Origin of the sequence: Paenibacillus amylolyticus, from assembly GCF_001570725.1 — a bacterium.
Classification (GTDB): domain Bacteria; phylum Bacillota; class Bacilli; order Paenibacillales; family Paenibacillaceae; genus Paenibacillus; species Paenibacillus amylolyticus_A.
This window is the reverse complement of sequence record NZ_BCNV01000001.1, coordinates 1,555,566-1,670,908: the sequence shown is the minus strand read 5'-3', so window position 1 is coordinate 1,670,908 and position 115,343 is coordinate 1,555,566. Positions and strand designations below refer to the sequence as shown.

83 protein-coding genes and 1 riboswitch (1 of these 84 only partly in view) are annotated in these 115,343 nt (G+C 46.0%); of the genes, 18 read left to right on the top strand and 65 right to left on the bottom strand.

The window, feature by feature from the left end; all coding sequences use genetic code 11:
* Together PAHA3_RS07575 and PAHA3_RS07570 are read right to left on the bottom strand one after the other, a co-directional pair.
* Positions 1-375: the start of a glycosyltransferase family 2 protein gene (locus tag PAHA3_RS07575; protein ID WP_062834177.1), read on the bottom strand. The gene continues 612 nt to the left of window position 1, outside the view; the window shows 375 of its 987 coding nt (coding positions 1-375); its start codon is at positions 373-375; its stop codon lies off the left edge, out of view.
* A gap of 50 nt (positions 376-425) precedes the next feature.
* On the bottom strand, positions 426-2,591 hold the full coding sequence (locus tag PAHA3_RS07570; protein WP_235599476.1) for an ArnT family glycosyltransferase: 2,166 nt from the start codon (positions 2,589-2,591) through the stop codon (positions 426-428).
* Between the two features lie 225 nt (positions 2,592-2,816).
* Between PAHA3_RS07570 and PAHA3_RS07565 the strand changes: the two genes are divergently transcribed.
* Positions 2,817-3,500: a response regulator transcription factor gene (locus PAHA3_RS07565; RefSeq protein WP_062834175.1), complete on the top strand. Its 684-nt coding sequence runs from the start codon at positions 2,817-2,819 to the stop codon at positions 3,498-3,500.
* The gene (locus PAHA3_RS07560; RefSeq protein ID WP_062834174.1) at positions 3,500-5,017 is read left to right on the top strand and encodes a sensor histidine kinase; all 1,518 of its coding nucleotides are present in this window, start codon (positions 3,500-3,502) and stop codon (positions 5,015-5,017) included. Before PAHA3_RS07565 ends, PAHA3_RS07560 begins: the two co-directional genes overlap by 1 nt.
* Before the next feature lie 161 nt (positions 5,018-5,178).
* Here the strand turns inward: PAHA3_RS07560 and PAHA3_RS07555 are convergent, their stop codons facing one another.
* On the bottom strand, positions 5,179-5,685 hold the full coding sequence (locus PAHA3_RS07555; protein WP_062834173.1) for a GNAT family N-acetyltransferase: 507 nt from the start codon (positions 5,683-5,685) through the stop codon (positions 5,179-5,181).
* A gap of 261 nt (positions 5,686-5,946) precedes the next feature.
* Positions 5,947-6,657: an SDR family NAD(P)-dependent oxidoreductase gene (locus PAHA3_RS07550; protein WP_062834172.1), complete on the bottom strand. Its 711-nt coding sequence runs from the start codon at positions 6,655-6,657 to the stop codon at positions 5,947-5,949.
* A 100-nt stretch (positions 6,658-6,757) separates the two neighbouring features.
* Between PAHA3_RS07550 and PAHA3_RS07545 the strand changes: the two genes are divergently transcribed.
* Positions 6,758-7,117 carry a MerR family transcriptional regulator gene (locus tag PAHA3_RS07545; protein WP_062834171.1) on the top strand — a complete coding sequence of 120 codons (360 nt, stop codon included), beginning with the start codon at positions 6,758-6,760 and terminating at the stop codon, positions 7,115-7,117.
* Positions 7,118-7,274: 157 nt separating this feature from the next.
* On the opposite strand, the gene PAHA3_RS07540 is transcribed toward PAHA3_RS07545, so the two are convergent.
* The 5 genes from PAHA3_RS07540 to PAHA3_RS07520 form a co-directional block, all read right to left on the bottom strand.
* A complete protein-coding gene (locus PAHA3_RS07540; RefSeq protein ID WP_062834170.1) occupies positions 7,275-7,856 on the bottom strand; it encodes a GNAT family N-acetyltransferase in 582 nt (193 codons plus the stop codon).
* 45 nt (positions 7,857-7,901) lie between these two features.
* Positions 7,902-8,477 (bottom strand): GNAT family N-acetyltransferase, encoded by a 576-nt coding sequence (locus tag PAHA3_RS07535; RefSeq protein WP_062834169.1) that lies wholly within the window; start codon positions 8,475-8,477, stop codon positions 7,902-7,904.
* 164 nt (positions 8,478-8,641) lie between these two features.
* Positions 8,642-8,941, bottom strand: a complete 300-nt coding sequence (locus PAHA3_RS07530) for a hypothetical protein (RefSeq protein ID WP_062834168.1) — start codon at positions 8,939-8,941, stop codon at positions 8,642-8,644.
* A gap of 142 nt (positions 8,942-9,083) precedes the next feature.
* Positions 9,084-10,823 (bottom strand): ATP-binding cassette domain-containing protein, encoded by a 1,740-nt coding sequence (locus PAHA3_RS07525; RefSeq protein WP_062834167.1) that lies wholly within the window; start codon positions 10,821-10,823, stop codon positions 9,084-9,086.
* Positions 10,808-11,650, bottom strand: coding sequence for an ATP-binding cassette domain-containing protein (locus tag PAHA3_RS07520; RefSeq protein WP_167350855.1), 843 nt, complete (start codon positions 11,648-11,650; stop codon positions 10,808-10,810). Before PAHA3_RS07520 ends, PAHA3_RS07525 begins: the two co-directional genes overlap by 16 nt.
* A gap of 124 nt (positions 11,651-11,774) precedes the next feature.
* Here PAHA3_RS07520 and PAHA3_RS07515 point away from each other — a divergent pair, with 124 nt between their 5' ends.
* Entirely contained in the window at positions 11,775-12,365 is a 591-nt protein-coding gene (locus tag PAHA3_RS07515) for a biotin transporter BioY (protein ID WP_062834165.1), read from the top strand.
* A gap of 142 nt (positions 12,366-12,507) precedes the next feature.
* Here PAHA3_RS07515 and PAHA3_RS07510 read toward each other — a convergent pair whose 3' ends face one another.
* From PAHA3_RS07510 to PAHA3_RS07490, 5 genes are all read right to left on the bottom strand, one after another.
* A complete protein-coding gene (locus PAHA3_RS07510) occupies positions 12,508-13,977 on the bottom strand; it encodes an Msr family ABC-F type ribosomal protection protein (protein WP_062834164.1) in 1,470 nt (489 codons plus the stop codon).
* Positions 13,978-14,456: 479 nt separating this feature from the next.
* On the bottom strand, positions 14,457-16,340 hold the full coding sequence (locus PAHA3_RS07505; RefSeq protein ID WP_062834163.1) for a beta-glucoside-specific PTS transporter subunit IIABC: 1,884 nt from the start codon (positions 16,338-16,340) through the stop codon (positions 14,457-14,459).
* Positions 16,341-16,551: 211 nt separating this feature from the next.
* Complete coding sequence (gene licT / locus PAHA3_RS07500; RefSeq protein ID WP_062834162.1) at positions 16,552-17,382, bottom strand: BglG family transcription antiterminator LicT; 831 nt, start codon at positions 17,380-17,382, stop codon at positions 16,552-16,554.
* A 521-nt stretch (positions 17,383-17,903) separates the two neighbouring features.
* Positions 17,904-19,346 (bottom strand): 6-phospho-beta-glucosidase, encoded by a 1,443-nt coding sequence (locus PAHA3_RS07495; protein ID WP_062834161.1) that lies wholly within the window; start codon positions 19,344-19,346, stop codon positions 17,904-17,906.
* Between the two features lie 428 nt (positions 19,347-19,774).
* Entirely contained in the window at positions 19,775-20,605 is an 831-nt protein-coding gene (locus PAHA3_RS07490; protein WP_062834160.1) for an amidohydrolase family protein, read from the bottom strand.
* Between the two features lie 306 nt (positions 20,606-20,911).
* Between PAHA3_RS07490 and PAHA3_RS07485 the strand changes: the two genes are divergently transcribed.
* Entirely contained in the window at positions 20,912-22,639 is a 1,728-nt protein-coding gene (locus PAHA3_RS07485; protein WP_062834159.1) for a cellulase family glycosylhydrolase, read from the top strand.
* A 92-nt stretch (positions 22,640-22,731) separates the two neighbouring features.
* Here PAHA3_RS07485 and PAHA3_RS07480 read toward each other — a convergent pair whose 3' ends face one another.
* Positions 22,732-23,127: a hypothetical protein gene (locus PAHA3_RS07480; protein WP_062834158.1), complete on the bottom strand. Its 396-nt coding sequence runs from the start codon at positions 23,125-23,127 to the stop codon at positions 22,732-22,734.
* Between the two features lie 411 nt (positions 23,128-23,538).
* Here PAHA3_RS07480 and PAHA3_RS07475 point away from each other — a divergent pair, with 411 nt between their 5' ends.
* On the top strand, positions 23,539-23,985 hold the full coding sequence (locus PAHA3_RS07475) for a hypothetical protein (protein ID WP_062834157.1): 447 nt from the start codon (positions 23,539-23,541) through the stop codon (positions 23,983-23,985).
* Positions 23,986-24,118: 133 nt separating this feature from the next.
* On the opposite strand, the gene PAHA3_RS07470 is transcribed toward PAHA3_RS07475, so the two are convergent.
* The 19 genes from PAHA3_RS07470 to PAHA3_RS07380 form a co-directional block, all read right to left on the bottom strand.
* Positions 24,119-26,101, bottom strand: coding sequence for a sucrose-specific PTS transporter subunit IIBC (locus tag PAHA3_RS07470; RefSeq protein ID WP_062834156.1), 1,983 nt, complete (start codon positions 26,099-26,101; stop codon positions 24,119-24,121).
* A 26-nt stretch (positions 26,102-26,127) separates the two neighbouring features.
* Positions 26,128-27,603 carry a glycoside hydrolase family 32 protein gene (locus PAHA3_RS07465; protein WP_062834155.1) on the bottom strand — a complete coding sequence of 492 codons (1,476 nt, stop codon included), beginning with the start codon at positions 27,601-27,603 and terminating at the stop codon, positions 26,128-26,130.
* 346 nt (positions 27,604-27,949) lie between these two features.
* Positions 27,950-28,933 carry a LacI family DNA-binding transcriptional regulator gene (locus PAHA3_RS07460; RefSeq protein ID WP_062834154.1) on the bottom strand — a complete coding sequence of 328 codons (984 nt, stop codon included), beginning with the start codon at positions 28,931-28,933 and terminating at the stop codon, positions 27,950-27,952.
* A gap of 435 nt (positions 28,934-29,368) precedes the next feature.
* Positions 29,369-31,042, bottom strand: a complete 1,674-nt coding sequence (locus PAHA3_RS07455) for a ribonuclease J (RefSeq protein ID WP_062834153.1) — start codon at positions 31,040-31,042, stop codon at positions 29,369-29,371.
* 156 nt (positions 31,043-31,198) lie between these two features.
* Entirely contained in the window at positions 31,199-32,470 is a 1,272-nt protein-coding gene (rhaA, locus tag PAHA3_RS07450) for an L-rhamnose isomerase (RefSeq protein ID WP_062834152.1), read from the bottom strand.
* A gap of 18 nt (positions 32,471-32,488) precedes the next feature.
* Entirely contained in the window at positions 32,489-34,558 is a 2,070-nt protein-coding gene (locus PAHA3_RS07445) for a bifunctional aldolase/short-chain dehydrogenase (RefSeq protein WP_062834151.1), read from the bottom strand.
* Positions 34,559-34,737: 179 nt separating this feature from the next.
* Positions 34,738-35,670 (bottom strand): glycoside hydrolase family 5 protein, encoded by a 933-nt coding sequence (locus PAHA3_RS07440; RefSeq protein ID WP_371327929.1) that lies wholly within the window; start codon positions 35,668-35,670, stop codon positions 34,738-34,740.
* 414 nt (positions 35,671-36,084) lie between these two features.
* Positions 36,085-38,424 (bottom strand): beta-galactosidase, encoded by a 2,340-nt coding sequence (locus PAHA3_RS07435; RefSeq protein WP_062834149.1) that lies wholly within the window; start codon positions 38,422-38,424, stop codon positions 36,085-36,087.
* Between the two features lie 58 nt (positions 38,425-38,482).
* Positions 38,483-41,821: a tetratricopeptide repeat protein gene (locus PAHA3_RS07430; protein ID WP_062834148.1), complete on the bottom strand. Its 3,339-nt coding sequence runs from the start codon at positions 41,819-41,821 to the stop codon at positions 38,483-38,485.
* A 175-nt stretch (positions 41,822-41,996) separates the two neighbouring features.
* Entirely contained in the window at positions 41,997-42,707 is a 711-nt protein-coding gene (gene treR, locus PAHA3_RS07425; protein ID WP_062834147.1) for a trehalose operon repressor, read from the bottom strand.
* Between the two features lie 127 nt (positions 42,708-42,834).
* Positions 42,835-50,337, bottom strand: coding sequence for a fibronectin type III domain-containing protein (locus PAHA3_RS07420; RefSeq protein ID WP_062834146.1), 7,503 nt, complete (start codon positions 50,335-50,337; stop codon positions 42,835-42,837).
* A gap of 157 nt (positions 50,338-50,494) precedes the next feature.
* Positions 50,495-51,517, bottom strand: coding sequence for an SDR family oxidoreductase (locus PAHA3_RS07415; protein WP_062834145.1), 1,023 nt, complete (start codon positions 51,515-51,517; stop codon positions 50,495-50,497).
* 96 nt (positions 51,518-51,613) lie between these two features.
* Complete coding sequence (locus PAHA3_RS07410; RefSeq protein ID WP_062834144.1) at positions 51,614-52,039, bottom strand: cupredoxin domain-containing protein; 426 nt, start codon at positions 52,037-52,039, stop codon at positions 51,614-51,616.
* A 433-nt stretch (positions 52,040-52,472) separates the two neighbouring features.
* Positions 52,473-53,426, bottom strand: a complete 954-nt coding sequence (locus tag PAHA3_RS07405; protein WP_062834143.1) for an EamA family transporter — start codon at positions 53,424-53,426, stop codon at positions 52,473-52,475.
* 108 nt (positions 53,427-53,534) lie between these two features.
* Positions 53,535-53,645: riboswitch (purine riboswitch) on the bottom strand.
* A 91-nt stretch (positions 53,646-53,736) separates the two neighbouring features.
* Positions 53,737-55,956, bottom strand: coding sequence for a DEAD/DEAH box helicase (locus PAHA3_RS07400; protein WP_062834142.1), 2,220 nt, complete (start codon positions 55,954-55,956; stop codon positions 53,737-53,739).
* Positions 55,953-57,296: an ATP-binding protein gene (locus tag PAHA3_RS07395; protein WP_062834141.1), complete on the bottom strand. Its 1,344-nt coding sequence runs from the start codon at positions 57,294-57,296 to the stop codon at positions 55,953-55,955. The genes PAHA3_RS07400 and PAHA3_RS07395 overlap by 4 nt, the downstream gene beginning before the upstream one ends.
* Before the next feature lie 6 nt (positions 57,297-57,302).
* Positions 57,303-58,880: a TerB N-terminal domain-containing protein gene (locus PAHA3_RS07390; protein WP_062834140.1), complete on the bottom strand. Its 1,578-nt coding sequence runs from the start codon at positions 58,878-58,880 to the stop codon at positions 57,303-57,305.
* Between the two features lie 209 nt (positions 58,881-59,089).
* Positions 59,090-61,630: a diguanylate cyclase domain-containing protein gene (locus tag PAHA3_RS07385; protein WP_062834139.1), complete on the bottom strand. Its 2,541-nt coding sequence runs from the start codon at positions 61,628-61,630 to the stop codon at positions 59,090-59,092.
* 121 nt (positions 61,631-61,751) lie between these two features.
* A complete protein-coding gene (locus tag PAHA3_RS07380) occupies positions 61,752-62,348 on the bottom strand; it encodes a biliverdin-producing heme oxygenase (protein WP_062834138.1) in 597 nt (198 codons plus the stop codon).
* A gap of 347 nt (positions 62,349-62,695) precedes the next feature.
* On the opposite strand from PAHA3_RS07380, the gene PAHA3_RS07375 reads away from it, so the two are divergent.
* From PAHA3_RS07375 to PAHA3_RS07360, 4 genes are all read left to right on the top strand, one after another.
* Positions 62,696-63,493, top strand: a complete 798-nt coding sequence (locus tag PAHA3_RS07375; protein WP_062834137.1) for a Nif3-like dinuclear metal center hexameric protein — start codon at positions 62,696-62,698, stop codon at positions 63,491-63,493.
* A 527-nt stretch (positions 63,494-64,020) separates the two neighbouring features.
* Positions 64,021-64,446 (top strand): DMT family transporter, encoded by a 426-nt coding sequence (locus PAHA3_RS07370; RefSeq protein WP_062834136.1) that lies wholly within the window; start codon positions 64,021-64,023, stop codon positions 64,444-64,446.
* A gap of 35 nt (positions 64,447-64,481) precedes the next feature.
* Complete coding sequence (locus PAHA3_RS07365) at positions 64,482-65,180, top strand: Crp/Fnr family transcriptional regulator (RefSeq protein ID WP_062834135.1); 699 nt, start codon at positions 64,482-64,484, stop codon at positions 65,178-65,180.
* Positions 65,181-65,194: 14 nt separating this feature from the next.
* Positions 65,195-65,683: a DMT family transporter gene (locus PAHA3_RS07360; protein ID WP_062834134.1), complete on the top strand. Its 489-nt coding sequence runs from the start codon at positions 65,195-65,197 to the stop codon at positions 65,681-65,683.
* Positions 65,684-65,768: 85 nt separating this feature from the next.
* On the opposite strand, the gene PAHA3_RS07355 is transcribed toward PAHA3_RS07360, so the two are convergent.
* From PAHA3_RS07355 to PAHA3_RS07335, 5 genes are all read right to left on the bottom strand, one after another.
* Positions 65,769-66,485, bottom strand: a complete 717-nt coding sequence (locus PAHA3_RS07355; RefSeq protein WP_062836010.1) for a YebC/PmpR family DNA-binding transcriptional regulator — start codon at positions 66,483-66,485, stop codon at positions 65,769-65,771.
* A 278-nt stretch (positions 66,486-66,763) separates the two neighbouring features.
* The gene (gene cysI, locus PAHA3_RS07350; protein WP_062834133.1) at positions 66,764-68,485 is read right to left on the bottom strand and encodes an assimilatory sulfite reductase (NADPH) hemoprotein subunit; all 1,722 of its coding nucleotides are present in this window, start codon (positions 68,483-68,485) and stop codon (positions 66,764-66,766) included.
* Between the two features lie 53 nt (positions 68,486-68,538).
* On the bottom strand, positions 68,539-70,374 hold the full coding sequence (locus PAHA3_RS07345; RefSeq protein WP_062834132.1) for an assimilatory sulfite reductase (NADPH) flavoprotein subunit: 1,836 nt from the start codon (positions 70,372-70,374) through the stop codon (positions 68,539-68,541).
* 259 nt (positions 70,375-70,633) lie between these two features.
* A complete protein-coding gene (locus PAHA3_RS07340) occupies positions 70,634-75,856 on the bottom strand; it encodes an S-layer homology domain-containing protein (RefSeq protein ID WP_062834131.1) in 5,223 nt (1,740 codons plus the stop codon).
* Positions 75,857-76,276: 420 nt separating this feature from the next.
* Positions 76,277-77,833, bottom strand: coding sequence for an ABC-F family ATP-binding cassette domain-containing protein (locus PAHA3_RS07335; protein WP_062834130.1), 1,557 nt, complete (start codon positions 77,831-77,833; stop codon positions 76,277-76,279).
* A gap of 197 nt (positions 77,834-78,030) precedes the next feature.
* On the opposite strand from PAHA3_RS07335, the gene PAHA3_RS07330 reads away from it, so the two are divergent.
* Positions 78,031-78,504 (top strand): SET domain-containing protein, encoded by a 474-nt coding sequence (locus tag PAHA3_RS07330; protein WP_062834129.1) that lies wholly within the window; start codon positions 78,031-78,033, stop codon positions 78,502-78,504.
* Between the two features lie 285 nt (positions 78,505-78,789).
* On the opposite strand, the gene PAHA3_RS07325 is transcribed toward PAHA3_RS07330, so the two are convergent.
* Genes PAHA3_RS07325 through PAHA3_RS07310 form a run of 4 tightly spaced genes read right to left on the bottom strand, consistent with a single transcriptional unit; the run spans position 78,790 to position 83,325 of the window.
* Positions 78,790-79,398 (bottom strand): DUF1349 domain-containing protein, encoded by a 609-nt coding sequence (locus tag PAHA3_RS07325; RefSeq protein WP_062834128.1) that lies wholly within the window; start codon positions 79,396-79,398, stop codon positions 78,790-78,792.
* 48 nt (positions 79,399-79,446) lie between these two features.
* Positions 79,447-80,793 carry a dihydrolipoyl dehydrogenase family protein gene (locus tag PAHA3_RS07320; RefSeq protein WP_062834127.1) on the bottom strand — a complete coding sequence of 449 codons (1,347 nt, stop codon included), beginning with the start codon at positions 80,791-80,793 and terminating at the stop codon, positions 79,447-79,449.
* A 50-nt stretch (positions 80,794-80,843) separates the two neighbouring features.
* Complete coding sequence (opuFB, locus tag PAHA3_RS07315; RefSeq protein ID WP_062836009.1) at positions 80,844-82,358, bottom strand: osmoprotectant update ABC transporter permease/substrate-binding subunit OpuFB; 1,515 nt, start codon at positions 82,356-82,358, stop codon at positions 80,844-80,846.
* Positions 82,351-83,325: an ABC transporter ATP-binding protein gene (locus PAHA3_RS07310; protein WP_062834126.1), complete on the bottom strand. Its 975-nt coding sequence runs from the start codon at positions 83,323-83,325 to the stop codon at positions 82,351-82,353. Before PAHA3_RS07310 ends, opuFB begins: the two co-directional genes overlap by 8 nt.
* Before the next feature lie 254 nt (positions 83,326-83,579).
* On the opposite strand from PAHA3_RS07310, the gene PAHA3_RS07305 reads away from it, so the two are divergent.
* Positions 83,580-83,942, top strand: a complete 363-nt coding sequence (locus PAHA3_RS07305) for an iron-sulfur cluster biosynthesis family protein (RefSeq protein ID WP_062834125.1) — start codon at positions 83,580-83,582, stop codon at positions 83,940-83,942.
* Positions 83,943-84,172: 230 nt separating this feature from the next.
* A complete protein-coding gene (locus tag PAHA3_RS07300) occupies positions 84,173-84,946 on the top strand; it encodes a M15 family metallopeptidase (protein ID WP_062834124.1) in 774 nt (257 codons plus the stop codon).
* Positions 84,947-85,074: 128 nt separating this feature from the next.
* On the opposite strand, the gene PAHA3_RS07295 is transcribed toward PAHA3_RS07300, so the two are convergent.
* Entirely contained in the window at positions 85,075-85,314 is a 240-nt protein-coding gene (locus PAHA3_RS07295) for a hypothetical protein (RefSeq protein WP_062834123.1), read from the bottom strand.
* 130 nt (positions 85,315-85,444) lie between these two features.
* Between PAHA3_RS07295 and PAHA3_RS07290 the strand changes: the two genes are divergently transcribed.
* Positions 85,445-86,077 carry a nitroreductase family protein gene (locus PAHA3_RS07290; protein WP_062834122.1) on the top strand — a complete coding sequence of 211 codons (633 nt, stop codon included), beginning with the start codon at positions 85,445-85,447 and terminating at the stop codon, positions 86,075-86,077.
* 42 nt (positions 86,078-86,119) lie between these two features.
* Here PAHA3_RS07290 and PAHA3_RS07285 read toward each other — a convergent pair whose 3' ends face one another.
* Positions 86,120-87,280 carry a leucine-rich repeat domain-containing protein gene (locus PAHA3_RS07285; RefSeq protein ID WP_062834121.1) on the bottom strand — a complete coding sequence of 387 codons (1,161 nt, stop codon included), beginning with the start codon at positions 87,278-87,280 and terminating at the stop codon, positions 86,120-86,122.
* A 168-nt stretch (positions 87,281-87,448) separates the two neighbouring features.
* Here PAHA3_RS07285 and PAHA3_RS07280 point away from each other — a divergent pair, with 168 nt between their 5' ends.
* A complete protein-coding gene (locus PAHA3_RS07280) occupies positions 87,449-87,907 on the top strand; it encodes an AraC family transcriptional regulator (protein WP_062834120.1) in 459 nt (152 codons plus the stop codon).
* A 355-nt stretch (positions 87,908-88,262) separates the two neighbouring features.
* Here the strand turns inward: PAHA3_RS07280 and PAHA3_RS07275 are convergent, their stop codons facing one another.
* The 3 genes from PAHA3_RS07275 to PAHA3_RS07265 all read right to left on the bottom strand — a co-directional run bounded on the left by PAHA3_RS07275 (position 88,263) and on the right by PAHA3_RS07265 (position 92,617).
* Positions 88,263-89,507 carry an aminopeptidase gene (locus tag PAHA3_RS07275; protein ID WP_062834119.1) on the bottom strand — a complete coding sequence of 415 codons (1,245 nt, stop codon included), beginning with the start codon at positions 89,505-89,507 and terminating at the stop codon, positions 88,263-88,265.
* Between the two features lie 244 nt (positions 89,508-89,751).
* Positions 89,752-91,344, bottom strand: a complete 1,593-nt coding sequence (mbcS, locus tag PAHA3_RS07270; RefSeq protein ID WP_371327903.1) for an acyl-CoA synthetase MbcS — start codon at positions 91,342-91,344, stop codon at positions 89,752-89,754.
* Between the two features lie 268 nt (positions 91,345-91,612).
* On the bottom strand, positions 91,613-92,617 hold the full coding sequence (locus PAHA3_RS07265) for an aldo/keto reductase (protein ID WP_062834118.1): 1,005 nt from the start codon (positions 92,615-92,617) through the stop codon (positions 91,613-91,615).
* A 201-nt stretch (positions 92,618-92,818) separates the two neighbouring features.
* Here PAHA3_RS07265 and PAHA3_RS07260 point away from each other — a divergent pair, with 201 nt between their 5' ends.
* Complete coding sequence (locus tag PAHA3_RS07260; RefSeq protein ID WP_062834117.1) at positions 92,819-93,664, top strand: AraC family transcriptional regulator; 846 nt, start codon at positions 92,819-92,821, stop codon at positions 93,662-93,664.
* Between the two features lie 28 nt (positions 93,665-93,692).
* Here the strand turns inward: PAHA3_RS07260 and PAHA3_RS07255 are convergent, their stop codons facing one another.
* From PAHA3_RS07255 to PAHA3_RS07195, 13 genes are all read right to left on the bottom strand, one after another.
* Positions 93,693-94,091 carry an Asp23/Gls24 family envelope stress response protein gene (locus tag PAHA3_RS07255; RefSeq protein ID WP_082762737.1) on the bottom strand — a complete coding sequence of 133 codons (399 nt, stop codon included), beginning with the start codon at positions 94,089-94,091 and terminating at the stop codon, positions 93,693-93,695.
* A gap of 29 nt (positions 94,092-94,120) precedes the next feature.
* Complete coding sequence (locus PAHA3_RS07250) at positions 94,121-95,200, bottom strand: AI-2E family transporter (RefSeq protein WP_062834116.1); 1,080 nt, start codon at positions 95,198-95,200, stop codon at positions 94,121-94,123.
* 35 nt (positions 95,201-95,235) lie between these two features.
* Complete coding sequence (locus PAHA3_RS07245; RefSeq protein WP_062834115.1) at positions 95,236-96,693, bottom strand: sensor histidine kinase; 1,458 nt, start codon at positions 96,691-96,693, stop codon at positions 95,236-95,238.
* Positions 96,671-97,378: a response regulator transcription factor gene (locus tag PAHA3_RS07240; RefSeq protein ID WP_062834114.1), complete on the bottom strand. Its 708-nt coding sequence runs from the start codon at positions 97,376-97,378 to the stop codon at positions 96,671-96,673. The genes PAHA3_RS07245 and PAHA3_RS07240 overlap by 23 nt, the downstream gene beginning before the upstream one ends.
* Before the next feature lie 233 nt (positions 97,379-97,611).
* A complete protein-coding gene (locus PAHA3_RS07235) occupies positions 97,612-99,057 on the bottom strand; it encodes a 4-hydroxyphenylacetate 3-hydroxylase family protein (protein ID WP_082762736.1) in 1,446 nt (481 codons plus the stop codon).
* A gap of 173 nt (positions 99,058-99,230) precedes the next feature.
* Positions 99,231-101,189, bottom strand: coding sequence for an FtsX-like permease family protein (locus PAHA3_RS07230; protein ID WP_062834113.1), 1,959 nt, complete (start codon positions 101,187-101,189; stop codon positions 99,231-99,233).
* The gene (locus PAHA3_RS07225) at positions 101,164-101,934 is read right to left on the bottom strand and encodes an ABC transporter ATP-binding protein (RefSeq protein ID WP_062834112.1); all 771 of its coding nucleotides are present in this window, start codon (positions 101,932-101,934) and stop codon (positions 101,164-101,166) included. The genes PAHA3_RS07230 and PAHA3_RS07225 overlap by 26 nt, the downstream gene beginning before the upstream one ends.
* 313 nt (positions 101,935-102,247) lie before the next feature.
* The gene (locus PAHA3_RS07220; RefSeq protein WP_062834111.1) at positions 102,248-103,231 is read right to left on the bottom strand and encodes a sensor histidine kinase; all 984 of its coding nucleotides are present in this window, start codon (positions 103,229-103,231) and stop codon (positions 102,248-102,250) included.
* Positions 103,228-103,932 carry a response regulator transcription factor gene (locus tag PAHA3_RS07215; protein ID WP_062834110.1) on the bottom strand — a complete coding sequence of 235 codons (705 nt, stop codon included), beginning with the start codon at positions 103,930-103,932 and terminating at the stop codon, positions 103,228-103,230. Before PAHA3_RS07215 ends, PAHA3_RS07220 begins: the two co-directional genes overlap by 4 nt.
* Positions 103,933-103,973: 41 nt before the next feature.
* A complete protein-coding gene (gene nagZ / locus PAHA3_RS07210) occupies positions 103,974-105,314 on the bottom strand; it encodes a beta-N-acetylhexosaminidase (protein WP_235599384.1) in 1,341 nt (446 codons plus the stop codon).
* 399 nt (positions 105,315-105,713) lie between these two features.
* Positions 105,714-106,817, bottom strand: coding sequence for an NADH:flavin oxidoreductase (locus PAHA3_RS07205; RefSeq protein WP_062834109.1), 1,104 nt, complete (start codon positions 106,815-106,817; stop codon positions 105,714-105,716).
* 332 nt (positions 106,818-107,149) lie between these two features.
* Positions 107,150-108,463, bottom strand: coding sequence for a hypothetical protein (locus PAHA3_RS07200; RefSeq protein WP_062834108.1), 1,314 nt, complete (start codon positions 108,461-108,463; stop codon positions 107,150-107,152).
* A gap of 243 nt (positions 108,464-108,706) precedes the next feature.
* Positions 108,707-109,756: a 2,3-butanediol dehydrogenase gene (locus tag PAHA3_RS07195; protein WP_062834107.1), complete on the bottom strand. Its 1,050-nt coding sequence runs from the start codon at positions 109,754-109,756 to the stop codon at positions 108,707-108,709.
* A 397-nt stretch (positions 109,757-110,153) separates the two neighbouring features.
* Between PAHA3_RS07195 and PAHA3_RS07190 the strand changes: the two genes are divergently transcribed.
* The gene (locus PAHA3_RS07190; RefSeq protein ID WP_062834106.1) at positions 110,154-111,191 is read left to right on the top strand and encodes a LacI family DNA-binding transcriptional regulator; all 1,038 of its coding nucleotides are present in this window, start codon (positions 110,154-110,156) and stop codon (positions 111,189-111,191) included.
* Between the two features lie 181 nt (positions 111,192-111,372).
* Here PAHA3_RS07190 and PAHA3_RS07185 read toward each other — a convergent pair whose 3' ends face one another.
* Positions 111,373-112,341, bottom strand: coding sequence for a D-2-hydroxyacid dehydrogenase family protein (locus PAHA3_RS07185; protein WP_062834105.1), 969 nt, complete (start codon positions 112,339-112,341; stop codon positions 111,373-111,375).
* Positions 112,342-112,422: 81 nt separating this feature from the next.
* Entirely contained in the window at positions 112,423-113,004 is a 582-nt protein-coding gene (locus PAHA3_RS07180; protein WP_062834104.1) for a TetR/AcrR family transcriptional regulator, read from the bottom strand.
* Positions 113,005-113,289: 285 nt separating this feature from the next.
* On the opposite strand from PAHA3_RS07180, the gene PAHA3_RS07175 reads away from it, so the two are divergent.
* Complete coding sequence (locus tag PAHA3_RS07175) at positions 113,290-114,510, top strand: MFS transporter (protein WP_062834103.1); 1,221 nt, start codon at positions 113,290-113,292, stop codon at positions 114,508-114,510.
* Between the two features lie 25 nt (positions 114,511-114,535).
* On the opposite strand, the gene PAHA3_RS30375 is transcribed toward PAHA3_RS07175, so the two are convergent.
* Both PAHA3_RS30375 and PAHA3_RS07170 read right to left on the bottom strand, forming a co-directional pair.
* Positions 114,536-114,697: a hypothetical protein gene (locus PAHA3_RS30375; protein WP_167350827.1), complete on the bottom strand. Its 162-nt coding sequence runs from the start codon at positions 114,695-114,697 to the stop codon at positions 114,536-114,538.
* A gap of 14 nt (positions 114,698-114,711) precedes the next feature.
* Positions 114,712-115,185, bottom strand: a complete 474-nt coding sequence (locus tag PAHA3_RS07170; RefSeq protein ID WP_062834102.1) for an SRPBCC family protein — start codon at positions 115,183-115,185, stop codon at positions 114,712-114,714.
* Between the last annotated feature and the right edge of the window lie 158 nt (positions 115,186-115,343).

Sequence of the window (115,343 nt, the reverse complement as noted above, 5' to 3'; positions counted from 1 at the left end):
GGTGCGACGGGCATACACCACTTCATAGCCCTCTTTCCACTTGGCGATCATATCCAGAATCAGTTCGGGAGGGTCCTGAAGATCCGCATCGATAATGACGACGGCATCCCCCGCTGCATAATCCATACCCGCTGTTATCGCAATCTGATGACCGAAGTTACGAGCAAAATCAATCAGCTTCACACTCTCGTCCCAACGGGCGTAGTCACGGATCATTTGAGCACTTCGATCCATGCTGCCATCATTGACGAACAGCAGTTCATAGCTCTCTCCTGTAATGCCCATGACCTTCTTCAGACGCCGATAGGTCTCCTCGATCACCGCCTCTTCGTTATACATGGGAATAATAATGCTGTATCGGTACGTTTGAGCCATGTTTGTCCCCTCCCTTTTCCAATGGACTTCGTTCGAGATTTTCATTTCGGCTACAATTTCACTTCATACAAAGTCGTCTGTCCGCCGAATCCGAATCCAGCTCTGTTTCCTGCGGCACCGCTATCCGTAGATCCGCTGTCGGTACCTGTCTGCCATTCTGAGGTTGGAATCTCGGTACCGTGCTCTTTGATCCAATCACTAATGTCCGAGTTTCCGCCTCGGCCACCCATGCCACCAACTATGAAGTACTTCACTTGCCCACTCTTGACGAGTTGCTCCAGTTCCTCCGTTGTGTACACCGGGTCTGACCCGGAGAAACCTCCCAGCGTAATTACCGATGCTTTCTCGTCGATAATATAAGGTGCTGCCTGATTATAGTCTGTTGTGGCGAAGAAATACGTTTCGCCTGTATTGTGCTCTTTCAGATAATTCAGTGTAGCTGTATCGACTTCTTCGTTACGGTTGCCCATTCCGCCGCGGCCACCCGTTGAAGGCATTTCTGTGACTCCTACTCCATTCCCCATCGGCATACCCATGCCGGCTCCACCAAACATGCCATTGGAACCTGTAGGCCCTGCTGCCGGAATCATACTGTTACCACCATAAGTAATTGGGGTGAATGCCCAATAGATTGGACCGATCAGCATGACCACAAATCCTGCGATAATGAAGCCCTGTTTCCAGCGATGTGTACGATGTAGCATAACGACCAAGATGACCGTGACCAGAATACCTGCGATCAATTCACTAATGGACCAGCCTGCACCAATCGTATCGTTATACACCTGCATGATATACCAGCCGAACAAGGTCGTCAGCAGCACGGAAACCGGAAGCAACCACGCCTGCCAGCCAATTCGTTCACGATATAACTTCCACATGGCTACATATCCTGCGCCAGTTAGCGCCGCAATTGGAGGTGCAAGCATAATCAGATAATATTGATGGAAGAAACCTGCCACACTGAAAAAGGCAGCAACGGGAATCAACCAGGCCAGCCAGAACAAAGCCTCCTTGTGCTTGTTCGTAATATCTCTCCGTCTTAATCCTGCAAATATGGCAATGCATCCAAGCAACACAACTGGCAGAAGCCAGCTGGCTTGACCTGACAGTTCAGTCTGGAACAGACGCAGAGGACCTTTCTCCCCCGTACCAAACATGCCTCCCATGCCTCCGCCACCATTACCGCCGAAATTTCTTCCGTTTGGCATTTCCATATCATTCGGCATCTGCCCGTTCGGGAAATTGGCATTCGGCCCATTCATACCGCCCATGGCATTCATGCCGTTCGAACCATTCATATTATCGTTATCCGGTGCATTGACATCTTGCCCCGTTCCAGGGGCACCACTCCTCATCTGATTAGGAGCAGAAGTCGAATCTCCTCGATTGCCACGATTATTGCCCTGTCCAGCAGCGTTCGGCATCCCCGCGTTACCTGCTGTGTTCTGCTGACCCGTTAGACGGGACAGGCCATTGTATCCAAATGCCAGTTCCATGACCGAGTTTGTTTCACTGCTGCCGATATAAGGCCGCTCGTCTTCGGGTATAGAATCCACAGTAACCGCCCAGGATAAGGAAACCACTGCCAGAACCGCTGTGCTGCCAATCAGCAGGATGATCTTCCTTCTCCACTTCGCCTGAAATGCAAGCAGATAAAACAAGTAAAACGCCGGGAGAATCATGTAGGCTTGAAGCATCTTCATATTAAAGGCTAAGCCTATTAACCCAAAGGCAACCAGAATGCGCCAAGCACTACCTTGTTTGCTGCCTTTGAACAAAAACCATGAACCCAGCAGCAGTGTAAACACCAGCATGCTGTCAATATTGTTGGTCCGACTGACTGCCGCCACGACAGGCACAGTCGCCATCGCAAATGCCGAGATTCGTGCTGCTGCAAGACCATATGTAGGTTTCACCATGAAATAGATCAGGAGCACCGAACCGATTCCCGCTAATACTTGAGGCAAAATAACGCTCCATCCGTGCAATCCGAATACATAGGCAAAGGCCGTCTGGATCCAGAAGACAACAGGTGGTTTGTCAACAGTTACCGAGCCTGCCGAGTCTAGTGATGCATAGAAAAAGTTATGGAAGTTGCTTAGCATACTCCCAACGGCAGTCGTATAATAGGAATTGGCATATTGATCGTTCCAGATGCCGTACCCATTCAGAAATGCCGCCAGTAATACAATCGGCAGAAGGACAAGATCCATCCTTCTTTTGGTGTTATTCAATGGTAATCACTCCTTCAAAGTTCTTCATGTCTAGTATTGTGACATGCCAAAATAAAGCTGGGATGAGTGCCCGCTGAATGTTGTCTGAGGATAATTCACAATCCTTTCAGCTAAATTTCAGTTTGGCAAGCGATAATACTACATACAGTCCCTCCAAAGTGAGGGAGAAATCTAGATGGATCAAGCAAGGAGAGAACGTACATTATGAAGCTTAGCAGCGGAATTAAAATACTATTGGCTGATGATGAACCACATATTTTGCAATTTCTGGAGCTTGGATTAAGCAATGAAGGCTTCGATGTGCGCACAGCACCCGATGGAGCAGCTGCACTTGAGTTGGCGCTTGAATTCAGGCCACATATGGCTATTTTGGATGTCATGATGCCAGAGATGGATGGTTTTGAAGTGGTCGAGCGTCTGCGTAAGACCGGAGCCCAGGTTGGCGTGATTATGCTGACAGCGAAGGACGAAGTCGAGAATCGGGTTAAGGGCTTGTGGCTAGGTGCTGACGATTACATGATCAAGCCCTTTGCCTTCGACGAGCTGCTCGCCCGGATTCAGGCCAGACTGCGTAATCAATTTCCTTTATTAATCGGAGCCGTCACTCATGGTCCCTTCCGAATTGATGATCAGCGCAAAGAAATCACCTATCAGGATCAGGTCCTGGAGTTATCTCCTACCGAATACGAACTGTTAAAATTTATTGTGCTTAATCATGGGATTGTACTCAGCAAAGCGACCATTCTGAGCCGGGTGTGGGGGTACGATTTTGGCGGGGAAGAGAATATTGTAGAGGTGTACGTTCGATCCTTGCGCGACAAACTCGGGGATAAAGAGCACAGACTCATTCGCACGCTTCGAGGTGTCGGGTATAGGGTGGATCTCTGATGAAATTGCTGCCTAAAAAAAATAAACTTCGTCTAGGACGTCTACACCAATGGATCTGGCCGCATTCCCTGCGTTCACAATTGCTCTCACGTTCTCTCTTCGTGCTTGCCGGACTACTATTGTTAATCGGTATTCTGCAATTCTGGATCATGGAAAGCTTTCTCTACCGCAATCAGGCGAAAACCATGGAAGAACAGCTCATGTCCATGCCCCCGGTTTGGCTCGGAATCCAGTCACGTAGTGGCTCTTCCAACAATCCTTTCGGTGGACAGGCAGGTAACGGGTCTGGCAATCGGGTGTTGTTTATTCCTGACCGTTCACTGGCTCTATTTGATAACCAAGGTACGTTCGAGGATGTTTTTGGGGAAGACGGTCTGAACGCCCCTCATCTCTCAACCGCTGAATATCAGGACATTACAGATGAGTTAAAAGAACAAAAACATATTCCCTACCGGATCGTAACGGATAGCCAAGGTAAGGAGCAATTGATTGTCTTCGCCTCACCCGGTCCACGCAATCGCGGCTTACCGATGGTCCAGATGGGTACGGCTACGAAACCACTGAGAGATCTGATTATTAAACAACTTCTGATCTTCATCATGTTATCGTTGTTGGCCATGGTGGCCGGCCTTATTCTGTACACCAAGGTATTACGCCGGACACTCGTTCCGCTGTCCAACATGGTGAATAAGGTACAGCAGATCGATGCAGGTAGTCTCGCAGAACGCCTTCCCGTCGTTCAGGGACAAGAGGAAGTGGATCAGCTCGCACTTTCATTCAATGGCATGCTTGAAAGGCTGGAGAACTCGTTTGAAGCAGAGCGGGAATCGAAAGAACAGATGCAGCGTTTCTTGTCCGATGCTTCCCATGAGCTGCGCACCCCCCTCACCTCCATTCATGGCTTTATTGAAGTTTTACAGCGGGGTGCTGCCACCAATCAAGATCAACTATATAAAGCACTGGACAGCATGCACGGCGAATCCGTGCGAATTAACAAGCTGGTTGAAGATTTGTTGTTACTTACCAAGCTGGATCAGGCTCCAAAGCAGGAGCAGGAGGTCATTCAGCTGGACAGTCTGCTGCTCGAAATGCAACCACAACTGACCATGATGGCTCAGCGGAGGTCCATTCATCTCGACCTGACGGCTGCGGTCCATGTTCTGGCTGATCCTTATAAGCTGAAACAGGTTGTGCTGAATCTGTTCCATAATGCGGTGCAGCACACCGATTCAGAGCATGGGACCATCTCCATAACGTTATATGCCACGCACCATAAGGCTGAATTGTCCGTAAAGGATAACGGCACGGGCATTGAACCTGAACATCTGCCCCATATCTTTGAGCGATTTTACCGCACAAGCAGTTCTCGTTCGCGCAAACAAGGGGGCGCTGGTCTCGGTCTAGCCATTACCCACTCCATTGTGGAGTCGTATAGTGGGAAGATTACGGTACGAAGTCAGGTAGGCCTGGGAACGGAATTCACGATTTTGATGCCGCTGTATAAGGCTGATGTCTAGGCTGAGCTTCGGCTGCAAGTAGGCTATCCAAACGCTATTTCTTTCATCTTGCTCCCGATTTTGATTGCATGACAAATCCCCCACTCATTTTGATTTAGAAATGAATGGGGGATTCTTTTGTTGTATCCGATTATTATGATGGCAGCCCAATGGGTTTCAGGCTAACGAATCTGAGGCGTCATATTTAAGGATTTGAAGCTTATATGCTTTTCATAAAATACCATTGTCATTTTGTCGTTAATTGCTTTTGTTCCACCCGTTTTTTTGTAGCCTATCTTTTCATACAAATAACAGTTTCCTTGCTCTTGTAAGATGGTACCCAATTTCCATGACTTTGCATCATCATATATCTGCTCAACCATTGTAAAAACTTTTTGTGCGATTCCTTTTCCTTGATGTTCTGGCAGTATAAAAATTGGGCTAATACTGTAGATCCGATTATCTTTTTTTTCGACTCTAATTCCACCAACAGCAACCTCAAGATGATGAATTATAAAATAATCTGTAAAAGATTGATTGATTTGAGTAATAATTCTTTCTACGGTTTCATTGGCAGGGCTTGTTTCAAAGTCCTGATATTTTTCCAACAAAGGCATAAATGCTTTGACTTTCATTTCATGAATAGTCGATGCATCTTCTAAATCTGCTTTGTACAATGAAACCTCCATTAAATATATACCTCCGATTGATATGCTTGTTAGAAATACGATTTATAGTCCATGCTCTGTTAACTTAATACAAGAAAGATGTTCGTTTACGTTTGGTGTTTGTTTCATTTGCAGCATACAAACAAGATAAAACTATCATTTTTTTATTCGACGTTGTATTCTCATATTCCTTGCTTCTATCTAAGTAACAGAACCGCGCCAATATTTTCATCTAACTTTCCGCTATTATCCCTATCTATCGTTACTTTTGGCAACGGTCGATTACCAAGAGTACACACCGTTCTCATCTAGAAACTCCCCGTTATGACGTTTGCCATCCGTCGCATAGCGCACAATAATCGCAGCGCCGGCTTCTTTGGATTTACCACCTTCGGCATTGCCGTTAAGATCTGTTGATGTGAATCCGGGCGTTACCGCAAAGACTTGAGCCCGGCTGTTTTTGACTTCATAAGCCATCGAAAGTGTCATGGCGCTGTTGGCCGTTTTGGATGAGTTATAGTCGAAGGCATTTAACGTAAATTCCGCATTTTGCATATGGTCCAGAGAAGCCATGTCGGTCGATACATTAATGATTGTGCCTTCATTATCTTTGATTAACGGGAACAATCGCTGATTCAAACGGAAGGTGCCGAAAAAGTTGACTTCAAAGGCATTCCGCAAATCTTCCTCTTGGGTATCCGTAAAAGAATGAGAGAACGCACCCGGCATACCCGCGTTATTGATCAGAAGGTTTATGTCGGGATAAGTCTTATGAATTGTTTCGGCTGCCTGCTCGATGCTCTTCAAGTCGTTCATGTCGATCTGTACCAATTCTACGTCTAATCCCCTGGAAGTTAACTCCGAAACAGCTGCTTCACCCCGTTCGACACTGCGTGCGCCAAGGATAACTTTCCAACCCGCTTCACCCAACTGCTTGACGATTTCATATCCAATTCCTTTATTAGCTCCGGTTACAAAGACAGTCTTTTTCATGCGAATCCTTCTTTCCCTAATTTGATTTATATTGAACAATGTATAAGTTACTATGCTACACTTAGTGTAGGTCAAATTTTTTTTATAAAAGGGGTTTAACATGTTAACCATTGGAGAAGTAGCGAAAAAAGTTGAAGTCTCGATCGGAGCGATCCGCTTTTACGAAAGGAAGGGACTGTTGAAACCTGCTGCGCGAAGTGAGCAGAATAACCGTCTTTATTCGGAGGATGATCTGAACTGGCTGGTTTTTATCAAATGTCTCCGCGAAACCGGGATGAGTGTGGAAGACATCAAAAAGTATTATGATCAGGTAAATGAAGGTACTTCAACCCTGAAGGAAAGAACCCAACTAATTGAAGATCAAAAACAAAAGTTGTTGAATGATATCGAGGAGAAAAAGGCGCAGCTTGTTCATTTGGATAACAAATTGGAGCGTTATTATCGTGGAGAAAATTATTAATTTAAGCTTGTCCTATAGACTAAACGACGAAAAAAATCAGGCAGCCAGTAATAACTGTCTAACCTGATTTGAAATGCTAATGTTATAGCTATTTTCAGGGGACTATGTTCTTGCCCTGACATCACCACGACAATACAACCATCTTGAGACAGATGCATTAAACATGACCTTGTTGCTTCCGCAGTTGGTAATGGTTATATTTTTCATTCTCGATCTCGATCGAGCTGACCGGTTCAAAATTACATTTCAGTATTACCTTATTGGATGCTTGGTTGGTAGTCAATGCGATGGCATTCAACACCTCAACGTTTGTATGCTCAAACAAATACTGTACCATTCCTTTTACTGCCTGGGTTGTATAGCCACGGTTCCTGAAATCTTTCGAAATACCGTACATAATCTCCCGATTGGGTGCTGGCAGTTCATCCTTGATGCCCGAGCAGCACCATCCTATGAACTCATCATTTTCTTTGAGTACGATAGCCATACGCAAGTATAACTCTCCGATATCCTCTCCGGCCATCACAGCTTGTTTAAAACGCTGATTCTGAGGAATTTCATATTCGACGAGCCAAAGGGCCCTCTCTTCAAACGTAGCATTCCATCCTGGTAGGAACTCATACACCTCGGGTTGCCAGGTAATTTCCTGCAATTTTTCCAAATCTTCAAGTCGATACTCGCGCAAATAAATATCCTTGCAATCGATGATTAATCCATCGGTTTGTATGGGTTGATTCATAATGCCTCCTAAAATACATTTAATTTCAGCTTGTTAGCTTTTACTTCAAACGAGCTCTTCTTTTTCCAGAAACTCGTCTTTGGTTAATCCAAAGAGGATCAGATCCTGATATTTTCCGTCGGTATAGATCACCTGGCGACGCACACCTTCCTGGACACATCCAAGCTTTCTCATCATGGCTGCGGAAGGTTCATTGCCTTCAAGTACATAATCGTTGAATTTGTTAAGCCTCCGCTCGAAGAAGGCATATTTCAGCAAGATTCGAACGGCTCTGGTTCCATACCCTTTCCCGCGATGATCCCGGTCAATTTGAATGCCAATACTAAAGGTACCGTTCCTTTCATCAATGCTGTTCAGATTCACACCTCCGACATTCTCACCATCCATATTCTCAATCGTGAACACGATCCGTCCTCTGTCCAGAGAAAAATCGGAAAAAGCTTCCGTAAATTTTTTCGCCTCCGCATTCGTAGGTGGCAGTTCTACTGCACACTCCAATAAACGACGGGCAGGTGTGTCAAAGCGATTATAATAATGATCTTCCCAATCTTCCTCACGCAAAGCACGCAATCTGACCATATCATCCTGCCAGAAATAATGGCTATAATCGATCTCTCTCATTATGAATCCTCCGCATATTACACCAATTTTTACTCCAAGCTACAAACATAATAACCCATAATGTGGAATTAGAGGAGATTTTATTTTAAACCACTCTAACGAAAATAGCCCCCGAACAGGACAAACCTGTTGGAGGCTACGCTCTACTTTATATCAAAATCTCATTACGATTCTTCCGGGTATTGAGGCTTGGATACGTTATCAGGAACCGTTTGGTCGAAGACATCCTGACCCGGGTAATCCCGTACCTCTCCTTCATGAAGCTCATGATTTTCATAATCAAAACGGTGTGCAGACCGCTGATCCACCCGCCACGGAGAACTTTTCCCAAGAGACTCGGATAACAAAGAAGAACCGTAAGGACCCTCCGGGAATTCTTCGAGTGTGATATCGTTTCGCTGCGACTCCACCGTAGACACATCAGTATATTCTTGCCGTTCTTCACGCAAAAACTTATCTTTCATCGTTCGTCCCTCCTGATCCACTTCAGATGATCAACGTACACTTATTGTGAGCGAGGTCAAACGCATTTATGCATGATTATTGGAAAACACTGCGTTTTAAAGTTCTGATCTATTACCGGATCCATCACGATCATCATCGCCATCACCACTGGCGAATCCATACTAACAGTACAAAACCAATGAGGCCAGCCATGCTAATCCAGGTATCGCGCTTGGACCATACCAATAACGAAGAACGTGCTCCAAGCAAAGAGTTTTCTCGAACTTTACGCATTTCCATCGCAATGGTCATATCCTCTGCACGTTGGAACAGTGCCATTAACAAAGGAATGACCATCGGACCGAGGTCACGAATTCGCACGGTATTCGGTCTTAAAGCGGCCTTCCCACGTGCCCGTACGATCAGTGAGAATCGCTGCCACTCACTCCAGATCATCGGGATAAACCGAAAGATTAACGATACAGCAAGAGCAAACGAAGCTACGGGTAGCTTCATTTTTTTACCGATACCGAGTACCCAGTTCAGCCCTTCTACCATCCGGCCATAAGGCGTCGTCAGTGAAAACCACAGACTTGCCAAAGTAACGATAAACAAACGATATACATTAAGCAAAGTGCCCTCCGCCTGTGCCAGGGAAAAACCAAAGTGCAGACCGCCTGCCTCAGTTGAAAGGGTGGTTCCAGATAACGACGTTGATATGAGGAAAAATAATAACAGTGGCTTCATTAGTTTCATGCATCCAGCCAACGTCTGACGCGGAAGAACGGCAAGTGCGGCCACTACCGGCACCAGTGTTAACGTTAATCCCAGCCAGCGCTGTTGAAGCATCGCGGCAGTGACCAGCAAAATATACAAAATCCACTTCAGACGAGGATCCATCACGCCATATAATCCGGCTGAATGAGTCACTGTGTTCGGAAGAAGTTTCGGATCTTCCCCGTCTATAGTCTCTAATGCATCCCTCTGGGCAATCATATTCCCTATCCCGGACGGATCTATCGATTCGTTCTGAGCTCCCACCCCAACGGACGTGGACTGAACAATGCTTTCAGCCATCTCCTCTGGCGTCATCGCGGTAAAGGGCAGATCAAGACCCGCTGCCTTAAACTGCTCTGCTAGTCGCATCGAAGGTGGCAGACCGATCCCTGTCTGCTCCAGCAGTTCAGGCCTTTCGTGAAGTTCTCTCGGCGTGAGATCGGCGATTAGACGACCTCCCTGCAACAACAATACCCGATCCGCACAAGGCAAGAATGTATCCAGATCATGGGTTGCTACCACAACTCCACCACCTGCCAGACGATGTTGCTCCATTGCATCCAGCAAGAGCACGACACTTTGCGCTTCCAACCCGGCACTCGGCTCATCCAGCAGAAGCCAGTGTGGATTGGTCACAGTTCCGAGAGCAAGTCCAAGCCTGCGCTTCTCCCCACCACTTAGTGCAAATGGCGACCTATCCAGATGAAATCGCCGTTCCAGCTCAGGAGACACTGACGGGTCCCATTGGTTGAGTGCTTTTGTGATCTGCTCTTGTTGTTCGTTCTCGGAAAGTCGATAGGGACGCAGTGAATAGTTGAATTCACGCTGAATACTTCGGGCAAACAGTTGTTGCTCTGGAAATTGAAATACTAGTCCCATTTGCAATAAAATCGAGTACGGCACTTTCCCTTCTTTCCAGAAAAGCGTACCATCCAATGTAATACTGCCTGCATTAAGAGGTTTCAGGCCAGCCAGTGTCTGTAGTAAGGTCGTTTTTCCCGAACCCGTACAGCCCAGCAGCAAGGTGACTTCGCCACTTTTCAACTGTATAGTCACATCTTCAAGCAGTGCACGTTTGCTCGAATCCGATGCTTCTATACGTATATTGGTTAATTCGATCTCCAACGTGCGACCTCCTTAGCCAGTTGCTCGGGCCGCAGTGGCATGGCTTCTGGCCTCATGCCTTTTTGCTTAAGCAATAATGCAGTCTTTACAGTGAACGGAGGGTCTAACCCTAACCGATCACAAGCGGATAGCTGCTCATTTTCTCCGGTAATTTTCTCATTCGTCTCTGTCTTATAGAAAAAGGACTCCGGCTCTCCGTTGTACACACAACACCCGCGTTCGATAGCAATGATTCGATCACACAAGGTCGCCTCTTCCAGATGATGCGTTATCCAGATTACCGTTGTCCCCCGCTCGGTAATCTTCTGAACGATGGCCTCGATGCGGTCTCTTGCTCCCGGATCAAGCATGGCTGTCGGCTCGTCCAGAATTAATACATCCGGTTTGGCCGCGAGCGCTACAGCAATGTTTAGCAGCTGTTTCTGCCCACCGGATAAGTGTGAGATGGCCATCTCCGGCGGATAATGAAGTCCTACAGTATGTAATGCGTCTTGCCTGCGCTCCGATTGTTCTTCTACAGTATTCATTAATGGTGACAACGCAAAATGAAACTCCTCTTCAATCGTATCGCCCAGTACCTGTGCATCCGGTTGCTGCAATACACCTCGAACGGTAAGTTCATCCGAGATATTCCGCACCCCTCCCGAGAGCGGAGTGAATCCAATTAGTAGTCCAGCAAGCGTGCTTTTTCCACTGCCATTCGCTCCTACAATACTAATCCATTCCCCTTGTTGCAGCGTGAATGATACCCCATCCAGCGCTTTCCTCACCTGATCACCTTCGGAAGCATAATGCACTCGAACGTCCTCTAATATAATTATTGGCATGTTGCCTTGCATTGTAAATTAGTCCTTTCCCTTTCTATTGTTATGTGGTACGATCCTAATCGTTAACCACATTTATTCAATTGGTTAACAATCATATTACCAAAATGGAGAGGATTGTTCAAACATGAAATTATCTTTGCGAGGCATTGTATTTAGCGCACTTATGGCCGCAATTTTAGTACTTTTTGGTTACATAAGCATTCCCATTGGCTTCTCCCCTGTACCGATAACATTACAGACCTTGGCTGTCATGCTGGCTGGAGGATTACTTGGTCCACTTTATGGTTTCCTAAGCGTTACCATGGTTGTTCTGCTCACTGCTCTAGGTTTCCCATTACTGCACGGGACCGGAGGACTTGCGGTGCTTCTTGGACCTACCGGAGGATATGTGATGATGTGGCCGATCTCCGCATTATTAATTGGATTACTGCTTGCACGAATCAACATCAAAGGTGTCACAGGATTCATTCTCGCTTTTATCATATTTGAACTGTTTGGTTCACTGCTCGTATATGTATCCGGGGTTCCTTGGCTTGCCTATGCATACAAAATGGACCTACCTGAGGCTATGATTCAAGGGTTTTATCCTTACATTATAGGGGATCTGATCAAAGCTGTATTTGCTGCCATCATCATTGCACCTGTACGTATGGTATTTCCACCTCAACGTCTCACAGGTAACATGCATTCAACGGTTATAAAAGCGGATTCTTAACAGAAGCTACATAAGGTATCCGATCTGCCTATCTTTGAAAAAGACGAAACCGCCAAAATCACTTTGGCGGTTTTCGTTACTTCTCTTCCTCTAAGGTTGTTCTGTCATCGGAGTGATCCGTGTAAATCTTCTTTAGTTCAACTTATATATTCACCTGAAGCAATTGACGATCTGTAATCTGAAATTGTTGATCCGCTGTATTTTCAATAAACCTCTGATCATGAGATACATACAGAATGGTCCCCTCATACGCCTTGATAAAACGCTCCAACGCTTCCAATGCATGCATATCAAGAAAATTCGTCGGCTCATCCAACAATAGAATGTTATATTGTCCAAGAAACAAGTGACATAATTGAAGACGAATCGCTTCCCCTCCACTTAATGTACTAACATTCTTCCGCAAGTCATTTCCTGTAAACTGCATCGCGTGCAACGCACTTCTCAGCTCTGATTCCTCATATCTCGAACGATTTTTCAGAAATTGTAATACGGTCTCTTTTGTCTTAAAACGATAGCTCATTTGCTGAAAATAACCAAGCTTCGCTATTGGAGACATCGTGATGTGATCTCCAGCATGGAAAACATGGTTAAGCAATGTGCTTTTCCCGCTGCCATTGGCTCCAGTTATCGCTATTTTTTGTTTTAATGGAATTTGAAAACTTACACTCTCCAACAATACGTTACCTTCCACCTCAAGCGTAAGGCGATCTGCCATAATCGGAAAGCGGTTATGCAGCTCCAATGTCTTCGGTTGACGGAAGATAACGGGCCGATCCTCTTGTACCGCTTTTACCTCATGAAGTTGTTGCATACGCTGTTCAATCGCTTTAGCTGCACGGTGTACCGCTTTTTGACTGGTGCCTTTGGATTTCGTTTCAACCATTCGGTTTGGTTTTGCCTTGGATTCTTTTTTGGACATGCTTCCAGCCTGTGTTATTTTCTCGGCTTTCTTCATCTTTTCCCGGGCGGCCAGCTCCAATCGTCTTTTCTCCTTGGAGAATTGTTCATGGGCCTGGTTTTGTTGTTCACGCTCCAGCCTCTTCTGTGCCTGATAATCACTATAGTTACCGGAATATACGTGAACCTCACCTTGATGGATTTCCCAGATCGTGGTCACCAATTCATCCAGAACCGCACGATCATGACTGATCAGCACAAGCGCCCCATAGTAATAACGCAATTCATCCAGCAAAAATGTAATACCCTCTTGATCCAGATGGGTAGTTGGTTCATCCAGCAACAATACTTCGTGGTAATAAGTGAACATTTGAGCCAGTTTCATACGGGTCTGTTCTCCGCCACTCCATAGTTGGTCATGTTGAGGTATGGCTAATTTACTGAGTAAAGCCCCGTCAACTTCCAGATTTCCATTAGCCTGGGGTGGTTCCACTTGTTCCAAATAGCCAAATTCCGCGTACCTTTTCACCTTTCCGGCAGTCGGCTGGATCTGTCCTGCAATGAGTTTCAACAACGTACTTTTACCCTGACCATTACCACCCACTATACCGATACGATCCAGTTGATGCACGGCCAGTCTCTCAATGTTCAGTACTGCTTTATCCATATAGGTCATCTCAACCTGTTCTAATTCAAAACATATCTTTTCCATATTCGCTACCTCCGAAATAAGATTTATTTCGTATCGATAGCGAAGCACGCTTCTATCGATACGAGCTTATCGTGCCAGCTCGTATCAATAGAACAGTAACGTCATCATAGCGGTACCTCCTGTAGTCTGTATTGAACCCCTTTACCTAATTAAAAAAAGTTTTAAGAAAAACAAAAAATCACAGGCAAAGGCCTGTGATTCAATGTAAACGAGAAAACGAGTATAACACTTATTTTAAGGTCAGATGTTTGAATATGACAGACTGATCCCGTTTACTCTGAAGCAATAGTCAGAGCCTTTGAACGTATTCAATTACCGATTCAAAGGAAGGAAACGCAGTCTCATCGCATGTGTCATATTCAATAATCCACCTTTCATTATCATGTATAGATGTACAATTCTAATTATAATTTTCCAATTCCACCATGTCAACGGAACCATGAAAACTCTAAAGTATCGAGTTTGTATCTATTCTTATTTTATTCCTGTCCTTTTCCGCTGTACAACTTCAATAACAGCTCCTGGCTATGAACGTTGCCTTTAGCCTGCGGAATGACTTCCTCGTAGTTGGCGGAGTTCGTTACGATAATAGGCGTTACCGTGTGATAACCTGCGGCCTTAATCTGTGCAATATCGAACTCAAGCAACAGATCTCCCGCTTGAACCCGATCGCCTTCTTTGATATGGGAGACAAAATGTTGTCCGTCCAATTTAACGGTATCGACTCCAACGTGAACTAATATTTCAGCACCCGTGTCTGATACAACAGCCAAGGCATGTTTTTTCTTGAATGCAACGGTAACTGTACCATCAAAAGGCGCTACGACTCTGCCTACAGCTGGCTCAATCGCTACTCCTTTACCCATTGCTCCGGATGCAAACGCCGGATCTGGAACTTCTGACAATTCCACAATTGTTCCTTCAATTGGGCTAAATACAACTTCGTCTGAAGCATCCGCTGCACGAACAGATTGCTCGGTAGATACAGCAGGTTCGGTTTTTGTTTCTTCTTCAACTGGATCTTTGAAGCCCATGATGTATGTCAGTACAGCCGAGACGACAAAGGATACTACGATACCCAGAATCAATCCTGGGAAGCCTTGTCCGCCTGGTCCGTAGAAGATTGGCAAGGTCAGCAAGCCCGGTGCGCCGGATGCAAATGCCAATGTGCCCGCTTGACCAATGATAGCTCCACCAACTGCTCCACCGATAACTCCTGCAATGAATGGACGTTTAAGTGGTAATGTGACCCCATAGATGGCCGGTTCCGTAATACCGAACAGTGCCGTCAACGTGGATGATCCAGCCAGCGTTTTCAGTTTTTTGTTCTTGGTTTTCAGCATAACCCCAAAAGCAGCACCCGTTTGAGCAAAGATTGAAGCTGTCGCAGCCGGTTTAACCCCATCCTGTCCATACACGGCAACGTTGTTGATAAATACGGGAATCAGACCCCAGTGTATTCCGAAGATAACGAGCAGCTGCCAGCTTGCACCCATAACGGCTCCAGCGAGCAATGGACTAAATCCAAATGCGGCAACGAGTCCCGCTGCAATTGCATTACCAACGTAGACACCAAATGGTCCGAATACCAACAGTGTCAGTGGTACCATAATCACTAGCAAAAATAATGGTGTAACAAAGTTTTTCACACTATCGTGAAGTGTTTTATTAAAGAACTTCTCCAACTTGCTCATGACGATGACAGCTAAAATAATAGGAATAACTGTAGATGAATAGTTCATCAAAATGACAGGGATGCCGAAGAAATCCGTTGGTGTTCCCTCTGATTTCAACGTGACGATGGACGGATAGATCAGTGCTCCTGCAATCGTCATCGCAACAAACATATTACCCTGGAATTTACGCGCTGTTGTAACCGCTAACAACAGAGGCAGGAAATAGAAGAGACTGTCTGCTGCTGCGTATAGGATCGTATATGTGGTTTCTGTCGTTTCCAGCCAACCGAGATTGCTTGCAATCAGCAATAACCCTTTTAGAATACCAGCGCCCGCCATAACACCCAGAAGTGGTGCAAAGATGCTGGATATGATATCGATAATACCCCCGAGCCCTTTGGCTGCTTTGCGAGGTTTTTCTTTATCTGACGAATCTTCCAGAATGTTACTGATCTGTCCAATGGCACTATAGACTTCAGGCACCTTGTTACCAACAACCACCTGGAACTGTCCTCCGTTTTCTTTGACTGCGATGATGCCTTCTGTTTTCTCCAGTTTGGCTTTGTCTGCCTTGGCATCGTCCTTCAATACAAACCGCAATCGTGTTGCACAATGCACCAGTGATTCCACATTTTTCTCACCGCCGACCAGTTCTACAATCTCTTTGGCCAGTTTCTCTTGACTCATGATCTGCACCCCCACTTTTTCTCAAACAGGCCTCTTACCGATTTTTTTGCACGCAAAAAACCTAAGCCTTGAGTGAGGGGACACAATGGTCCTGACCTTCTCATGACTTAGGTTTTGCCTGCATAACCAGTAACAATCCCAGTTAAATCGTATTCAATTCCTGTTAATCACATATTATTATAATTAAACCATTTTTGTCAACATTTAAATATTATCGATTAACCACTCGTTCGATATGAACCGTCAGATACAATTTTTCTTCATTGGTCAGTTCATGGTTGTATTCCTTTTTGACAAACAACTCAATTTTCTCCGTACATGCTGCCGCATCTGGATGCTTCTCCTTAATCATGTCGTAGAAATGATCATAGTTGTTGTCGTAATGCATACCACTGAGCACACGCTGAGAGAAGAACTTCAGATGTGTGATGAAGCGAAAATAACTGAGAGAATCCTCGTCAAATTCCATTTTGAAATGATATTTCGCTATATTAATAATTTGCTGGATAAACTTCGTAATGTTCATCGTCGTAATGACTTCTTCATTCATCTCTGCATTGACAATATGAAGAGCAATATAAGCCGCTTCATCGGTTGGAAGCTCTATATTCATTCGAGTGTTGATCTGTTCCAGCGTCCTCAGGCCAAGTCCGAACTCGGGCTTGTACAATTGCTTGATCTCCCACATTAATGCGTTCTTGATCTCCACACCTTCCCGATAACGTTCAATCGCAAAGTTAATATGATCCGTAAGGGATACATAAATGTTCTCATTCAACTTTCGTCCCAGATTCTCACGCGCATACGTGATGATCTCCTCCACAATTTCAATCAGTTCCATCGGAACTTCGCGCAGCAGCATTTTGAAATTATCGGATGTTTGTTTGTTTTTCAATGCAAATACTTTCTGGATGCGGGTCTCGTCTACTTTATCCCCCGGCTTTTTCTTAAAGGCAATCCCACGCCCCATCACCACAAGCTCTGCTCCATCTGCTTGATAGATGCTAATGACGTTATTGTTGATAACCTTTGCTATTTTCACTTCAATCCCCCCGTCACGTTCCACTCTCTTGGCAGTTATACATCGTCTTTTGGGCATACAAAAAAAACCTGAAGCATCACAAAATAAACAAGACATGGTGGTCTGCTTTTTTTGGTGCTTAGGTTTTGCCTACTTCGTGTAGTAACAATCCCAGAAACGATATATTTGCGTCAAGTATAGCGCGAACCTGACTATATGTCAACGCTTTCAATGAGGGGACAAACGGAAGTCCCATAGTTATATAAATTGAACTAGATATTATTTACACTAGCTACTCCGATGACAGAACAACCTTGCGATTGCTGTTATCACCAGATTTTTGATTCCCTTTTTAAAGGGAAAATCCGGTGATAAAGGCGAGTTTATGCTTACGAAGTGCTTTGCATAGAAAGCATTTAGCTTCACTTCTCCAGCTTTTTTCTGTCCTCTCCGTTTTGTGAAATGCTTAGTTCAATTTATATAGATGAAACTTCCGATGTTTTATTGCCGTACAAGACCATTTTAATTCAGAATAATATGAACTACTCCTCACCCAGGTTTGTTCCGTTGGATTCGATCACATTTTTGTACCACTCAAAACTCTTCTTCTTCAGCCGTGTCAGCTCACCTTGACCTTCATTATTACGATCCACGTAAATGTAGCCATAACGTTTTCTCATCTCACCTGAGGATGCACTTACAATATCTATAGGTCCCCAGCTGGTGTAACCAATGATGTTCACCCCATCCTGAATGGCCTCACCCATTTCAGCTACATGTCGTTTCAAGTAGTCAATCCGGTATGCATCATCCACTTCGCCTTCTGGTGTAACCACGTCATTAGCGCCAAATCCATTCTCAACGACAAATAGTGGCTTCTGATAACGGTCATGCAGTTGATTGGCGGTAATGCGGAACCCTTTGGGATCAATCGTCCAACCCCACTCGGACTTCGCCAGATATGGATTGGCTACCGAACCAAATACATTACCGCTGGTCATATTTTTGATGACTTCCGGATCGGTACTGGTTGTACGACTAGAATAGTAGCTGAACCCGATATAATCTACGGTATGATTTTTCAAGATTTCCGCATCACCCGGCTGCATAACAATGTTTAATTCGTGGTCCTTGAAGAAACGTTTGGCGTAACCCGGATATTCCCCACGGGACTGCACATCGATGAAGAAATAGGATTCTCTATCTTTCTCCATACCCTGGAACACATCTTCCGGATTACAGGTATACGGATAGAAGCTTCCTGCCGCAAGCATACAACCAATCATGGCACCAGGAATAATCTCATGACATGCCTTGACTGCCAGTGCACTTGCAACCAGTTGATGGTGAGCAGCCTGATATTGAATTTCCTTGATGTTATCCCCTTCATTGAACGCCAGCCCCGCCCCAAGAAACGGAAGATGTAGCAGCATGTTGATCTCATTGAAAGTCATCCAGTATTTCACCTTGTCTTTGTATCGAGTGAATACCGTAGTAGCGTAAGTCTCGAATAAAGTTACCAGTTCACGACTTCTCCAGCTGCCGTACTTCTCGATCAGATGCACAGGCACATCAAAGTGAGCCAATGTAACCACAGGTTCAATGCCGTTCTTCAATAATTCATCAAATAGGCTATCGTAAAATTGCAATCCTGCTTCATTCGGCTGCGCATCTTCTCCTGTTGGGAAAATCCGTGCCCAGGCAATGGAGACACGCAGTGCTTTGAATCCCATTTCTGCAAATAAAGCAATATCTTCAGGATAACGGTGATAGAAATCGATCGCTTCATGCGAAGGATAGAACTCGGTAGCAAGCGGCGTAAAAGCTGGAACATTTCCTTTCATAATACTTCTGCGGTTCTCTCCGGTCGGCAGCAAGTCAACGATACTCAGCCCTTTGCCATCTTCCAGATACGCGCCCTCCGCCTGATTGGCAGCAATGGCTCCACCCCACAGAAAGTCTTTAGGAAATTTAAAATTCGTCATCATCATTCTCCTTCCAAATATGTAATTCAGCTACCCGCTCAAATCACAAGAAATATTAAAAAGACAAACTATTTAAGTTGAACTACACGATTACACATAAACGGAGAGGACAGAAAAAATCTGAAGAAGCGGAGCGTTCGCGTTTATCACCGGATTTCCCCTTTAAAAAGGGGATCAAAAAATCTGGGGATAACAGCGAGTGAAAGATTGTTCTGGCCGCGCAGTCGTCCCGTGTAAAATCGTTTGTTCAACTTAAATACAAAAAACCCGAACCAGCCTGGGTACACGATTACGTGTAAACAAGCCAGCTCAGGTTATGCCCATATCGGTAACATTCCCAGATCACAATTATGCGGATTGGATAAAACTTTAGCAAGAATCAGAACAGTTGTCAACTTCTTGAAACTGATTTAACTATGGAGCGCCCACTACGATATTTGATAAAACGTGGCACATGTACCACCAAGAATCATCTGTTGATCTGCTATAGGTAGGGCATTAATGTGAGTCGTAATGAGACCGCATACATCATTATACGAAGCCGCAAGAATGCTTACTGGCCAATCGGACCCAAACATTAACCGGTCTGCTCCAAATGCTTCTATGGCGATATTCAGATAGGCTGTAAAGTCGCTCGGAGTCCAATTTGCCCAATCTGCTTCCGTCACCATCCCTGAAAGCTTACAGTACGCATTAGGTTGTGCGGCCAATGATTCAAGTGATTCTTTCCATGGTGAGAGCATACCTGATTTGATGTCGGGTTTGGCTAGATGATCAAGTACAAATCGCTGTTCAGGAAACGACTTAACCAGTTCAACAGCATAAGGCAGTTGCTCCTTGGATACCAACAGATCATAGGCCAAATCATACTCTTTGAGCGATGAAATACCACGCTGAAAGTCTTTTCTCAATACATACTGAAGATCAGGTTCATCCTGTACGACATGACGTACTCCCTTCAAATACGGATTGGACGCGAGCAGTTCAAGCTGATTTTGAACATCATCCGAACAAAGATCCACCCATCCGACAACACCTTTGATACACTCGTCCCGGTCTGCCAATTGCAGAAGCCACTCCGTTTCTGTCAGTGATTGTCTGGCTTGTACCGCAATACATCCATCCAGTCCTGATTGGACCAATAAAGGTTCAAGATCTTGTGGGAGAAAAGATTGACGAATGGCTTTCATCTCTTCGCCAATCCACCCATACTCGGCGATATTGTATTCCCAGAAATGTTGATGTGCATCCAGCTTCATATTACTTCCCTCCAGGGTGATTATTTGTTAAGAGCAATTATATCATCTCATTTCCAATGAAATCATTATCTTTGCACAATCTATTAGTTGAACTAAATCACTGATTATCACATGACTTTTATTCCAATTATGCTGGTACTGTCCAAAATTTAATCATGATATAGTAAATTACGAAAACGCTTTCAGTACATAAATCGGTGGTGATTCCAGTATTAACAAGTCGTTTTTTGTTTGCGTTGAGCATTATTTTCAATCCTGCTTAACAGCTATTCAAGTTCAACCATTCTATCTTATAAGGAGATTATATTGATGAAAAAAAACCGTAAACCGGTCCTCTCTCTTACACTTGTAACTGCCATGATTCTGTCTCTGTTCTCTTCGGCCATGGCTTCCGCTGCAACTGACAATAGTGAACAAGCCAGTACCTCAGCTGCGCCAAGCAAAATGCAGGCCTACGTGAACGCCATGGAGCCTGGCTGGAATCTGGGTAACTCTCTGGATGCCGTGGGTGAGGATGAGACAGCCTGGGGCAATCCGCGCATTACAAAGGAACTGATTCAATCGATCGCAAGTGAGGGCTACAACAGTATCCGTATCCCTGTGACCTGGGAAGCCCACATCGGTGACGCACCCGACTATACAATTGATGCCGCTTACATGAATCGGGTTCAAGAAGTAGTAAACTGGGCCCTCGATGCCGATCTCTATGTCATGATCAATCTTCACCATGATTCCTGGCGTTGGATCAGTTACATGGAGAAAGACCATGACAACGTGCTTGCACGTTACAACGCTGCTTGGACTCAGATTGCGGACAAATTCAAAAATGCATCCGATAAACTCATGTTTGAAAGTGTTAACGAACCACGTTTCTCTGAAGGTGGCACAACCGATGCAGCAATTGGATATCGCATGCTGGACGAGTTGAATACTTCTTTTCACAAAATCGTAAGAACTTCGGGTGGGAACAACGAGACACGTCCGCTTGTTCTTCCAACGATGCATACCTCTTCTGCTCAACCTGATCTGGATGAACTGAATAAGACCATTCAAAAATTGAATGACACCAATATTATTGCAACCGTTCACTACTACGGGTTCTGGCCATTCAGTGTGAACATCGCAGGTAACACCACGTATAACGAAGAAGTACAAAAAGACATTACCGATACATTCGATCGGGTATACAACGCTTTTACAGCTAAAGGCATCCCGGTGATCGTTGGTGAGTATGGCTTGCTTGGGTTTGATCAGCACACAGGTGTCATTGAGCAAGGTGAAAAGCTGAAATTCTTCGAATTTGTTGGACATTACCTGCGTCAAAAACAGATGGCAACGATGTTATGGGACAATGGGCAGCATTTCGGACGTACAAGCTTTACTTGGTCTGACCAAGAATTATTCAATACGATGCAAGCCAGCTGGACTGGTCGATCATCCACAGCTGAAACGGACCTCGTATATCTTAAACAAAATGAAGCCATCCAAGATAAAAAAGTAAAACTTAATCTAAATGGCAACAAATTCAATTCCTTGAAGAACGGCACTACGCCTCTTGTCAGAGGTAAAGACTATACGATCAGAAAAGATGTACTTACGTTAAAATCCAACCTGTTAACCAAATTGACAGCCTCTGGTGATTTAGGTGTAAATGCCACACTCACAGCAGGATTCAACCAAGGTGCCGACTGGAACTTTAATATCATTAAATATGACACACCTACGTTGAGCGATGCGACTGGAACGACCAGTGCATTTGCTATTCCGACTACGTTTAACGGCAATCAACTCGCTACCATGGAAGCGACATATGCAAACGGAGAAAACGCCGGTCCACAGAACTGGACTTCGTTCAAAGAGTTCTCCTATACATTTAGCCCAGATTACGATCGTAATGTGATTGAGCTGAAACCAAACTTCTTCAATGAAACCAATGATGGCGAAGTAACCCTTAAGTTCCACTTCTGGAACGGAGATGTGATTACGTACAAAATCACGAAAAATGGAACCAGCGTTATTGGCGTAGCTTCATAACAGGTATAAAGATTCCCAACTTATTCTATACCCGTGGGAATCACAAAACGTTCTGTCCAGTGCAATCGGCTCGGACAGAACGTTTTTCCCGTTTACAATAAAAACGAAACATCCCCACTCTGGCTATGAATCACATACGTTGCACCAAGTCCCTTATATACAAGACCTACTGGAGATTTGTTACTGGAAACGACATAGAGCTGTTGCGGACACCAGCTGTGACACAACTGGATATCCTGGCAACACTGAGGCAGATTATTCTCGAACACAAATGCGTTTGTGACCATATATTCGGGACGAACCTGTTGCATGCCTTCCATTTCTTGAATATGACGCACAGGCACTGCTCCAAGTGTTTGAACTTGTTCCCGTTCCTCTTCACTGTGTACAAGCACGACGAAGGCTAACCCCTTTTTCAACAATACATCTACGAAGTTTATCCCCGCTACACTGTGTCCTGTTGATACAACAATCATTGCTTCATCCATTGCTGTCTACCTCGCCTTCACATCAGATCCTGCATATTTCGTTTCAAGTACGTTATGTGCGAATCATAGTCCTCTATCTGCCTTTCTGCAATTGAGCCGTATCCGATTCTGCACCTTTCTGATTGATTCCAGACCGTATTTCTCTTTATATCCTGTCTAATCTGCCCTTTACGGTCTGGTTCTCCTTATATCTCCGTTATTCATAGGCGACTAGAGTAACCTGATTAACCGAGCCATAATCGTAGATATATCTACTTTTAATCGCTTACATGAACAGATTCAAAGTAAAAAAGACTTAAAACACGCATAATTATACTCTTGGATTATTTTACTTCATGCTCTTTTGATCGTAATATCATCGGCAGAACAACGATAACAATAAGCTTATTTTAGCTATGGAGGTTGAACGGTTTGATTGCAAGTTGTGATGTGGGCATACAGCAAGAGATGAGTGCTGATCCTCGAATCAGTTCGATGGAGATTATTCGATACGACATGCAGAGATTGCCATGCATTGAGACTGAACATGTAACCTGCTACTGTGGATTATTCAAGATCTCCTGCGGGGAGACACATGGATTCGCTGAATTCAAACTATCTGAAGGAGCTCACCCTACAGATCTTGTACACTGGGCTTCGGTGTTCAGAAGACTAAGAGGCATGCAGCCCACTCAGGCCATACGTCATATCGAGCAGCATCGAGAAATCTGGGGAAATGAACGTGTCCTGTTCGTGGAGGAAGCTGTCCGTAATCTGCTGTTCAACTTGGAAACACGAAATGATGGCTCCTCAAAATTGAGCCGGGAAGAAATTCGAACTTTTCTGATGCATTATGCGCTGACGTATTATTCCTTTTGAATTAATTTGGTTGGATGAAAAGCAATAGAACAAGGCAAAGGAAACCTGATGATACACTCAAGTTCCCTTTGCCTTTTATGATTTGCATTCTACTTCATCCATGTTCCAATACATTTCTATTTGAAACGATCACTTATTGAGGTTCATTGAATTTCACAACAAGTATTGCTTCCTCATTGGCTTGCACAGGACCGGTTGAGGTTGCTGTAACCGTTGTTATCGCTTCGTTCCCGCTTGGAATCAGCACAGGTGTAATCAACGGCAGACCCGCAGCCTGAATGATATCCATGTCGAATTCAATCAACAATTGTCCTGCAGTTACACGATCTCCGCTATTCACATGTGCGGTAAAACCGTTTCCTTTCAGTCCAACCGTATTAATTCCGATATGAACCAGCATCTGTACACCTGTCTCATGCTCCAGAATCACCGCATGTTTACTCTTGTTCATAACATGTGCGATGACACCTTCAAACGGTGCATACACTTTACCTTCTGATGGCTCAATGGCAATGCCCTCACCCATGTGTTTTTCCGAGAACGCCGGGTCAGGAACCTGCTCCAGAGCAACGAGGGTACCGTTCATTGGCGAAGCGATTTCGAATGAATCTACCTTAGGACGATTGCTTGTAATCACATTTTTAGTTGAATCGACTTGTGAATTAGAATCCACACTATTAACTTCAGTTACTGACGTTCCACTGTTGTCATGGCTCACCGATGCCTCTGCAACCGGTTGATCCTTATATCCGAAGAACCAAGTAAGTGCAAAAGCAATGGCCATGGCAACCACGTTGGACAAGATGTACAACGGCAGTTGGCTGTTCAGATAGAGCAATGTACCGGGAATAACCGTTACAGCCATACCTGTACCCTGCAGATGAAACAGGGAAGCGATGAAACCACCTACACTACCACCAACCAGTCCCATAATAAATGGTTTCATATAACGTAAGTTAACACCAAAGATCGCTGGCTCGGTAATGCCCAGAAATGCGGACAAAGACGAAGGTAACGCGAGTGCTTTGAGTTTCATATTTTTGGTCTTCAGACCAACGGCAAGACAAGCGGCTCCTTGTGCAGCCATAGCACAGGTGATAATTGCGTTGAATGGGTTGAATCCCGTCTTCTCCAGCAATTGAATCTCCAGGAAATTAAAGATGTGATGCACACCGGTAACGACAATAATCTGATGGAAGAATCCAATGATAATACCTGCGATTCCGAACGGAAGATCCAATACAGCAGTTGTTCCATGCAGCACCCACTCTTCAAGAGAATGGAACACTGGGCCAATTGCGAAGAGTCCGAGCGTAATCATGACGGTTAACGTAATAAAAGGAGTCAGAATTAAGTCCAGTGCCTCAGGCACCCGTCTTCTTAGAAGCTTCTCGAACTTGGCTCCAATCAAACCAACGAAGAATGCAGGTAGAACGGAACCCTGATACCCCACAACAGGTATGAAGCCGAACATATGCAGCGGCTGTGCTGATCCATCTGCCACCGCGTAAGCATTCGGTAATGCCGGATTGACCAACATTAGCCCTAGTACGATACCGAGTACAGGACTTCCACCGAATACACGGAACGCAGACCATGCTACAAGCGCAGGTAAGAATGCAAAGGCCGTATCTGTCAGAATCTGAGTGAATAACAGGAAATTAGGCGAGATATCATCAGGTGTTGCACCGAACAACGCCAGAATCTCATTCTGAGTAAGTAATCCGCGCAAGCCCATGAACAAACCTGTGGCAACCAGTACAGGAATAATAGGTACAAATACGTCACCAAACGTACGGACAGCCCGTTGAAAAGCGTTTCCTTCCTTTTTCCCCTGACTCTTCACATCATCCTTGGACGATCCTTCGATTCCCAGCTTCTCGACCTCTTCAAAGATTCGATTCACTGTTCCCGTACCAAAGATAATCTGATATTGACCTGAGTTGAAAAAGGCCCCTTTCACCTTCTCGATATTCTCGACCGTTTTCTGATCAATCTTCTCTTTATCCTTCACCATGATCCGAAGACGTGTTGCACAATGGGCAAAAGATGCGATATTCTCTTTGCCCCCGATGGCATGAATGACTTCCTGGGCAATGCGTTGATTCTCCGACATGTTATCTCATTCCTCTCACGTAATACTTAATAATCCCATTGGGTTGCTTCAAAATCAGCCTTGCCGCCGTGCGCAAAGAAACGAATGTCCACGCTGTCCCGGCTTGGGAAAATTCGGCTGGTAAAGACCTCTTCCCCATCGTTCACAAAAATCTCGACCGAAGAAGAATCTACGAACAGATGGAACTTAATCACGTCCGCAGTAAACGTGCACCGTCGTACAACGCCGTTCTTCTCTGCCAATTTAGTACCAGACATCGTCCGATCCAGGACAACTTTCTGCTGAATTCGGTCATACAGAAGAACCGTTTTTTCAGTTCCATTTGCCCGGAATTCGATGCCTACAACCTCTGCATCTACATGGCTTATCTCACATTTCAGCTCATAGGCAATCCCCTCAAAACCAGGGAAGGATCGGCTCTCATTGTCAATCGTTGCGTGAATATGAGTCCCTTCCTCTTGCAGGCGCAATTGCACCATCTCTGCAACAGGTTGTTGGATTAACTTGCCGTCTCGGAATGACAACTGCCGAGGAATGGTCAGACAATGAGCCCAACCACTATCATCTGTCGGATATTCCAGATCGGGAAGTCCCATCCATCCAACCAGAATACGTCTTCCGTCCGGGCCTTGCATCGTCTGCGGAGCATAGAAGTCAAATCCACGATCCAGTTCCTGAAATTCACCATGATTGAACTCTCTCGTCTCTAGATTCAGTGGGTCACCGATCAGATAACCGGATTGATAAATATTCTGATAATGATCTCCCGTGGCATCTAAGCCTTGTGGGGAAAAGACAAGCATACCTTTCCCGTCCATCTCCATATAATCGGGGCACTCCCACATATAACCAAAGGAAGTTAACTGCGTACGAATTTCGCCAAGAAACTCCCAGTTTTTCAAATCTGTTGAGCGATACAGCACCGTACATCCCGTCTCATCTGTTCGCTGCGCTCCGATTACACAATAATACGTGTCTCCTTCTTGCCACACTTTGGGATCTCTGAAGTGTTCCGTGTATCCCTGTGGAACCGAAGAGATCACCGGATGGTTTAGTTTTCTTACTGAACCGCTTTCATCCATGACTGCCAAGCATTGATACGGATGTCTGACCCAAGCCTCATCCCTCGTATTGCCTGTATACAGCAAGTGCAGCTTGCCGTCTTTTTCAATCGCGCTTCCGGAATATGCTCCGTGCGAGTCATATGGATCACCCGGTTCGATTCCAATGCCGACATTTTCCCAGTTCACCAGATTCTTCGAGCGGGTATGATACCAGTATTTCATGCCGTGTTCTGTTCCAAGTGGAAACCACTGATAGAACAGATGATAATAGCCTTGATAATATGCAAAGCCGTTAGGATCATTAAGCAGACCTGTTATCGGCTGAATATGATAACTCTGTCTCCATGGACATTCGGATATCCGTGCTTCAAGCTTCGCAATCTCTCCAGGCTCCGCTTGCTCAATTCGTCTGTAGCGTTGCTCTCTAGTCATTTTCATAGCTGTTCTCCATTCTTGCTTATATAAGTTAGACCAAGAAATTTCACACTGGGACTACGATGGCAGAACAATCCTCCGATCGCTGTTATCCCCAGATTTCCTGATCCCTTTTCTAAAGGGTGAAATCCGGTGATAAAGGCGAACACTACGTTTCTTCGAATTTTTTCTTCCCTCTCCGTAAATGTTTTTTCTTATATAACTTATACGAAAATTAAAATGTAGGAACCGGTTCCGTTAGACACAAAAAAAATAATTCCATATGGCATTACTGCCTGCCCGTGTTCGCATATCCACATTGGATATTTACAGTGGAACCGGTTCGATGGAATTATCATAAAGGATGTTTTTATAATTTGTCAACGCTTTCTCGAGGAATTAGTTCAACATCAAGTGTTGTTCGTTCTTCCACCGACTCGCCTTTGACCAGACGAATAATATGATTTGCGGCTACTTTGCCTGCCTGCAAATAATGATATTTCACCGTCGTCAGCGTGGGATGAATCATCTCCGTAATATCATATCCGCCAAACCCGGTAACAGATAATTCTTGCGGTATGCGAATTTTATTGGAAAATGCAATCTTCATCACACCCAGTGCGATATTATCCGTAGCCCCTACAATGATCGTTGGTGTGATCTCTTTCAGTATAGCCTCAGCGGTAACGATGGCTTCTGACATCTTGAAGCTCGTCTCATAATACTTCACTTCGCATTCACCACACTCGGCGATTGCTCGTTGAAAACCCTGTTTGCGATGGATACCTACTGCCTGATCCTTCTCGCTAACCCCCATATACACAATCTTGCGGTGACCCTGTCCTACAACATATTTGCCCATCTCATATCCGGCCTGATCATCATTGTGAACCAGACTATGTAGTTGCTCATGCTGCTGCCCCACCAGTAACACCGGAATACCTATATCCTCAACTGCTTTCAGATGTGCTTCAGTTACTTCAGCAGCTAGTAGAATAATACCCGACACCTTTTGTCTTGCAAAATCATAGATGGCGTCTATCTCGCGCTGCATGTCCTGACTCGTATTCGCGATCAGCATCTGATACTGATTACTCCGCAGTTCTTCATCAATTCCAATCAATGTCTGTGATGTTGCAAAAGAATCAAGACGTGGCACAACCGTACCGATAATACTGGTCTTCTTAGCCTTCAGACTCTGTGCAAATGTATTGGGAACATAATTGTATTGTTTGATAATACGCTCAATTTTCTGGCGTGTATCTTCACTTACAGATCCGCCATTCAGGAAGCGAGAGACCGTGCTCTTCGCCACACCTGCCATCTGAGCGATATCAGAAATCGTTTTATTCATAAAGACTCCTCTTATTTCTATTAGCTATATAAATTGAACTCAAGAATATTCACACTTACCACTCCGATGACAGAACAACCTTCCGATCGCTGTTATCCCCAGATGTTTTGATTTACTTTTTCAAAGGTGAACATCCGGAGATAAAGGCGAACGCTCCGCTTCTTCAGGTTCTTTCTGTCCTCTACGTTCTCGTGTGAATGTTTAGTTCAATTCATATAGTTTACCTTTTATTATACTTCGAATCGCAAACCCATGGGGAATTTGATTCAACTCAATTTATAGCACACCGTGTACATTCGTGATGAAAAAGCAAAAGCCCGATGACAATGTGACGTTCATACCGAAGTATGATCCGACATTCCTCAGGCTGTTAAGCTTCCATATACACGTTTGCACAGGTCACTAACACAAGAACGCTCCCTATTCCGTACGGCCTCAGACTTCAATAATAATAGGCAAGATCATAGGTCTTCTTTTGGTTTGAGCGTAAATGTAGTGACCGATCTCGTCTTTCAGCTTTCTTTTGATCACATTCCACTGATTCACACCAGCCCCGGTCAACTCACCCATCCGGTTCAGAACCAGCTCATGAATCTCATGCATGAATTCTTCCGAGTCTTTGACGAACACAAAACCTCTGGAGATAATTTCGGGTGACGTGACCATCTGTTTCTCCGTTTTGCTCAGTGTAGTCACAATGACCAGCATGCCATCGGATGACAGTTGCCTGCGATCACGCAGTACAATATTGCCGACATCGCCCATGATCAGACCGTCTACGAGGCTGTTGCCCGACGCAATTTTGGGACCCAGAGAAGCAGTTCCGTCTTTGTACTGGACCATATCCCCATTGTTCACGATAAACACATGATCACGCTCTATACCTACGGATTCAGCAAGCAGTCTGTGTTGATACAACATGCGAAACTCACCGTGGATCGGAATCAGATAATCCGGTTTCATCAGAGTAAGCATCAATTTGAGTTCTTCCTGACTGCCGTGTCCTGAGACATGCATTCCTGCTGCACCACTTGAACCATATATCACACGTGCTCCGAGAACATAGAGGTTATCAATTACATGTGCAAGATTTCGTTCATTGCCCGGAATGGCTCCGGCAGCAATAATGACCGTGTCCCCGGCGTTAATTCTTACGTGAGGATGTTTACCGGATGCCAAACGTGACAATGCTGCCATGGCTTCTCCCTGACTACCGGTACATAATACAACGACTTGTTCCGGTGGAAACTGATCCGAATCGATAGCTTCAATCAACAATCCGTCAGGAACTTGCAAATACCCCAATTCACTGGCCACCGATACCACATTCACCATACTTCTGCCCAACAGTGCCAGTTTGCGCCCCGTCTCGAATGCTGCATTCACAATCTGCTGTACCCTGCTGACATTCGACGCAAAGGTGGAGATGAATACTTTTTGTTTCGCACGGATAAAGGCATCCAGAATGTGGTCTCCCACAATACGCTCGGAAGGTGTAAATCCGGGTCTTTCTGCATTGGTACTCTCCGAGAGCAAGATATGAACGCCTTGTTTGCCAATTTCGGCCATGCGGTGCAGATCTGGGAAAGGTCCATGCACAGGTGACATGTCGAATTTGAAATCTCCCGTGTGCACGACATTGCCGACTGGGGTCTGAAAGAAGATTCCAAGACAATCCGGAATACTATGACTGGTCGCGAAAAAGGAAACTTCGATCCCTCCCAGTGTAATGCTGGAATGAGCATCGATCGTATGCAGGTCCGCCTTGCGCAGCAGCCCATGCTCTTTCAGTTTAAGTTCTATCAGCCCACGAGTGAGCCTGGATGCATACACTGGGATGTTCATTTGTTTTAACAAATAGGGAATGCCACCGATGTGATCTTCATGTCCATGGGTAACCACAAGACCCCTTACTTTATCCAGATTCTCCAGCAGATACGCTACATCCGGAATGATCAGGTCAATCCCCGGCAAGGTCTCATCCGGAAACTTCGAACCACAGTCAATCACGATGATGTCCTGATGGTACTGGATGAAATACATATTCTTCCCTATTTCATTCACGCCGCCAAGTGCAGCGATATACAGTTTGTTGTGGGCAAGATTCAACTCTATTAACCTCCTCTGCGTGACATACGTATGCGATTCGGATCTATATTCCTAGTATGGAAACAATCGCCTCACTTATGCATTTCAGCGTGATTATGCCAAAAAAACCACCACGGAAATTTCATTCCGTAGTGGTTTATACAAAAATAAATGCGGTTACACCAATGATTTATCACGCTGTAGCAATACGTCTTGTTCATAGGTTTTGATATCGGTGATCCACTTTTCCCGAACTGGAACGCCTTGCTGAGCACAATAGTAGTCCCAGATTGCGCCGAACGGATAGGATTTGAACTCTTCCGTCAATGCGAGACGCAGGGTGTAATCTCCGTCCAACTCAGCTTGTTTCAAGGCCTCTACCGGTTCCAGCATCGCACGCAGAAGGGCTTTGACCGTATTACGTGTACCCACAACCCAAGCAGCAACACGGTTGATACTTGCATCAAAGAAATCCAATCCAATATGTGTGGTCGCAAGCAGATCATGTCGAACCAGTTCACGAGCAATTTCCAGCAACTCATCGTCCATAATTACCACATGGTCACTATCCCAGCGCATCGGGCGGCTTACGTGAAGCAGAATGCCGCTAGTAAACAAAGATAGGGACGACAGTTTATTGGAGATAACCTCTGTAGGATGAAAATGACCCGCATCCAGGCAGATTAACGTATCATTTTGCAAGCCGTAACCCATATAGAATTCATGAGAACCCACCACATACGCTTCCGAACCCAGACCAAACAGCTTACTCTCTACCGCGTCCAGGTTGTGCTCCGGGTTAAGTGGTTCGCAGAATACTTCATCCAGTGATTCCTTAAGACGTTTGCGTGGTGTCAGCCGATCCACCGGATTATCCTTGAATCCGTCCGGCACCCATACATTGGTTACACAGGTCTGACCAAGCTGTTCCCCGAAGTATGCACCAATCCGGCGAGACGCCTTGCAGTGATCAATCCAGAACTTGCGAATCTCAGGGTCTGGATGACTGAGCGTGAACCCGTCACTCGATTTTTCATGGGAAAAACATGTTGGGTTGAAGTCCAGACCGAGTCCTTGTTCTTTGGCCCATTTCACCCAGTTCTCATAATGCTTCGGCTCAATCTGATCCAGTTCAACCTGCTCGTCTGTATCCGTGTAGATTGCGTGCAGATTGACTTTATGTTTGCCGGGAATCAGAGCAAAAGCTTGCTCCAGATCGTTACGAAGCTCTGCAGGCGTGGTCGCAGCCCCTGGATACTGACCTGTCACGGAAATACCACCTGTTAACTCTCCATCTTTGTTCAGAAAGCCTTTAACATCGTCGCCTTGCCAACAGTGTACGGATACTTTGATATCCGCGAGTTTGTTCAGCACCTCGTCCGTATCAATTCCGTGCTGGGCATACAATGACTTGGCTGCTTCATACGCTTGCTTGACTTGGTTATCCATCCGCAAGAACCCTCCTAATTAACGTGTAAATGCTGCCGGTACACCGCCATCAATGGTCATCATGCAACCGGTTGTTTTTTCGGATTTCGAAGAAGCAAAGAATGCGATCCCTTCCGCAATATCTCTTGGATAGATATTCACGAGCAATGTCGTCCGTTTGCGGTAATACTCTTCCAGTTGATCCGGCTCGATACCGTATGCCGCTGCTCGTTCGTTTCTCCAAGAACCGTTCCAGATCGCTGACCCTTGTAGAATTGCGTCTGGAAGAATCGTATTGACACGAATGCCATACTCCCCACCTTCTGCTGCAATACAACGTGCCAGGTGCGCTTCCAGTGCTTTCGCTGAGCTGTAGGCAGAGGCACTTTTACCCGCATACACCGAGTTTTTGGACCCGATAAATACCATGCTACCCCCAATACCCTGCTGTTTCATCAGCTTGAAGGCTTCCCGAGCCACAAGGAAATAACCTGTACCCAGTACATTCATGTTCAGGTTCCATTCTTTCAGGGACGTTTCATCAAATGGGCTGGATGTCGCCAGTCCGGCATTGTTCACGATGATATCCACTCCGCCATACTGCACCGCAACATCTGCATACGCAGATTGAACGGCTTCTTCATCGGTCACGTCCATTTTCAGCGCATAAGCACGATTCGCGCCGTATTGATCATTGATCTCTTGCGCTACCTTCTGTGCGCCCTCCAGGTTGAGATCAGCAAGCACGACATGAGCGCCTTCAGATACCAATCTACGTGCGGTTTCACTTCCGATACCGCCAGCTCCACCTGTGATAAATGCCACTTTGCGGGAGAATTCGGTTTCTGCGGGAGCCAGAGATAATTTGTACAATTCCAGCGGCCAGTACTCCACATTGTAAGATTCGTTTGCACTGAGCGATACGAATTGACCCAGGCTAGTGGCTCCACGCATAACGGCAATGGCTCTGTGATACAATGCACCGCTTACTTGCGAAAGTGCCCAACTCTTGCCTGTGTTGATCATGCCCACACCAGGAATCAGGATAACGCGAGGAGCCGCTTCGAACATGACGTCACCTTCGTTTTTGTTGCTTTCAAAATACTGCTGATACTGCTCTTTGTAGGCTGCCACGCCTTCCACCAGTTTCGCTTTTAAGCCCTCAATGTCATCCGCATCTGGCGTCCAATCAATAAACAGAGGTACCACTTTGGTATGTACCAGATGATCCGGGCAAGCCGCACCCACCTGAGACAATTGCGGAGAATCCGATCCGCCCACAAAAGCAAGCACATCCTCCTGATCATCAAAGGACAAAATCATTTTTTTGCTATCTGATACTGCTCCACGAATCGTTGGCATCACGCGTGATACGATCTGACGACGAACATCTGCTGCTAGTGCCGGGTGCTTCACACCACCGAACAAGCTTCCTTCGTCCACCCGTGCTTCGATGAATGCTTCCGCCTCATTGATAATCTTGATCGTTTGAGCGTAACATTCTTCGGATGTTTCTCCCCAAGTCACGAGCCCGTGTTTTTCCATCAGTACAAGTTCCGCATTGGGATTCGAGAATACGCTTTCAGCAATTATTTTAGATAACGTAAACCCAGGACGTACATATGGTACCCATACAAAACGATCACCGTAAATCTCTCTCGCCAATTCCTTACCGTTATGCGCACAACACAGACTGATAATCGCATCCGGGTGCGTATGATCCACATGCTTATATGGAAGGAACGCATGCAGAAGAGTCTCGATGGAGGCACGCGGGTGCTTGGCATCAATCATGCAATGTCCCAGATATTCAACCATCTCTTCATCCGACATGGATTCACGTTCAATTAATGGTCGAATGTCCTCCAGCCCAAGTCCGGTAAAATGCTTCGCTTCCATGGAACCCAGATCAGAGCCGCTGCCTTTCACATACATTACTTCTACATCACGACCACGAAAATCCTTCACTGTCGTTTTGGTAGACGTATTTCCACCGAAAATGTTACATACACTGCGATCGGTTCCAATCAGGTTGGATCGGTAAACCAATTGCTCCAGTCCTGTTGTTTTCTCAGATGCCTGCGATGCATTCCATAAACTCTGTACCATTCGTTTCCCTCCGATAATGTTTGTTTTATTCCTAATCCGAGTTTATCATCTTTGTTTTGTTTTGAAAACAAAAGATTTTAAATATAAACGGAAAAATTCAAAAACTAATATGGATTAAGCACTTTTATTAAAAAAACACCCTGACGTGAACGTCAGAGTGTTCCTGTTTCATCAGCGGATTAGAAAATCCCCGCTTTTTGGGAAGTGTTTTTAATACCATAGGTATCATTCACTACGGTGTTTCCGAAGCTCGTCAAACTTCCGTTCGGACCTGTAGCCATGTCCAGATAGTTCAGACCGGAACTGTTTCCGTACCAGGACCAGGCAAGCCAGCCTACCCCTTTTTCCTGACCATATCTCATAATGGCATACTCATCCACATCACCATTCGTGTGGTATCCCCCGAACTCACCAATGATCAGCGCCAAGCCTTTGTTCAGCACATTCTCCATATTGGCTTTGACGGTTGCAGCATCTTTGCCCGCATACTCATACATATGAATGGAGAACACGGTATTTTTCTGTGAGTCCGCTGCAAATACACTTTGTCCATAATCCACGATGGATTGTGGGAACTGTCCCCATCCGGCTGCATCCACAATCAGCGTATTTTTGATTCCGGCATTTCTTAGTTTGGGAATGGCTTTTTTGTAACCATCAGCCCACGCACTTCCATTCCACGTTCCATACCATTCATTGGCGATGTTGACGATTACCCGATCTTCTTTGCCAATCAAAGCTTCCTTAATGCTAATCCAGTAGTTCACTGCCGCATCCAACGAATTATAGTCATCTTTTCCTGTAGCGTCATGGACTTCGAGTACGGCTATCATTTTATTTTGGTTAACCACATTAATAATATTTTTAACAGCGTTCAGATCATCTTTGGTGTACAGGCTACCATTTGAAAGAACAATGCGTACCGTATTGGCACCTGTTTTGGCGATGGCAGGGATAGCGGTATTCAAATCATTTTTGAACCAGGAATGTCCGTGATTAACACCTCTCATGACAAAAGGCTTTCCTGTGGAATCATACAATTTGTTACCGCTTACATAAAATCCTGTGGCAGCAGATGCTTTGGGGGCTGCACTCCCTAGTACCATGAACATGAGAGCAGCAATAACCGTGAAGATTGTACACTTTTTCAGATTAACCATTCGTTTGGAACCTCCTGTAATTTTTTATTTATTTCAATTAACCCTGCTCTAGGCAATAAGTTAACTAAAATCGTTGGTAATAGAGGTTTTTATAGTAGTTAAAAAAACCAATAATAACCTTATTTGTTTATGTTATAAAACTTAAATATACTTTATCGATAAGGTTATGAAGTTATAATAAATTGAAAACGCTTACCAGTCAAGATGTTTTTACCATGATTAGGAATCATTTGTTTTTACATCACACAGCAAAATAAAAAGGCTCTCTCCCCTCACAATCGCTCGGAGAAAGAACCCTCTGTATTATCAACGTCAGTTAACTCTTGTTTAAGTCTTGTTTATCTGTTGTTTAATCCCTGATCTAGACTAAGCGTCCTCCCTAACTCCCGCCAGCACCAACCCCACCCGGTACTGAGGTATCACTCGAATCTGATTGAACTTCCCGATCTCCACACCCTCAAAGCGCTCAACATAAGCTTGATTCACATAACTCTCAGTCGTACCTCTTCGAATTGGCGTTATGGACAGACGTAACGCGTGATCAGCCAGCAAATGACGGGATTGCTTCAAACCAAGCATCCAGCTATGCCCATAATGAATATGGTCCGTTAACATCCGATGATGAATATGTGCTGCTGCAACGTCACCTTCATAATCAATCACAACCCACACGTCATCGACATGTTCCGGCCATATTGTGTCCAATTTCAGTGTTGCTGCATGCTCTTTCGGATAATCAACCTCTACAGCAGGTTTGTAAGGCGAAACTTGGATTGTGTACGTATCGAATACTCCTTGCTTAGACTGGGATGACACAACATATTCAGAAGCGGTAATCTGTTCTGGTGCCGGATAAAAGGATACCTCCATCTCCGGTTGCTCCACAGATGTGCATATGAGCATTTCATTCTGTACATACAAATGACTACTGCTAATCACAAGCCTTTCTTCTCCGCCCACATGGAAGCGGTAGGCATGCAATGCCTCATCACGGGTCAATGTAATGATTCGTATGACCATACCGTCGGATGTTGTGACTCTCAGATGATGGTCCTTGCCGGCAATCGGGTGGATCACAACTTCATTTCCCTGCTCAGATACTGTGCCTTTGGGCATATCCACATTTGTAACGGATGATGCATCCATAACATACTCAGGCGTCATACCTTCATGAGCATAAAAGACAGCCGTAAGCTCCTGATTTACCATAAATCGGGTCAGTGGCTGAACAGTAGCACTAATGATCTTCATTCCACTCAGATTCATATGGAAAGGAAGAATGGCTGCCATGCCGGATTTCAGCTGCATCGTTCCTTCTCTTGGATAAAAAGCAATCCCTTTGCTGGTATGCAGCTCCAATTGAATATCACGATCAGGCAATGCCACATGATCCTGATAATTATTCATGAACAGAAATCCCGAACCAGCTTGTTGACGAACAGACCAGCGCAGATCCATCATGTTCTCAGGGATTATCGAATGCTGTTCATCCGGTACAACACTTCCCATTGGCGCAAGCAGCTCACCGTATGCTTCCAGGAACATGGACAAGGTACGAATACGGTCATACGATTCACCAATACGTCCGAATTCCCCAAGTGGGGCTTGATAGTCATACGTCATTTTCGGCAATGCCTGTTCATTCATATAAGATTTTTGCCCTATCGGATTGGTACCGCCATGATACATATAATATCCGACGAGATTACTGCCGTTTGCCAGCTTCACAATGGTCATTGCCTCAACACTGTCCGCATCGACAACTGGCCGCGCGTGATAACTGACCTGCATACCGCCAGCAAGCTCACAATACGCCGCAGGATACTCCAGACTGTCATAATCCACTTCTTCAACAGGATTTATGTGCAGATCACGGAATAAATATTCGCGGCTTGGAGGCTGATTCGGAATCCATGGTGTGTACGCATACCCCGCAAGCATCGGCAACGTGCCTTCTTCAGGCACCGCAGCATTCCCCCAAGCCGTGGCTGTATAGAACATGGGTTTCATGCCGACTTCTTCGGCAATATGGCGAAGCACCTTTAGATGTTCTCGCCCGTCCCGGCCGGAGGAAATATACTTTTCACGTGTATATCCCCAGGCATCCATGGGTGCGCCAGCGTGCATGTACTCATTTTCCAACTGTACGGCTATAACGGGCCCACCCTCTTGGTGAAAACAGCCATTGAGCTGACGGGCAATCTCGCGATATAGTCGCTTGGCGTAATACAGGTATCCTTCATCATTCGATCTGACTTCAAATGGGTAACTGAATAACCAATCCGGCATCCCTCCATTGCGAACTTCTCCATGACAGAATGGACCAATCCGCACGATCAGAGGCAGCTGATGTTTGCCACACAGATCCACAAAGTGCCGCAAATTCAGATTTCCCGACCAATTAAACTCACCTTCCTGCTCCTCGTGAAAATTCCAGAAGACATAAGAAGCGATGATGTTCACCCCGCCTGCCTTCATCTTCAGTAATTCTTCCTCCCACTGCAGGTAAGCGAATCTGGAGAAATGAAATTCACCTACCACAGGAATATAGGGTTTAGCATTACGAGTCATATAATAATTGGTAAAGTCATACGACTCCCCTCGTGGGCTTTTGCCGCCACTGCCAGTCATGCGACCCGCACGAATGTCCTTATCTTCCGCATCCAATACAAAGTGAATATGGCTGCCTGCTACACTATCGTTCATGGATTATATAACTCCTTCGATATAAATGGGATATGGTTGATGATGAATAGATTATCAATTATCGATGGACGATTGCCCCTTGATGATTCGGGTTCTTCTCCAGTACTCGCTCCAACTCATCCTTTGCTTCGTTCGTCCGCCCCAGTTCCAGGAGACCCAATGCCCGCATATATCGGCAATGTTCTTCATTGCGCTGATCGAGATCATCGTCGAATACCAGAAAATCGGGCAGAGAGACCGCAAAGTAATCCATTCGGATGTGATCTTGTATATGTCTTTCGGCATAATCAATCAGTTTGTTAAAGCGTCTGTTTGCTTCCTTCGTATTGCCAAGTTTCTGCCAGGCCAGTCCCTGATAATAGATCGATTCAGGCGGTTGATCATTATAGAACATCGCGCTTGCCGGTTCGTTCAGACCGATGGATGCTCTGTGGAAATTCTCCTCTGCAGCTTGATTATTCTTCAGTTGCTGGTAGGTACAGCCCAGATAAAAGTATAATGGATTGTCTGCAGTTCCCTCCAGTTTACCTTCACCTAAGTTCTCCGGGTAAACCAAAGCCTTCTGCAACAGCTCCAATGCTAGTTCAGGTTGTTGTTTCTCAAGATTTTGCTTCGCCAGTTCCGTCAGTGCCGTAACATATTGTCCTGTAACTTTGCCTTCTCCACCCTCCCAGGGGTGAAACCGCCGGGCCTGAAGAGCTTCCCATGCTTCCTGATGACTACCATGCATATTTAATAGAGTCACCCACTCGATATACAGATCATCACGGTGATGAACCAACTCCATGTGATCTTCCAGGTGAATGATTCGATGCTCGCAGGAATACCCTATCTTCTTGTGCAATTGATCCAACTCGTAGAAGATTCGGGCATCCTGTGTATCCAACCGGAAAGCTTCCTCTAATGATGCCAGTGCAAGATCGGAGCGATTCAGCTTGTTATAATAAGCCAGTCCCAGATTCCGATGTACAGTCGGATATGAAGCATCCGCCTCGCGCGAGGTTTCCCAATGAGTGATCGCTTCCTCGTAGCGTTTACGATCATATAGCCAATTTCCCAGGTAATAGTGAGCACGCGCATCATTCGAATCCACTGCCAATACATCCTGAAGTACCAGAAATTCAAATAGCGTGTTAGGAAAACAATAATCGGTTGGAGCAGCTTTCCCCTGCTTTTGATATTCTCGGGCCTGTTCCGTATCCCCCAACTTACGATACAAGTAAGCCAGCGCATAACCAACCATCGGATACGGCTGTGCAACTTCGGATTCAACACCGGAGAGTACCTTCAGTGCTTCTTCCCACAATCCACAATCCGCGTAATCTGCGGCTACATTCAGATAATTATGAACGTCTCCTCGCATCAGACGATGGAAATGTTCACGTGCTTGCTCCGCTTTTTGCCTATCTGACGGTGTAGTAGCCCCGCTGTAAATCAGGACTAATTCATGTGCAGCTCCAAATTCAACCGGGTCCAGTTCCAATGTCTCACGCGCATATTGGATCGCCTGTTTATCTTGACCCAATCTACGCAGCAGTGCCACCTTCAGATGACGAGCCTTGTAGTTTCTGGTGTTACGAATCAGCGAACGTTCGATGTGATCCAACGCTTCGATGTACCGATGTTGACCCGTATCGATCTGAGCAAGCATGTAATACCCCGTATCCTGATACTGTGCGGACCATACAGCTTTATAGAGAGCAGCATAGGATTCTCCCTGTTTCCCCTGTAGTTTCAAACTCAGACCGAGCTGGTAAAATGCTTCACTATCATACGGATTCGTATTTTTCCACGTCAACGATTGAACGGCCTGTCTGAAATGCTTCTCCGCATCTTGAAACAGTCCTCTACGTAGCAGCAATGTGCCGTAGGCAATGTTCAGACGGATATCCGTTGCATCACGCTTCAACCCTTCCAGATAATAAGGTTCCGGTTCATACGTGGCATGCCGATATTGCTCCAGATGAAGACCCGCCAGATATAGTTGTTCATTGGTCCGCATCTCGGATGGTAGTGGGAGTGGTTTGGCCGGGTCGGGCACTTCCTGAATCTCAGAACGTTCAGGCTGATAGGTCACAAGTACTCTTCCTTCCGCAGTTCGAACACTTAACTTCAACTGATGCCATTCATCTTGTCCGCTCCACGGGAATGAAGATTTATATAGCTCCGTAGGTGAGATATTACATCTCTCATGGAGATATACCAAGGTTGGTCCTATCACTTCAACGGTCACTTGTTCAAAAACTGACGTCGCATATACCATCACGGTTACCATTCCGGTCGTTTCGTCCATTTCGAGGTTAACCGCTGCATCAATTGATGCATTTTTAACCATTCCAATTCCTTTATACGGCATAAAATACTGCGAAAACGATTTGGCTTCATAAGGCTGTAACCATGTAAAATCAGGCTGATTATCGGTATAGATCCCGGTCATTAATTCAATATATGGTCCATCCTCGTCCGTTAACTGCCGATCCCAGGCTTGCCCGAATTCCCCGTTCCCCCAGGTCCATTGTTTTTTCCCGGGTGAGATATGGTGATTGGCCACATGCAACAAACCTGCCTGAACCCCGTGGTCATAGCCGCCTACGAAATTATAATCAGATTTATAAGCCATGTAGGATGTTGGAACCGGTATGTTTTTGTATCGCGAGATATCCACGCCTTCGGAATAGTCCATCTTGTAATAGGTCCCGGTTGCGATCGGAAACCGGGATACATCCCGTTTACCATGATCCAATACAGCCGTTACATCAGGTGGAAACACGGATTGCGTATGATCATTGACGGCTACAGCTGGATTGGCCCACCATAGAAAAGTTTGAGGTGTGTTGGTGCGATTATATACCTCGGCATGGATTTCAAGATAGGCTTTGCCAGGATGTAATGTGAAGCCAGCGGTCATTTTGGTACCATACATGCGGTCAATCTCGCCCACCCAGACGGTAGCGCTTCCATCTTCATTACTGCCAAATGTATAGTCGACTGGGCCATACGTGTTGGGCCGATGATGCTGTGGCCAGTTGAATTCAATTCCTCCGGAAATCCATGGCCCTGCCAGTCCCACAAGTGCAGGTTTAATCACCCGGTTATAATATACAAAATCGTAGTCGTTGGTCCGATCCAGCGCACGATAGATACGTCCGCCCAGTTCGGGCATCAACTCGATACGTACATATTCATTTTCGAGAATAATTAGTCGATACGACTTCATTTTGGCCTCATCTTCAATGCTGTCGATCACGGGATGCGGGTACACCTTACCGGAGCTGCCCTGGTAGATTCGCTTTTCAAGAAACATCGGATTTTTGTCCGGTTTACCTGTACCATAGGTTGGAATATCTCTGGTTTCTTCCCATATGCGGACATTTGATTTCGCTGTCACGTGATTCAATTCCCTCACTCCTCGGTCTCGTATATATTGTGATCATACGCTCCAGCATGAAGGAAGAACATTGACATTAAGCGGTTCTTGATGGACGATCTTCGGATTTCCCGCATAACCAAAGAGAGTACCGATCCACCCAAATAATGCAGTGAAAGGTACTCTCTGATCAATCTTGATTAACTTATCTTCGGCGTGCAAAATCCACAAATCTGAACTTGTCCGGTCGATGCCTCGACTCCGTATACTGAAATTGACTGGCATCCTCCAGGTAAACTTGGCTCCTTACCACAACCACATTGTGGAAACCTTCAAGGTCAAGTAATTCCCTGTCCTCAGCGGTGGGTTCTTCCACCAGAATCTCTTTCTTGGCAAACGAAATGGAAAGCCCCAGCTCTTGCTCAATGTACTGATAGATGGAATCATTACAGATCTCTTTGCTGAGCCCAGGAACAAGCCGCTGGCTGATGTAATCTTTGTCCAGAATGACGTGCTCTCCATCCACTTTGCGCACACGTCTGATCTCCCAGACCTGTTCATTCAGACCAAAGTTAATTTTCTTGTACAACGCCTGATCGACCTCTTGCTCCTCGAAAACCTTCACATACGTTTGAGCCCGATGCCCCATTTTTTTGGCTAATTCCTTGAAACTAACCAGACCCGAGATGGGAAAATCGATCTTGCGAATGTCCAGTACAATCGAGCCCTTGCCTTGAATTTTCTGAATATAACCTTCTTCGTACAACATTTTTAGCGCTTTGCGAATGGTCTCTCGAGACGTTTGATAACTTTCCGATAGATCCAGTTCCGATTGAAGCAGCGTCCCTGCCTCAATCTCTCCGGTCCGAATACGATTTGCAATATCTTCATATATCCGGATAAATTTATTATTCATTATTCATCACCATTGTTCATTACCCTTTTTTTATCATATTGGCAACCATTATAGCATTAAAAACCAATCAAGCGGTAATGTCGTTACTAGCGATGCTTGCAGTATCACATGTATGATTCAATTCAATCTAGATATGACGATCGAACGCTGACGCTTTCTCAACTTGATCTGTACGGTTCTCATCCATGACTTGAATCAGCTTATTTAAGCGGAAGATCAGCGCTGCAGCTTCGGATCTGCTTAAGTGCTGCATGGGACGGAAACTACCGTCTTCATACCCGGTAATCATGTACAAGCCTGCAAGCTCTTCTACTTCTTCTTTGGCCCAATCGGATACATCAGTCTGGTCGGTAAACGCTCTTGGTGAAGTCAGCCTTTCCGGTCTGATTTTACGGACAACATTCGCTATAATCTTGGATGCCTGTTCACGTGTCACTAGCGCATGCGGAGCGAATTTTCCATTCCCCATACCTTGTACCATCTCATGATGAACTGCTGCCTTGATCTCAGGAGCGAACCAATCCTCGTCATTTACATCCTGAAAGCCATGCTGCACGTTGGCCGTCGTGTCTACACTCATCAATCGTACGATTAGTGCGGTAAACTCTGCACGCGTGATCGGACGACGTGGCTCGAAGTGGGTTTCGCTTACACCTTGAATGATATTCTGTTCTGCCAGCCAGGTGATCTGGTCTTTATTGAATGTTTGGCTGATATCGATAAATTTAATATTTTTTTTCAAAGGTACATCTGTTTGCTCCGAGGGTTCAGGTTCTGAACTCACCTCTCGGCTTTTACCGAAAGGATCTGCCGGATTTGAAGCTGTACCACCACCGCTCCAGGCGGATGGTGGATACGGAAAAGTCATGGCTGCTGCCCGTTTGCTTTCACTTCTTTCACCCGCTGAATTCTCCGTCCATACGTCCACCTCATATTGCTGCTCAGCATTCAATCCTGTCCAGACATAACTTCGCTGCGTGCCACGGTAAATTTCACGATCTTTATGGGTGATCACAATCACCTCATTCATGGATTCCAGTTCCCAAGTTAGCTTAATCGTGTTCGTACCTTGCGCTACGGCTGCTACTGTCAGTTCCTCGGAAGGTAGTGTCTCGAATTCAGGTACTTGAAGTGCCTCACCCTCCCCTGCCTCATTGAATGGAATGATTGCAAATTCAGTATAACGCTCTGCACTGTTCAAATCAGACACATGTATGGATGTCTCCGTTGTCGTTCCCACAATCTCTTCATTCCGATAAACTCGATAACCCCCAGCACCAGGAATCAGTTCCCATACAATATCTGCACCATACATTGAACGTCCTTCTACTACAGGAGGAGAAGTAACGCTACCAGGAAGGGTCATAGCAGAAAGATAGTAACCACCGTCACTACTGCCCGAGGCATTCATGGCCTTGACCGTATAAATATAGTTCACGCCTGGTTCGAGTCGCTCATCATCATAGAACACTTCGTCTACTGGAACACGAGCAATCTCCACACCGTCACGCTCAATGACAAACTGATCGGCACCTACAACCCGACTCTGTTCCAATAGAAGACGAATGCGGTCCTTCGCTGAAAGATACTCTACTTTGACAGGGGCTGCTGGCTTGGTCAGGACAGAATGCGCCAGCTTCTCCGATGCATCTCCCTGATCATTTTCTGTGTAGATCTCTATCTCGTACTGCTTGCCTGCATCGAGTTGATCAACAATAAACTCTTTTTGTTTGCCCCGGTATACTTCAATGCCATCCAGCAATACAACGAATGTTTCGTTTACGTAAGGAAAGTCCCATTCCAGTTTGGCATGATCTGTCTCCGGATATGTCATCATTTCCAGTGATTCAACATGAGGTAAGGTGTAAAAAGCGGTCACAGTCATTGGGCTGCCTGAACCAGCCGTATTATAAGGAATAACCTGCACCTGATCATATCGGGTTGCACTCGTCAGATGAGCTAACCTCATCTCTGTGATATCCCCTTCTTCAATTGTGGTGATGATCTGATCTCCGATACGTATGGTATATCCCTCCGCGCCTTGTACCTTTGGCCAAAAGATCAATCCCTCCTTTTCCCCAATCATGCTTGCATGTAAAGGTTCAATAATAGTCGCAGGCAATGTCCGCAATTGAACTTCAAAACCGGAATCATTCACCCCCGCAGCATTGGATGTTAGGATGGTGTACGTGTAATACTCTCCTGGTGTCAGTCCATCATCTTCAAATGAAGCTTGATCTGCTGAAACCTTAGCGACTTCAACACCATCCCGCATAATGATGAATTGCTCTGCTCCCCGTGTGGAGCTGCCATTCAGGTCCAGTGTCGCGGTCTGATCTGTGATGTGTGTTATACCTGCCGTCTGAGGCGCTATGGGTTTCGTTAAAACCTGAATCTGGATAGGCTCTGACTGATGACCATCTTCATTAATCGCAACAAGTTCGAATTCATACGCTGTGCCATCTAGCATGCTATTGAGATGTAAAGACGGTTCAGACACGCTCTGCACCTCTCCCGTTACCCGATTACGAATTTCATATGCAGCTGCTCCTTTTACAACATCCCAAGCCAGATCCACCGCATGTGTTCCAGCTTTCACCGTGATACTTTCTGCAACCAATGGCAACGTTTGAGTCATTATACTGAACGTAAGCGGCGCCCCCGCTCCACTCGTATTAACTGCCCGAATCACGTAAGTGTATTTTGTTCCTGGCGATAGATCCTTGTCTACGAACAGGGTCTCACTCGAATCCAACTGAGCGATTTCTCGTCCATCCCTTTCAATGACGTAATGATCTGCCCCTTGAACACCTGTGTTGCTGAAATCCAGACCCAGGCTGTTTTTTGCCACATCATCTACCGCAATCTCAACGGGTTTCTCAGGCAAAGTCAGCAGGGATACTTCCGTCGCTTCAGAACGAGTCTCCTGTCTGTTGATCGCCCATAGTTGATAGTGATGCCACGTTCCATCCTGGAGCCCTGTAATCGTTGTTTCATTCTCCATTCCTCTATAGATCTCCTTGCCATTCTGCTCAATCACGTATTCAGCGGCACCTTCCACGACAGACCAGGAAACTTTTGCATGATGTACTCCTGAATCAACAAGTACTTCGGCAGGCGACACAGGTTTGGACAATCGGATGAGCTGAGCTGTTTCACCTGATCCAGAAGCATTCACAGCCTGAACTTCCAAATCGTACTCTGTACCTGGCAACAATCCCTCAACTGTGTAGGCCAGTTCTGATGTTCTGCCCACTTCTGTTCCATTGATTTTCACAATATAGAGATTAGCTGTATCTACAGCTTGCCATGCAAGTCCCATACTTGTCTCACCAGTCGATATGACATTCAGTCCTTCCGGCCTGCTAGGTAGCGTAAGAATTGTACTACTGGTGGATGCACCGTACCCGGCAGCATTGCCTGCCTGTACTTCATAGGTATACTCACGACTGCTTGACAAGTGGTGCACTACGAGTTGTGTATCTGATATCTCATGGCTCTGTCCATCGATGACCACCCGATATTTCGTTGCCCCAACGACAGGCTCCCAGCTCAAGATCCCTGCCTGTTCAGTTACTTGAACAACGTGAAGTCCCGACGGGCTCTCTGGTAGCGTTGTTCCTGATACCGAACTGCGCATCCCCTGTCCACTTCCGTTCACTGCTTGTACATCCAGTTGATAAGATGTTCCCGAACTAAGTCCCGCAAAGACCCATTCTTGGGTTCCGGCAGGAACCATTCTCGACTTCTCTCCATTCAACCATAACTCATAACGATCGGCTCCTCGTACTGCTTCCCAATTCAGACGAAGGCTCGCTGTGGAAGCATCTGATATCTGTAAGCCGGATACCTGTCCAGGTAACGTCTTGAGCAAAGGTAAACCTGCCAACGGCCCTGGTCCTGTCTCATTTCCGGCAATTAACGTATAGCTGTACTCCGTTCCGCTATCCAGACCCGAGTCCAGATACTCCGACTGCTCTCCTTCATATATGGCTTTTCCATCGCGTGAAAGACCATAATACGTTGCAGAAGTCACTGTCTCCCATTCTAATGAAATATCATGCTCCTGAATTTGAACGGCTATAAATTCCCCGGGTATTGCCGGCAGTGTGAGGAATCCGGTTCTACTGCTACCACCTGCTCCACTTTCATTCATTGCCGTTACCGAAATGTTATGAATGGTTCCTGGAACCAGGTTGCTGACATAGGGAAGGCTACTCGGATCAGATACCGTCTGATCAAACACGGTAGTTCCGTCCGAAGTCGCTGCGATGATGCGGTAAGCATCTGCTCCTCGTACTGAATCAAATTGAATTTCGGCCAAATGGGGCTGTGAATCTACTTTTCGAACGTGCAACGTTCCGGGAGCTGCTGGGGTAGTTAATACTTGAGCGCTTACTGCATCACTTACTCCGGTATGGTTTCTCATTCTAACTTCATATTCATAGACCTGACCACCGCTTAGGGAGTGATCGATTATACTGTGGTTAGGATAATCCAGTGTCCATGACTGTCCTGTTGTTTTATTCGTTATCTCATACTGATATCCATCGGTATACCTTTCCCCAGTTGGTAAATCCACTGTAAGTTCAGCTGAAGTCTCAGCGATCTGTGTCGTTTTCACATGACTCGGTTGCTGGGGCTTGCGTTGAATTTGGTAAGGTAAAGATGTTGTCTCATATGTATAACCAGCTCTGTCCATGGTCTTGGCATGGATGTACCAGATGCCTTCCGATTCAATGGATACTTTATGCTCGTCAGAGCGAGCTTCTAGCCAATGTTCCGGTGATTCTGCACTGTTCGTAACTTGATAGAATCGTTCCAGCTCCTGAATGCCTGAGTGTGCGTCAGCATACTGAATCGTAGTGGATATGTCCGTGTCCGTCCAGCCATGTCCGTTCGGTGCAAATGTAATTGTGGGCGCGATCTGATCCACATAGGCGATTCGACTGACTTCCTTGCTCACATTACCAACGGCATCTCTTGCTCGCGCCCGAATGGTGGTAGCGCCGTTTGTACTAACTGTACCTGTATTTCCTGTCATATACGGGGCATCATTCATGCTGTATTCATAGGATATCGCTCGTTCATCCACACTACCAGCGATCGTGAATTGCACATGTTCTTTACTCCATCCTGAAGAACTCAAACGAATTACCGGCTCGGTTGGAGCAGTCGTATCGATTCGAACCGTAGCCTGAGCGGACATGCTTATATTGCCCACACGGTCAAGTGAGCGTGCATATACAATCGTTTCTCCCTCATCGGTAATTGTCACTTCGCCCGTATAATCGATCCAGGGACCTTCTTTGTTAAGTCGATATTGGCTCTTGGCAAGCCCGCTGCCTGCATCTTCACCACTGTTTATTGCAAAAGTTACATCCTGATTCGTCCAATGCTCTTCACTTAACGTAATCCTTGGTTGCTCAGGCCCAGTCTTATCGATTCTGGCTGTTACCGAAGTGGAAGCACTGACATTGGACGCCCAATCTACACTTCGTGCATAAATCTCCGTTATTCCTTCTTCACTGAGTGTAAAAGGGGTCCTGTAGTCAATCCATTCTCCCTCGCTTCCCAGCTTATACTGTGTCAGACCAATGCCACTTGCTTCGTCCATACCCTCCGTTAATGTCACAATTACTGCCGCTTTTGTCCATTCGGGCGGATTCAACGAGATAACAGGTGGCGTTGGTGCCGTCCGATCTACCCTAGCTGTCACAGCGGTTTCCTGTCCTGTATTACCAAATGCATCAATACTGCGTGCTATAACAGTTGTGTTGCCTTCACTGTTTACGGTAAACGGAGCACTGTATTCACGCCATTCTCCTGCAGGACCCACTTTCACTTCAGTCTTTTGAGTTCCGCTCAATGCATCTTTCCCTTCCTCAACCGTGACCAGAACATCTTCCTTTGTCCATGTGGATGGAGTGACTGTAACGGAAGGAGCAGTTGGACCCGTCGTATCTTTCATCATCTCTCCAGCGGATATATACGGGGTCTGTATCCCTTCGCCATTCAGCGCCGCCACAAATACTTCATATTTTCCGTCCGCGAGTCCGGTCAGGGCAAACGCTGTACGTGTTGAAGTTGATGTTCCTGATGCAAGGACCTGCCCGCCTGGACTGCGTATTTCCGTTTTGTATTGAGTGCCCGCAGGGTTGCTATTATTATTCCAACTCGCAGTAACAGAGTTGCCTGATTGTGTCACTGCCGCAGTAGCGGGTGGATTGGCCAATGTATATTTTGTGGATGGAGTGGAGTACCCCGTGAAGGAACCACTTGAATTTTTGGCACGTACAGCAAAAGAATAACTCGTATTCGGAGTGAGCCCTGTCACCTGCCGACTGTTTGAAGCACCTGTATCCACGATCTGATTGGTTGTCATATTCTTCAGTTCATACGTAACGGATGCATCATTGGCCTTCTTATCCCAGTTCACCGTCAAGTTATTAGGGTTAACCAGTGTATACGTCGGCGTTCCAGGCACAACAAAACTCCTTACCGTGAAGTTAACGGTTCCTGCCGAGGATACCCCACCTTTGTCGTCCATGACCCATACTTGCAATGTGTGCGTGCCATCTGGCAGGGTGTCAGGCAACGTATAATTGGTGTTAAAAGACTGATTCGAACCCGTGGCGGTCATCTGGGTCAGAATGTTCTCGGACCCACCATCAATGGACCATTTTACGGTCAACAGGTCGCCTACATCCGTGTCTCGCGTTGTACCGGAGATCTGAAGTTGCTCACCTTTGTAGTAGGTCTGACCCGAAGAGGGTGCTGTTAGTGTAAATGAAGGCGGAACATTTTTGGGGCCAATCCCCACAATGGTCGAAAATTTGCGTGAAGCCTGATTCGCTGTTGCCTTGGCATTCCACCAGAACTGTGCAGCTGTATCACTCGCCGTCACGGTCTGGCCTGGCGTGAATGCCGAAGGTGAAGAACCCCCTGTAAGTTGTGCGCTATCCGGACTGCTGTACTGGCCCATGTATATGCGATCCGCATTCACAACATTGTACGTATTCGCATAAAAAGCCGTGACCTGAACACCGCCGCTATAATTGCGCCATCCATTCTCGATGACTTCAAACGGAGAAGCATCATTGCCATTCACCATCGTATCCCAATAAAATGTTCCACCCAAATTCAGTGCCGATCCGCTGCGGTTGATGGCTTCAAGTTCCACTTTCATGTAACCGCCCTGTGACGTGGCATTAACGATAGATACACGCAAAATATATTCAACATTGTCCTTTTGTCGGGACATTTCAATCACATTATTGTTAATTCGGTAATAATTCAGCGGCAATGTTTTGAAGTTCACAGGTGATCCATTGTGGTCAATAATCGTGGATACATTCCCTGTATCACCACCGTAAAATACATTTGTGTTCGGTAGTAACACAATTCTGTACTTACCATCACTGTTCATCTCTACTTTCACCTTAGAGGACTGTACAGCCTTCATGCTGGATGTATCGGATACAATCCCGATCGTTTCAACCGTTTCAGCCATTACCGTGGCTGCACCCCATTCAAGCAACAAGGCTTGAGGTGATAATAACGCAAATGCCAGTACCACTTTGGTTAACTGTTCCGCTTGTTTCTTCACACGTTTTCCTGATTTCTTCAACGTCTGCTCTCCTTTTTGGTACACCAAAAAAGGGAGGCACCCCAACAAAGGAACGATGTCCTAAGTTGGGGTGCCTCCCCTAACAAGTGTCATTTTTTTCTTGATTATAACGATTCAGCTCATGAATGTAAACAGTTGATGATGAACGCCTTTCTTCTTACTTCTCATCTCTGATCTTCAATAACGCCTCATCCAATGCGCCTATAACCTTGTCACACCATACATCAAATTCCGGATCTTCGGTCTGTAATTCAGGATGCGCCAGAATGTGCTCAATCGTACTTCGAATGCCCTGATCAGCTCTTGTCGTTGCTACAAATTCCGGAACAAGCCGTTTCAGTTTACTGTTATCGAACACAACGGTATTGGCTTTGTCCCCTAGCAAACCGCCGCGCAGATCCTGGTCACTGCATGCTGCCAAGAACTCGGAGGGTACATGTACCGCATGAAGCTTAACGCCCATCACGCTGGCAATAATCTCATGAATTTGATTCCACGTGACGGATTCATCTGAGGTGATATGTACCGATTCACCAATGGCATGGATATTTCCCATAAGCCCAATAAACCCTTTGGCAAAATCAGTATTGTGCGTAATGGTCCACAGTGATGTGCCGTCTCCATGGATGATAACAGGTTTACCTTCACGTATGCGCTTAAGAACCTGCCAGCTGCCTTGTGCACCATGAACACCGAGAGGTACGGATTGGTTCCCATACGTATGGCTTGGACGCACGATGGTCACTGGGAATCCTTGCTCACGATATTGTTTCATCAGATAGTCTTCACACGCAATCTTGTTGCGCGAATACTCCCAGTATGGATTCGATAATGGCGTCCCTTCCGTGATCCGGTAATCAGCCAGGGGAGTCTGATACGCTGATGCTGAACTTATAAAAATAAACTGCTTCGTTTTATCCTTAAATAAACGGTAATCTCTCTCCAATTGAGACGGTACAAAAGCGATAAAATCTGCCACAACATCGAATTCCAGATCAGCAATCAGTTCCGCTACACGTGCTTCGTCATTAATATCCGCTTGAAGTACGTTGACTTCTGCAGGCAAATCGTTATTACGATTACCCCGATTAATCAAATAAAGCTCACAGCCTTGCTGTGCAAGCATCTCCGTAATGGCCGTACTGATGGTGCCTGTCCCTCCAATAAATAGCGCTTTCATTTCGCCACCTCCTGATCGATTTTACCCACTTTTCCATGATATCACGCACCAAAAAAAGGAGCAAAGCTCGGTGACCCGAAACTATGCTCCTTCTGCTTATACGACCTTAATCGTTGCATATATCATATACATGCCGCAGTGAATCTCGTACTCTCCCTTGGGCAGATCCTTGTCGACCGTATAATAATTGGGTCCCTTTTTCATATATAGATCCATGCCAAGCTTTTGTGATCCGACTGATTTGACATGTGTCACCGACCGGGTCAGAATAAAATTGATTTTGGTCGGTACGCCAGCCTTCACCTCGATAACGTCTGGTCCAAAACCATCGTTGCTTACGTCCACATCAATGACTTCATATCCCTTCAAATCCTCCGGAGTCTCGGCTTGTGCTGTTACCGCACTTCCCGATCCCGGGGATACGTCTTTGCCCATAAAATAAACCAAAAATGATCCAAGCAGTACAACAACGGTCAGACCCAGCGTCAACCAAGGCCATGTTTTTCCAAACCAGCTTTTCATATAAACACTCCTCATTCGATGTCCCATCAATAATTAATCCACAGACGGATGTATTCTTTAAGCATACCTGATTCGCAGGACAATGAAAATGACCCCTCTGGGCTATTGTGTTGAGCAATATAAATTGAACTAAAGAATATTTACACTGGACACTCCGATGACAGAACAACCTTCCGATCGCTGTTATCCCCAGATTTTTTGATTTCCATTTTCAAGGGGTAAAATCCGGGAATAAAGGCGCAGTATATGCTTCCGATGCAGCTTTCTTTCAGAAAGCTTTTAGCTTCGCTTCTTCAGGTTATTTCTGTCCTCTCCGTTTCGTGTAAATGTTTAGTTCAATTTATCTAGAATATTTCATTAAAAAAAGCCTGATTTCTCAGGCTTTTTTACGGTTATTCCCGTTCAGGCTTCCCCATATTCCTTTTGGTATAACTCAGGAATATATCGGTGTGCTTCGACTTCGTCTCATACGTAATTTATACAACTCTGGCAGGGCTACACCAATGAGCACAATGATAACCCCAAACCATTGCAATCCACTGACATGCTCATGGAGCACGATAGAGGATAACAGAACTGCAATTGGAAGCTCTACAGCACCCAGGATTCCGGCCATGTCACCACCAATATGTGGAACGCCGATAGCGAACAATACAGGTGGAATGAAAGCACCGAAGAATCCGAGCAGCAATCCAAATACAAGCAACTGACTCCAGATCAATCCGTTAAAGAGGAATGTCGGTGGGAACAAAATGCACAGCAGGATCAATCCGCCTGTAACCATCCACGCACTACGGAAAGCTGGATGCGCTGAAGGAACTGCTTTGCCGCTGAACAATACAAACAGGGAATAACTTACGGCTGCCATTAGTCCAAGTGCAATACCCAGACCGTTGAACTCACCCAGTCCCTGTTCCAGGAAACCGGCTGCCAGCAAAGTTCCGCCGAACAAAATGATCAAGGTCAGGAACGTGACTTTGTCAGGACGTTGACGTTTGCTTATCGCCTGAATCAATACACTAATCCATGTGAACTGGAATAACAGGATAATGGCAAGTGATGCCGGGATATAACGTAAAGACTGATAATACACGAGCCCTGTAATTACCGTTGGTGTTCCAGCAGCCATCAATAGCAGACGTTGTTTCCACGTCAACCGCTTGAATACCTGTGCCACGGCTCCTGATGCTTTGCCGTCTGCCTGTGACTTGCGTTTGGTTCTAAACCGTGTGTAGAGCGCCAGCATCCAGGATAAGAGAAAACCCGTAATCAGCTGTGTTCCCACAACCTCTCCAAGTTTGTATCCTTCGCCGTACGCCAGAACCACAATCGTGGATAATATGCCATAGCTCATCGCTCCTGCGAGAACGGACAGATAATATTTCATTTGTGAATAAACCTCCTGATGATCAAAAAAGTACGTCCGCATGTTTGGTTCATGCCAAGGTCACAGACACCATCTAAATGCAAAAAATCCTAACTACGAGCAAGGAATAAATCGGTTCCTTGGCATCGTAGTTAGGAAGTATAGGCTTCCCGTAGAGACCCTCGCCCTGTGTACACTTTCGGCCTGCGAGGTTATACGAAATGATATATGCAATTTGATGTAATTCGTGTGTGACGACTTTTCATATATTACATGGGAGGTGAGATGGTGTCAACCCTATTCCGTATAAAAATTTTATTACGTAAAAACGTCATGTTCGTTTGCTACTCGAGGAATCCCACTCTAATGTTTGCTGTAAACCTTCCTTCAATCCATCCAGATCCAGTCCATCCACCGCAAAAGCCTCACGAATCAAAGGTGGTGCGACAAATTCATCATACTTGCCCAGATAAGGTGCTTCATCTTCAGCCAGTAACGCAGATGCGTCTTCAGCCGTTCGACACTCACTCATAATCTCGGCTAACAATGTTCGTTCATCTACCTTGCCTGACACCACAAAATAATATGGCTCCATGGGCACTACCGAACGCAAGGCAAGTTTCTTGGATAGATTATGCTTCATCAAACGCTCCAATGTACGGAACGATTTACTTCCCACCCAAGGAAGAACGTACATTGAATCTCCCCCTGCCGGAATCACGACCTGCTTCAACAGTCCACTTTCACGAGCTAAGCGGCGTGCCCGTTCAAGTCGATTGACGGCTTGTGGTGACAGGTAGGGATAGATGGTCGAGTCAGACAACACTTCACGCATTTTTTGTACCACCGACGTATGAATATCTCCTCCCGCGCCAAGCCATAACGTATCTACTTTACCTTTCGCGGACTTCACATACACAGCCTTGTGTTTGTGATCGACCTCTTCCACTTTCCACAGTTTGCCTGCGAGCGAGAAGCAATAGCCAGGAGGGGGTACGGTTGTAATCGATCCAATCTCTTCGGAGCCGTTCAGCACCTTATGTTCCTCATCGTCCTTAAACACTGCGTAGAAGCGATAATTATTCACGATTTTCTCACCAGTCAGACCAATGATCAACGTTCGCTCCTCTGTCCATTGCAGATGATCCGTCTCAATGAGGTAATTCAGGAATACCTGATATTGATCAGGTCTAATCAACGAAAATGGAGCCAGCGAAAGGATAGCTTCTGCAAGATCTCTCGGCTCCGCCTCCCCCATGCTTTTCAACATGCTCATCGTCTGATGGTAGAGCACACCTATGGGCATTTTGCGGGCTTCAAGCGGCTCGACCCATTTTGTTTTTACATAGAGTTCAATAACAGCAATCGCACGCATCAACGTCCACGGCATGCGTGCCGGCAATTGTGCTTCCTCATCCTCTTCCTCCGGACATACAAAAAGCATCTCCGATGCCATGTCCTCTCGTCTCCCCGAACGTCCCAGACGCTGTACAAAGCTAGACGCACTATACGGTGCACCCAACTGAACCACACGTTCCAGCTCGCCCAGGTCAATTCCCAGTTCAAGCGTGACGGTTGCGGCAGCAACTGCTGGCCCCGATCCAGTACGCAGGGCAGCTTCCGTTTCCTCCCTCAGCATGGCCGAGATGCTTCCATGATGCACATGGAATACATCACGCTCTTGCCTGCGAGCCGCGACCCGCCGCATCTCAAGAGTGGTGACTTCTGCATCGGTACGGCTGTTGGTGAAGATCAACGCTTTTTTTCGATGCGTGCTCTCATAGATGAAGTCGTAGTACGCTTTGCGTGCGTTATGAAGCTGCTCCGCCTGCTCTTCATCCTGTGCATCAGGAAAAGAGAAATGTTCCACTCGCAATCGCAGCTTGCGACCACCCGGGGAAGAGACCACATCGACACCCTGCTGCGTTCCAGCAGCAAGCCAGGATGTAGCCGCATCATAGTCACTAAGTGTAGCGGATAAGCCCACTCTTCGCGGTGTACAGCCAGCCATACGCTCGATTCTGGCAAGCTCGCTGAGTACTTGAATCCCCCGATCCGCTCCCATAAAGGCATGTACCTCATCGATGATGATATAACGCAGATCGTGAAACAGCGCCGGAATCGCATTCGGTCGATTCATGAGCAGACCTTCCAGCGATTCTGGCGTAATCTGAAGCACACCGGACGGATTCTTCATCAGTTTTGTTTTCTCGGCCTGAGGTACGTCCCCGTGCCAATGCCAAACCGGAATATTTCCTTCAGATAACAGATCCTTAAGACGCTCAAATTGGTCATTAATCAGAGCTTTCAGAGGTCCAATATACAAAATCCCAACTGATTTAGAAGGCCGTTCATATAGCTCGGTTAATGCAGGAAAAAAAGCCGCCTCCGTTTTACCAGAGGCCGTACCTGCCGCAATCAGCATATGATGTGGAGTATGAAAACAGATATTGCAGGCCTCAATCTGTGCAGGCCGAAGCGATTCCCATCTTTTTTTATAAATAAATTCCTGAACAAACGGCGCCAGCCGATAGAACGGATTATCACTCATAATTCAAACTCCGCCAGAAAATCGTCCAGATCATCCGCATTTGCGGAAGCATCTGCCCCTTTACCCGTTTCCTGAGGTTTAGCAGCCCGCTCACCAAGTAATTGAGTATACGTCACTTCGGGATTCTGGTGGAGCGTGTGCAGTACATCCATAAAGTCGCGCACCACTTCACGCGTGGTCAGCAATTCATCAGCACCCAGTCGGTTCACAGCCGTTTGCATAAAATCAACCAATTGTTCATCCGTCAGACTTGCACTGTATCCAAAATGTAAGGAATGAATCTGCCGTAGCTTCTGGAGCAGAATCAGAATCTCTTCATGCGATAACATCGCCAGTTTCAAGATTGGGCCTGTATAATTCGCGTACGCTTTGGTTGCATAACGACCATCAATAAGCCTAGAGCGAAGCGCTTCATAGCTGTATAGTCCGCGTCGTTCATCCTCCACAAATTGCGGCGTACCGCCCACAAATATGCCCAGGTGCTCCGCCTTGCCCTGCATCGTATCATTGAACATGGTCAGCAATTTCTCATAGTTGCTTTGACGGGAAACGCTATTTGTAATTTTATACAGATTCACCGCTTCATCAATAAACAGCAACAATCCTTTGTAACCAATGCGCGCTGTGAATTCAGACCACAACTTGAAGTAGTCGTACCAGTTGTCATCGTCAATTATGACCCCAACAGCCAGTTCTTTTTTCGCTTCCGTTTTGGTTGCAAATTCTCCTCGAAGCCAGCGAAGTGCCGCCTGTTTGCGATCATCATCAGCCAGCTTGTACCCATTCCAGTAGGACGCCAGTACTTTGGCAAAATCAAAGCCGTGAACCAGATTCTGCATCTCCCCCGTCACCGCATAAATCTGTTTTTCTACCTCAAGCGGCAGAGCGGGATCATCGGGGCGCAGGTTCTGACTCTGCATCGTGGATTGTTGCAGTCCGGCGATCCATTTTTGCAAAATCGGCTCCAACGCTCCCCCATCCGGACGTGTACGTGTAGACAGACGAGTCATCAGTTCGCGATATGTCGCAAGTCCCTGCCCCTTGGTTCCCACCAATCGTCGCTCTGGTGAAAGATCAGCATCTGCCACAACGAAATCACGATCCATCGCATAGTTGCGAATCATCTGCAAAAGAAAGCTTTTACCGCTACCGTAACGGCCGGTAATGAGTTTAAACGCTGCCCCTCCCTCGGCAATATTGTCCATATCCCGTAAGATGGCTTCCACTTCCGGTTTCCGGCCGACAGCAATCTGCTCCAATCCAATTCGCGGGACAACACCCGCCGTCAACGAATTAACAAGTGCGGTGGTTAGCCGCTTCGGTATTTTAAGTTCTGTCACTGCGTATCACCTCTTCACATGTTCGAACACTTCTATATAATAAGGAACAATCCGGTCACCATCGATCAGAAGATCACCGATCGTTTCCATAGCCACATCATTAAGTTCATCAAGCAGAAGCGTAGGCATCGTTCCATATTGCTCAGCCAGACGCATCAGCTCCGTATCAGGATTATCACCAAGCAGAACATGAATCGTTTGTACCTGCTGAGGGGATAGTTCCTTGGCAAAAAGCAGCCATTCTTCATCCAGATCAGCCTCAGCAGACTCGTCCCACAGCAACGCAATTGATTCTGCTGACGCTCCTGTTGCAATCTCTACTGCGCATGGCTCCGACTCTATGGAACCTTCAGTTGGAGTGATCTCATTCCTTGCTTCTAGCGCATCTACTAAATTACTTGCAACTTTTGCGTTGTTATCCTCTTCATCCTTCACTTCAGATGAGTGATCATCCTCAATTGTAAGCGCCAATCGCACGTACTCACTTTCCTGCTGTAATGATGCCAATTTCTCTGTATCAATCCGAATCATCGGTTGCTCCACAGCCTCAGCCTGCTCGGTCGCATATGCTTTGTCCAAGTAACGTTCAATCAAATTCGCAAGTTCGGGTTCAAGCGTCTGTCCTCGCAATCGGCCTCTGAATCCGAGCAGTTCACGAAGTTTATTTTCAGTACATCGGTAGATCCGCGTAACCATCTGCACAAAATCAGCCTGCTCACCTATGGGTATATATCTGAACGATACCGATCTTCCATAGATCGAATCATCATAGACTGCTTTGCGAAACAGGATGCGCTCCACCGTGCGTTCATCGTTGGGTTGAAACTCAGACAGTAGTCCAACTTGTCGCGTACGTTCCAGGTACGAATCAACCAAGGCCATGACGCGTGGGATGTACTGCTCCATCACCTCTTTGCCGCCATCTCTGTAGAACTTGCTAAGTGTAATATCGTAATCATAATACCTTTGCAGCACATTCAGCGAGATATCCGATACCTTTTCCTGTAAAATACGTTGCAACTCCATATCCAGCATCTCTGCTGGCAAATATCCGCCCGAAAGACCCATGACCTCGGATAAAGACATCTCCATCTGATGGACCAGCACATAATCGACCATCCACTCTTGCATATATATATTTAATTGGGGCAGCCGTTCACGGTAGTTCACCCATAGCTGCTTTAATTGATCATAACCATCTTCAGGATTCTGCCAGCCAATGCCGTTAATTAACTCGTAGATATGAACAAATAGATAGGACAGATCGGTATCCGGGTAACTCCCCTGACGAACTTCCTTCCTCCAATACAAATACCACTTGCGCTGGGCTTCGTTCATCACGCCATACGTTGGCCAGTAACTCATGAAGGGAACCCACGGGGATACATTCACCACCATCTCTGCCCACTGCTTTGCTTCCTCTACAAAACGTTTCTCCGAGGACAATATGCCTCCACGATGTTGCATCGTATCATGTGCAGACTGCACAATGGTTGAACGATCAGGAACCGGAACAGCTGCTGTTTCAAGTTCTTCGCTCAGATCTATTTCCATAAATTCCAATTGTCTTGAATTGTCTTTCATAGAACGTTATCTCACCCTCCTCCAAGACAGAATACGAACAAGTGTATCCATAGGGATCATTATAACACTTGTCCTGTGTCTGCGGTGACGAAATTAAGACATTCTTGGGCACAAAAAAGAGGGCATTTCTGCCCTCTTTTCATCATGTATTTTTAACTTCTTCACAAATTGATGATATCTTGGTCAAAATGATCGTTGCACAGGCGTAATTACACGACAATTGCCCGATTCTTCCCTTCACTTTTCGCTTGAACCAGCGCTCGACTGGCTTTTTCAATCAGATCGGATGCATTGGAATGCTCATCTGGTACCAGTACTGCACCACCGACACTAACAGTGACGACTCCACTCGGACCGGATGATTCCCTTTGAATCTGTAGAGCCAGAACGTGCTGTCTAATCTCTTCTGCCAGTTTAACTGCATAATCAGACGTTGTGCTCTTCAATTTTAGCATGAATGTACCTCCGCGAAGACGAGAGATCAAGGCATTATGCTGTTCGCTAACGACCGTAAGCACCTCACCGATCCATTGTAGACAAAGGTCGCCTCCCTGAAGGCCATAAGCTGCATTATATGATCGGAAATCATCAATATCTATAATGAGCAGTCCCAGACTACATTTTTCCTGTAAACAGTCATCCCAGTCATCCTGAAGCTGTGACCTGAACACCGCTTGAATCGGCATATCTGTTAACGGATCTGTGTTCAGATAATTTTGAAGCTGGCTCGTCGTTTCCGAGTAGCTGTCCTGTTCATGGTGGGACGCTCCACTGTGCAGTAGTACCATTACAGATGGCTTGCCCGCATGCGTAACAGAAGCAAGTGTAATTTCAAGCAACAATGAAGTACCTGCAGCTGTAGTAAAATACGACTGGCTGGTAATCAAACTTGTGTTATTGTGTTGTAATTCTTCAAAATTCTGTTGCAACGTGACTCTCGTTTTGTCAGGTACAAATTCTCTGAAGTCCTTGCCTGTCAGGTTTTTGGAACTCTCGAACCCGAGCAACTCAGCAGCCTTCGTGTTACAGTAGATGATCTGACCGTCAGTCAAAGTAAAGAATGCCACAGGCGAGTAATCCATCAACTGCAAATAACGCTGTTCATTTTGTCGCAAAATACGAGCATTCTGAAGCGCCTGTTCTTCGGCCTGAACCAACTGATTCTCTGTCTGGCGCCGTACAATGGTTTTGAGTAAAGGTAATACACTCAGCTCTTTCGTTGTCCATGGATAGGAAGTCGATTTTACAACCTCACGCCATTTCTCAAATGATTTACGAGGGGACAGCCGCATGCCGTCATCCGTTTTAAGCACCGCCTTGGCTGGATCACCCGCCCATTCGACAACCTGAACGACCTCCGGTCGGAACCAGATCATATAGTTATGCTGTCCAGGCGAAATGGCAACATAAATAACCCCGGAAGCCTTATCCTGATAAGCTTTGGACGTCTCATACTCTAAACTCAGTTTCGACGTATGATAGCTGTAATCCTCAGCCTTTCCTGCAAGCCAACCTGCCAGTTCACGAATCTGTCCACTGTTCGGAGTTTCTCCATACAACAACAGCTTGTCCTGGTAACAGATCGCTGCTCCGGCAGCATCCATCAGGTTCAATACCGTCTCTTCTTCTCCCTGTAATTCCTCAAGGACTCGGGCAGGACTTGTGTTTCCAATGAAAATGTTGGCAATCCGTGAAGCAGCTTCACGAGACTGTATCTCCGATTGATAATCATCCAACTGCTGACGCTGGAATAATTCATTCGAGAAGAACGCCCCCAGGAAATTGCACAGATTCCGTACGCGATGGGGGACATATCTGGCCGAATAATGATGACAGGTAATGAGTCCCCACAGTTGATTGTTATGAATAAGCGAGATCGTAACCGTCGCACCCACACCCATATTATGCAAATATTCGATGTGAAGAGGAGACACGCTACGCAGGACCGACAGACTCAAATTCAGCGGTTTGCCTGTGAGCGGTTGGAGCGTAGGCACAATCTCCACGGGTTTATAATTGACATTCACAATGGTCCGCAACCAATTGCGAAGGTACAATTCCCGAGCCTGTTTTGGAATATCCGAGGCCGGATAGTGATGTCCCAGGAATGGTTCTAGTTCCTGCTCACGCGCTTCAGCAATAACTTTCCCGTTCCATTGCTCGTCAAACTCATAAATCATCACTCGGTCATAACCGAGCATTTCCTTCACCTGTTCAGCCGCAATCTGACTTGCTTCCACGCGACTGTCTGTACTTTTGATCCGACCGAAGAATCGGGATATCCATTCAAAGTCAGTGGTCTCCATGTTTTCTTTTTCATAGAAAGGCTCGATCTCCAGAATAAGCAGCCCTTCGCTTTCATGAAGAACAGAAGAGAATATCCGGTCTTCACCGGATACGTTAATGGTCAGATCCATGTAATGCAAATCAGAGGTTACAGCTGCATTGAAGCTACTACCCAACAGTTTGCGTACAGCTTCCTCTCCGATCAGATTTTCCAAAGGCATGCCCAGAACATCCTCATAGGCAATACCCAGATGATCCTCCGTATTTTGGCTACACTGAACGATGGTTGGCGTATGACTGGTATTGATGGCCAAAAGCACACCATGAGGTTGAATAAAGCCGGGGATATGAATCGGTTCTTTATCACAGTTATTCAGATCAATTGGATCATTCGTGTATGTTCCCTGTTGAAGCAATGTGCGGTTCAATAAATTTTGTTCTTTCTTGGACTTCGGTTCGGCCATAGCCTGGAAAATCCCCTCTCATGATGTTATATAAGTTGGAGTGATTATTTCAACTTATATAGATACCTTATAAATGTGAAAAAATCTGCCCTACAGGCGTTTGGGTTGATGAAAAGGGATGTTACTTGTCCGTATTAATCCACTGGTCCAGTAGTCGGAATGTCTCTGATGCACTGTGCACCATGTTATCATGATCTTCTGGAGTACTGATGGACTGCTGCAGCAAACCCATAAACTCACTCCATCTTGTTCTAGTCTCTGTACCATAGGCGTTGAAATATTCCAATCCACGATCAGCTTCAATCGGCAGGAACTGCGACAAACGCTTGGTCATAATCTGTCCACCGTTCGTGGAGCCCTCAATTACATACAGATATCCAAACAAACGCGCAGGTGTTGAAATATCCGGCAATTCTTCACAGAGCGGAAGTTGGCTGATTTCCTCTTCACTTGCACCCAGATTTCGTAAATCTTTTTCCAACAGTCCAGCCTTGCCTCTAATCTCGATATCCAATCCCGTACTTCCCCAGAAAGGCTGTTGAACAGCCTGATCTTCCAGCGGTTTCAGGAATCCATAAAATTTTTCTAAATATGTTCTATATTCTTCTATAGTCACAGTTTGATTCATAATGGCTTTCGCATAAGGGTTCTGTTCTACTTGTCTGTGATAATGAGCTGTCTCGCTCTTCAGACGTTCCATAATATTTGTTGATGTCATCGTAGTTATCCCCTTTCACAATCTGTTCTGTATATGCAAATTCATGCTTATCCTCATTTGAATCTCATCGTGCCTTAAAATAGAACGACTTGCGCCGCAATCAGCTCCATTAATGCAGACAAAGACTCTATGTAAGTATACTTATTCTTGTTAGAGAAAACTATATGAATCCAACATCGGTACACATCTAATACATTCCTCCGTTGTTATCATAACTGACTGTAAACTGTATGTTTTAGTATTAACCGCAAACAGTAAAAATGACCCCTATATTCTGGAAGACAGTAGATTTCAGATGTCAAAATGGTACACTACCTTTATATCCTGTCATTGGAGGAATGCATCCTATGGACCTTACTGTTCAAGACATTGTACTTCATCTCACAGCTAACATTGAATTGCCGGAAAAAACGGTGGATCAGCTCATTACGGGATCACTTGATCGAAAGGTTACAGGTATTATCATTGCTTTTATGCCCACACATTATGTTATTGAACAAGCCATACAGCACGGTGCTAACTTGATCATTGCGCATGAATCTCCGTTTTATAACCATCACAGTCATACGGATTGGCTTGCAAATGATTCGGTTTATGTGGACAAAAGAAAGTTGATCGACGAAGCAGGCATTTGCATCTATCGATGTCATGATATCATCCATAGGTTTCAACCGGATGGTATTACCGAAGGACTGATTCAGGCCTTGGGGTGGTCCTCTTATGTGGAGCAACGACTACCTGAAGCAGACATTCTTTCTTTTCCGGAAGGAAGCACCGTTGAAGCTATTGCTCACCATGTGAAAAGTTGTCTTGGGATCGAGTATGTACGCGTTGCAGGCAATGCGGAATTAGTCTGTAGACGCGCAGCGGTCTTGGTAGGTTTTCGTGGCAATGGCCCTGTAACGATTCCCTTGATTCAGAACGAGCAATTGGATCTCATCATCGCTGGAGAAGGATTCGAATGGGAGACACCAGAATATATCCGTGATGCCGTACAACAAGGCAAGTCCAAAGCACTGATCATGATGGGACATGCCGAGAGCGAGGCTTCAGGGATGAAACTTTTGGCAGATAGTTTGGCAGAACGTTTTCCTGAATTCTCTGTTCGTTTTGTAGGTGAGAAGCCTTTGTATACTGTGATCTAATACTAGATTCAATTTGTACGGAGAGTATCTAACTGATTGTTGGTTTCTAATCTCATTGCCCAGCGTACCTCGGAGCTTTACATACTTTCTACGCTCCGGGGTCGAGTCGGCAGACACTCTTTTCATTTCTTGGATAGTTTCTTGGCTAGCTAACGAACCTGACACACTCTATTTAGCGAATATTTGCCGATTTTCAGAAGTGACGAACCGTAGCCAACCTATTCCTCCATTTCCCCTCTTTTATAGCCAATTTCTACTCAATATAGCCCATTTAACGTCACTGAGGTTCGTTAGATTTCTCAATTCAGTCTAGACTTTAGAATAAGGTGTTACAGGTTCATTAGAGATTATGAAATATGAGTACTAAGCACATATGCCGCGCATCTCTTCATGCCCCATCTGGATTTTCGGGGTTCTTTATTGTACTCTAAATGCTGTGACTTCAGAGCTTAGGACATTTGTCCTTGGCGTTTGGGATGAGTTTATCATTAAATAGAAGTCGAAGTGATTGAATAAGGAGCGTACATATGAGAGGAATTATTTTTGCATTACTGGGTGGTGCGTGTATCACGCTGCAAGGGGTTGCCAATACTCGGATTAGCACGGATATGGGCACATGGCAGGCCGCTACGATTACACAACTAACAGGCTTCATATTAGCGGCGCTGATCCTGTTGTTCGTTCGTGACACCAACCTTCAAGGACTTAAACAAGTGAAACCCATGTACCTGGCTGGAGGTGCTTTTGGCGCCGTCATTATTTTCAGCGAAGTAACGGCCATTCAGCAAATTGGGGTTACTTTCACGATCTCGGCCTTGCTCATTGCGCAGCTGTTCCTGACTTTTCTGGTGGATAGTAACGGATGGTTTGGCGTGGTGAAACAAAAGATGAAACTGCCGCAATTTCTGGGCATTGCCTTGATGATCACGGGCGTTATCATTATGAAACTGTAGCTTTTTTGAGAATATCGTCGGGGGTGAACAACAGCGTGGAAGAAATTCATGACGAGCAACAATTAACTCAATATCTGGAGCAATATCAACTCGAAACGGTATTTCACGAGCCCCTGCGTCCACATATGAGGTTATGCTACTTCGAAAAGTGTGAACTGATCTGTCGTGAAGGGGAAGCTTCCGAATATTTGTACGTACTGGTCGAGGGTAAAATCAAGATTTTCACCACCTCTGCTCAGGATAAAACGCTGGTGCTTTGTTTCAAAACACCGCTTGAAGTCGTTGGCGACATAGAGTACGTCCGCGAAAGCGATATTGTCAACACGGTTCAGGCCGTATCGCCTGTGGTGATGCTTCGCATTCATTATCAATGGCTCGCTGAGCTTGCCAGCGATTATGCACCGTTGCTTAAATTTTTACTGAAAATCATCTCACACAAATTCTACATTGACTCAAACTTTTCCAATTTCAACCTGATGTATCCCGTTGAGGTTCGTCTAGCCAGCTACCTGCTTTCCATTTCGACAGAAGAAGCCGGCAACGTCGTTCATGAAGAGCTGGACGCGTTCAATCTGACTGACATTGCAAATCTGATCGGCACCAGTTACCGACATCTGAACCGGGTCATTCAGAAGCTCTGTACGGACGGGTTAATTGAAAGACATCAAGGATTGATTATGATCAAGGATCGGGCGGGTCTAAGGGAAATAGCAGGTCACAACATTTATGAATAAGGAGTTCGACAACCATGTTAATCACAGGTATTTCGCTTGCACTACTGGCAGGTGCACTTGTCAGTCTGCAAACGATTTTTAATAGCAAAGTCAATGAACGCACCGGTTCATGGTCCACAACAACAATGGTGCTTTTCACCGGATTCATTGCTTCATTCCTCATCTCTCTGCTAGTGGAGGGCAAAAATACATTCAGCTTTCAGCATATGCAACCCTGGTACTGGCTCAGTGGAGCCATCGGCGTTGGTGTAGTATTCTGTCTCGTGCAAGGGATGAAACTACTTGGCCCAACGTATGCTATCTCAATCGTGCTAACATCCCAACTCAGCTTTGCTCTATTGTTTGATTCCATGGGGTGGCTCGGTCTGGAGCAAATTCCTTTTTCGTGGAATCAACTGCTCGGTGTACTTGTCATTGTAGGCGGAATTGTGTTGTTCAAGTTCGGTGGGGGGAAATCGGAAAAATCAGAGCAGTCCCCTGGAACACTTCAGTCTGACTCATAAACAATCAAAAAAAGAGTGTCCGTCCAATCCTGGAGATTGGTCAGACACTCTTTTTGGCAATCAAACCATGTATCGCTTTGTTCTCTTACACGAACTCTACGTTATGGTAGACCTGCTGAACATCTTCAAGGTCCTCAAGCGCATCGATTAGTTTCTCGAACTGAGCTTGTGCATCCTCTGGAAGTTCAATATGGTTTTGCGCAAGCATCGTCAGCTCAGCTACTGTGAACTCATTAATTCCCGCAGCTTTGAATGCTTCTTGTACAGCGTGGAATTGATCCGGTTCTGCATATACAATCACAGCATCGTCTTCGTCCACGATATCACGTACATCCACATCTGCTTCAAGTAAAAGTTCCAGTACTTCCTCGGAGTTTTTGCCTTCTATACCGATAACCGCTGTAGGATCAAACATGTAAGCAACAGAACCGCTGACACCCATGTTGCCGGCATTTTTGTTAAACGCAGAGCGCACTTCCGGCGCTGTACGATTTACGTTGTTCGTAAGTGCATCAACGATGACCATCGCACCATTCGGTCCGAAGCCTTCATAACGCAGCTCTTCATAGTTCTCATCCCCGCTGCCTTTTGCTTTTTCCATCGCACGATCAATGATGGCTTTGGGTACATTATACGTTTTGGCACGTTCCAGCACGACTTTCAGTGCACGGTTCGCTTCCGGGTCCGGTTCGCCCTTCTTGGCAGCTACATAGATCTCAACGCCGAATTTAGCGTAGACCCGGCTCGTGTTTGCATCTTTTGAAGCTTTTTTTTCCTTGATATTATTCCACTTACGACCCATATCGTTTCCGCTCACTTTCAACATGTAATCTGCTTTCTACTATGCCATTATATCTTGTTGAGCGTACTTCAACAAGTTAATACACACGAAAAAATGGGAATAACGCCGGTGATTATCCATCTCCGTTTGAAGTTTAGCCATAGTTTATCCTCATATAAATCTCTCTACAGCAACTCCCGTTATCTCTATTCCGCTGATATATAGTAAGCAAAAAGCACTCCGTAAGGAATGCTTCCGCCCTAAATCAGTCTTAACTTCAGTTTATCTTACCCGGTCATTTAAGCATGAAATTGTCGACCATCCAGCACTTCTGGAACATATCCCGCACGAATGACAAAATCTCCGAAATGTTCACCTTCATTGCGCTCTTTGGCATATTGATTCACCATTGGAGTCAACGTGTCCAGAATCTCTGTTTCGCCAATGTTTTCTTTGTACAGCTTATTCAAACGATGTCCGGTGAAGCTGCCACCGAGATACATGTTGTATTTACCCGGCGCTTTACCGATAAATGAAATCTCCGCCAGCATCGGTCTTGCGCATCCATTCGGGCAACCCGTCATCCGAATGACAATCTCTTCGTCTCTCAGCCCAGCTTCGTCCAGTACAGGCTCCAGTTTGTCGATCAAAGATGGCAAGTAACGTTCGGACTCAGCCATTGCCAGACCACAGGTCGGAAGTGCAACACAAGCCATCGAACTTCTGCGCAGCGCAGAGTAATGCGCACCATCGGTCAGGTTGTACTGCTGAATGAGTGCTTCAATCTTTTTCTTCTTCTGGCTGCTAATATTACCGATAATCAGATTCTGGTTCGCTGTCAGACGGAAATCACCCGTATGCACTTTGGCAATTTCACGCAGACCCGTCATGAGCGGATAGCCGTCAACATCCTTTACACGACCATTCTGAATGAACAGCGTGTAGTGCCATCTGCCATTATTGCCTTTTACCCAACCATATCGATCTCCGTTGGTCTCAAAATGATACGGACGTGCCACATCCAGTTTCCAACCCAAACGGGTAGTCAACTCTTCGATAAACCACTCCACACCACGGTCATCCAGCGTATATTTGAAACGAGCATGTTTACGAACCGCACGATCACCATGATCGCGCTGAATCATGACTGTTTTCTCCGCAACATCAATCATTTGCTCCGGTGTACAGAACCCAATAACTTTGGAAACCTGAGGATAGGTTTTGGCGTCACCATGAGACATCCCCATGCCACCGCCAACGGAAACGTTGAAGCCTTGCAGCTTGCCGTTCTCCACAATAGCAATAAAGCCAAGATCCTGTGAAAAGACGTCCACATCATTGGATGGCGGTACAGCAATGCCGATTTTGAACTTACGTGGCAAATATACTTTGCCATAAATAGGTTCAACTTCTTCATCCGAATCCTGGGAATCAATCACTTTCTCGCCGTCCAGCCACAGCTCATGATAAGCCCGCGTGCGAGGATCCAGATGATTGCTCACCTGACATGCCCACTCATACACTTCGGCATGCACATCGGATTGATTCGGATTCGGGTTACACATCACGTTACGGTTGACGTCACCACATGCAGCCAGTGTGCTTAGCAACGAATCGTTTACTTCGCGAATGGTGTTTTTGAGATCCCACTTCAGTACGCCATGCAGTTGAAAAGATTGTCGTGTGGTCAGACGAATCGTCTCGTTTGCATATTTATGTGCAACACTGTCCATCATCAACCATTGCTCTGGCGTTACAATGCCCCCGGAAGCTCGCACACGCAACATGAATTGGTATGCAGGCTCCAGCTTGGATTTGTGACGCTCATTACGCAGGTCACGGTCATCCTGCATATAGCTGCCGTGGTGTTTCATCAGACGGTTGTCGTCCTCTGGAATCGCACCTGTGATGCGATCAGCCAACGTTTCAGTCAGACTTCCGCGCAAGTAATCACTTTTGATCTTTATATCTTCCACATCACTATTCGTGCGCTGTGGGTTAAGTAAGTTATTATAAACCATGCTGCTTTCTCCTCTCGTCTCTGCGGGATGGTGCAATCCGGCTGGGCCGGTTATTAATAGACATCCCGCTGATAACGTTTCTCCTGCTGCAACCGTGTCAGATATTCCGATGCCTGCTCAGGCGATAAACCGCCTTCTTGTTCAAGAATCGTGGTGAGCGCAGCATGCACATCATGTGCCATTTTTTTCTCGTCGCCACAGATATATACGCTTGCACCTTCCTGGAGCCACTGGTACAGTTCTTTGCTGTGTTCCAGCATACGATGTTGTACATACACTTTCTGTTCCGTATCACGTGAGAAGGCTACATCCATCTTAGTAAGCACACCATCTTTGAGCCAACGCTGCCATTCCGTCTGGTACAAGAAGTCGGTGGAGAAATGCTGATCTCCGTAGAACAGCCATGTCTTGCCCTCTGCTCCTGTTTCTTCACGCTCACCAAGGAAAGATCTGAACGGCGCTACGCCAGTACCTGGGCCAACCATGATGATCGGCGTGTCTGGGTTCTCAGGCAGCTTGAAATTCGGGTTATGCTGTATATATACAGGCAGGGTGTCGCCAGCTTCGATTCGTTCAGCCAGATGAACCGAGCATACACCGTAACGCTCTCTGCCACGTGCTTCATAACGTACCGTACGAACGGTGAGATGAACTTCGTCCGGGAAAGACTTCGAGCTGCTCGCGATAGAATACAGACGTGCCGGAATTTTGCGAAGAACAGCTACGAATTCCCCAGCAGGAATGCCTTTCAACTGATAGTCCTGAACCAGATCCAGCAGATCACAGCTGTTCATGACTGTACGGAATTCGGAATCATCTGCGAGCAACGCTGTCAGACCGCTTCCCGGATTCAGCTTCGCCAGTTGTTCCACGACCGGTTTCGTTACGGCTGTAATCTCGAAATAACGCAGCAACGCTTCATGCACAGATGCCTGATCCCCGTTTTTATTCACAGTCACGCGCTCATCTGCATTCCATCCCATGGCTGCAATCAATTCATCCACAAGACGTGGGTGATTCTCAGGAAATACCCCAAGGCTATCACCAGGCTCGTAATCCAGATTGGACCCTTCCAAAGACAACTCAATGTGACGTGTTTCACGGTCCGAGCCTCTGCCATTCAGATTGAGATTTTCTAGCACCTCACTCTTGAATGGATTCGTGCGGTCATATTCGGATTCCCCGCCGCTCACCGCAGCTGTAACAGCTTCAGTAGTTACTGTGCCCGCAGCACCAGATGTGCTGCTTAATGACGCCAGTACTTCATTCATCCACTCCGCAGCTGCTTCATCAAAATCAACATCACAGTCCACGCGCGGTACAAGAGCTGTACCACCCAACTCCTGCAATCGTTTATCGAAGTCCCTACCTGTCTGACAAAAGAACTCATAGGAGGTATCTCCGAGAGCCAACACCGAGTAACGGAGTCCTTCGAGCTTCGGAGCTCGTTTGCTGTTCAGGAATTCATGCAGCGGAATCGCATTATCCGGTGGTTCACCCTCGCCGTGGGTACTAACGATGATAAGGAGATTTTCAATTTTCTTGAGTCCGTTCGGTTTGAAATCTCCCATCGATGATAACGTTACCTGAAGACCTTGCTCTTCAAGTTTCTTGGCCAGCTTCTTCGACAGGCCACTGGAATTCCCGGTTTGTGAACCGAAGAGTACGGTCACTTCCCTGGACACTGGCGAAGCACTGACAGGTGCAATACCTGTAGTTGGTGCAGCCTGTACCAGGTTAGCTGGAGCCGCTATTGTCGCGCTTGCCTGGATTGCTGCAATATATCCACTCAACCAAGTCCGTTGTCCATCGGTCAATGTAGGAATAAGACGATTAAGCAGTTCAACTTGTTCTTGATTAAAAGGGCTGTTTGTCACTTGAAGTTCCACTTTTTGCCACCTCGCGCATTGCTTCGATTTTAATTCCGACTAAAATGATCACATTAATTAAATTTCTTCTCTCTAAAACCTAACACACCGGGTGTTTAGGGTCAATTTCAATGATTTTATGACATTTATCAGTTTCGCTGATAAAGGAACAATATGTGCGAATCCATCTCTGTTAGGGTAACGCAAAAAGACTTACTCCAACCTAGGTTTCAGGTCAAAGTAAGCCTTCTTTTTCACACGCTCCGATTCTGATGTATCATTACTTATTCCATATGAGTTTGCTCATCATCGCATATAGCAACGTAGCCGATTCAGCTCGGGTCGCTTCGGCAAGAGGTTTCACCTCACCGTTGTACCCGTTGGCGATGCCCAAATTCACAAGTAATGCCACACTATCCCGGGCATAAGAGCGAATCTTGGAAGCGTCGCGGAAACGAGTGAGATTATCTGTTGCAGACATCTCGGAGTCAACCAGTCCAGCCGCTGCAAGAGCTCGCACTGTCAACGTCATCATTTCCTGACGGGTGATCGTGGACTCTGGCAAGAAACGCCCGTCACCAGTCCCCCCGGTAATGCCGAGCGAACGCGCAGCTGTAACTGCTTCGTAGTAAGGAGCTTTTTCGTTTACATCAGAGAACGCATTTCCGGAAGCCGTACTCAAGCCCAGCGCTGTCATTAGCCACTGTACGTATTGACCACGGGTCATCTCCTGTTTTGGATGCAACTGAGTGGAATCTCCGCTTGCCTCGGCATCAATCACACCTCGGACAGCCAATGCCTCCATCGCTTTCTTGGCCCACTGCACTTCTGCAAGATCTGCGAATGTCTGCTCTACAGAGACAACAGCATAATTTCCTGTAAGTGATGTTACGGAAAATACAATCTGCCCGCTATTTGAATCATAGTGACTTTGCGGCAACGGGGTTACCACATCGTTCGCGTCAATGGCAAACGCTACAATCCGATCCTGCTGAGCATTTGGCGATGATTGATAAGGCAGTCGAAGCGCCAACTCGCTTCCTGATGGCCAAGTCTGACCCTCCAGTTGGAGTTCAAGTTGAACCCCATGCTTCGTACCAAGCTGATCTGCGACTGTTTTCGGTAGCTCCGTTCTGACCAATCGGATTAACGCAATACCGTCACTAACCGCATCCTTCGTTAACAGTGTCGCAGGAAGCTCCAACGTCCCCAGCTCAGTTACGATGTTGAACACATGTGATTCATTTTGATCCAACAACGCAGAGGCAGGCAGAGACACTTCATATGCAGTTGCTCCCGAGATCGGCTTCAGTCGAAGTTCAACCAAGCGCTGACCCGCTTCTGTTGTAGGCGCAACTTTGAAAGCCTCTTTGATGGTGGAAGCATCCACTTTAGACTGCACTACACCCTTCTGGTCAGATTGCCCCTGCAACTCCAGAACAGTACGGTCTTTCTGTGGTTCAGGTTGTGATGCAGGATTCTCCGCACCTGGACTACCATTTCCTGATTGTCCACCATTGTTGCCTGAACTTGAACCATTTCCTGGATTAGCACCTGAATTTCCGCCTGGACTACCTCCCGAACCAGGGTTACCTCCGGGGGAAGGAACAGACGCGGGTACCTTCACCGTCAAAGGCACAGTCAGAGCTTTACTGTCGTCAGAAGTTCGAGTTATTTCCAACGCAAGTAGTACCGTTGTTTCCATTGATGGCGGGACAATCGTTCCATCGGTTTGAATGACAGACGGTACCGAACTGGAAGCGATCGTCACCGTGAAACCTTGCGGTACTACCGGTAACTTCAGTTTTTTTGCACCTGCGGAAGGCTGTTCTAGTGCCGTGATGCCTGTAGCTACATCAGCAGCGGTCTGCTGAACCGTAAGTACCTGATATGCGGAAGATAGACCGCTCACGGATTGCCCAGACGCATCAAAAGCTTCCACTTTGTAATAGTAATCTGTGCCGGGGTTCAACTCACTGTCCTTGTATTCTCTCAAATTACCGTTATAGACCACCTTATACTCACCTTGCTCACGATCTGAACGGTAGAGCTTGTAGCTTGCTGCGCCAAGACGTGCATCCCAATGAAGCGTTGCGCTCGTTGAATCAACCGCATCAGCATTGAGGCCAGCACTCTCATTGGCAGGTGGTTCCGCATCTGGTTTAACGATCATAATCCAACTAATCATCGGGTCCTGCGATGCCGTGTTACGCACGGTCAGTTCCAGCTTGTTGCCCGATACACTAATGCCTTTGTGCGCTCTCACACTGGCAGGTGTAAAAGTAACTGCACCGGTATTGGTGCCATTGATGATGAAATTCGCTCTGCGTGACGCATTAGTCCACGGATCGTTGAATCCGGCGTACACGTCGTATGTCCCATTCGGCACATCAAATGTATAGGTTAAGTCCGTGCCTTTAGGAGAATTGCTGACATTGCCACCGTTAAGATAACGCACGGTCGAGAATATATCCCCGCCATTCGAACCGGATGCCAGTGCATCTGGGCTGACATACCCCCAATTACGTCCCTCTGCCGGAACGTACATCTGATCCGCTATTCCGGGGTTCGCAAGTGTTCCTTTCATATAAGCGCCCATGAGACTGTAATCAGCAGTTTCATAACCTCCGCTATTCACAAAATAAAGTGTATTCTCTGGAATGACGTTTACACGGACCGCCTGTTTTTTGTTGTTATATTCCGGTGTCGTTACCTGTAACGTGAGCGGTCCAGGCTTAGCAAAATCTTCCGCCGTCATAGCCCGATTATCAATCGTCCATACTGCTGGCGTTGACACCAGTTCATCCCCGTCGCGCACATTTAATGTGGTTGGCAGGGATGGCACTTTGCCAAGCGCTACAGCTTCTGGCAGCGGATCAGCGATATCCACCTTGCCCATTGAATTCAGCAGGTCAGGCGTCCAGCTGTTATACCACTTGATCGCGATGTCGGAGCCTATTCCAAACTCAATTGGCAAGAACACGTATTTTGCAGCGTCATTCGAGAAATTGCCACCGTTCCACGTATCCCCTACGTAAATGAATTTGCCTTTTTCCGGATCGACCGGAATGACGGATGTAGTCTGGGTGCCAAATGCTTTGCCTGGATCGGGATCGCTCTGCGACGTACTTACAAACGGATTGGTCTGCGTTGACCAAGGCCCGAAAATATTGTCCGCCACCGTCACTTTGTTTTCGTTAGGGGCCCATCCGGAAGCTCCGGAGGTTAATATATAGTATTTACCCTGATACTTGAACATCGCTGGCGCTTCGCGTTGCCCTCCAGGGAACACACGCACGTAATCGACGCCGTATTCCGCCTGATAGGTGGAATCACGTACCGGATTGCCTTTGTCATCCGTTCGTCCTTCCTTATGCCACCCTGTTACGTCACTGTAGTCTTCAGTCAGTTTGGAGATATACAGCGTCAGGTTTTCCTCACTGGAGTAGATCAGATAGCCAGTGCCATCATCGTCCTTAAATAGTGTCATATCACGAGCCATACCCACATCACTTGGGAAGTAATCTTTCTCTCCTTCGGGGGTTCTGTCCATGCGGTAACTCTTCTGATACACGAAAGGCCCTGTCGGAGAGTCGCTGATCGCGTAACCAGCACGCGCTTTACCGTAGTTTGCATTATCGTTATACGGGTCCTTGTCGCCGTCCATGTGGGCCCACATCACGTATTTCTTCGTTTTGTCGTTGTAGATGACCTTTGGTCGTTCAATAATCCGTCCTTTGCGAATATCTGCCCAGATATCCACGCGGTCCTCACGCCCCGCATACAATTCAGAGATCAACGGGTCATTTTCAAAATCATCCATCGATTGGAGCGTCGTTAAAGCCATGCCTCCATCCGTCCAGTTCATCAGATCCTTGGAAGAATACACACGCACACCAACCGCTGGCCAGCCGCCCTTATGATATTCGCCATACCAGTAATAGGTCTCTGTCTGTTTATCATAGAAAAAACCAGCTCCATGCGCATCGATCGGCTTCCCGTCCAGATCTGGCCACAATTGCCCCGGAGTAATGCTTGTGCGAACTGTGGCAACCCCCAACGGTGCGGATGCGGGAGAAGTTACGCCGTCTACGGTCGCCTGGAGGATGTAAAAATATCCTGTACCCATCGTCAGACCACTATCGGTAAACGTGCTTTCATTGCCACTGTACACCTGCTGATATGTCCCCGTTGCACTAGTTGCACGGGACACTGTATACGTTACATCAGATCCAGGCAGGACATTCCATCCGAGAGAGATCGATGTATCCGTCACAGCTGTGGCAGCAAATTCTGCAGGAGAGTCAATGGAATACGTCGTGGCTTCTGCAACTGTGAACGTTGACTCCCCAGCTGCGTTGTAGGCCGTCACGCGATAGCTGTAACTGTTTCCGGGCTTAAGCCCCTCATCTGTGAAAACAAGCCCCTTCCCTTCGTAAACCTGCTCATATTGGTCACTGCCAGCTTCGGATCGAACCACGCGATAGCCAGTTGACTTATCCACGGCGGGCCAAGATAGCTTCACACTCGTGGCATTGAGTGCTACCGCTTTTAATTCGCCAGGAGCCTGTGGTGCCGCCGCAGTCGTCCGAACTTCCAGCGGAGCAGTCCACAATGATTCGGTTAATCCTCCGTATTCATAGGCGAGCTTGTAATAATACACCGTATCCCCACTTAATCCTACATCCGTGTGTCCCAAAGTCCAGCTGTTGGTTACCAGGGAATAACCACCTTCAGGTGTGGGAGAACGATAGAGGCGATAGCTTGATGCACCCGCGATTTCAGACCATTGCAGGGAAACCGAAGACGCCGTCTGCTCAGCAATAGAGAGCTGAATATCGTTCCCAGGCGGTTGCTCAGCAATGATCACATCATCTGCATGTACCGACTGCCACTTATTTCGAATACCAACGGTACCTGACCCATATGTAGGATCGACCAGATCAAATACCAACCGATCGGAGCCGTTCTCAACGATATATCCGCGGATGGAGGTACCCGACAGCACCACTTTGAGCGTGTACCACGTATTTTTGGCAAATGTATAGTCCACCGTTTTCAATGGTGTATCTGTCCCGTTTACCCTTTTCGAGAAAACGAGTTTATTATTGGGAACTTGCATTTGAAAATAGTAAAAGTTGCTCTTATCCTGAAACCGCAGCAATATTCCCGGATACCCCTGACCGGCTCCCGTGTAAAAGCGCATGGAAACGGTCATGTCCGACATGGAGTCCCCAGTGGAGATGATGCCTTCATTGGTATCGCTCTGGAAAAGCGTCGAGTTGGATGCATCTGTCGGGTCAGCGTTCACTTCCCAATTGCCTGAGCTAACGTTCCACGCAGGTGATGCCGTGAAATCCCCATCCGAAAAATCGTCCTGCAACAACGTGGCGGGTATACTGTTCAGATCAGCATATGCCTTACTCGGCAGCATCAGCGGTCCGGAGGATAGCGCAAGTGTTGCAGATAACATGAATATCATGGGTTTCCTGAGTTTATCCAATGTTCATTCTCTCCTTTGGCTTGGAAGATGAAAGCATGGTTCTTGAAGGCGCGGTGTTGTTGTCCGGCCTGTCCTCAGCAGCCAGCGGTCAGTAACGAGCTAGGTCCACCTCCTTATTTTAATGAAACCGGTTTCATTAAAGCGCAAAAAAAGACCCGTCTTCTCTTCTAAGTGCAATGATACCCATTCGGAATACCGTGTCTTTCTTGCCCCTATACAGTGAAACAGGTTTCTTAATATGAAAATGTAATCGCTCTCATGAATTATATTATTGCCTTATTCAAGCTGTCAACTATGAAATCTACTCAAACATTTTTCGTTAAAACCATGCAAAAAAGGCGCGAGTTCTGCCTGTTTTGCAAGCAAAATTCGCGCCTTTTTTCACCCTTCGAGCTTGTTCGCAAGCTCGCTCGTATTAACTTAGAATACTTTCGTCGTCCACGACTCACAGTTCCAAGTCTCCGTAACCACATCACGATAGAATTCCGGTTCGTGGGAAATCAACAGAATGCTGCCTTTGTAAGCCTTGAGCGCACGCTTCAACTCTTCCTTGGCATCAACGTCCAAATGGTTCGTCGGCTCATCGAGCACAAGCAGGTTGGTTTCGTTATTGATCAGCTTACAGAGACGCACTTTGGCTTTCTCCCCACCACTTAGTACAGCTACCTTGCTCTCAATGTGTTTTGTAGTCAAACCACATTTTGCAAGTGCAGCACGAACCTCGAACTGGGTATACGAAGGGAACTCCTGCCAGATCTCTTCAATACACGTGTTGTAGTTGGCATCCTTCATCTCTTGCTGGAAGTATCCAATCTCCAGATGTTCACCGCGTTGAACGGTTCCTTCCAGAGCTTGAATTTCACCCAAAATACTGCGCATCAGGGTTGTTTTACCGATTCCGTTCGCACCAACGAGGGCAATCTTCTGTCCCCGCTCCATACGCAGATCCAGTGGTCTGGACAACGGTTCGTTGTAACCAATCACAAGACCTTTGGTTTCGAAAATGAGCTTGCCGGATGTTCTTGCATCACGGAAGTTGAACTGCGGTTTCGGTTTCTCCTTGGCGATCTCGATGACATCCATCTTGTCGAGCTTCTTCTGTCTGGACATCGCCATATTGCGTGTAGCTACACTCGCTTTGTTACGTGCTACAAAATCCTTGAGGTCAGCAATTTCTTGTTGTTGGCGCTTGTAAGCCGACTCCAATTGCTGTTTTCTCATCTCATGCACTTCCTGGAAATGATTATAATCGCCCACATAACGAGTTAGATTCTGGTTCTCCATGTGATAGATCAAGTTGATTACACTGTTCAGGAACGGAATATCATGAGAAATGAGGATAAATGCATTCTCATATTCCTGCAAATAACGTTTCAGCCATTCGATATGCAATTCATCCAGATAGTTCGTAGGCTCATCGAGCAGCAAAATATCGGGTTTTTCCAGCAACAACTTGGCAAGCAGTACTTTAGTACGCTGTCCACCACTCAGGTCATTGACGTCTTTATCCAGGCCGATATCCGTCAGACCCAGACCACGTGCGGTTTCATCCACTTTGGCGTCGATCATGTAGAAATCCTGATTCGTCAGCGTGTCCTGAATTGTACCCACGTCTTCAAGCAGTTGTTCAAGCTCCTCTGGAGTCACATCGCCCATTTTCCCGTACATATCATTCATTTCCTGTTCCATGTCAAACAAATACTGGAACGCGCCGCGAAGTACGTCACGGATCGATTGGCCTTTGTTCAATACAGCATGCTGGTCCAGATAACCAACACGCATCCGTTTGGACCACTCCACCTTGCCTTCATCCGGCTGAAGCTTGCCTGTAATAATGTTCATGAAGGTTGATTTACCCTCACCATTGGCCCCGATCAGACCAATATGTTCGCCCTTTAATAGGCGGAATGAAACGTCGTTAAAGATAGCACGGTCACCAAAACCGTGACTTAATTTTTCTACATTTAATATGCTCATTCATGACACCTTTTCTATATAGACTTAATTCTTTGTATATTATAAGCGTTATATCCTGCACAACTCAACGTCATATTCAAAAATATTGCACCTTTTTGTCTGAAATTTGCCTTAAATGAAAGTATGGGGTAAAATTTTGCCTTAACGAATTATTACTATATAGAACGGAGCTCTTCGAAGAGCATCAGGTGAAGATTATGATTGAAGTGAAACAATCCAAGTTAGGTGATGGTGGTGAATTTAACCGCGGGGTATTTGCTACCGTTGATATTGCCAAAGGAACGCTTATCCATCAGGCACCCGTTGTACCTTACCCGAATGAAGATCATGAGCATGTCGAAAAAACGATCCTGGAAGATTACGTGTTCGAATATGGGGCGAATCATACCGCGATTCTGCTCGGCTACGGCAGTCTGATCAACCACTCTTATGAGCCTAACGCTACCTATGATATCAATTTTGATAACCACACCTTTGACTTTTACGCATATACAGATATCAAAGCTGGCGAAGAAATCGTGATCAATTATAATGGTGAGGAAGACAGCATGGACCCGTTATGGTTCCTGGACGATTACGAGGAGCGTATGCTGGAGTTCAATAAGTCCAATGATGATGAGGGTGAAAAAGAGACCGAAACCCAGTCCATGGATACGGACACGAGTAAATAAACATTAAATTCAACAAGTTTCGCAAGGACCTTCGTTGTAGGATGCGAAAGAACTCGATGCACACGGTGTACTATGATACGAGTACTCTTCATAGTCCTATGTTTAAACACGAAAATAGGCAAGTCCTCCGTTGTTGGAAGACTTGCTTATTTGTGCTGTTTTACTTTCTAAGGTAGATAAGCTTGTTAGTGTTTCATGGTTTATCGTGTTGGTGTGTTATTTGTTGCTGACTCAATCCCCAGCTAGAAGTTATCTGGCTTTTGCACCAGTATACCTTAACTTGTTTTAATCCGTAATTGGCGGATCTATGTGCAAGTCTTCATCCGGTGCCGTGGATCTCCACTTCGTAAAGGCTACCTCGAACCCTGCACGCTTCGGTGAACATAGAAATGGACCGGCTTGTTTGTTCGTCGGATGGGCAAACCGCGCAACTCGAATCGTTCGCCATGGATGCTCATCTGTCCGAGCACGAATGACGACTGCTTCGTTATTGTAGGAAGCTCTAATCGTTACGATCCGTCCACCCCACTCTGGCACAGGAGATAATGACCAATCGGAGTAGGCGTCTGTCACAACTGCTCCAACATGAGCGACACCATCATTGACCTCAACTCCAGCCTTGATCCATTGATCTTCTCCGTACCATAACATTAATCCCGCCTGATCATACAATTCGGTAAATGAACTCAGATCGAAAGATATTTCAATGGCTTCCGTTCCATCCCATGGTGCAAGCATGGCGTGTCCATTCCGATGACAGAACCCGTAGAATGTTTTTTCCCAGAAGTCACTACCTTCCTGAGCTTCCACGACGAAACGATCCCTTTCCATCCGCGCAGCAACGGGTTCCGTGGTCCACTTGCCTTCATGCAACCCTATAAAATCCGATGACATCGCTATTCTCATCCTTCCTTCCGTCCCAAAGAGGGGACATTATCACTTCTACAATAGAGAACCCAAGTCCGATGCAGCAGTAGGATATGCAAAATTCATGGTGTTTAGCTGATCAGTCGTTAGATTGAATTGAATCGCCATTGCAAAAAGGTTAATCAATTCTTCTGTTTTGCTACCGAACACATGAGCACCCAGAATATGGCCGGTTGATTTATCGATCACCACTTTGGCCATGGCAACTTTTTCATGCGTTCGCTTGTAAGTATACCATTTCGACATATCATTGTTCTGTACCTCGTAGCCTTCTTTCTTCGCTTGTTTCGTACTCATGCCTACTGATCCAAGTGCAGGGACAGTAAACACAATGGAAGGCATGACTTCATAATTTGGTTTGTGTTGGTTTCCCTCCAACAAATTAAACGATACCGCGCGGGATTCCTGTCCAGCTAGAGGGGTCAAAGGCAGCCCTTTTGTGTCGGTCACATCGCCAGCAGCATACACTCGTGGATTGCTTTCACTTTGCAGATACTCGTTCACCTTAATCCCTTTTTTGCTGTAGCTGACGTTGCCTTTCTCCAATTCCAGCCCATCCACATTAGGAATGCGCCCGGCTCCGTGCACGACAAGTCCGCACTGCCACTGGTGATCTGCACCATTGCGTGTACCATGAACGACATAGGCGTTCCCCTCTTGCTGTATGGATTTCACCTCCGCGTTCAAGTGAACATGAATGCCGATCTCTTTCGATTTTTGCAACAAAGCTTCCACCAGCTCCGCGTCAAATGATTTCAGTGGCTGTTCACTCCGATGCAGGATGTGAACTTCCGTCCCGGCTCTGGCCGCAATATGAGCAAACTCAAATGCAATGTAGCCACCGCCTACCAGTACTAATCGATCAGGCAGTTGTTCTAAATCCAGAAAGTCATCACTGTATATGAGATGCTCTGAGCCCTCAATCTTAAGTGGTGCAGGTCTTGCACCTGTAGCAATTAGAATGTGTTTGCCATGAAGCACTTCTTCTCCAACTTGAATATGCTCTTCATCGACGAATGAGGCTTTACCATGGAACGTATCCATTCCGGCCTGTTTGAATTTATCCTCGCTTGCTCTGGGTATGCTCTCGGTAAAGGTGCGCTTAAATGCCATCAATTCAGACCAATCTATTCTCGCCTGTCCTTGAATCCCCTTACCTTGCATCCGTTCATTCCAGTCCATCAACTCAGCCGCTCCAGCCAGTACTTTCTTGGGATCACAGCCGCGCAGTGCACAGGTCCCTCCGAACTCACGTTCATCAATCACAGCTATCTTCCAGCCAGCTTCAGCACAGCGGGTGATTACAGAACTTGCGGCGCTTCCTGTTCCAATTGCAATCAAGTCATAGGTTTCTTGGGTCATCATGGTTCCTCCTCATCCTTTTGATACATCTATTGCAGAGACGCCTAAAGTTACAGCAATCCCGCCTGTTTAAGGTATTCTGTTGCCACCTGCTCAGGATTTGCTCCATCTACGTTCACGTCATAGTTCATCTGACGCATCTCTTCATCGGTAATTTTGCCAGCAAGCTGATTCAACACCTCAACCAGTTGTGGATATTGATCTGCCGTTTCTTGACGAAGCATCGGTGCGCCTTGATAAGGCGGGAACAATTCCTGATCATCTTCCAGCACAACGAGTTCATATTCTCTCAACTCACTATCTGTGGAGTAGGCATCTACGAGATTGATATCGCCACGTTGAATAGCTCCATAGCGAAGCTTCGGTTCCATGGTTGCAACGTCCGGGAATTCAATCCCATACTTCTTCTGAATGCCAAGGTAACCGTCTTCCCGATCCGAGAATTCCAGCGTGAATCCTGCCTTCATCTGTTGTTCCACCGGCTTGAGATCCGAAATGGTCTTGAGATTGTACTGATCTGCGACGCTTTGTGGGACGGCCAACGTATACGTATTGTTATAATCCATAGGGTTCAGAAGCACCATGTTGAACTGGCTCAGCATTCCATCCCTAGCCTGTTCGTACACCTCTGTCCGATCGGTGCTGACAGCTGTTTCCTTCATGAATTCGGAGATCGCTGTCCCGGTGAATTCGGGATAGATGTCAATATCACCTGATTTGAGTGCATTGAAAAGGAATGGCGTTTTGCCTAATCCGGGTTTTAGTTCAACAGTCAGGTCTGTATCTTTTTCGATCAGCAATTTATACATGTTAATCAGAATTTCGGGTTCCGCCCCCAGTTTTCCGGAAATGACGAGATCCTTCTGTCCTCCCCTCGCAAAAAAGGGAATGGTGATCACAAGTATCGCGATCAGAGCAAGCGAACCCAAGGTAACCAATGTTTTCTTGAATGACAACCGCTGGAACTGACGCAATAGCACATCAAACAAAATAGCCAGCAATGCGGCCGGAATAGCTCCAAGGATGATCAGTGCCGTATCATTCCGATCAATGCCCAGCAAGATTAATGCACCCAAGCCTCCAGCGCCGATCAAGGCAGCAAGTGTCGCCGTTCCTACAATCAGGACCATCGCGGTCCGAATTCCGGCCATAATGACAGGCATCGCCAGTGGCAGCTCCACTTTGATCAGACGTTGTCGACTATTCATGCCCATCGCATTCGCCGCTTCGACCATGGAAGGATCGACTTCGGATATTCCTGTGTACGTGTTGCGAAGTACGGGAAGCAGCGCATACACCACCAGTGCAATAATTGCAGGCAATGTGCCTATGCCGAATAAAGGGATAAGCAATCCGAGAAGCGCCAAAGACGGTATAGTCTGTAACACAGCCGTAACCCCGATAATCGGTTCAGCGACTCTTGGCTTTCTTGTCAAGTAGATACCAAGCGGAATAGCAATTAGGACGGCAAAGAACAACGCGATAAATGAGATCTGAATATGTTCAAGCAGCCCAGACAACAACTGACCTTTACGCTCACTGAACACCTCCGTGAATCTACTCATGTCCATCACCTCGCTCCTGTAACTGACCAGACCAATATTTCATCAGATCAGACCGACTGATCTCACCAATAATCTGGCGGTTACGTTCAACCAGCAGATGGTCATGGAAAGACATGATCTCAACTAACTCCGTCAACGTAATGGATACGGGAACGGCTGTTTTGGCCGATTTTGGTACATGACCAGGTGAGAGCGGCGACATGATGGTTTCGAGATCAAATGCAGATTGTGAACTTGTATCAGCGTTAGGACTCCCTACAAACTCGCGTACGAAATCATTGGCTGGATGTTGGATCAATTCTTCCGGAGTGCCTACCTGCAAAACCTGTCCATCCTTCATAATGCAGATGCGATCCCCCAGCTTCATCGCTTCCTGAATATCATGGGTGACAAACACAATTGTTTTCTTCATCTGACGCTGGATATCCAGAATATCGTCCTGCAATTTCTCGCGGCTCATCGGATCGAGTGCACTGAACGGTTCATCCATCAATACAATCTCGGGATCGGCAGCGAGTGCACGCAACACACCAATTCTTTGCTGTTGTCCTCCAGATAACTCGGCAGGTTTGCGCTCACTGTACGTGTCTCCGTGCAATCCAACCATGTCCAGCAACGTATGTACGCGCTTCTTGATTTGATCTGACTTCCATTTTCGCAGTTCAGGAACAACAGCAATATTCTCGGCAATCGTCATATGCGGGAACAATGCAATCTGTTGCAGCACATATCCGATATTCCATCGCAATTCGTGAATGTTGTATTCATCGATTGGGCGTTCATTAATGCGTACTGTTCCATCTGTTCGTTCAATCAGGCGATTGATCATTTTGAGCATGGTGGTTTTGCCACATCCACTTGGACCAATCATGACGAACAGTTCTCCTTTGTTAATGTTGAGATTAACCTGACGCAAGGCTGTAGTCCCATCAGGATATTGTTTAGATACATTTTCAAACTGAATCATCCGCACTCTTCGCCCCTTTATCTAGGAAGTGTCTCAGACACGCCCTAACATTCATTCTCATCTATTTCCCCAAAAGTGTGTTCGTATAATCACTGCTCCGGATAATGGTGTTGCTTCCATCATTTTCACTAGAGCTATCTGTTCACGAAAAAATAATGCGTTGATTTATGTCGATAGTGGTATAATATTGATAGTCATTGAGAGTATAAATTATCCTTTCACCACTTTTTTCATTTATAAAGGAGTGTACCCATATGTATATTCAAATTACTGATCTGGCTGCAAAACGCTTGACCGAAAGCCTGAATGACCAACCCGGATATTTCAAAGTTATCTATGACCTGGAAGGTTGCGGATGTAACGGAGTTATCGCGATTATCATTGTTGACGAACTTGCGACTCTCGACGCGCAGATTGAAACCAATCTGGTCCCGTTCTATGTTGATCCGAAGCAGCAGCTGAATCTTGAACAACACATGAAGCTGGATACGGAAGAAAACTATCCTTCTTTCAAATTGAGCAGTGATTCCGGTGTCCTCAGCGGTAACGTTCGTGTTCGTGATACCCGCGCCGTGACTGTAGGAAACTCCAGTGGATCTGACGCCTGCATGCTGTAATACAGTCTCCAGCAGGAATTAATCTAGCATTATCTCTTCACATCAAAAGCCGTTGCATCTAATGCAACGGCTTTTTTTAATGTTCTCTTCCTTATATGCCTCTATCAGAGTTGCAAAAAAGACTCTAACAAACTTTGTTTACAACTCGGAAACAATTGGAGAACCTATGGATATAATCCTCTAGTATACTCGGTATATAGATTCATATAATCCGAGGAGGAACACACATCATGAAATCTTTTACTCGTAAATCCATCATATCCACAATTCTGGTAGGTTCTGTTGTAGCAGGTTCTGCTTTTACTACCCTTCCTATTACTTCAAGCTTGAATCCTGTCGCATCTGCTGCGAGTTCCAGCTTCACTCAATTTCTGCATGATAATGCACCTGGTCGTACGATCAAAACGATTAAAAATGTAGCAACGGTGACCAATGTGTCTAGTACAGTTGTGCTTGTCAATAAAAAGAGAAATCTGCCTTCGACTTATGCACCTCAAGATTTGGTAGTCCCTAATATTCCTTTTAGCTTCTCAGGCTCCAGTCCGAAGAAACAAATGCGTAAAGTGGCTGCAAACGCGATTGAAAAATTATTCGCCGCCGCCAAAAAAGACGGCATTGATATCAAAGCGGTGTCCGGCTATCGCTCTTATGCGACCCAAAAATCGATCTTTGACCGTAATGCCAGTATCAAAGGTGAAGCTGTTGCCAATAAGACAAGTGCTCGTCCAGGACAAAGCGAACATCAGACTGGCCTAGCCATGGATATCTCCAGCGCTTCGGCCGGTTATGATCTACAACAAAGCTTCGGCAACACCAAAGAAGGCAAATGGTTGAAAGCCAATGCCCACAAGTACGGATTCATTATCCGTTATGGTAAAGATCAGGAGAAATTAACCGGCTACTCTTATGAGCCATGGCATGTACGTTATGTAGGTGTGTATATTGCTGGTGAGATTACCAACCAGAAACTTACGCTGGAGCAGTATTTGGAACGTGCCAAATAAGGTAAGTTCGGGACCCAAAGCTTAGCGAATATCGGATCAGATAAAGAAGCGTGACTAAAGCATAGCTGAAGCAAAAGATGGGGCCGAAACTGGCCCTCTTATGCTCCAATCTTTCTTTGTACACATCATCATGTACCAGCAATTCTTCTAAAAACCAGTGGCAATCTCTTCAGACTTTCTGTTCCAGCCCAAGAGCCTACGCCAGCAAGTAGTGCATTATGGAACAAATACAGTGCGACATTGTAAACGATTGATCCCAGAATGATCTCCATTACCACAAAACGTTTTAACGTCGAAGATTGGATCACATATACCCGAAATTCATGCGGGTTATGTCCTCCCTTATACCTTGTAATGAATGTTCTCATGAATCACCTCTAGTGTTTTATTTTAGCGTATGGCAGGCAAACCTTGTCTTATTCTAAAATAATACTTACATAAAGTAACTAAGTGTGTTATAGTCAGTTTATAAATCATACATAAGCGAGGGAAACCATCATGAGTGAGTTAGAGAATCTGGTCAAAAACCGTAGATCGGCCGTTATTTTTGAAGAAGGAATTGAAATTTCGGATTCGGAACTACAAGAGATGTTTGCCCTGAACAAATTTGCACCTTCTGCCTTTAACCTGCAGCATACTCACTATCTTGTGCTTAAAGATGAGGAACAGATAGAGAAAGTCTATGAAGCTTCCCAGCAATATAAAGTAAAAACAGCTTCTGCGGTCATCGTGGTTTTGGGCGATGTCAACGCACACCATCATATCCGCACCATTAACGAAGGCTTGCTGAACTTGGGAGCACTCACTCCGTTCCAATACGAGCAGGAATCACAAAGTGTCACTGAATTTTACGAATCTCGCGGCAGATTCTTCCAACGTGAGGATGCGATTCGCAATGCCAGCCTGTCTGCCATGCAATTGATGTTGATCGCTCAGGATCGCGGTTGGGACACCTGTCCCATGATTGGTTTTGACTCGGAAGAACTGCAACGGAGTTTGGATATTCCCGACCATTTTGTACCTGCCATGATGATCACGATCGGCAAAAAGTCGGAAGCCAAACAGCGCCCACGCGGTTACCGTAAACCGATTAACGAATATGTTAGCTTCAACAAAATGCACGCTGAATAACATACAATATAACAAAGAAAAAAAAGCCACGATCTCGTGGCTTTAATACGTTTCATAGATCAAGTTGTCCAACATCTGAAATTCATCGTCGAACTCCGAGTATATGTACAGTCGGCCAGCAGGTGTATCCCCCGCGTCATAACCCAATCGGAAATATTGATCTCCCTGAAATTCGGCATCAGCCAGAACCAATTCATTAATATCCTCGTCCGGATGGGCCTCGGCAATAGTTCTAAGCGCCTGCTCACCAAGCATATCCCACCGTTTCCACGTCGCCTCCATGTATGGGGACAAAGCTTCCATCTCTGTCTTGGTTGAAACCTGCGCTGTGACTACTAGCTCATTACCCTGAACCAGCAAGCGCATCAGATAGTTGGACATCGATCCATCATACTGAAATAGACCCATCCCCTGAACTTCATGATTGGATTCAAACATCAGATTGTCTGCAAATTGCAGTCTCTCCAGCTTGGGATTAGCGCTATAATCCAACTCGGTTAATTTGTTCTCGGAACAGTACAGCTCACGTAGTTGCACGTTATGTCGAATGTCCAGCTCGCTAATGTGATTGTTAAAACAACGGACACTCTCCAAAACCAAATTCGAACGAAGATCCAACTGTTTGATATGGTTGTGATGGCAACGAAGTTCAATTAAGTTTGGACAACCGGTTACATCAAGTTCCAACATGTAATTGTTGGCGCAATCGAGTCGCTGCAGTTGCTTATTGTATTCAAGTTCAAGTGAGAAAAGAGCGTTATAGCTGCAACTGAGCTCCTCCAATCGCTCAAGGGACTCTGTAACCAGCTCCGACAACATATTCCAGTGACACTCCAACGTAACAAGCTTGGAATTATGAGAAAGATCCAATTTACGAAGTCGATTAAAGCTGCAATCAAGCAACTGTAATTCCGAATTGGAACGAAGGTCCAGTGTAAGAAGCTGATTCTCTCTGCAACGTAGCGTCCTCAGCTTGTGATTCTGAGTAAGATCCAGACCGGTCAATTGATTATAGGCACAATCCAGCTCTTGAAGACCCCTAAAATACTCGATTCCCTCAAGATTGCTAATATTGTGATTGGAAAGTTGTAATATCTCAACCTCACAAACGTCACTCGCCTGAATGAACCCCCTCTGATTACAAAAACGATCCAACACAACTCGCCTGAAACGTTCATCCGTGAAAGCATAGGTGATATCCATACCCGTGATCCTCCCCCTCTCCTTTTCTTCTCTCGGAGCAGTCCTCCAACATATTATCCCTATTCTATGAGTTTCAACGTAGGGAATCAATATTAACCTATGCAATTTTTTTTATACCGTGTTAGCATCCAACATGTAAGGAAAAACCGAATAGAGAGGAAGAATTTCATGCAAATGTATATCGAAACCCTCCCGTCATATCGTCTCGCTTATGTTCGACAAGTTGGTCCTTACGGTCCAGCCAATGCTCAAGCGATGAATACGCTGAAACAATGGGCAGACAAAAACCAATTGCTTAACGAATCAGCAACATTACTGGGTATCCCTCAAGATGACCCGGCTACCACATCGCCCCAGAAATGCAGATATAATGCCTGTATTGTTATTGCCGAATTCGAACGTCTGGAAGATGATTCTATTGAGTTTGGAGAATTATCAGGTGGAGATTATCTCATCTGTAAAGTGAAGCACACCGCAGAAGATATTCAGCAGGCATGGAATGTGATCATCCCCCATTTACAAACAAGTGGTTATCAGATGGACAACAAGCCGGTTATAGAACGATATCGTTGGGAACTGCTTAATCAGCATTATTGCGAAATATGTGTGCCTGTAAGACCCGTGTAATCCACGTTACGAGGAAACAAAAAAAGTGACTTCAGATTGAAGTCACTTTCTTGTTTAATACTATTACTTGTACTATTTAAGTTAAACTAATCATTTACACGATAACGGAGAGGACAGAAAAAACCTGAAAAAGCGAAGCTAAAAGCTTTCTGTAAGAAAGCTACTTCGAAAGCACACACTCGCCCAAAAGCTTTCTGAAAGAAAGCTGCATCGGAAGCATACGCTATCCCCGGATTTTCCCCTTGAGAAAAGGGAATCAAAAAAATCTGGGGATAACAGCGATTGGAAGGTTATTCTGTCATCGTAGTGTCAGTGTAAATAATCTTTAGTTCAACTTAGATAACTAGATTAGAAATTAAAATGCCCAGTTGCCTTTACGGAATACCGGCTCGATTGTACCGTCTTGTAACTCACCATCGATATCCAGTTCAGCGGAACCGATCATGAAATCAACGTGAGTCAAGCTCACATTGCACTCATGCTTCAGCAACTCTTCGTTCGACATGGTTGTGCCATCTTTCATGTTGAATGGATACGCACTTCCCACAGCCAAGTGGCAAGATGCATTTTCATCAATACCCGTATTGTAGAAAATACGATTCAGGTTGGAGATTGGGGAGTCATGTGGTACGAGTGCGACCTCACCCAGATAACGTGCACCTTCATCGGTGGCAAACAGGTTCTTCAAATGCTCTTCACCGGATGCTGCCGTAAACGCTACAACCTGTCCATCCTTGAATGTGATTCTCATCTGGTCTACCAGTTGCCCGTTCAAGTTCAAAGGCATGGTGCTACTGACATATCCATTCACTCCGCTGCGCTTCGGCATGGTGAATACTTCTTCAGTCGGCATATTGGCAACCGTGTATACACCTTGTTTATTTTCGCTACCACCGCCACCCCAGATGTGGTTGTGGACCAGTTCAATTTTCAGGTCAGTACCTGGCGCACGATAATGCAGACTCTTATAGTTCTTTTTGTTCAGGAGATCACTCATGGTATTCAAGGTTTCCAGATGCTCTCTCCAATTTTGTACGGCGTCTCCGCCATCCACACGGTTCATTTTGAAGATGGTTTCCCACATCACGTTGATTCGGTCTTCTTCCGGAATGTCGGCAAACACTTTGTTCGCCCAAGCCTTGGTCGGTGCCTTGATCAGACACCAGCTAATTTCATGGTTACGTGTGTATTTTGAGTACCCTTTACGTGCCTGAGCAGCCGCTTTGGTTGCCCGGGAAACGCTGTCCGAATCAATACCGTTATACAGTTCAGGATCAGGAACTTTGATCGTCAGGGTAGCGCCGCCTGCTTCTGCAAATTTCTCCATCATATCCGCTTTCCAGGCTGGATAGTAGTCGAAGCTGTCATTGGAGCCATGCTCGAAACGACTGCGGGTAATGTTATCGTCATCAAAGTCCACTTGTACATAGTTTGCACCAGCCGCATAGGCTTTTTGCACAATCAGACGTGTGAATTCAAGCGTTTCGATGGGAGCAGTGATGAGTAGATCCTGTCCTTTTTGAATATTCACGCCGACTTTGACAACCAGTTCTGCGTATTGTTCCAATGACTTTTCAAAGGTTTGTTCAAATTGACTCATGGTTGTGTTCACTCCTGTTTCATATATTAATGGCATCGGTTTGCAAAATGGATTCGGATCTGTTGAGTGGCCGTTACAGCGAAGGATCGTTCTTTAGATCGTCGTTGTCTCCAAGTTTTCTTCATCGTATTTTTCAAAGGTTAAAATTTGGAGACAAATACGAGCGCTATCGCTTCTGCAGAATCGATTCCTTCTCTTTCACTACGCATGATCAATTTGCAAAATTTCATCTATAGAAAATGATCTAACCATTTCGTTTTTCTTGTTCGCGCAGTTCGATCCGGCGGATTTTACCGGAGTTTGTTTTCGGCAGATCCGTAACGAATTCGATCTTACGTGGATATTTATAAGGTGCTGTGATTTCTTTGACGTGATGTTGCAATTCACGCATCAGTTCCGGGGAAGCCAGTGAATCGTCTCTCAGCACGACAAATGCTTTGACAATATTGCCGCGGATCTCATCCGGACTCGCAACCACCGCGCATTCCTTCACGCTAGCGTGTTTCATGAGTGCTTCTTCCACTTCAAATGGTCCAATCGTGTAGCCCGAACTGATGATGATGTCATCACTGCGTCCTTCAAACCAGAAGTATCCTTCTTCGTCTTTACGCGCACGGTCTCCTGTTACAAAATAATCGCCACGCTGACTCGCTTCCTTCCGTCCCTCATCCTGATAATAAGACCGGAACAAAGCTGGCATCTCTTTGTGTACCGCGATATCTCCGACTTCACCCGCAGGAACAGGCTGTCCGTCTTCGTTAATGATTTCAATCAACCCAGGTGTAATCGACTGACCCATGGAGCCAATGCGTACCGGAGCGTCTTTGAGACTGCCGATTAACAATGTGCTCTCGGTCTGTCCATATCCGTCTCGAATGGTCAAATCGAAGTGACGCTGGAAGATTTCAATGACTTCCTGATTGAGCGGTTCGCCCGCTGAAACCGCACTTCGTAGATGGGACAGGTCATAATGTCCAAGATCATCCGCTTTGGCCATCAGCCGATATTCGGTTGGTGTACAGCAGAGGACATTAATTTGATGTTCCTGCATCAGTTCCAGGTAACGCTTGGGCTGGAATGATCCATTGTAGACCAGCCCGGTGGCGCCTCTTCCGAGTACGGACAGGAACGGGCTCCAGATCCATTTTTGCCAACCAGGTGCAGCCGTTGCCCATACCGTATCTGATGGCTGAATATCCAACCATAATGTAGAAGCGATCCGCAGGTGGGCATATCCCCAACCGTGGCTATGTACAACTCCTTTGGGATTACCAGTTGTGCCTGAAGTATAAGCAAGAATAGCCGTATCATCACGGTGAGTTTCCACCGCAGCCATCTCGTCAGGTTGATTCTGCATTAATTCATGCACATTGACCCAACCTTCAGCAGGTACGCCGACTTCACCATTCGGTGATGCCACGATGCGATGTGCCAGTGATGGCAGATCTGCGTCCATCTTTTCCACTTCCGAGGTCGTCTCGGACCATACAATAACAGCCCGCGCCTCAGAGTGACGCAGACGATATTCAAGATCTTTGGCCCGTAACATCTCGGAGGAAGGAATAACGGCAATCCCCAATTTCAGACAAGCAATGTAAATAACATAGGCAATAATACGGCGTGGTACCATGACCAACACCCGGTCACCCTTCTCTAGTCCAAGTTCACGCAAACCTCCAGCAAGACGATTCGCCTGCTTGAATAAATCACCGTACGTGATCTCTTCCAATTCTCGATGATCGCTGAGCCATCTAAGTGCAATCCGGTCTGATGGATGATTTTCCATCTCGGATGTCAGGTTATAGCTTTCAGGCGAAATCCACTGTTCAAAGTTCAAATGGAGCCTCTCCTTCGTAGTTCAAATGTTAAGCTTCTATATATTATACCCTAAATCCTAGGACCAGGTGCTATGAACTAGGCTCATTCTGAAAAAATAAACATAGGTCAATTAATGAACTATTATAATAGATCTTATCCTATAAAGAAAATGACATATAAAAAAATGGCACCCACCCTGGATATCAGATAGGCACCATTTCATTTTTAATTTTATATGACCACAATCTTTTTCTAACTATAATTTTCACACTGCTATACTGTGTATGTTACCAAGGATAATTACCCATGCCGTCCAAAATGCTCTCAATTTCATTGAGCTCTTCCGTTGTCAGATCCGGTGCGCTGAGCGCAGCTACATTTTCTTCGATCTGGGACACACGGCTGGCACCAATCAGTGCGGAGGTAACACGGTTGCCGCGCAAGATCCAGTTCAGAGCCAGTTGAGAGATCGTCTGTCCTCTTCGCTCGGCAACTGCCTGAAGCGCATCGAACTTGGCAATCCGCTCGTCCGTGTAAGCTTCTTTTTTCAAATTGCCTGTTGGATTGGCTCGTTCTTCCTTGATCTTGTCGACATATTTATTCGTCAACTGACCGCGGCCGAGTGGACAGAACGCAATGGAACCTACGCCTTGCTCATCCAGTACGTCTTGCAGACCGTCTTCAATCCAACGATTCAGCATCGAGTAATTTGGTTGATGAACCAGACATGGCGTACCCAGACGACGGAGAATGGTTACCGCTTCTTGCGTCTGTTCTGCATTATAATTGGACAAGCCCACATACAGTGCTTTACCTTGGCGCACGATATGATCCAGCGCCGTCATCGTTTCTTCCAATGGTGTATCCGGATCTGGACGGTGATGATAGAAAATGTCTACATAATCCAGTCCCATCCGACCAAGACTTTGATCGAGACTGGCAATCAGGTTTTTGCGGGAGCCCCATTCGCCGTAAGGTCCACTCCACATATGGTAGCCTGCCTTCGAGGAGATGAGCAGCTCATCCCGGTAAGGACGCAGATGTTTTTTGTAAATCACACCAAAATTCTCTTCCGCTGATCCTGGAGGTGGACCATAGTTATTCGCCAGATCGAAATGATTAATTCCGAGGTCAAAGGCACGTAAAATCATTTCTTCCTGAATATCCAATGTGCGGTTGCCACCAAAGTTCTGCCATAAACCCAGCGCAATTTGCGGCAGTCTGATTCCGGATTTGCCGGAACGTACATATTTCATCTCATCATATCGTTGTTCACTCGCAGTATAGGGCATCGTTATTCTCACTTTCCTCTAAGGTTTGTTGAATTCCTATTCATCTTAGACATTTTTCTGGCAAAACGATATGGCATTTCACTTTGAACATATGGAAAAATGATTTTTATCTATATAAACTAATCTTAAATTATTCATCTTTCACACTAATTAATATGTTAAAATGCAAGATGAGACGAAATCGTACAGGAGTGAATACCCTTGATTACGTATATGTTCAAGAACAATCATTTTCAGGAGCTTCAGCTCCTTCATTATGGCACGGAAGCCTGTACACCTGGTCACCACTTTGGCCCTGCCATGCGAGACTATTATAAAATTCATTATATTTTGAATGGCAAAGGCACCTTCGAAGTTGGTGGCAAAACGCATACCCTGCACAAAGGTCAAGGTTTTCTGATTGTTCCGCATTCCGTCGTGCATTACGAAGCAGATCAGGATGATCCATGGGAATACAGCTGGGTTGCTTTTCAAGGCAGCAATAGTTCTTCCTTTTTACAGCAGGCCTGTCTGTCCGAGCATCACCCGATTTTTGAGCTGGGTAATGAGGATGACGAGATGCGATCCTGCCTGCACCGAATGATCAATTCTCGCAATACCCACAAAGGCTGGGAGATTAGCATGACTGGTTTGCTGTATCAATTCTTCTCCATTTTAATTGATCAGGCTAATTCAGATCATCTTCAACCCATGCCGGATTATTCGAAGGAAACGTACGTAACGCAGGTAATCGACTTCATTGAAATGAACTATGCCAATGCCATTACCGTTCAATCCATCGCGGCTCATGTCGGCTTGCAGCGCAGTTACCTGTGCTCTCTCTTCAAGGACCAGATGGGAAGCAGCATCCAGTCGTATCTGGTTCATTATCGGATGCGCAGGGCAGCCGAACTGACGCTTGATCCCGGTCTGACCATTGGTGATATTGCCCGTTCTGTGGGCTACACCGATCAATTGCTTTTCTCCAAAATGTTCAAAAAAGTGATGGGCGAAGCTCCCACCTACTACCGTAAACATAAAACAGCACCCTCCCAGTTAAGTTGCTAATTGGGACGGTGCTGTTTTTGCCATTGGTTTATACCGTCTCCGGCATGGATACACCAACGACTTGCACTTTAATTTCATTCACCATAACGCCAGCTAATTGCTCTACAGCCTGTTGAACATTATGTTGAAGTTCACGGCAGACCTCGTGCATCTTGTTACCATATTGAATGTTGATGCGAAGCTGGATGGTTGCCTGATCGTCTTTGACGTGTACGTCAATCCCTTTTTGCAGACTCTTGCCACTGATACTCTTAGCAATGCCTTCAGTCAGTCCAACGGACATAGAGGATACGCCCGCCGTTGATTGAGCGGCCATCCCCACGATCTTGGACAATACATCGTTCGAGATGTGAATGGTACCCATTTGAACAGATTGAGGTGCGATATATTCAGGTTCATTGTATTGTTTTTCGATAATTTCAGACATGTGCTCCACTCCTTCGAATAATTTAGATTCTATGCATTCTGCCATTTGTCCTTGAAGAACATGTTATAGATTCGAACCAAAAGAATTTTAACAATCATATACACCGGAATAATAATCAGGATGGCAATAATTCCACCGAGGTCCCCTGCACCCAAGACCAGAATAATCGTCGTTAGCGGGTGAATATCGAGCTTTTTACCAAATACGTAGGGTGCAACCAGGTTGTCCTGAATCTGCTGAGCGACGAGAATAATAATCAGAGACCAGATGGCAACCGATGGCGATACCACGAGACCCATGATGACAATAGGCACGGACGACACAATCGCCCCGATAAACGGAACAAAGTTCATGATAACCGCGATTACCGTGAGCAGTAATGCGTACGGCAGTCCAATGATCAAGAAACCGATATACATTAGTACACCCAGGGCCAGATTCACCAAAACTCTTCCTACAATAAAACCACTCAGCGCCTGATCGATCTCAAGCACGACTTCACGGCTGTCATTTTGGAAACGTTTTGGAGCGATATGTGCCAGTTTACGACCAAACTTCTCACCTTGTAACAGCATATAGAACAAAAGGATCGGTAATGTAAACAAGATAATCGCAAAACTGGACACGAGTGAGAAAAATCCACTTACATAGTTGGTCACAAAGTTAAATCCTTTGTTGATATACTCCGTGATCTGAGATAAAGGTGTAGATCCCTCCGGGAACAAGGCTTGAATCGCACCATTCTGCTCCAGCTCTCTCAGTTGTTCACTTAATGAATTAAGTAAATTCGGTGCGTTATCGACCAGGTTGATGAGCTGCTCACGTAACGATGGCCATAATCCAATGATGAAGAACACACCCAGAATAGCAATAACCAGATAGATTAGCAAAATACTTAACGTGCGATTTATTTTCTTTTTCTCCATATAATTCACGAGCGGCCTTAGCAGATAATAAAAGAACACCGATAACATCATCGGCACGGTGATTACCGTGATCATGGTAACGAGCGGCTGAAAGATGAAGCTCACACGTGATAATAAATAGATATTAACCAATATCAGCGCCAGTGCAATACTGAACCTGACAAACGTATTTCCTTTGAACAAAATATTCCCCTCCACATGGACATTTCTTCTCTTATTTAATTTGGAATCTCAATGGTAAACACGGTGGTCTCTCGCCCACGCCGGGAAAGGATCAGCCGTCCGCCCATTTTCTCCGTATTCCGTCGTGCGATGGACAAACCAAGTCCGGTGCCTCCGGTCGCTGTCCGCGCCTCATCCCCTCGTACAAACGGGTCAAAGATCGTTGACCACAGTTCTTGGGGTATGCCCACTCCGGTATCTGCCACTTCAATCACCACATGGGTATGAAGCGGAATGAGTTCCACGCGCATTTCTGTTCCGGGCGGATTATAAGACAGAGCATTGGTAATCAGATTCTGAATGACTCTGGATAACAGCTCCGGATCATACCTCGCGTAGATCTCCTGATCAGGAACAAGTACGTGAAGGACAAACTGTTTTTGTTCAATCTCCCCATAAGTATCTGCCATAATCTCGCGCACGAATTCTCCAATTTCTCTTCTCTGAATATGCATGCGAAAATCGGGTGAATCCACCTTGAGCAGCTCCAGCATATTCTGTATCATGCGTGCAACTTGAACGGACTTGTTATAGATATATCCCAGATATCGTTGCTGCCTGTCCTTGTCCTCCCCACGTCCTTCCACCAATGCCTGCGCGTATCCCTGTATAGATGTTATCGGTGTCTTCAGATCATGTGATAAGTCTACAATCAGTCGCTGTTTGCTCTGTTCGGCGTATCGTTTCTCCGCAGAGGTGTTCTCAATAACGTCCGCCATGTAGTTAAAGGTCTCACCGATCTGGACAAACTCTCTCTCGGCCGAGATCGACATCCGTGTACTATAATTTCCCTGAATCATCTGCGTAAGACCCGAGGAGAGAATGCTGAGTGGTTTTTTGATTCTCCGTGCGACCCAATAGCTATAGACAAAAATCAATAATAAAACCAAACCGATGCCAATCATAATGTAAAAAGACAACGGGTGCTTCAGATTGGTAATCAATTGATTATCATTAATCCTTACGCTAACCAGATCACGCGGGATCTTCAGCAACACATACGCTGCTGCTCCTTCTGTCGAGAGAGGAGTGATCGAATAATAGTATTCCTGGTCACTCCGATTTTCCAGTCCATCATACAGATCGGCTTCACTGTATTGCGTAAACGCATCTTGCTTGTCTCCCACATGACGAATGACGTTGCGATTCGCATCCAGAATTTCAATCCAGCCACCGCTGTCCTTGAGACGTTGAATCTCTGTGTCTTTGCTTTTCGACACCGAACCTCCACTGGAGTAAAATTCGTCCTCTAGCTCTGCAACGTACACATGGGCTTCGACATTCAGATCTGGATCAACCACTTGATCCGATATACGAAAATCCACGACATCCAGTGACACCATAAGGTACACGATCAATACCAGTAACAGCAAAAAGAAGTTGAACAGCAAGAAGTCCAGTGTCAGGGATGTCTGCAACAGTCTTTTTTCTCTAGCTTTCCATGGGCGCTTCAATTTTGTATCCCAGTCCCCTTATCGTTTTGAGATATTCCGGTTGTCTGGAGTCACGCTCGATCTTCTCCCGAATGTTGCTGATATGTACCATAATCGTGCTGTCCTCGTGAGCATAATAGTCGCCCCAGACCGCTTCGTATATTTTTTTACGGGTGAACACTCGGCCAGGCTGATCGAGCAACAATTCCATGATTTTATACTCTGTAGAGGTCAATGTTACAGGACTTCCTGAACGAAAAAGGATACATTGGGATCGATCCAGGGTCAGATCACCTAATACCAGATTCTGTTCTTTCGCTGCGGGAACCTCCGCTGCATCAAAATGATTGACTCTTCTGAGCAATGCCTCTACTCTGGCGACAATCTCAAGCGGGTTGAATGGCTTCGCTATATAATCATCTGCCCCAAGTCCCAGTCCAAGGATTTTATCGTGATCCTGACTTTTGGCGGATAGGAACAGAACAGGCATGTGATGTGTAGCCCGGATCTGTTTGATCAACTGCAACCCATCCATCACAGGCATCATGATGTCCAGTATGACCAGATCGATCTGTGTTGAACGAATACATTCTAACGCCTCCGCTCCATTCACCGCAGTCTTAATGGTATAGTCCTTCTCCAGATAGAGCTGAAGCAGTTCCACAATCTCTGGTTCGTCATCTGCAATTAATACGGTGTATCTCATGTTATTCCTCTCATTTCCTATACTCTATGCCTATCTCTACATTATTACTATATACTACGTCTCTTAATTCAACCTAAATCATTTCTAAAGATAATCTAAATAAATAAAAATAGAGCCCTGGCGCAAGCCAAGGCTTTATGAAAATAGGATCGTTCTCATTCTTGATTCAGGCTTTTCATTCTTCATTCGGACTATTCAATCTTCATTCGGACCATTCGGATTAGACTATCAGATCATTCCTTACCGGAACGAAGCCAAGGTTCAACTTTCACTGATAAACGTTGCTTGTCATACTGCACATATTGGCTCGCCCGGTTGCGCACGGGATCACCCGCATAGAAGCGTTCATACAGGTCATGCCTGGCTCCGAGTGGACTTCCTGTAAGCTCCCACGCCAGTTGAAAGAGACGAATCTTCTCCGGGGCTTGCATCGTTACTCCGCCAAGGTATTTTCCCATCATGGAGCCCATCATTTCATTCATCTCAAACGTACCTGAAGGAATCTGAATCAGACCACCCGCAGCAATCGTCTTTAATATCTCCACAGCGCGGGGATAATACCGATTGCCCAGATTACGGGCAGTTTCAATATATTTGAATTCCGGCAACCAGTTGCCGAATGTATCCGACTTGGACTGAGCTTCAGCAGCAACAATCAATCCCTCGATGGTCTGCATCTGACTGATCAGCTCTCCGAGCTGTTCCTGTACATTCAGGAAAGCGTCCACCCCAATCTCCTTGGCAATGGCTGAGGTCACGGCTGTAATGAACTCCAGTTTTGAGTGCAAACGAATGACGCTCTGATGATAGGCCAGACTGGCCGAAGCTGTATTACAGCGAATCTGCCATACGGCTTCAGGGTTATTGTGCAGCAATACACGTTCCCAGGGCACAAATACATCGTCAAAAAATAACACGGCATCCATCTCATCGTACTGCGCACTGAGTGGATGTGATTGATCTGTATCTTTTGTGGCAAAAGATTCACGACACATCATGTGTAAGCCTGGACTGTCCGCAGCTACAATCACCATATGGGCCAGCTCTGGCAGGTGGGACGGAATTCGTTGAACGGGATAAGCAATAATATCATCTGCATAAGGCGCTGCTGTTGCCACCATTTTGGCCCCGCGAATGACTACGCCCTCCGTATTGCTTTTGACAATCCGCAGCATGGCATCCTCGTCTTCACCAACAGGCAAGGAACGGTTAATCTGGGGGTCGCGCTGGACAATTGTCAGGAATGCATCTTTTCGTTTGGCTTGTTCAAAATAAGCCGATATTTTACCTGCAAATGCAGGATCATGTGCTGTCATCTCATGTCGTGTTGCATACCAGCCGGTCAGGCGGGATCGAGCATAATCAGACAATCGGCTCATCACCCCATACGTCCGCTCAGACCAAAGCCGAAAAGCCCCCGCTCTGCTATTCACGTCGAGATGTGAACGGGGTACAAGAAAAGAGCGATGTACATAACTTCCCGTCTGTTCGTCCCAATAGGCCACGGTTTCCCTTGTATCCGGGTCATCCACCAGATTAAACAATCCTTCTATCGTTTGAAGTGTTCCCTGAAAGGCCTGATGCTGGGTAACCCGGATACGTTCTCCGTCCAGCCATACATTCCGCTCATCATTCAAACGTTGAATGTAAGCTTGTCCACGAGACATCGTGATGCTCATGATCTGTCCTCCCTCTCAGGCATCTGCCTGACATTTCTGTAACCCCATCCTTCTAACTGCTTGAGAAACTATGTAATGATACATTTTGTATCTATTGAAATAGTACTGTGCCTTGGATAGAAAAGTCAACAGACACCGAGTCATGCGTTCGGTGTCTGTTGGGCCATGCTATTTTAGACTAACTTGGAATACATATGACGCAGATACCGCCAGCGCACAAGTGCAAAATACAAGATCTGCATGGAAGCAAACACCAAGAAGATACGCAGGCTGTATCCGAAGACCGAGAAGTCAACCAGTTGCTGTAACGCTACAAAGGCAACCGAACTGTGGATGACCGCCACCAGAATCGGCAGGAAGAACATAAGCAATAGCTGCCTTGTTACGATCTTACGGAGTTCGGGACGACTCAGTCCCATTTTGCCAATCATGCGATACTGTGCTTCATCCCGTTCTAGATCTGCGTAGAGTCTGAAATAGGTGAAACTTGCTGCAAAGGTGAAGAAAACAATGCCGATCAGGCCGCTCAAAATTAAAATGATGCCATTGGTCTGCTTGGAATTAAGCCAATCCACCACAAGCGCGCTGACCTCGTAATAACCTTTGTCGGAATGATCATCTTGAATGGATTTGATCAATTCAGGAGCGAAGCTGCGTGTACCCATCCAATCTTTCACGATAAATTGTATCGTTCGACTCGAATAGAAACCTTCAGGCATCCCAACTTCCTCGTTGTACGCAGGTCTCATCTTATTAAACAGTTCGTCGGTTACGACGTAGAGATAAATTTCATATTGAAAAGGAATCACAATATCGGTACCAGGTGTCGATAGCTGGACAGGTACGCGCTGATTATCAACCTCCAGATTGACCTTTCCTCCCGAGACTCCTTGTTCAACCTGTTTACGGTACTCCTTGCGAATCGCCAAATTGCTTGGTGTCATAAATGACTCATCGATCTGTTTCAACGTACGTTCTTCATACCCCAGTGCCTTCGCAAGACGGTTATAATCACTAAGTTTGATAATCTCCCCATTATTATTTTCACCTATAGGAGCATAACTGCCCTTCACGTAGGGAACTTGATGATCAATCAACGTTTCTTCAATCTGCCGAATATGTCGCTCGGAGTTTGGAGTATCCCAGTTATTCATATAACTGAATGCGTACGGATTCGACATGGACGACAACCCCGGGTCAGCAATAGCAAGCATGGTGCCAATTCCCGTAAATGAAGAAGCTGAAATGATACTTACCATGAAAAACATGATGGCGTTATCTTTCATTCGATAGGTAAGTTCAGATAAGAAGAGCAGATTGGTTTTACGGAAAAATAATCGTTGATTGCCTTTGAGTGCCCGAATGATGTATACACTGAGCTGCGTGAACAAAAAGTACGTACCTGCAATAACGACCACGACACTTGCCATTAATAGCGGAAACGAGAAGCTTACCCATACAAAAGTGAATACTCCTGCATAACCCCCGCCAATCAACAATACGGATAACAAGGCGAGTAGACGTGAGGCTTTGGGTTCAGGTTTCGGTTTTTCCTCTGATTTCACAAGGTCAATGAGTGAACCTTTCCGTATGAGCAAGGATGACGACATCGCGATGACAACGAACAATAGCAGAAATGCTCCAACCGTCAAGGCGATGCCTTTCAGCGGAAAATAGAACCGAAGACTGTTCTCAACAGCCAGCATGGAGCCACAGATGAGCAGAATCAATTTGCCGAAAATGAGCCCGAGTCCGATGCCCGTAATGATCGAAGCTAATCCAATACACATATTCTCCATAAACAGAAGCCGATTCATCTGTTTGCGTGTCATGCCAAGAATCAGGAAGATACCAAATTCCTTCTTACGCGTCTTTAGAAATGAACCTACCGAGTAGAGCAGGAACAGGAACGAAAAGATGAATATAATGATCTCCGCAATTATAAACCCCTGATCCGCAAGCAAAGTAACCGTACCACTTGAACCTTTTAACCCTTCTTTCAAATCAGGATGGAACAATAGCAATGCGTAAGTAAAAAAGATCATGACGGAAAACGTACTGCTCAGAAAATGAGCCAGATAAATTCGTTTGTTGCGAACAACGTTATTAATGGCGAACTGGCGAAAATTCATGTCCTGACCCTCCAATTAGGGATAATACATTAATAATCTTCTGGTAAAAGGCTGCACGATTATCGCCGTAGTGAATTTCGTTGTAGAGTTTGCCATCCTTAATAAAGACAACCCGACTGCAATAACTTGCTGCTACTGCATCATGAGTGACCAGCAGCATCGTAGCCTGATCCTCCTGATTGCGAGTTTCGAGAATCTCCATCACATCTCTTGCCGCCTTCGAATCCAGGTTACCTGTTGGCTCATCTGCCAGAATCAACTTCGGGGAATGGATCAGCGCTCTGGCAATGGCCGTACGCTGTGCCTGTCCACCCGAGATCTCATATGTCCGTTTGTTCAGAATACTCTCGATGCCCAGCTTGCTTGCCAACTGTTGAACACGTGCGTTCATCTCTGCTAGCGAAACGCCGTCAAGAGTCAGTGGCAGTACGATGTTTTCCTTGACTGTCAGTGTATTTAACAGATTGAACGATTGAAAAACGAAACCAAGCTCTTTGCGCCGGAACAGCGCGAGTTCGTCCTGATTCAATTCAAACGGATTCTTCCCTGCAATCCGCAGTTCGCCTGATGTTGGATGATCAATGGTTGAGATCATGTTTAGCAGTGTTGTTTTGCCACTACCCGATGGTCCCATGATGCCAACAAACTCACCTTCCTGAATCCTGAGGTCAATACCTGATAACGCTTCATAAGATACGATGCCTTTGTAGATTTTACTGATCTGTTTCACAGAACAAATCTCCATGGTTACAACTCCTTAGTAATGTATGAATTCAAAATCAAGTTACTTTCATGCTGTATGCATGCGTATTGTGTGCGGCCTTTCCTGTGATCTTCTGACTACAGTCTATCGAAGTTTCGGCCATTCTCCTATGGTTTAACCTTTCATCAACATGACAATGTTGTAAGGTTGCAAGATGGTAAGCAAAAAAGACGTCTTCGCCTCAACCAGGCAATAGACGTCTAAACTTACACCTACACTGTAATTCATACTCTACTCACACTTCTTCAACAAAAATACACACCTCACGCCACAATCTTATCTTCAACCTGCCACTTCAGGATTTGAATGTAATTCGGACGGTCGTTCCTTCGCCATACACGGATTCAAGATCGATCCGATGATTCATCCGCGTTAACACTTCTTTGGCAATATACAGCCCCATGCCTGTGGATTCTTTGAAATGCCGACCGTTCTCCCCGGTGAAGAAAGGTTGGAATACCCGGTTCAGATCAGACTTCGGAATCCCGATGCCTTGATCCTGCACTTCCAGCATGATGGAGCGTTCCGCTTCATACGCACGAAGATAGATCTTTTGCCCGCTGCCCGCAGAGTACTTGATTGCGTTCGACAGTAACTGTACCAAGACAAACCGAATCCACTTGGCATCGGATTGCACAACCAGCGAAGAATCGATATGCATCTCTGGATAGACGTGATTGCGAATAAAGAATCGCTTGAGCCCATGGATCGCTTCTTCCCCAGCGGTCTTCAGTATCACAGGTTCCACACTGAAATCCTGCTCGAAGGTATCCAACCGCGCAACATACAGCACAGTCTCCAATCCCCGTCTCATCTGGTCCGCTTCCTCTCGAATGCTGATGAGCCTGGGATCATCATCTTCCTGATCTTCCACGGTCAACTCAATGACGGATAACGGTGTCTTCATCTGATGTACCCACTGGTTCATAAACGTCAGATATTCTTGCTGCCGTTGTTCCAGCCGATGCAGATGAGCATGATACTGCCCGTATTGTGAATCCAGCAGCTTCTCCAGCGCCAATGATAAAGGACTTGTTTCGTTCAATGGTACAAATTCCTTCAGCGAATCCATCGATCGTGTCATCCGGGCATAAAAAGAGCGATGTGAATAATAACGATAGACCAAATATGCACCGTATAAAAATAATCCCAACGCTACAGCATAAGCAGCCGTGACCCAATCGTTGTAACCGTCATACCAGAAAACTGCAATAACGGTGAACAAGATGGCAACAACCCAGCAAGTTAAAGCGAGATGTTCTCGTATAAACAACCTCATGACGGTGAAGAGAACTTCCAGTTATTGTTCAGTCGGTAACCCGATCCTCTTACCGTTTCCAGTGCATCCGTAATGCCAAGTTCGGCTAATCGCTTACGCACCCGGGTAACGTTAACACTAAGTGTGTTGTCATCCACAAAAGAGTCATCCCACAGTTTCTCCAGAATCGTCTCCCTGCTCACAAGCTTGGGACTGCGACGCAGTAATGTCTCCAGTAAAATCGTTTCCTTTTTCGTCAACTGCACTTTAAGATCAGCGAGTTGAATCTCCTGTCTTTCCAGATACACGACCAAACCATCCAGTTCCACCTTGCGTTCTTCGTCACGTGCAGCATAGTCCCCATACACCCTGCGCAGCTGACTCCGAATTTTGGCTATAACAATCTCATGTTCAAACGGCTTCGTAATATAATCATCCGCTCCGTTCTCCAGTGCCATGACCTGATCCATTTTTCCGCTCCGGGCGGAGATAAACAGAATCGGGCACGTAGACATCGTACGAATCTGGCGGCACCAATAGAAACCATCGTAGCTGGGTAAATTGATATCCAGAAGCACCACATGCGGCTGCACCTGCTCAAACTGTTGTACAATCGTCTCAAAATCCTCGGCCAAAACGGCCTTATCCCCATAGCGCTCAATATGTGATTTCAATAATCCCGCAATCTTGGGGTCGTCCTCTATAATCATAATGGTATACATAGTTGGGTCTCACCTCTGCCAAAATCATATCACAGGATTAATTATCGAGCATCGACTTGCTTACGCCAATCCACAATATCTGCATTCAATTGTTTCAGATCTCCGGAAGCTTTCTGGTCATCGGATAACTTGTATTGTTGCTTCAATGCCAGGATTCGATATACACTTTCATCAATTCGAGATTCGGAGATCTCGCCTGACTTCACTGCACTCATTAGCGTGTCAAAAATCGTCTTGGCACTTTCATAACTATGAGCTACCAAAAGAATGTCACTTCCTGCTTTAACCGTTGCTAGAGCAGCCTCGTCCAACTTGAAGTTCTTCGCTATTGCTCCCATACTCAGGTCATCTGTGATGACGACACCGTCATACTTAAATTTGCCGCGCAAATGTTTACCAATAATGACATCCGATAAAGAAGCCGGATGATCCGGATCAAGCTTCGGGAACAAAATGTGTGCAACCATGACCGCTTCTACCTGCTCCTTCACTGCGGCCTGGAACGGAATCCATTCAAGCTCGGCCAGTTGTTTTTCCGTTTTGTTCACGACAGGTAGATCAAGATGGGAATCCACGGACGTATCCCCATGACCCGGAAAATGCTTCACTACCGGAATAATGCCTTCACTACGAAAGCCTTTCATCTCTGCAATCCCCATACGTGACACGAGTTCTGCCGAGCTGCCGAATGAACGATCTCCGATCACCGGGTTCTTCGGGTTACTATTCACATCCAGTACAGGAGCGAAGTCCACATTAAAACCTGCAAGTTGAACCTGTCTCGCCAGCAATTCTCCCATCGTTTCAGCAAGCGCGCTATCGTTCGTCTGGCCTACCTTTTTGTTGGAAGGAATGGATTCCACCGTCTCCGGCATACGGCTGACTTTGCCGCCCTCCTGGTCTACACTCATGAAGATCGGTACCGGATTGGACTGATTCGTGTCCTTGATGGACTGCACAAACTTGGCTGTTCCCTCAAGCGTCGTTACATTGTTGGCATAGAAAATAATGCCCCCTACCTTCTGATCCATAATCATCTGTTTGGCTTGATCATCCAGCGTTGTTCCCTGAACACCAGCCAGTATCATCTGTCCAATCTTCTCTTCTAACGTCAGTGAACTGAGCTGCTCCTGCACCGGGTCAGCTTCCTCTTGCGGTTCCTCTTGCGCTTGTTCCTGCGATGGAACGGTATTCTGCTCCGGTGATGAGGAAGTTTGCCCTGTGTTGGAGTCTGTGTTCGAATTGATGTTCGAGTCCGTTGCGGAAGAAGGTTTCTGAGCTTGGCCGCATGCCGATAAAAGCAGAACGATCCCCAACATGAAACACATCATCTGCAATGTTTTTTTCCATTGATTGTTCGAGTTGTACCTATAGTTATACAAGGATATTCATCCTCCTTATGTAATGTCGTCACGGTAATTCAAAGGTTCAGGCCTAACCTTATCACAAGGTGAATGATTTTCAAAATGAGCGCTTCTGAGGATTGATTCGTTGTGCTGACATATATGCAGCGAAAAAAATGGTTGCTATAGAACCTGAAATGTGGAACCCAATGGTGTTGTGACTAGGTGCGTGTGCGGTGTATGCGGACAATCAATAGGAGCAACGGTGTAGAAAAGTGCTTTTCTATTGTGAATTTTTCATATGTTGAAATTATTAGTATAGGTAGCTCAAAAAGCCGCCCAAAGGCGGCCTATTTGTTCGTTTTTGTTTTACTTTTCGTTGTAAATCGTTGCCGTTCAGCGTTAGTTCACCTTTCACCAAACGTTCTTAGGCTTCTATTAATGGAGTGTTTGCAACACTTCCGTTGTAAAAGGAATGATTTCAGATGTGCGACCCTCACGAACTTTGGCAGGCCATTCGGGATCACTCAGCAAAACGCGGCCCAAAGCGATCAGACCAAATTCGTTATTCTCCAGCTTCTCATTCAGAAGATCCAGATGGGCATCCCCTGTTCCCTGGTTCTCGGTTGCTCTGTCCACAAATTCAGCTTCCAGCCCTACCGATCCAACTGAAATAGCTGGTTTGCCTGTTATTTTTTGAGTCCAACCCGCGAGATTCAGCTCGGAACCTTCAAATTCAGGCAACCAGAATCGGCGTGTAGAACAATGGAATATATCCACGCCTGCAGCACTGAGTGGTGCCAGGAATTGCTCCAATTGTTCCGGCGTTTCCACCAGGCGTGCATCATAATTCCCCATCTTCCATTGGGAGAACCGAAGCACAATTGGGAAATCAGGACCAACTGCCGCACGACAAGCTTCAATCACTTCAACTGCAAATTGGGTTCGCTGTACCAAATCACCGCCATACTTGTCAGTCCGTCGGTTCGTCTGCTCCCAGAAGAATTGGTCAATCAGATATCCGTGGGCTCCGTGCAGCTCAATGCCGTCAAACCCAATTCGCTGTGCATCCGCTGCGGCTTGGGCAAATGCTTGAACAAGACCTTGAATCTCCTCTTCCGTCAAGGGTTCACGTGATGGTTCTCCTGCCATGCTAACGCCTGACGGACTTACCGGTTCAGCTTCAGCATTAGGCAAGTCGCCGGAACGACGCGCTGTACCCACATGCCACAATTGTGGCATGATTTTGCCGCCTGCTTCATGTACTGCTTTCACTACGTTAGCCCATCCTTGCAGTGAATCTTCACCATGGAACAATGGAATACTCGCCCCACTGACGGAAGACGGATGATTAATGCCTGTGCCTTCCGTAATGATAAGCCCCACTCCGCCTGCTGCTCTACGACGGTAGTACTCAACAACTTCTGGTCCAGGTACGCCCTCTGGTGAAAATCCACGTGTCATGGGTGCCATCACAATTCGGTTAGACAAGGTTAGCTTGTCCGAGGTGAAGGGTTTGAATAATGCTGAAGGTACGTTCATCGTATATTTCTCCTTTACAATTGGAAGTATGGAACTCCGCATTCACGGGAAATGCGACTTGCTTCTGTATATCGTAACAGGTTAATCCAGTTGACTGGTTTAAGGTTATTTCTCTATCCATTTTATAGTTTCTTAATTTTATTTTCAAATTTTCGAAGTTAGGCATTCATACTAATCTAATGGACAAAAAAAGAAAGCTACCATGTGGCAGCCTCCCTCAGAACAAACTGCCGCAGCAGTCCGCCCCGTATTCTACTACATCTTCAGGTATTTTCCCGGTCACCAATAATGTGGATGTAGCATAGTATATAATCCATAATCTTCCTTCCAATTTAATTAGCATTCACGGGAATATCACGGCGATTTACACGAAGTAATTTGCCTGACGAAGTCGATAATACATCCGGATCCGTACCTAGACCAAAATAGAAATCTCCGTCTTTCTCTTCGAATGACTTGGCGTACGTGTCCTGATTAAAGCGCAAAATCTCATTCCACGTTGTGAGATCAGTCGATTGATAGACCCTGTTGATATAGAGATTGGCACTTTGCCGGGTGTACGTAAGCACATATACCTTGCCATCCCGCAACAGCACATCCGTAGGAAGCGCCTTGGCATCTGGAAGATTAACTCGTCTTGCCTGATTAATGTCGGTCATGACATTCAACGATTTGGGCAGCAGCTGTCCATCATTGAACACGCCACCGGCTATATAGAGCAACTTATTATTAAAGTTAACATTTTTGCCTATTTTATTATAAGGAATCGTGCCCGTTTGATAGGTTAACCCAGGCAGCATTTTGTTGCCATAGATGACAACGTCCCGTTTCTGAAGCTGTTCATTAATCTCTAGGATATTGGTTTTATCATTCCATATTTTATTGGCAGGATACATCATGCCAGAGGCATATAATTTGCCATTAAGATGGAACATCGTATACGCCCGGAAGCCAAACGTATTGATGGTCGCATATTTCTGCCAAGTTTCACCTTCATTATGAGAGATTAATATGGTTGGTTTGGAGTCCGTACCCAGCGCGGCAAACATCTTGCCCTGATAGGATGCCAGATCGTATACGTGTACACCAAGCGGCAGATTGCGATATTTGGTCCATACATCCCCATCCAGACGATAGAAGTTGCCCAGTTCCCACTGCTCACTATCGGAATCATTGCCAGGAATATATAACTTGTCGTTCAGTACTCTGTAGATATCAATCTGTTCCTCATCCACATACATCTTCGTCGATGGTAGAATGCCCGGGTTGCTGTTGGTCACCGATTGAGTCTTGAATTTCGCGTTAGCTGTATCATAATAAATGACTGGAATAGGACCTGAATTCGGCGCTACGCCCAGATTGCTGCTATTTCCGTGACCCAAATATATTTTGCCGTTATACAGTTGCATGTCCCAGACGTTATTGGCATAGGGTGTTTTGCTAAAAGGTCTCCCCAGCAGTTCAATCTTCGAAGTTACATCCGCTGAAATGATCGGTGCGTTTGACACCTTGGCAAGCCCACGTTCAGTCGCAGGTGGTTGACTCGTTGACGTATTGTTTCTTGGCTTGGAGTTACCCATAAGCATCCAGCTCACTCCTGCAACGATAGTCAAAATGACGGCTGTCCATTTCGCATGTCTCTGCATGTCCGCTTCCTCCTTCATATTTTCATGATAAATCCCTTCACACCAAGATGATACAAATTGTATCTTTTTATACTATGTAAAACCATCCGTACATGCAACAAATTCCGCCCGATCTATACAAAAAAAATAGACAATCGCATCGAAAGATACGTTGTCTATTTGTAATCATTTTATTGCCGCAGTCTACTGAATTTTTAGTAATTTCAACTCGGCTTCTTACTTCTTTTTTCGTTTGCCGCTCTATTATTCTGCTTTCACCAGAATCTTAACCTGGTTTTTCTCTTTCAGAAGCGCTTCAAATCCATGTTCAACAACTTCATCCAACGAAATTCGTTTGGTCACCAGCTTGTCTGCCGGGAAGAAACCTTTATCCATCAGACTGATGACTGCCGGGAATACATCGCGATAACCGATAATACCATTGACCGTACGTTCTTTCATGACAATCGAGTTCGGATGAATCGGTGCTTCCTGTTCGAAAATGCTGACGATCATCAATTCACCGCCAATACGTGTCGAATCGATGGCTTGTTGCAGTACACGTGGAACACCCGTTACTTCATAGGCTACGTTAACGCCGCCTTGTGTACGTTGATGGATCTCTTCCACGACATTGAACTGTGCTGGATCAATTACAATGGCTCCCAGTTCTTCGGCTTTTGCTTTCCGTTCGTCCGATAACTCGACCACATAAATATCAGATGCTCCCGAAGCCTTGAGTGCTTCAATGACCAGTAGTCCGATTGGGCCTGCGCCAAACACTGCTGCCGTATCGCCCACTTTCAGTTTGCTTTGGCGCACGGCGTGAAGTGCTACAGCTGAAGGTTCAACCAATGCACCTTGCTCATACGAGATTGAATCTGGTATAGCATGTACCATGGATTCTGCAGCAGTTACATACTCGGAGAAACCTCCTCCTCCTCCAGCGAGTCCAAGGAAACCCATCTGGTCGCACAGATTGTATCTGCCCTGTTTACAAGCTTCGCAGTATCCACATGCATAGATTGGTTCTACCACAACACGATCGCCCGCATTGAAACGGGTAACGCCTTCGCCTACTTCAACGACCTGTCCTGAGAATTCATGGCCCATAACTACAGGCGCTTGTTCCCCTGTTAGCGGATGTGGAGCTTGAGCTGGAATAAAGATCGGCCCTGCTGTGTACTCGTGCAAATCACTACCGCAGATGCCGCACCATTCCACTTTTATTTTGACCTTACCTTCTTCAGGATGAGGTTCATTAATATTTTCGAGACGTAAATCTTTGACTCCGTGCCAACGTAATGCTTTCATTCAATTCATCTCCCAGATCATAAGTTATGATATAATCGGAAACGTTTCCGTAAATTAAATATGTCACATTTTAGATACGCTGTCAAACAAATTTCTCCACGAATATGTCTATCTCGTGATCATATCAAGTTCAATTTTGAATGCTTATACTTTAATTTTAGTTGTCTTTGCTGTATCACAAACGATGTGATCCATGTTCTTAACATATATATGGTATCTGGTATGACTGATTTCATCACAAAGCGATTGAAATTTAATCAAAGCCTCAGCATAAATCTGGTCCTTTCATGGGATACTTCATCGCTCAAATGTTATAATCAAGTTATATAAACATCGTGAAATGCGTACATATCCTGATAATTCGGAATCGTTTCCGATAAAGAGAGGTAACCATACATTGAGTAAAGAACAGAAACTTACGATCAAGGACGTCGCAGAACGTGCTGGCGTGGGCATCGCTACTGTATCCCGAGCCATCAACAATTCAGAAGGCATCAGCAGTAAAACAAGAGATAAGGTGATGCAGGCTATTGAAGAACTTGGATTTGTACCGAACACCTCTGCACAGAGTCTAAAAATCCGGCAGACGCACCAAATCGCGCTCGTCGTACCCGACATACGTAACGCCATCATTCCGGAAATTTCCTGGTCCGTGGAGCAAACCGCGAAGCAGCATGGATACCATGTCGTGCAGATCAATACGGCAGGCAACGCACGCACAGAACTGGAAACCATTCGTAATGTAAAAAAACTGCATGTAGACGGGCTGATCTTCATGCCCCTCGCGTATCCCAAAACTTTGCCCGGACTGATTGATAAAGCCCCCCTCCCCATCTCCATGATTAATTACGGAAAGAAACTGGAACCGGGCATGAAGGCGGATATCGTCTCTCTGTCTCAACCTGAAGGCAAATTGGTGATGGAACATCTGTTCAAAATCGGTCGGACCCGAATTGCTTATGCCGGAGCACCCAAAGACATTATTGAAGAACGCTTCCGTGCTTATGAACAGGCCGTAGGCCATGTGGATATTTCTCTCGTCTACTTTGGTGAGGACTTTTCATTGAATACAGGGGCCAATGCTGCCGATTATTTCTACGGACTTACGCATATGCCCGATGCGGTCTATGCCATTAATGATATGGTTGCCATCGGATTGGTTAATCGCTTCAAGGAGTTGGGGGTGCGTGTGCCCGAAGATGTAGCTGTAGTGGGCGTGGATAACAATCAATGGACTACCGTCTCGTCTCCACAGATTAGTTCTGTATCCATTATGGGAGAAGAAGTCGCCAGACTTGCTACCGAGCTGTTGTTAAAACGAATTCGGGAGATGAACACGACCGACTACGAGCACATTCAATTTGAACCGCGCCTGATCGTTCGCGAATCGAGCGTTGCCATGATCCGTTCTTCTTCGCAAGGACCGCACCACTAAACTTGGCGACTGAAATAGAGCAGAATACCCAACAGCTCCGGCTGTGGCTATCTCTTCATTTCTTTTTCTACACAGTTACACTAAAAAGGTGTTGCTCAGGGATGGTTATTTCCTGGCAACACCTTGTTTGTCTTTGGGTCTATGCAACTTTAGGTAAATGGTTATTCAGCATACATTCCTTCTAAGAAAGCAGTTGCCTGATCGGTGTTCCCTTCAGGAACATCTCTATATTTTCTACGGTATGATGATAATAGATCTCATAATTGCCACGAGTTACATAACCCAGATGCGGTGTGGCCAGGACGTTGGGCAATGTTCGCATGATATGGTTAACAGGCAATGGTTCCTGCTCATATACATCTAGACCTGCACCTGCAATCCAACCACTCTGCAATGCCTCCACCATAGCTTCCTGATCGACAATGCCCGCTCGTGACGTATTGATCAATAGGGCATGAGGTTTCATGTGTTGAAATTCAGCTTGTCCGATCAGGTTGCGCGTACGATCACTTAATACGAGATGAATGGATACGATGTCGCTCTGTGCAAGCAGTTGCTCCTTGGTCTCGGCCCAGATGACACCATGTTTTTCGGCTTTCTCTCGTGTCAGATTCTCGCTCCAGGCCGTCACCTTCATCCCGAATGCTTGTGCGATCTCAGCCATACGAGTACCTATTTTGCCCAAACCGAGCAATCCAAGTGTTCTCCCATACAGATCCAACCCGACCGTGCTCTGCCAGTTTCGATTGGAGCGAAGTGCATTATTTTCCGTAACTAATTGTCTGGACAGTCCCAGAATAAGCGCCCACGTAAGTTCGGTCGGCGGGTTGGAGCTGCCCTCGGTTCCACACACAATGATCCCGTTCTGCTCCGCAGCCTTGAGGTCTATGGATGCATTGCGCATACCACTTGTAATCAGAAGTTTTAACCGCGGGAGCTGCGAAATGACATTTTCCGGAAACGGTGTGCGTTCCCGCATCAGGACCACCATATCGAAATCCTGCAATTCCTGGATGACTTTTTCTTCCGAACCCATATAGTTGTTGAATGTCTGAATCTCCACCCGATCCATCAACGGACTCCAGTCCGCCGACGTCAGCGCAACGTTCTGATAATCATCCAAAACGGCACAGCGCAACTTCGTATTCATTCCAGATCTCCTCCTGTACCTGCTCAATTCTTAACTATATTGTAGCAATTCCGAATCAATTTAAACAAAGATCATCCCCTACTAATTCAGTAAAGACAATGTAACATGGATGCTTTGCTCTACAAAAGAGCGGTCTGGTCCTGATTTCATCAATACAGTCAGTCCAATCATCGATACGACCAGAGACTGTGCGACCGCAATCGCATCCATATCCGCAGACAACTCCCCGCTCTGTTGCCCTCTTTCTATCGTTTCCTTGAAAAGAACACCCAGGTACATCTGGTGCTCCCGTGTAAGGACAGCAAATTTGGGATCATGCGGAGCCAGTTCAACCATCGTATTAATGCAAAAACAGCCGTGACTCGGATCGGTCACACTTCCCTCCGCTCCAATATGTTCAAACAATCCACGAAAGGCTTCTCGCACAGAGGTGCCCTGCTGAAGTCTGGTTCTGACTTGAGCCGCATGCTGAGTGGTATACCTGCGAAGCGCTGTTTCAAATAATTCCTTTTTATCTCCAAAAGCTGCATACAGACTAGGGCGTTGAATGCCCATCGCAGTCGTCAAATCACTCAAAGATGCCGCTTCGAACCCCTTGTCCCAAAACGTATGCATCGCTGCATCAAGTGCTTTATCCGTATCAAATTCCCGTTGTCTAACCATACAATCCACCTCTTTATGTATCGATCAGTATTTATTATATTGTAATCTCACTTTTACTACAAAGTCAAAACCTAATAACGGAAAGGATTTTTTAGTTACAATGGAATCAAAAAATCTGGCAATAACAGCGATTGGATGGTTATTCCGTCATCGCAGTCCCTGTGTAAATATTCTTTAGCTCAACTCTCACCTAAATCACTGTTGACAGAATTCCCATAATTAAAGTATGGTTATGCGGAATCATAACATACCAATCGGTACACAATAGAAAGGTGATTTCCATTCATGCAAACTTCTTCCCTAGATGCACAATTATCCAACCAGGATCGTCCCGCCATTTCACGGTTAGTCGCTATTCTCTTTGCCGTGTGCAGCGGACTTGCTGTCGCCAGTATCTATTATGCTCAGCCTTTGCTGGACTCCATTGCTCAAGAATTCAACCTCTCTCCATCGTCCATAGGTATTGTCATCACAGTGACTCAAATATGTTATGCACTGGGACTGTTCCTTCTCGTTCCACTTGGTGACCTCTTAAACCGTCGCAAGCTGATTATCATTCAGATGCTCTTATCTGTGCTTGCACTGGTTCTGGTAGGAACCTCACAGTCCAGCTCCCTCTTATTCACGGGCATGGCTGTCGTCGGTCTGCTCGCGGTCATTACGCAAACGCTCGTTGCCTTTGCTGCCCACTTGGCAGCCCCTTCCGAACGTGGTCGCATTGTCGGACAGGTAACCAGTGGAATCGTCATTGGCATTTTACTTGCACGAACGGTTGCAGGTACGCTGAACGATTGGCTCGGGTGGAGATCGGTATATCTCTTCTCCGCCAGCATTACATTACTAGGGATTGTCGCCTTATGTCTTGTTCTCCCAAGGCAGCAGTCCCCTCAAGTAAAACAAAGCTACTTCCAATTACTCCGATCTGTCTTGCTACTGTACCGTGAAATGCCTGTATTACGAGTACGCGGTATATTGGCCATGCTGATTTTTACAGCCTTCAGCATCTTGTGGACTTCCATGGTTCTGCCACTAAGTAGCCCTCCACTGTCCCTGTCTCATACAGTCATAGGCGCATTCGGTCTCGCAGGAGCGGCGGGAGCGTTGGTTGCTGCTCGTGCAGGTAAGCTCGCCGATCGGGGACTTGGGCAAAAAACTACCGGCATCTCACTTGTCATTCTACTATTGTCCTGGCTGCCCATCGGTTATGTGCATCACTCCCTGTGGTTCCTGATCCTGGGCGTTATCTTGCTTGATCTCGCCGTGCAGGCTGTACATGTTACCAACCAGAGCCTGATCTACGAAGTTCGTCCCGAAGCGCAGAGCCGCCTGACGGCCGCTTATATGATTTTTTATTCCATAGGCAGTGCGGCTGGCTCCATCGTTTCTACCCAAGTGTATGCATGGGCGGGCTGGACAGCGGTTTGCTGGTTAGGCGCGGGCGTTAGTGCAGCAGCCCTTCTGTTCTGGATGATCGATCGTTATATCAATCGAAATGCTAATCGTTGAATTAGGGCGAGTCTTCAGATGAGCCCTAGTCCAGTTTATTCCACACAACAATAAAAAGAGTTGCTAACGGACCAACTAACAGGGAAATCAGAAACCAGTTCCGACCACTTCTGTTTTTTCCCTGAGCCAGTCCGGCATTAATCAAGGCAAGTGTGCCCCAACCTACATAATATTCATTATCCATCAAACGTCTTCTCTCCTTTATCCATTCATTTCCGGCAGTTGTTCAAGCATCGCTTTGAGCTTACAATTGCGACTCTCCAGAAATGCCTGCATGTATCTCTTCAGCACAAGTCGTTCGGTTGCCCATCCCAGCAATCCAAATGGAGCTTCGAATCGAAGTGTATCTCTCATGCAAGTCATCTGATCTCCAATTACGCTGAAATGATGTTCATGTCGCATGCTCTTGAAAGCCCCTTTCTCCATCTGATCTACAAAAAGGAAAGGTCGTTCAAACTGCACGATACGGGACTTCAGCTTCTGTCTGACACCAAAATGAGTAGCCTGAAATGTAACGGTATCCCCTGCTTCAATTCTTCCTGTTGTTACTCCTGCAACTGCACGCTCTCTCGTATGTTTCCAGACGGTCTGTGTATGTACATCAATATCCCGGGCATAGTCAAAGCACCGTTCAATCGAGGCATGTATGGTAATCTCGGTTGTCACTTCAATCATGGCGATCGCTCCTTGGCAGGAAAAATAAGGTCTTTGCAAAGTATACGCTTGCTTTTCTTGTCGAACAACACATCAAGGATGATATAACAAAAAACGGGTCCCCTGTCTTAGTACAGGAGACCCGTCTTTCATATAATAATGAAATAGCAATAACTAGC

Bases quoted from the DNA above. Each gene is read 5' to 3' on its own strand.
- PAHA3_RS07405 (WP_062834143.1), bottom strand. From the start codon at position 53,426: ATGAAATATTATCTGTCCGTTCTCGCAGGAGCGATGAGCTATGGCATA.
- PAHA3_RS07570 (WP_235599476.1), bottom strand. From the start codon at position 2,591: ATGGATCTTGTCCTTCTGCCGATTGTATTACTGGCGGCATTTCTGAAT.
- rhaA (WP_062834152.1), bottom strand. From the start codon at position 32,470: ATGGATAACCAAGTCAAGCAAGCGTATGAAGCAGCCAAGTCATTGTAT.
- PAHA3_RS07215 (WP_062834110.1), bottom strand. From the start codon at position 103,932: ATGTATACCATTATGATTATAGAGGACGACCCCAAGATTGCGGGATTA.
- PAHA3_RS07225 (WP_062834112.1), bottom strand. From the start codon at position 101,934: ATGGAGATTTGTTCTGTGAAACAGATCAGTAAAATCTACAAAGGCATC.
- PAHA3_RS07320 (WP_062834127.1), bottom strand. From the start codon at position 80,793: ATGACCCAAGAAACCTATGACTTGATTGCAATTGGAACAGGAAGCGCC.
- PAHA3_RS07505 (WP_062834163.1), bottom strand. From the start codon at position 16,340: ATGAGTCAAGAGAAACTGGCCAAAGAGATTGTAGAACTGGTCGGCGGT.
- PAHA3_RS07185 (WP_062834105.1), bottom strand. From the start codon at position 112,341: ATGAATACGAAGTTGCGCTGTGCCGTTTTGGATGATTATCAGAACGTT.
- opuFB (WP_062836009.1), bottom strand. From the start codon at position 82,358: ATGAGTAGATTCACGGAGGTGTTCAGTGAGCGTAAAGGTCAGTTGTTG.
- PAHA3_RS07255 (WP_082762737.1), bottom strand. From the start codon at position 94,091: ATGTCTGAAATTATCGAAAAACAATACAATGAACCTGAATATATCGCA.
- PAHA3_RS07355 (WP_062836010.1), bottom strand. From the start codon at position 66,485: ATGGGTCGTAAGTGGAATAATATCAAGGAAAAAAAAGCTTCAAAAGAT.
- PAHA3_RS07440 (WP_371327929.1), bottom strand. From the start codon at position 35,670: ATGTTCATGGTACTAGGGAGTGCAGCCCCCAAAGCATCTGCTGCCACA.
- PAHA3_RS07280 (WP_062834120.1), top strand. From the start codon at position 87,449: ATGCAAATGTATATCGAAACCCTCCCGTCATATCGTCTCGCTTATGTT.
- PAHA3_RS07545 (WP_062834171.1), top strand. From the start codon at position 6,758: ATGTTAACCATTGGAGAAGTAGCGAAAAAAGTTGAAGTCTCGATCGGA.
- PAHA3_RS07200 (WP_062834108.1), bottom strand. From the start codon at position 108,463: ATGCAGAGACATGCGAAATGGACAGCCGTCATTTTGACTATCGTTGCA.
- treR (WP_062834147.1), bottom strand. From the start codon at position 42,707: ATGAATAATAAATTTATCCGGATATATGAAGATATTGCAAATCGTATT.
- PAHA3_RS07540 (WP_062834170.1), bottom strand. From the start codon at position 7,856: ATGAATCAACCCATACAAACCGATGGATTAATCATCGATTGCAAGGAT.
- PAHA3_RS07465 (WP_062834155.1), bottom strand. From the start codon at position 27,603: ATGAAAATGACTAGAGAGCAACGCTACAGACGAATTGAGCAAGCGGAG.
- cysI (WP_062834133.1), bottom strand. From the start codon at position 68,485: ATGGTTTATAATAACTTACTTAACCCACAGCGCACGAATAGTGATGTG.
- PAHA3_RS07495 (WP_062834161.1), bottom strand. From the start codon at position 19,346: ATGACGAATTTTAAATTTCCTAAAGACTTTCTGTGGGGTGGAGCCATT.
- PAHA3_RS07375 (WP_062834137.1), top strand. From the start codon at position 62,696: ATGGACCTTACTGTTCAAGACATTGTACTTCATCTCACAGCTAACATT.
- PAHA3_RS07310 (WP_062834126.1), bottom strand. From the start codon at position 83,325: ATGATTCAGTTTGAAAATGTATCTAAACAATATCCTGATGGGACTACA.
- PAHA3_RS07290 (WP_062834122.1), top strand. From the start codon at position 85,445: ATGAGTGAGTTAGAGAATCTGGTCAAAAACCGTAGATCGGCCGTTATT.
- PAHA3_RS07480 (WP_062834158.1), bottom strand. From the start codon at position 23,127: ATGGATGAAGCAATGATTGTTGTATCAACAGGACACAGTGTAGCGGGG.
- PAHA3_RS07240 (WP_062834114.1), bottom strand. From the start codon at position 97,378: ATGAGATACACCGTATTAATTGCAGATGACGAACCAGAGATTGTGGAA.
- PAHA3_RS07265 (WP_062834118.1), bottom strand. From the start codon at position 92,617: ATGCCCTATACTGCGAGTGAACAACGATATGATGAGATGAAATATGTA.
- PAHA3_RS07285 (WP_062834121.1), bottom strand. From the start codon at position 87,280: ATGGATATCACCTATGCTTTCACGGATGAACGTTTCAGGCGAGTTGTG.
- PAHA3_RS07400 (WP_062834142.1), bottom strand. From the start codon at position 55,956: ATGAGTGATAATCCGTTCTATCGGCTGGCGCCGTTTGTTCAGGAATTT.
- PAHA3_RS07510 (WP_062834164.1), bottom strand. From the start codon at position 13,977: ATGGAAAAGATATGTTTTGAATTAGAACAGGTTGAGATGACCTATATG.
- PAHA3_RS07180 (WP_062834104.1), bottom strand. From the start codon at position 113,004: ATGGTTAGACAACGGGAATTTGATACGGATAAAGCACTTGATGCAGCG.
- PAHA3_RS07520 (WP_167350855.1), bottom strand. From the start codon at position 11,650: ATGCCAATAATTATATTAGAGGACGTTCGAGTGCATTATGCTTCCGAA.
- PAHA3_RS07515 (WP_062834165.1), top strand. From the start codon at position 11,775: ATGAAATTATCTTTGCGAGGCATTGTATTTAGCGCACTTATGGCCGCA.
- PAHA3_RS07330 (WP_062834129.1), top strand. From the start codon at position 78,031: ATGATTGAAGTGAAACAATCCAAGTTAGGTGATGGTGGTGAATTTAAC.
- PAHA3_RS07275 (WP_062834119.1), bottom strand. From the start codon at position 89,507: ATGAGTCAATTTGAACAAACCTTTGAAAAGTCATTGGAACAATACGCA.
- PAHA3_RS07360 (WP_062834134.1), top strand. From the start codon at position 65,195: ATGTTAATCACAGGTATTTCGCTTGCACTACTGGCAGGTGCACTTGTC.
- PAHA3_RS07380 (WP_062834138.1), bottom strand. From the start codon at position 62,348: ATGACATCAACAAATATTATGGAACGTCTGAAGAGCGAGACAGCTCAT.
- PAHA3_RS07205 (WP_062834109.1), bottom strand. From the start codon at position 106,817: ATGAACGTACCTTCAGCATTATTCAAACCCTTCACCTCGGACAAGCTA.
- PAHA3_RS07530 (WP_062834168.1), bottom strand. From the start codon at position 8,941: ATGAAAGATAAGTTTTTGCGTGAAGAACGGCAAGAATATACTGATGTG.
- PAHA3_RS07220 (WP_062834111.1), bottom strand. From the start codon at position 103,231: ATGAGGTTGTTTATACGAGAACATCTCGCTTTAACTTGCTGGGTTGTT.
- PAHA3_RS07235 (WP_082762736.1), bottom strand. From the start codon at position 99,057: ATGAGCATCACGATGTCTCGTGGACAAGCTTACATTCAACGTTTGAAT.
- PAHA3_RS07170 (WP_062834102.1), bottom strand. From the start codon at position 115,185: ATGATTGAAGTGACAACCGAGATTACCATACATGCCTCGATTGAACGG.
- PAHA3_RS07390 (WP_062834140.1), bottom strand. From the start codon at position 58,880: ATGAAAGACAATTCAAGACAATTGGAATTTATGGAAATAGATCTGAGC.
- PAHA3_RS07445 (WP_062834151.1), bottom strand. From the start codon at position 34,558: ATGGTACAGAGTTTATGGAATGCATCGCAGGCATCTGAGAAAACAACA.
- PAHA3_RS07550 (WP_062834172.1), bottom strand. From the start codon at position 6,657: ATGAAAAAGACTGTCTTTGTAACCGGAGCTAATAAAGGAATTGGATAT.
- PAHA3_RS07460 (WP_062834154.1), bottom strand. From the start codon at position 28,933: ATGAATAAAACGATTTCTGATATCGCTCAGATGGCAGGTGTGGCGAAG.
- PAHA3_RS07560 (WP_062834174.1), top strand. From the start codon at position 3,500: ATGAAATTGCTGCCTAAAAAAAATAAACTTCGTCTAGGACGTCTACAC.
- PAHA3_RS07300 (WP_062834124.1), top strand. From the start codon at position 84,173: ATGAAATCTTTTACTCGTAAATCCATCATATCCACAATTCTGGTAGGT.
- PAHA3_RS07195 (WP_062834107.1), bottom strand. From the start codon at position 109,756: ATGAAAGCATTACGTTGGCACGGAGTCAAAGATTTACGTCTCGAAAAT.
- PAHA3_RS07565 (WP_062834175.1), top strand. From the start codon at position 2,817: ATGAAGCTTAGCAGCGGAATTAAAATACTATTGGCTGATGATGAACCA.
- PAHA3_RS07470 (WP_062834156.1), bottom strand. From the start codon at position 26,101: ATGTCGGAGAATCAACGCATTGCCCAGGAAGTCATTCATGCCATCGGG.
- PAHA3_RS07295 (WP_062834123.1), bottom strand. From the start codon at position 85,314: ATGAGAACATTCATTACAAGGTATAAGGGAGGACATAACCCGCATGAA.
- PAHA3_RS07415 (WP_062834145.1), bottom strand. From the start codon at position 51,517: ATGAAAGCGCTATTTATTGGAGGGACAGGCACCATCAGTACGGCCATT.
- PAHA3_RS07175 (WP_062834103.1), top strand. From the start codon at position 113,290: ATGCAAACTTCTTCCCTAGATGCACAATTATCCAACCAGGATCGTCCC.
- PAHA3_RS07555 (WP_062834173.1), bottom strand. From the start codon at position 5,685: ATGGAGGTTTCATTGTACAAAGCAGATTTAGAAGATGCATCGACTATT.
- PAHA3_RS07335 (WP_062834130.1), bottom strand. From the start codon at position 77,833: ATGAGCATATTAAATGTAGAAAAATTAAGTCACGGTTTTGGTGACCGT.
- PAHA3_RS07325 (WP_062834128.1), bottom strand. From the start codon at position 79,398: ATGTCATCGGATTTTATAGGGTTGCATGAAGGCAAGTGGACCACGGAA.
- PAHA3_RS07305 (WP_062834125.1), top strand. From the start codon at position 83,580: ATGTATATTCAAATTACTGATCTGGCTGCAAAACGCTTGACCGAAAGC.
- PAHA3_RS07370 (WP_062834136.1), top strand. From the start codon at position 64,021: ATGAGAGGAATTATTTTTGCATTACTGGGTGGTGCGTGTATCACGCTG.
- PAHA3_RS07435 (WP_062834149.1), bottom strand. From the start codon at position 38,424: ATGAACGATAGTGTAGCAGGCAGCCATATTCACTTTGTATTGGATGCG.
- PAHA3_RS07385 (WP_062834139.1), bottom strand. From the start codon at position 61,630: ATGGCCGAACCGAAGTCCAAGAAAGAACAAAATTTATTGAACCGCACA.
- PAHA3_RS07230 (WP_062834113.1), bottom strand. From the start codon at position 101,189: ATGAATTTTCGCCAGTTCGCCATTAATAACGTTGTTCGCAACAAACGA.
- PAHA3_RS07490 (WP_062834160.1), bottom strand. From the start codon at position 20,605: ATGAAGCTGGATGCACATCAACATTTCTGGGAATACAATATCGCCGAG.
- PAHA3_RS07535 (WP_062834169.1), bottom strand. From the start codon at position 8,477: ATGAGAGAGATCGATTATAGCCATTATTTCTGGCAGGATGATATGGTC.
- PAHA3_RS07410 (WP_062834144.1), bottom strand. From the start codon at position 52,039: ATGAAAAGCTGGTTTGGAAAAACATGGCCTTGGTTGACGCTGGGTCTG.